This window comes from Pararobbsia alpina, assembly GCF_902859895.1.
Classification (GTDB): Bacteria; Pseudomonadota; Gammaproteobacteria; order Burkholderiales; family Burkholderiaceae; genus Pararobbsia; species Pararobbsia alpina.
This window is the reverse complement of record NZ_CADIKM010000001.1, coordinates 400,508-506,514: the sequence shown is the minus strand read 5'-3', so window position 1 is coordinate 506,514 and position 106,007 is coordinate 400,508. Positions and strand designations below refer to the sequence as shown.

General features: G+C 63.8%; 83 protein-coding genes, 1 tRNA gene, 1 rRNA gene and 7 pseudogenes (1 of these 92 cut by a window edge). 58 read left to right on the top strand and 34 right to left on the bottom strand.

From position 1 onward, the window contains the following. The 20 genes and pseudogenes from rrf to lpxC form a co-directional block, all read left to right on the top strand. Positions 1-99, top strand: a 5S ribosomal RNA gene (gene rrf, locus HV670_RS32180); the annotation flags it as partial. A gap of 255 nt (positions 100-354) precedes the next feature. Then, entirely contained in the window at positions 355-2,433 is a 2,079-nt protein-coding gene (locus HV670_RS02180; RefSeq protein ID WP_175102962.1) for a molybdopterin-containing oxidoreductase family protein, read from the top strand. Positions 2,434-2,537: 104 nt separating this feature from the next. After that, positions 2,538-4,211 (top strand): long-chain fatty acid--CoA ligase, encoded by a 1,674-nt coding sequence (locus HV670_RS02175; RefSeq protein WP_175102961.1) that lies wholly within the window; start codon positions 2,538-2,540, stop codon positions 4,209-4,211. A gap of 274 nt (positions 4,212-4,485) precedes the next feature. After that, positions 4,486-5,184: a 2-polyprenyl-3-methyl-6-methoxy-1,4-benzoquinone monooxygenase gene (gene coq7, locus HV670_RS02170; RefSeq protein ID WP_175102960.1), complete on the top strand. Its 699-nt coding sequence runs from the start codon at positions 4,486-4,488 to the stop codon at positions 5,182-5,184. Between the two features lie 463 nt (positions 5,185-5,647). Continuing rightward, entirely contained in the window at positions 5,648-6,076 is a 429-nt protein-coding gene (mraZ, locus tag HV670_RS02165) for a division/cell wall cluster transcriptional repressor MraZ (protein WP_175103011.1), read from the top strand. 9 nt (positions 6,077-6,085) lie between these two features. Then, the gene (rsmH, locus tag HV670_RS02160; protein WP_175102959.1) at positions 6,086-7,039 is read left to right on the top strand and encodes a 16S rRNA (cytosine(1402)-N(4))-methyltransferase RsmH; all 954 of its coding nucleotides are present in this window, start codon (positions 6,086-6,088) and stop codon (positions 7,037-7,039) included. Then, positions 7,036-7,365 (top strand): annotated as a pseudogene (ftsL, locus tag HV670_RS30805) (cell division protein FtsL); the annotation flags it as partial. The gene rsmH and the pseudogene ftsL, both read left to right, overlap by 4 nt. Positions 7,366-7,565: 200 nt before the next feature. Beyond that, positions 7,566-9,344 carry a peptidoglycan D,D-transpeptidase FtsI family protein gene (locus HV670_RS02150; protein WP_175102957.1) on the top strand — a complete coding sequence of 593 codons (1,779 nt, stop codon included), beginning with the start codon at positions 7,566-7,568 and terminating at the stop codon, positions 9,342-9,344. Further along, positions 9,341-10,888 (top strand): UDP-N-acetylmuramoyl-L-alanyl-D-glutamate--2,6-diaminopimelate ligase, encoded by a 1,548-nt coding sequence (locus tag HV670_RS02145; RefSeq protein ID WP_175102956.1) that lies wholly within the window; start codon positions 9,341-9,343, stop codon positions 10,886-10,888. The genes HV670_RS02150 and HV670_RS02145 overlap by 4 nt, the downstream gene beginning before the upstream one ends. Further along, positions 10,885-12,363, top strand: a complete 1,479-nt coding sequence (locus HV670_RS02140; RefSeq protein ID WP_175102955.1) for a UDP-N-acetylmuramoyl-tripeptide--D-alanyl-D-alanine ligase — start codon at positions 10,885-10,887, stop codon at positions 12,361-12,363. Before HV670_RS02145 ends, HV670_RS02140 begins: the two co-directional genes overlap by 4 nt. Positions 12,364-12,375: 12 nt before the next feature. Next, positions 12,376-13,545 (top strand): phospho-N-acetylmuramoyl-pentapeptide-transferase, encoded by a 1,170-nt coding sequence (gene mraY, locus HV670_RS02135; protein WP_175102954.1) that lies wholly within the window; start codon positions 12,376-12,378, stop codon positions 13,543-13,545. 67 nt (positions 13,546-13,612) lie between these two features. Then, on the top strand, positions 13,613-15,220 hold the full coding sequence (locus HV670_RS02130) for a Mur ligase family protein (protein ID WP_175102953.1): 1,608 nt from the start codon (positions 13,613-13,615) through the stop codon (positions 15,218-15,220). Further along, positions 15,217-16,557, top strand: a complete 1,341-nt coding sequence (gene ftsW, locus HV670_RS02125) for a putative lipid II flippase FtsW (RefSeq protein ID WP_175102952.1) — start codon at positions 15,217-15,219, stop codon at positions 16,555-16,557. The genes HV670_RS02130 and ftsW overlap by 4 nt, the downstream gene beginning before the upstream one ends. Beyond that, positions 16,554-17,648 (top strand): undecaprenyldiphospho-muramoylpentapeptide beta-N-acetylglucosaminyltransferase, encoded by a 1,095-nt coding sequence (murG, locus tag HV670_RS02120; protein WP_175102951.1) that lies wholly within the window; start codon positions 16,554-16,556, stop codon positions 17,646-17,648. The genes ftsW and murG overlap by 4 nt, the downstream gene beginning before the upstream one ends. Further along, a complete protein-coding gene (murC, locus tag HV670_RS02115) occupies positions 17,645-19,030 on the top strand; it encodes a UDP-N-acetylmuramate--L-alanine ligase (RefSeq protein ID WP_175102950.1) in 1,386 nt (461 codons plus the stop codon). The genes murG and murC overlap by 4 nt, the downstream gene beginning before the upstream one ends. Before the next feature lie 13 nt (positions 19,031-19,043). Further along, positions 19,044-20,000 (top strand): D-alanine--D-alanine ligase, encoded by a 957-nt coding sequence (locus tag HV670_RS02110; protein WP_281362348.1) that lies wholly within the window; start codon positions 19,044-19,046, stop codon positions 19,998-20,000. 153 nt (positions 20,001-20,153) lie between these two features. Further along, positions 20,154-20,885: pseudogene (locus tag HV670_RS02105) on the top strand (cell division protein FtsQ/DivIB); the annotation flags it as partial. A gap of 382 nt (positions 20,886-21,267) precedes the next feature. Continuing rightward, entirely contained in the window at positions 21,268-22,500 is a 1,233-nt protein-coding gene (gene ftsA, locus HV670_RS02100) for a cell division protein FtsA (RefSeq protein WP_175102948.1), read from the top strand. A 172-nt stretch (positions 22,501-22,672) separates the two neighbouring features. Next, complete coding sequence (gene ftsZ, locus HV670_RS02095) at positions 22,673-23,860, top strand: cell division protein FtsZ (protein WP_175102947.1); 1,188 nt, start codon at positions 22,673-22,675, stop codon at positions 23,858-23,860. A 561-nt stretch (positions 23,861-24,421) separates the two neighbouring features. Next, positions 24,422-25,339 carry a UDP-3-O-acyl-N-acetylglucosamine deacetylase gene (lpxC, locus tag HV670_RS02090; RefSeq protein WP_175102946.1) on the top strand — a complete coding sequence of 306 codons (918 nt, stop codon included), beginning with the start codon at positions 24,422-24,424 and terminating at the stop codon, positions 25,337-25,339. A gap of 206 nt (positions 25,340-25,545) precedes the next feature. Here lpxC and HV670_RS02085 read toward each other — a convergent pair whose 3' ends face one another. Next, entirely contained in the window at positions 25,546-25,950 is a 405-nt protein-coding gene (locus HV670_RS02085; RefSeq protein ID WP_246256924.1) for a DciA family protein, read from the bottom strand. 321 nt (positions 25,951-26,271) lie between these two features. Between HV670_RS02085 and secA the strand changes: the two are divergent. From secA to HV670_RS02065, 5 genes and pseudogenes are all read left to right on the top strand, one after another. Beyond that, positions 26,272-28,867 (top strand): annotated as a pseudogene (gene secA, locus HV670_RS02080) (preprotein translocase subunit SecA); the annotation flags it as partial. A 152-nt stretch (positions 28,868-29,019) separates the two neighbouring features. Next, entirely contained in the window at positions 29,020-29,100 is an 81-nt protein-coding gene (locus tag HV670_RS32175) for an SEC-C metal-binding domain-containing protein (RefSeq protein WP_425511374.1), read from the top strand. Positions 29,101-29,247: 147 nt separating this feature from the next. Next, a complete protein-coding gene (argJ, locus tag HV670_RS02075; protein WP_175102943.1) occupies positions 29,248-30,486 on the top strand; it encodes a bifunctional glutamate N-acetyltransferase/amino-acid acetyltransferase ArgJ in 1,239 nt (412 codons plus the stop codon). 99 nt (positions 30,487-30,585) lie between these two features. Next, positions 30,586-31,449, top strand: a complete 864-nt coding sequence (locus HV670_RS02070) for an ATP-binding protein (RefSeq protein WP_175102942.1) — start codon at positions 30,586-30,588, stop codon at positions 31,447-31,449. Next, a complete protein-coding gene (locus HV670_RS02065) occupies positions 31,449-31,877 on the top strand; it encodes an NUDIX domain-containing protein (protein WP_246256888.1) in 429 nt (142 codons plus the stop codon). Before HV670_RS02070 ends, HV670_RS02065 begins: the two co-directional genes overlap by 1 nt. A gap of 32 nt (positions 31,878-31,909) precedes the next feature. Here the strand turns inward: HV670_RS02065 and yacG are convergent, their stop codons facing one another. The 9 genes and pseudogenes from yacG to HV670_RS32170 all read right to left on the bottom strand — a co-directional run. Beyond that, a complete protein-coding gene (gene yacG, locus HV670_RS02060; RefSeq protein WP_175102940.1) occupies positions 31,910-32,101 on the bottom strand; it encodes a DNA gyrase inhibitor YacG in 192 nt (63 codons plus the stop codon). Positions 32,102-32,169: 68 nt separating this feature from the next. Then, complete coding sequence (gene zapD, locus HV670_RS02055; protein ID WP_175102939.1) at positions 32,170-32,925, bottom strand: cell division protein ZapD; 756 nt, start codon at positions 32,923-32,925, stop codon at positions 32,170-32,172. Positions 32,926-33,007: 82 nt separating this feature from the next. Beyond that, complete coding sequence (gene coaE, locus HV670_RS30795; protein ID WP_246256886.1) at positions 33,008-33,829, bottom strand: dephospho-CoA kinase; 822 nt, start codon at positions 33,827-33,829, stop codon at positions 33,008-33,010. Between the two features lies 1 nt (position 33,830). Further along, entirely contained in the window at positions 33,831-34,922 is a 1,092-nt protein-coding gene (locus tag HV670_RS02040) for a prepilin peptidase (RefSeq protein ID WP_246256884.1), read from the bottom strand. 39 nt (positions 34,923-34,961) lie between these two features. Next, the gene (locus HV670_RS02035; RefSeq protein ID WP_175102938.1) at positions 34,962-36,104 is read right to left on the bottom strand and encodes a type II secretion system F family protein; all 1,143 of its coding nucleotides are present in this window, start codon (positions 36,102-36,104) and stop codon (positions 34,962-34,964) included. Beyond that, complete coding sequence (locus tag HV670_RS02030; RefSeq protein WP_175102937.1) at positions 36,101-37,366, bottom strand: GspE/PulE family protein; 1,266 nt, start codon at positions 37,364-37,366, stop codon at positions 36,101-36,103. Before HV670_RS02030 ends, HV670_RS02035 begins: the two co-directional genes overlap by 4 nt. A gap of 132 nt (positions 37,367-37,498) precedes the next feature. Beyond that, entirely contained in the window at positions 37,499-38,788 is a 1,290-nt protein-coding gene (locus HV670_RS02025; RefSeq protein ID WP_175102936.1) for an HlyC/CorC family transporter, read from the bottom strand. 271 nt (positions 38,789-39,059) lie between these two features. Beyond that, positions 39,060-39,899: a glycosyltransferase family 2 protein gene (locus HV670_RS02020; protein WP_425511368.1), complete on the bottom strand. Its 840-nt coding sequence runs from the start codon at positions 39,897-39,899 to the stop codon at positions 39,060-39,062. Positions 39,900-39,951: 52 nt separating this feature from the next. Beyond that, a pseudogene (locus HV670_RS32170) lies at positions 39,952-40,127 on the bottom strand (IS6 family transposase); the annotation flags it as partial. 747 nt (positions 40,128-40,874) lie between these two features. Between HV670_RS32170 and HV670_RS02015 the strand changes: the two are divergent. The 4 genes from HV670_RS02015 to HV670_RS02000 all read left to right on the top strand — a co-directional run bounded on the left by HV670_RS02015 (position 40,875) and on the right by HV670_RS02000 (position 50,178). Then, a complete protein-coding gene (locus HV670_RS02015; RefSeq protein ID WP_175102935.1) occupies positions 40,875-42,140 on the top strand; it encodes an efflux RND transporter periplasmic adaptor subunit in 1,266 nt (421 codons plus the stop codon). An 18-nt stretch (positions 42,141-42,158) separates the two neighbouring features. Then, a complete protein-coding gene (locus HV670_RS02010; RefSeq protein ID WP_175102934.1) occupies positions 42,159-45,290 on the top strand; it encodes an efflux RND transporter permease subunit in 3,132 nt (1,043 codons plus the stop codon). Next, the gene (locus tag HV670_RS02005; RefSeq protein ID WP_175102933.1) at positions 45,287-48,613 is read left to right on the top strand and encodes an efflux RND transporter permease subunit; all 3,327 of its coding nucleotides are present in this window, start codon (positions 45,287-45,289) and stop codon (positions 48,611-48,613) included. Before HV670_RS02010 ends, HV670_RS02005 begins: the two co-directional genes overlap by 4 nt. Positions 48,614-48,711: 98 nt before the next feature. Next, entirely contained in the window at positions 48,712-50,178 is a 1,467-nt protein-coding gene (locus HV670_RS02000; RefSeq protein ID WP_425511367.1) for an efflux transporter outer membrane subunit, read from the top strand. A 315-nt stretch (positions 50,179-50,493) separates the two neighbouring features. On the opposite strand, the gene HV670_RS01995 is transcribed toward HV670_RS02000, so the two are convergent. Both HV670_RS01995 and HV670_RS01990 read right to left on the bottom strand, forming a co-directional pair. After that, positions 50,494-50,570: transfer RNA gene (locus tag HV670_RS01995), tRNA-Pro, on the bottom strand. Positions 50,571-50,625: 55 nt separating this feature from the next. Then, complete coding sequence (locus HV670_RS01990; RefSeq protein ID WP_175102931.1) at positions 50,626-51,555, bottom strand: polyprenyl synthetase family protein; 930 nt, start codon at positions 51,553-51,555, stop codon at positions 50,626-50,628. A 216-nt stretch (positions 51,556-51,771) separates the two neighbouring features. Between HV670_RS01990 and rplU the strand changes: the two genes are divergently transcribed. The 4 genes from rplU to proB all read left to right on the top strand — a co-directional run bounded on the left by rplU (position 51,772) and on the right by proB (position 55,072). Further along, positions 51,772-52,083 (top strand): 50S ribosomal protein L21, encoded by a 312-nt coding sequence (rplU, locus tag HV670_RS01985; protein WP_175102930.1) that lies wholly within the window; start codon positions 51,772-51,774, stop codon positions 52,081-52,083. A 21-nt stretch (positions 52,084-52,104) separates the two neighbouring features. Beyond that, entirely contained in the window at positions 52,105-52,371 is a 267-nt protein-coding gene (gene rpmA / locus HV670_RS01980) for a 50S ribosomal protein L27 (protein WP_175102929.1), read from the top strand. A 239-nt stretch (positions 52,372-52,610) separates the two neighbouring features. After that, positions 52,611-53,762 (top strand): GTPase ObgE, encoded by a 1,152-nt coding sequence (gene obgE / locus HV670_RS01975; protein WP_175102928.1) that lies wholly within the window; start codon positions 52,611-52,613, stop codon positions 53,760-53,762. 191 nt (positions 53,763-53,953) lie between these two features. Further along, positions 53,954-55,072 carry a glutamate 5-kinase gene (proB, locus tag HV670_RS01970; RefSeq protein ID WP_175102927.1) on the top strand — a complete coding sequence of 373 codons (1,119 nt, stop codon included), beginning with the start codon at positions 53,954-53,956 and terminating at the stop codon, positions 55,070-55,072. Positions 55,073-55,246: 174 nt separating this feature from the next. Here the strand turns inward: proB and HV670_RS01965 are convergent, their stop codons facing one another. Both HV670_RS01965 and HV670_RS32000 read right to left on the bottom strand, forming a co-directional pair. Continuing rightward, positions 55,247-55,819: a CNP1-like family protein gene (locus HV670_RS01965; RefSeq protein ID WP_175102926.1), complete on the bottom strand. Its 573-nt coding sequence runs from the start codon at positions 55,817-55,819 to the stop codon at positions 55,247-55,249. Between the two features lie 336 nt (positions 55,820-56,155). Next, positions 56,156-56,648, bottom strand: a pseudogene (locus HV670_RS32000) (RNA pyrophosphohydrolase); the annotation flags it as partial. A gap of 147 nt (positions 56,649-56,795) precedes the next feature. On the opposite strand from HV670_RS32000, the gene HV670_RS01955 reads away from it, so the two are divergent. After that, entirely contained in the window at positions 56,796-58,532 is a 1,737-nt protein-coding gene (locus HV670_RS01955; protein ID WP_175102924.1) for a proline--tRNA ligase, read from the top strand. Beyond that, positions 58,532-59,143, top strand: a complete 612-nt coding sequence (locus tag HV670_RS01950) for a MarC family protein (protein ID WP_175102923.1) — start codon at positions 58,532-58,534, stop codon at positions 59,141-59,143. Before HV670_RS01955 ends, HV670_RS01950 begins: the two co-directional genes overlap by 1 nt. 97 nt (positions 59,144-59,240) lie before the next feature. On the opposite strand, the gene HV670_RS01945 is transcribed toward HV670_RS01950, so the two are convergent. Both HV670_RS01945 and ffh read right to left on the bottom strand, forming a co-directional pair. Then, a complete protein-coding gene (locus HV670_RS01945; RefSeq protein WP_175102922.1) occupies positions 59,241-59,789 on the bottom strand; it encodes a hypoxanthine-guanine phosphoribosyltransferase in 549 nt (182 codons plus the stop codon). A 52-nt stretch (positions 59,790-59,841) separates the two neighbouring features. After that, positions 59,842-61,209, bottom strand: coding sequence for a signal recognition particle protein (gene ffh, locus HV670_RS01940; RefSeq protein WP_175103006.1), 1,368 nt, complete (start codon positions 61,207-61,209; stop codon positions 59,842-59,844). Positions 61,210-61,356: 147 nt separating this feature from the next. Here ffh and HV670_RS01935 point away from each other — a divergent pair, with 147 nt between their 5' ends. From HV670_RS01935 to HV670_RS01910, 6 genes are all read left to right on the top strand, one after another. Continuing rightward, the gene (locus HV670_RS01935) at positions 61,357-62,304 is read left to right on the top strand and encodes a cytochrome C assembly family protein (protein WP_175102921.1); all 948 of its coding nucleotides are present in this window, start codon (positions 61,357-61,359) and stop codon (positions 62,302-62,304) included. A 9-nt stretch (positions 62,305-62,313) separates the two neighbouring features. Beyond that, the gene (locus HV670_RS01930; protein ID WP_175102920.1) at positions 62,314-62,694 is read left to right on the top strand and encodes a PP0621 family protein; all 381 of its coding nucleotides are present in this window, start codon (positions 62,314-62,316) and stop codon (positions 62,692-62,694) included. After that, positions 62,691-63,284, top strand: coding sequence for a 1,6-anhydro-N-acetylmuramyl-L-alanine amidase AmpD (gene ampD, locus HV670_RS01925; protein ID WP_175102919.1), 594 nt, complete (start codon positions 62,691-62,693; stop codon positions 63,282-63,284). The genes HV670_RS01930 and ampD overlap by 4 nt, the downstream gene beginning before the upstream one ends. 611 nt (positions 63,285-63,895) lie before the next feature. Then, positions 63,896-66,964, top strand: a complete 3,069-nt coding sequence (locus HV670_RS01920) for a ribonucleoside-diphosphate reductase subunit alpha (RefSeq protein ID WP_175102918.1) — start codon at positions 63,896-63,898, stop codon at positions 66,962-66,964. A gap of 428 nt (positions 66,965-67,392) precedes the next feature. After that, positions 67,393-68,631, top strand: a complete 1,239-nt coding sequence (locus HV670_RS01915; RefSeq protein ID WP_175102917.1) for a ribonucleotide-diphosphate reductase subunit beta — start codon at positions 67,393-67,395, stop codon at positions 68,629-68,631. Positions 68,632-69,090: 459 nt separating this feature from the next. Beyond that, positions 69,091-69,666: a histone H1-like DNA-binding protein gene (locus HV670_RS01910; protein WP_175102916.1), complete on the top strand. Its 576-nt coding sequence runs from the start codon at positions 69,091-69,093 to the stop codon at positions 69,664-69,666. Positions 69,667-69,955: 289 nt separating this feature from the next. Here the strand turns inward: HV670_RS01910 and HV670_RS01905 are convergent, their stop codons facing one another. The 9 genes and pseudogenes from HV670_RS01905 to aroQ form a co-directional block, all read right to left on the bottom strand. Then, complete coding sequence (locus HV670_RS01905; RefSeq protein ID WP_175102915.1) at positions 69,956-70,432, bottom strand: outer membrane lipoprotein; 477 nt, start codon at positions 70,430-70,432, stop codon at positions 69,956-69,958. 22 nt (positions 70,433-70,454) lie between these two features. Further along, positions 70,455-71,393 (bottom strand): carbohydrate kinase family protein, encoded by a 939-nt coding sequence (locus HV670_RS01900; protein WP_175102914.1) that lies wholly within the window; start codon positions 71,391-71,393, stop codon positions 70,455-70,457. Between the two features lie 146 nt (positions 71,394-71,539). Next, complete coding sequence (gene tpx, locus HV670_RS01895; RefSeq protein WP_175102913.1) at positions 71,540-72,040, bottom strand: thiol peroxidase; 501 nt, start codon at positions 72,038-72,040, stop codon at positions 71,540-71,542. A gap of 17 nt (positions 72,041-72,057) precedes the next feature. Next, positions 72,058-73,425: a DUF3426 domain-containing protein gene (locus HV670_RS01890; protein ID WP_246256880.1), complete on the bottom strand. Its 1,368-nt coding sequence runs from the start codon at positions 73,423-73,425 to the stop codon at positions 72,058-72,060. Positions 73,426-73,584: 159 nt separating this feature from the next. Then, positions 73,585-73,650, bottom strand: a pseudogene (locus HV670_RS32165) (MJ0042-type zinc finger domain-containing protein); the annotation flags it as partial. 137 nt (positions 73,651-73,787) lie between these two features. Beyond that, positions 73,788-74,690, bottom strand: coding sequence for a 50S ribosomal protein L11 methyltransferase (gene prmA, locus HV670_RS01885; RefSeq protein ID WP_175103005.1), 903 nt, complete (start codon positions 74,688-74,690; stop codon positions 73,788-73,790). Between the two features lie 39 nt (positions 74,691-74,729). Further along, positions 74,730-76,097 (bottom strand): acetyl-CoA carboxylase biotin carboxylase subunit, encoded by a 1,368-nt coding sequence (gene accC / locus HV670_RS01880; protein WP_175102911.1) that lies wholly within the window; start codon positions 76,095-76,097, stop codon positions 74,730-74,732. Positions 76,098-76,115: 18 nt separating this feature from the next. Further along, positions 76,116-76,592: an acetyl-CoA carboxylase biotin carboxyl carrier protein gene (accB, locus tag HV670_RS01875; protein ID WP_175102910.1), complete on the bottom strand. Its 477-nt coding sequence runs from the start codon at positions 76,590-76,592 to the stop codon at positions 76,116-76,118. A 79-nt stretch (positions 76,593-76,671) separates the two neighbouring features. Next, positions 76,672-77,127, bottom strand: a complete 456-nt coding sequence (gene aroQ / locus HV670_RS01870; protein WP_175102909.1) for a type II 3-dehydroquinate dehydratase — start codon at positions 77,125-77,127, stop codon at positions 76,672-76,674. Positions 77,128-77,212: 85 nt separating this feature from the next. Here aroQ and HV670_RS01865 point away from each other — a divergent pair, with 85 nt between their 5' ends. Next, entirely contained in the window at positions 77,213-77,440 is a 228-nt protein-coding gene (locus tag HV670_RS01865; protein ID WP_175102908.1) for a hypothetical protein, read from the top strand. Positions 77,441-77,487: 47 nt separating this feature from the next. On the opposite strand, the gene HV670_RS01860 is transcribed toward HV670_RS01865, so the two are convergent. Together HV670_RS01860 and HV670_RS01855 are read right to left on the bottom strand one after the other, a co-directional pair. Further along, positions 77,488-78,021, bottom strand: coding sequence for a TlpA family protein disulfide reductase (locus HV670_RS01860; protein WP_175102907.1), 534 nt, complete (start codon positions 78,019-78,021; stop codon positions 77,488-77,490). A 39-nt stretch (positions 78,022-78,060) separates the two neighbouring features. After that, positions 78,061-78,726 carry a UDP-N-acetylmuramate--alanine ligase gene (locus HV670_RS01855; protein ID WP_175102906.1) on the bottom strand — a complete coding sequence of 222 codons (666 nt, stop codon included), beginning with the start codon at positions 78,724-78,726 and terminating at the stop codon, positions 78,061-78,063. A 141-nt stretch (positions 78,727-78,867) separates the two neighbouring features. Between HV670_RS01855 and mpl the strand changes: the two genes are divergently transcribed. The 16 genes and pseudogenes from mpl to pyrF all read left to right on the top strand — a co-directional run bounded on the left by mpl (position 78,868) and on the right by pyrF (position 96,328). Beyond that, on the top strand, positions 78,868-80,352 hold the full coding sequence (gene mpl, locus HV670_RS01850; RefSeq protein WP_175102905.1) for a UDP-N-acetylmuramate:L-alanyl-gamma-D-glutamyl-meso-diaminopimelate ligase: 1,485 nt from the start codon (positions 78,868-78,870) through the stop codon (positions 80,350-80,352). Then, a complete protein-coding gene (locus HV670_RS01845) occupies positions 80,349-80,918 on the top strand; it encodes a YqiA/YcfP family alpha/beta fold hydrolase (protein WP_175102904.1) in 570 nt (189 codons plus the stop codon). The genes mpl and HV670_RS01845 overlap by 4 nt, the downstream gene beginning before the upstream one ends. 10 nt (positions 80,919-80,928) lie before the next feature. Further along, positions 80,929-82,968, top strand: a pseudogene (locus tag HV670_RS01840) (ribonuclease catalytic domain-containing protein); the annotation flags it as partial. 27 nt (positions 82,969-82,995) lie between these two features. After that, positions 82,996-83,985, top strand: a complete 990-nt coding sequence (aroE, locus tag HV670_RS30790) for a shikimate dehydrogenase (RefSeq protein WP_246256919.1) — start codon at positions 82,996-82,998, stop codon at positions 83,983-83,985. After that, positions 83,982-84,743: a monofunctional biosynthetic peptidoglycan transglycosylase gene (mtgA, locus tag HV670_RS01835; RefSeq protein ID WP_175102903.1), complete on the top strand. Its 762-nt coding sequence runs from the start codon at positions 83,982-83,984 to the stop codon at positions 84,741-84,743. The genes aroE and mtgA overlap by 4 nt, the downstream gene beginning before the upstream one ends. Before the next feature lie 327 nt (positions 84,744-85,070). Then, on the top strand, positions 85,071-86,045 hold the full coding sequence (locus tag HV670_RS01830) for an IclR family transcriptional regulator (RefSeq protein WP_175102902.1): 975 nt from the start codon (positions 85,071-85,073) through the stop codon (positions 86,043-86,045). Next, a complete protein-coding gene (locus HV670_RS01825; protein WP_175102901.1) occupies positions 86,042-87,151 on the top strand; it encodes a 2-dehydro-3-deoxygalactonokinase in 1,110 nt (369 codons plus the stop codon). Before HV670_RS01830 ends, HV670_RS01825 begins: the two co-directional genes overlap by 4 nt. 169 nt (positions 87,152-87,320) lie before the next feature. Further along, positions 87,321-88,004: a 2-dehydro-3-deoxy-6-phosphogalactonate aldolase gene (locus HV670_RS01820; protein WP_175102900.1), complete on the top strand. Its 684-nt coding sequence runs from the start codon at positions 87,321-87,323 to the stop codon at positions 88,002-88,004. Next, the gene (locus HV670_RS01815) at positions 88,001-88,780 is read left to right on the top strand and encodes an SDR family oxidoreductase (RefSeq protein ID WP_175102899.1); all 780 of its coding nucleotides are present in this window, start codon (positions 88,001-88,003) and stop codon (positions 88,778-88,780) included. Before HV670_RS01820 ends, HV670_RS01815 begins: the two co-directional genes overlap by 4 nt. Before the next feature lie 180 nt (positions 88,781-88,960). Then, the gene (locus tag HV670_RS01810; RefSeq protein WP_175102898.1) at positions 88,961-89,953 is read left to right on the top strand and encodes an arabinose ABC transporter substrate-binding protein; all 993 of its coding nucleotides are present in this window, start codon (positions 88,961-88,963) and stop codon (positions 89,951-89,953) included. A 98-nt stretch (positions 89,954-90,051) separates the two neighbouring features. Beyond that, positions 90,052-91,575, top strand: a complete 1,524-nt coding sequence (gene araG / locus HV670_RS01805) for an L-arabinose ABC transporter ATP-binding protein AraG (RefSeq protein ID WP_175102897.1) — start codon at positions 90,052-90,054, stop codon at positions 91,573-91,575. Between the two features lie 49 nt (positions 91,576-91,624). After that, positions 91,625-92,617, top strand: coding sequence for an L-arabinose ABC transporter permease AraH (gene araH / locus HV670_RS01800; protein WP_175102896.1), 993 nt, complete (start codon positions 91,625-91,627; stop codon positions 92,615-92,617). A 101-nt stretch (positions 92,618-92,718) separates the two neighbouring features. Beyond that, positions 92,719-93,489, top strand: coding sequence for an SDR family NAD(P)-dependent oxidoreductase (locus HV670_RS01795; protein ID WP_175102895.1), 771 nt, complete (start codon positions 92,719-92,721; stop codon positions 93,487-93,489). Beyond that, entirely contained in the window at positions 93,486-94,385 is a 900-nt protein-coding gene (locus tag HV670_RS01790) for an SMP-30/gluconolactonase/LRE family protein (protein WP_246256878.1), read from the top strand. Before HV670_RS01795 ends, HV670_RS01790 begins: the two co-directional genes overlap by 4 nt. Positions 94,386-94,409: 24 nt before the next feature. Then, positions 94,410-95,336: an aldose 1-epimerase gene (locus HV670_RS01785; protein ID WP_246256869.1), complete on the top strand. Its 927-nt coding sequence runs from the start codon at positions 94,410-94,412 to the stop codon at positions 95,334-95,336. Between the two features lie 155 nt (positions 95,337-95,491). Further along, a complete protein-coding gene (gene pyrF, locus HV670_RS01780; RefSeq protein ID WP_175102893.1) occupies positions 95,492-96,328 on the top strand; it encodes an orotidine-5'-phosphate decarboxylase in 837 nt (278 codons plus the stop codon). Positions 96,329-96,347: 19 nt separating this feature from the next. Here pyrF and HV670_RS01775 read toward each other — a convergent pair whose 3' ends face one another. The 7 genes in view from HV670_RS01775 to sbnB are tightly spaced (at most 3 nt apart) and all read right to left on the bottom strand, a layout consistent with a single transcriptional unit that may run on beyond the window. Beyond that, positions 96,348-97,589 carry a type III PLP-dependent enzyme gene (locus HV670_RS01775; RefSeq protein ID WP_175102892.1) on the bottom strand — a complete coding sequence of 414 codons (1,242 nt, stop codon included), beginning with the start codon at positions 97,587-97,589 and terminating at the stop codon, positions 96,348-96,350. Next, positions 97,586-98,389, bottom strand: coding sequence for an HpcH/HpaI aldolase family protein (locus HV670_RS01770; protein WP_175102891.1), 804 nt, complete (start codon positions 98,387-98,389; stop codon positions 97,586-97,588). Before HV670_RS01770 ends, HV670_RS01775 begins: the two co-directional genes overlap by 4 nt. Further along, positions 98,386-100,155, bottom strand: a complete 1,770-nt coding sequence (locus HV670_RS01765; protein WP_175102890.1) for an IucA/IucC family protein — start codon at positions 100,153-100,155, stop codon at positions 98,386-98,388. The genes HV670_RS01770 and HV670_RS01765 overlap by 4 nt, the downstream gene beginning before the upstream one ends. Next, a complete protein-coding gene (locus tag HV670_RS01760) occupies positions 100,152-101,978 on the bottom strand; it encodes an IucA/IucC family protein (protein ID WP_175102889.1) in 1,827 nt (608 codons plus the stop codon). The genes HV670_RS01765 and HV670_RS01760 overlap by 4 nt, the downstream gene beginning before the upstream one ends. A 3-nt stretch (positions 101,979-101,981) precedes the next feature. Continuing rightward, a complete protein-coding gene (locus HV670_RS01755; RefSeq protein ID WP_175102888.1) occupies positions 101,982-103,190 on the bottom strand; it encodes an MFS transporter in 1,209 nt (402 codons plus the stop codon). Continuing rightward, entirely contained in the window at positions 103,187-105,151 is a 1,965-nt protein-coding gene (locus HV670_RS01750) for an IucA/IucC family protein (protein WP_175102887.1), read from the bottom strand. Before HV670_RS01750 ends, HV670_RS01755 begins: the two co-directional genes overlap by 4 nt. Next, positions 105,148-106,007, bottom strand: partial view of a 2,3-diaminopropionate biosynthesis protein SbnB gene (gene sbnB / locus HV670_RS01745; RefSeq protein WP_175103003.1) — the 3' portion only. The gene runs 160 nt beyond the window's last position; 860 of the gene's 1,020 nt are visible here — the last part of the coding sequence; its start codon lies beyond the right edge, outside the window; it ends in the stop codon at positions 105,148-105,150. The genes HV670_RS01750 and sbnB overlap by 4 nt, the downstream gene beginning before the upstream one ends.

Sequence of the window (106,007 nt, the reverse complement as noted above, 5' to 3'; positions counted from 1 at the left end):
CGAGTTGGTCCCACCCCTTCCCATCCCGAACAGGACCGTGAAACGACTCCACGCCGATGATAGTGCGGGTTCCCGTGTGAAAGTAGGTAATCGTCAGGCTGTTACACCCCAGAAAGCCCTGCTCAATCGAGCAGGGCTTTTTGCTTTGGTGCTCCGCAAAACCACGGACCCCGGTCGCGGCGGATAGCGGCCGACTGAGCATGGCGCCTTCGATGTCTGTGCACCTCGATCGCGGACTGCCAGAACCGCTGGTCGCCCGCAGGGTCCGCTGCCACCCCTTCACGTGTCCCTTTGCTTTGCGCTTGTCGAACAGCGTACATTACGTCATTCAAACAGCGCCATCACAGGGTTCCCATGAAGCCATTCACCGGCGTCGTCACCGCGGTCTGTCCGCACGATTGTCCCGACACATGCGCGCTTCGCGTCACCGTCGAGGACGGGAAGGCGATCAAGGTGAGCGGTCATCCCGATCACCCGCCGACCGCCGGTGTGCTCTGCACCAAAGTCTCCCGCTACACCGAACGCACCTACCACCGCGACCGCCTGGCCCAGCCCATGCGGCGCATCGGCAGAAAGGGCGAAGGGCGCTTCGAACCCATCAGCTGGGAGCAGGCATTCCGGCTCGCGGCCCAACGTCTTGCCCCGATTGCAGCCCGCAATCCCGAAGCGATTCTTCCCTACAGCTATGCTGGAACCATGGGCCTGATCCAGGGCGAAGGCATCGCGGCGCGGTTCTTCCACAAGCTCGGGGCCTCGCTGCTCGAACGAACCATCTGCTCGTCAGCCGGCGCTGCGGGGCTGAAATACACCTACGGCGCAGGCGTCGGCATGCATCTCGAACATTTCGAGAACAGCAAACTGATTCTGATCTGGGGCAGCAATCCGATCGTCTCGAGCGTCCATTTCTGGACCCGCGCGCAAGAGGCCCGGCGTCGCGGTGCAAGGCTTATCGCCATTGACCCCTATCGTTCGCTGACGGCGGAAAAATGTGACCAGCACATCGCGCTCAAGCCGGGTACCGACGCGGCGCTCGCGCTCGGCATGGTCAATGTGCTGATCGCCGAGGGCCTCATCGATATCGACTACATCGAGCGATACACGGAAGGCTTCGACGAACTGAAGGCACGGGCCGCGTCCTACACACCCGATCGCGTCGCCGAAATCTGCGGAATAAGCGCCGACGAAGTCATCACGCTCGCTCGTGAATACGGCACCACCAAACCGGCCTCGATCCGCCTGAACTATGGCATGCAGCGCGCGCACGGAGGCGGCAACGCCGTTCGAGCGGTCGCCTGTTTGCCCTCGCTGGTGGGCGCCTGGCGCGACCCGGCGGGCGGCTTGCTCCTTTCGGCATCCGGCTTCGCGCCGGTGGACGGTGCAGCGCTTGCGCGCCCCGACCTGCTGCCCGGCTGGCCTTCGAAGTCGCCGCGCACAATCAATATGAGCCAGCTCGGCGATGCCCTTTGCCATCCTGGTGATGAGGCATTCGGCCCGAAGATCGAGGCGCTGATCGTCTACAACTCGAACCCGGTGGCCGTCGCGCCCGATTCAGATCGCGTCGCTCGCGGCTTCGCGCGTGAGGATCTGTTCACGATCGTTCTCGAACACTTCCAGACCGACACGGCCGATTATGCCGACCTGCTCCTTCCCGCGACGACCCAGCTCGAGCATTTCGACGTGCACAGGGCGTACGGCCATACCTATGTCATGGCGAGCCACCGGTCGATCGAACCTGTTGGGGAAGCGCGTCCGAACACCGACATCTTCCGCGGCATCGCGCGCGCCATGGGCCTCGATGAGCCTGCACTGTATGAAACGGATGAACAGCTCGCCCGGCAGGCATTCAAGTGGGATCACCCGGCGTTGCGCGAGGGCAGCTTCGAGAAGTTGATGAACGACGGCTGGGTTAAGGTCGCCGTGCCCGAGGCACCGTTTGCCCAAGGAGGTTTTCCGACGCCGTCGGGCAAATGTGAATTCTTTTCGAAGCGCCTGCAAGCTCAGGGTCTCGATCCATTGCCCGACTATCTGCCTCCGAGAGAGTCGCTCGAAAACGATCCCGCGCTGGCCAGCCGCTATCCGCTCGCGATGATCTCCCCGCCGGCCCGCAACTTCCTGAACAGCAGCTTTGTCAATGTCGACAGCCTGCGTGCACCGATCGGCGAACCCCAGCTCGATATCCATCCGGCCGATGCGGCCGCGCGGCGGATCGCCGATGGCCAGCGCGTGCGCGTCTTCAACGACCGGGGCACGGTCGAACTGACCGCGCGCGTCACCGACCGGGCGCGCGAGGGCGTGGTGGTCGGCCTGTCGATCTGGTGGAAGAAGCTCGCCGCCGATGGCCGGAACGCGAATCAGCTCACGAGTCAGGCGCTCACCGATCTCGGCCACGCAGCGACGTTCTACGATTGCCTTGTCGACGTCGCCCTCGCCTGATTGCTCGTCTGGAGGCCCGCGTCTACTGACATCATTGCCTGAGGGCATCCGCCCGGATACGATCGGTTTTTAGCACGACCATTCTAAAATAGACAGGAGACAGCATGGACCGGATCTGGCTGAAGTCTTACCCCCCTGGTGTGCCGGCGCAGATCGATACGTCCATCTACCCGTCGCTCGTCGAGTTGCTCGAGGAGAGCTTCAAGACCTATCGTAAGCGGCAGGCTTTTCTCTGCATGGGCAAAGGGCTCTCCTACGCCCAGCTCGACGCGTACTCACTCAAGCTCGCGGCGTGGCTGCAGTCACGTGGGCTGCAGGCGGGCGCGCGCGTGGCGCTGATGATGCCCAACATGCTTCAGTATCCGATCGCGCTGGCCGCCGTTCTGCGCGCGGGTTATGTCGTCGTGAACGTGAACCCCCTCTACACGCCGCGCGAACTCGAACACCAGCTCAAGGACAGCGGCGCGGAAGCCATCGTGATTCTCGAGAATTTCGCGTGCACGCTCGAAAAGGTTCTTGCGAACACATCGATCAAACATGTCATCGTCACCGCGATGGGCGACCTGCTCGGGATCAAAGGGCCGCTGGTCAACCTGATCGTGCGGCGGGTCAAGAAACTGGTGCCCGCGTGGAGTCTGCCGGGCCATGTGCGCTTCAACCATGCCCTTGCGCAAGCCGACTCCGCGCATTTCAAACGTCCGGCGATCGGACCGGACGATATCGCGTTCCTCCAGTACACAGGTGGCACCACGGGCGTCGCAAAAGGCGCCACGCTGCTGCACCGGAACATCGTCGCGAACGTGATCCAGTCGGATCTCTGGCTTCAGCCTGCGCGAACGAAAAAGCCCGACATCGGACAGTTCATCTGTGTGATCGCACTGCCCCTGTATCACGTATTCGCCCTGACCGCGGGTGGCCTGCTGACGATTCGCACGGGCGGAATGGGGGTGCTGATTCCCAATCCGCGCGACATCCCCGGTCTGATCAAGTCATTGAAAGGAATCAGGTTCACGACATTCCCGGGCGTCAACACCCTCTATAACGCCTTGCTCAATAACCCTGAGTTCAAGACCCTCGATTTCTCGAACCTGATCGCGGCAAGCGGCGGTGGCATGGCCGTGCAAGAGGCCGTCGCGGCGCGCTGGGTCGAAGCAACGGGCGCACCGCTGCTCGAGGGCTACGGCCTGTCGGAAACGTCGCCGGTGGTCAGTTGCACCCCGGCGAACTCGACGCGCTTCTCGGGCACGATCGGCCTGCCGATGCCGTCCACCGATGTCTCGATTCGGGACGACGAGGGCAATGAAGTGCCGCTCGGGCAGCCCGGCGAAATCTGTATTCGCGGGCCGCAGGTCATGGCCGGCTATTGGAACCGGCCGGACGAGACCGCTAAGGCCATGACCGCCGATGGCTTCCTGAAGTCGGGCGATGTGGGCGTCATGGCCGAGAACGGCGAAATCCGGATCGTCGACCGCAAGAAGGACATGATCCTGGTGTCCGGCTTCAACGTCTATCCGAACGAGGTCGAGGACGTCGTGGCCCAGCATCCCGGTGTCTTCGAGGTGGCCGCGGTCGGTATGCCCGACGGCAACTCCGGGGAGACGGTCAAGCTGTTCGTTGTCAGGAAGGATCCGGCGCTGACCGAAGCTGATCTGATCGCCTTCTGCAAGGAGCGGCTCACCGGCTACAAACGGCCGCGCACGGTCGAGTTCCGGACCGAATTGCCGAAAACCACGGTCGGCAAGATCCTGCGCAGGGAATTGCGCGACGGGAAGGCTTGAGCAGCGCGCACTGATATTAGCGCGCACTGACTTTTGTTCGGCGCAGATGCCGCCCCTTTTTCGGCAGCCCGCTTCCGGGCGTTCGGATTGCGGCTTTCGGTCCGTGTAGTTTTTCCGACTCACAAAGCGGGCATTTCAGGCTGCCAATGCCGTCTTGTCCGCGTCAGCGTTGGCGTAGACCTTACGGCATAGACCGGTTTCGCCTCTCGTTGCGTCGCCATTGCCTTCCTCGGTGGTAAGGTATTGGCTTGCAATGAGAAGTCCGATACCCGATATGAACCTCGATAGCCTGATTACCGAATTTGACCACGGGCTGCGCTCGCTCACCGGCGCGGTGCGTGCGACCCGTCCGTCGCCGGCGGCGAAGCTCGACCTGCCGGCCACCGCCACAGCGGCCTCGCCCGACGCGTCTGAAACAGCAAGTGCGGCTGATACAGTTGCATCGCAGCCGGGTGTGCTGACACCCGAAGAAAAGAAACACGCGGCCGGGCTCATGCGCGTGAATCATGTCGGCGAGATCTGCGCGCAGGCGCTCTACCAGGCGCAAAAGTTGACGGCGCGTTCCGAAACGCTGCGGCGCGGCTTTGAACAGGCCGCACGCGACGAGGAGGATCACCTCGCCTGGACCGCTGAACGCCTGACCGAACTCAATTCCCGTCCGAGCCTGCTGAATCCGCTCTGGTACGCGGGCGCGCTGGCGATCGGCCTGGTCGCCGGCCGCATCGGCGACAAGATCAGCCTGGGTTTCATGGCGGAAACCGAACGGCAGGTGGAACACCATCTCGACGGGCATCTCGGCATCCTGCCGCCCAACGATGCGGCCTCGCGAGCGATCGTCGAGCAGATGCGGGAAGACGAAGCCGAGCATGCCCACGCGGCCACGGCGGCGGGAGCGGTCGACCTGCCGCTGCCGGTCCGCTCGCTGATGCGTGCGGCATCGAGCGTGATGACGCGCACCGCTTACTATATTTAATAATTGGGGAAGGGCTGGACGCGCCGACTTGCGGGAGGAGGGCGTCCAGGCTTTAAGATGGGCAAATGAAGGTGTGAGAAAATACTCAAATTCGACCTAAGCCCAATCTCACTCCCGCTTCCGTTTCGCATCCGAATCGACCGCTTGTCACGCACGGCTTCCTCGCTGGCCTACCTCGATCCTGCAGTGTGCTTTTCCTAACCTCTGCTTGAAAAAACGCTCCTCTAGCCCGGCGCTCCGCGCTATTTCTCATCCATCACTTTCACTAGCGCAATTAGCACCTTAATTCTTATAGCTTTTTACTTTTTAACCTATCTCAAGAACCATCGCTAAGTCGTTGTTCTAGCACGCAAAAACTGTGCGCTTCGCCGGCAAAGTCGCTTGACCGTCCTTACACCTTCCTCTAAAGTGGGAAACAGTGTGGGAAAGTGCATTTTTGTGTGAGATCGAGGAGAAATATCTCGTGTTCCAAGGGGCGTCGGCGCTGACGCTCGATTCGAAGGGGCGCATGTCCGTGCCCACTCGTTATCGCGACGCGCTGCAAGGGCAGGCCGAAGGCCGGGTGACGATCACCAAGCACCCGGATGGCTGCCTGTTGCTCTTTCCACGCCCCGAGTGGGAAGTCTTTCGCACAAAAATCGCTCAACTGCCGATGGATGCGCATTGGTGGCGGCGGATTTTCCTTGGTAATGCATCAGATGTCGAAGTGGATGGGGCAGGACGTGTGCTGGTGTCACCGGAGTTGCGTGTCGCAGCATCGCTCGAGCGCGAAGTGATTCTGCTCGGAATGGGCAGCCACTTCGAAATCTGGGATGCGCAGACTTACGCGGCCAAAGAGCAGGCGGCCATGGCGCAGGGCATGCCCGACGCGCTGAAGAACTTTACTTTCTGACGCGCCGCGATGACTGGGGATTCGAATCAACAGCTGCAACACCGGACGGTGTTGCTGAAGGAAGCGGTCGATGCGCTCGTCTGGCGCGCCGACGGCCTCTATGTCGACGGCACATTCGGCCGTGGCGGGCATAGCCGCGCGGTGCTCGGCAAGCTCGGCGCCGGCGGCAGGCTGCTCGGCTTCGACAAGGATCCGCAGGCGATTGCGACGGCGCGGGAAATCGGGGACGCGCGCTTCGAGATTGTTCACGATAGTTTTGCCACGCTCGCGGATGCGCTGTCCGAGCGCGGCATCGAGAGGGTGTCGGGCATCTTGCTGGACCTTGGCGTGTCGTCGCCGCAAGTCGACGATCCCGCGCGCGGTTTCAGCTTTCGCCATGACGGCCCGCTCGACATGCGGATGGACCCGACGCGCGGCGAGTCGGCCGCGCAGTGGCTTGCGCGTGCAACCCAGCAGGAATTGACGGAGGTGATTCGCGACTATGGGGAAGAACGGTTTGCTTTTCAGATTGCAAAGGCGATTGTTGCTCGCCGGTCAGAATCCGACCGGCTCGGTCCTCTCGCCAGCACACGCGAGCTTGCCGAGATCGTGGCTCACGTCGTCAAAACGCGCGAGAAGGGGAAGGACCCCGCAACTCGCACCTTTCAGGCTTTACGGATTCACGTCAATCAAGAGCTTGCGGAGCTGCAGGTAACGCTTGAGGCGGCATTGGCATTGCTGGAGCAAGGGGGGCGGCTGGTCGTGATCAGCTTTCATTCGCTCGAGGACCGTATCGTCAAGCGATTCATGCAGTCGCAGGCGAACGTGCCTCCGCTCGACCGCCGTCTGCCGTTGCGCGCCGCCGAACTCCCGGTTCCTCCAATGAAGTTGCTCGGCCGCGTCATGGCCAGCGACGAAGAGGTGGCCGCCAACCCGCGTGCCCGTTCCGCCGTGATGCGGATTGCCGAACGGGTGGCCGCGTGAGCCGCCTGAATTTCCTGCTCCTGCTGATCGTCACGCTCTGTGCGCTTTCCGTCGTCAATGCGACGAACCGCCAGCGCGAGCTGTTCATCGCACTCGGTCGCGGACAGATGCAGGAGCGTCAGCTCCAGCAGGAGCTTGCGCGGCTCCAGTACCAGCAAAGTGCGCTGTCGAAGACGACGCGTGTCGAAGGCGTCGCGACGTCCGACCTCGAGATGCAGCCCGTTACGGCGGGCCGCACACAATACCTGACCGTCGCCGGGGCCTCGGTCACGGCGCCCGACGATGGCGCGAGCGGCCCCGCTTCGACGGGATCGAACACGGGCGCATCGAACACGGGTGCATCAAACACGGCCAATGCATCGGAGATCGCCGGCATCACGTCGGGCACAGCGTCGGCGGGCGCGTCTTCGCCGGCTGGCTCATCGGCTGGATCGTCGGCCGGGTCGACCGCCCAGTCTGCCGCTGCCACGTCTTCACGTGCGACACGCGCATCGGGCGCCTCCGCCGCCGCGGCCGGAGCGTCGCAATGAAAAAGACCTCCGGCAACAAGTCGATGCGCCACACGCCCAACCCGATCCTCTCGCTGCGCCTGCCGATGTGGCGCTCGAAGCTCGTCGTATTCCTGCTGTTCCTCGCATTCGCCACGCTGGCCGCGCGCGCGCTGTGGATTCAGGGTCCGGGCAACGCCTTCTATCAGAAGCAGGGCGAAAGCCGCTATCAGCGCACGCTCGCCCTGCCTGCGACGCGCGGCAAGATCACCGATCGCAACGGCCAGACGCTGGCGACCAGTCTTCCGGTCCGCGCGATCTGGGCGATTCCCGAAGACGTGCCCGATGATCTCGATCCGGGCAAACTCGCCGAGCTCGGCAAGCTGCTCGACATGCCGCAGAGGGACCTCCACGCGAAGCTCGCCGAGGGCCGAAACTTTGTCTATGTGAAGCGGCAGGTACCGCTCGACGTCGCCAAGCAGATCGAGGCACTCGATATCCCGGGTATCTATCAGCGCACCGAGTATCAGCGTTTCTATCCTGAAGGCGAGATTACCGCGCACCTGGTCGGCTTCACGGACGTCGAAGACGAAGGGCAGGAAGGCGTTGAGCTCGCGATGCAGAAACTGCTCAATGGCGTGCCGGGCAGCCGTCGCGTGATCAAGGACCGCATGGGGCGCATCGTCGAGGACGTCGACGAACTCGCCGTGCCGCGCAACGGCCAGGACTTGACGCTGTCCATTGACAGCAAGATCCAGTACATCACGTATACAGACCTCAAGGCCGCAGTCGAAAGTCACGCTGCGAAGGCGGGCGCCGCCATCGTCATCGACGTGCGGACCGGCGAGGTGCTGGCCCTGTGCAACTACCCGACCTTCAACCCGAATGACCGCTCGCACCTGACCGGCGAGCAGCTGCGCAATCGCGCGCTGACCGATACGTTCGAGCCGGGTTCGATCATGAAGCCGTTCACGATCGCGCTTGCGCTCGACCTTCATCACGTGACGCCCGATACGCTCGTGAACACCTCGCCGGGCCGCTTCGTGCTCGATGGCGCGCCGATCACCGACGATTCGAACTTCGGCGTGTTGACCGTCGCGGGCGTGATCCAGAAGTCGAGCAATATCGGCACGACGAAGATCGCGATGACGCTCAAGCCCGAGGAAATGTGGAATATGTTCACGAGCGTCGGCTTCGGCCAGGCGCCGAAGATCGGTTTCCCGGGCGCGGTCGCGGGGCGGCTGCGGCCCTGGCGGAGCTGGCGGCGCATCGAACAGGCGACGATGGCCTACGGCTACGGGATTTCCGTGTCGCTGTTCCAGCTTGCCCGCGCCTATACGATGATCGCGCGCGATGGTGAATTCGTGCCCCTGACAATCTACAAGAACGCCGACAACGCCGCGGTCGACGGGCCGCGGGTCATCTCGCAAACAACCGCGGGCGAAATTCGCCAGATGCTGAGCAATGTAACGGCCGTGGGTGGCACGGCCCCCGATGCCGAGGTTCCTGGCTACAGCGTTGGCGGCAAGACTGGCACGGCTTACAAGCATGGTCCCCATGGCTACGACCGCTCGCACTACCGCGCATCGTTCGTCGGCATTGCACCGATTTCCGCGCCGCGCATCGTGGTCGCCGTCTCGATCGACGATCCGAGCGCCGGCTCGCATTTCGGCGGCAAGGTCGCCGGCCCCGCGTTCGCGTCGATTGCCGGCGATACGCTGCGCGCGCTGAATGTCGCGCCGGACCTGCCGATCAAGCCGATGGCCATGAGCACGACGATGCAGGACGCGTCGGTCGCTACCAAGGTGACGCGATGAGCCCGCGCGCGCCGCTCGACGATGTCCAGGCCGTGGCCGACGTGATCGCGTGGTTGCGTGAGCACGCGGACGCACAGGCGAACCTGCACGCGGACTCGCGCGCGCTCGCTGCGGGCGATGTGTTTCTCGCTTATGCGGTCGAAGGCGCCGACAACCGGCTGCATGTGCCGGACGCGGTTGCACGCGGTGCCACCGCCGTTCTTTGGCAGACTAGCGAAGGCCTGACGCCACTTGCCTCGGTGGCGAATCTCCTGCCGGTCGCTTCGCTCGACCGGCTCGCGGGTTCGATTGCGAGCGCATGGTACGGCGAGCCGAGCCGGGCGATGAATGTGATCGGCATTACCGGCACGAACGGCAAGACCTCGTGCAGCCACTGGATCGCGCAGGTGCTGGGCCGCCTGGGGCAGCGCTGCGGCGTGATCGGCACACTCGGTGTAGGCGTGCTGCCGGGGCGGCTCGAAGTGACGGGCTTCACGACGCCGGATGCGCCGCAATTGCAACGCACGCTCGCACAGTTGCGCGACGCCGGCGCGCAGGCGATCGCGATGGAAGTCTCGTCGCATGCCCTGCACCAGGGACGCGTCAATGGGACGGCGTTCGATGTCGCTGTCTTCACGAATCTCACGCAGGATCATCTCGACTACCACGGCACGCTCGAAGCGTATGAGACGGCAAAGGCGCGCCTGTTCGACTGGGCCAGCCTGAAGGCGGCCGTGATCAACCGCGACGACCCGGCGGGCCGCCGTCTGCTCGCGACGCCGCGGGCCGGTGTCCGGATGATCGCCTACGGCCTCGGCGAGGCGGGGCGCGAGGCCGTACCGGCGAACCACTCGCTCTTTGCGACACAGATCCGCTCGACGGCCAACGGCACGGCGTTCCATCTTGAATCGGACTGGGGCAAGGCGGATCTCGAAGTGGGGACGCTCGGCGAATTCAACGTCCTCAATCTGCTCGCGGTACTGGGTGCCTTGCTTGCCAGCGACATCCCATTCAGTGCCGCACTTGCCCAACTGGCGAAGGTCGAACCCGTCGCCGGCCGGATGCAGCGGCTCGGCGGCCGCCTCGCGGCCGATGAACCGCTCGTCGTGATCGACTATGCGCACACGCCCGATGCACTTGAAAAGACGCTCGAGGCGCTGCGTCCGGCCGCCGCTATCCGCAAAGGCAAGCTCACTTGCGTATTCGGCTGCGGCGGCGACCGCGATCCCGGCAAGCGGCCGCAGATGGGGGCGATCGCCGAGCACCTCGCCGACCAGGTCGTGCTGACGAGTGACAACCCGCGTACCGAGGCACCCGCATCGATCATCGACCAGATCGCGGCCGGCATGCAGCACGCCGATTCCGCGCGCCGGATCGAAGACCGCGCGAGCGCGATCCTTCAGGCCGTGCGCACCGCCGCGCGGGAAGACGTTGTCGTGCTGGCTGGCAAAGGGCACGAATCCACACAGGAAATCATGGGCCGCAAGCGAACGTTCTCCGACCTCGACCACGCGCGGCTCGCACTCGCCGCGCGCGTGAAGAAAACACCTGGAGAAGGCGCATGAGCATGCTGAGCTTGCGCGAAGCCGCGACGCTGATTCCGGGCGCGACGATCCTCGGCGACGAGACCACCGTGTTCGACCGCATTTCGACCGACAGCCGCACGGCGGGACCTGGCGATCTCTTTGTTGCGCTGAAGGGCGAACGCTTTGACGCACATGAATTCCTCGGCGAGATCACCGAGCGTCGCGTCTCGGCCGCGCTTGTCTCGCGCAGCCCGGCCGATTGGCGCCTGCCCGCGCTGCGGGTGCCCGACACGCGCGCCGCGCTGGCCGAACTCGCGCGCGGCTGGCGTGCGAAGTTCACGCTGCCGCTGGTCGCGGTAACGGGCAGCAACGGCAAGACCACGGTCAAGGGCATGATCGCCTCGATCTTCGCAGCCGCCGTCGGCGAGACCGCTCGGCTCGCGACTGCCGGCAACCTGAACAACGATATCGGCGTGCCGCTGACGCTGCTGCGCCTGAACGCCGCGCACCGGCTCGCGGTGGTCGAACTCGGCATGAACCATCCGGGCGAGACTGAACTGCTCGCCCGTATTGCGCAGCCCACGATCGCGCTGATCAACAACGCCCAGCGCGAGCACCAGGAGTTCATGTCGACCGTCGAGGCCGTCGCGCTCGAACACGCGAGTGTGATCCACGCGTTGCCGGACCATGCTCACGCCGTGTTCCCGGCCGACGATACCTATGCGGCGATCTGGCGCGTTGCGGCGACGGACCGCCAGATCGTCGACTTCGTGCTGAACCCGGCGCCCCAGCATGCCGCAGCGGTCATCCGCGGTGAGCACCGGGCCGATGGCGCCTTGCATGTCGATACACCGGACGGCGCGTTCGACGCGGTGCTTCATGTGATCGGCGATCACAACCTGCGCAATGCCCTCGCCGCGACGGCCGCCGCCTGGTCGGCCGGCGTGCCGCTGGCAGCGATCAAGGCCGGGCTCGAACAGTTCGAACCCGTGGCTGGGCGCCTGCAACGCAAGTCCGCCAGACTCGCGCCGTTCGCCGGTGTGCAACTGATCGACGACACGTACAACGCGAATCCCGATTCGATGCGCGCGGCGATCGCGGTGCTCGCCGCCGAAGCCCACCCGCGCGTGCTCGTGATCGGCGATATGGGCGAGGTCGGTGACTACAGCACGGCGTTTCACCGCGAGATCGGCGAGTTCGCGCGCGAGCAGGGCATCGATGCAATGTATGCGCTCGGTGCCGAGTCGCAAGCATCGGTCGAGGCATTCGGCGAGCAGGGCATGCATTTCGATACGGTCGAAGCATTGCTCGCGGAATTGACGGAGAAGGCAGCGGGCACCCCGGCACGCAACACTGCGGGCAGTACAGCAGGCGATACGAAAGCAGCAGGTAGTACCGCGGGGCCGTTCGCCCGCGGCACGATTCTTGTCAAAGGTTCGCGTTTCATGCGCATGGAGCGCGTGGTACGGGCCCTGACACTGGAAGCAGCGCCGGGCCAGCCCGGCGCGCATTAAGAGGGAAGTTCGATGTTATTGGTCCTGGCGCAGTGGCTGCAGAACGATGCAAGCTTCTTGCGCGTGATTAACTACCTGACATTCCGCGCGGTGATGGCTGCGATCACCTCGCTGGCGATCGGACTGATCTGCGGCCCGTGGGTGATCCGCAAGCTGACCTCGCTGAAGGTCGGCCAGGCGGTCCGCACCGACGGTCCGCAGACGCACCTGATCAAGTCCGGCACACCGACGATGGGCGGCGTGCTGGTGCTGCTCGCGATCGCGATCTCGACCTTGCTGTGGGCCGATCTCACCAACCGTTTCATCTGGATCGTGCTGCTCGTGACCTTCGGTTTCGGGCTGATCGGCTGGGTCGACGACTACCGCAAGGTCGTCCACAAAGACCCTCGTGGGATGGCCTCGCGCGAAAAATACTTCTGGCAGTCGGTGATCGGCCTTTTTGCCGCGGTCTATCTCGCGTTCAGTGTCTCGGAGGCGAACAATGCGCGCGTGTTCGACCTGTTCATGACCTGGGTCCACAGTGGCTTTTCGCTCGAGCTGCCGGCACGTACCGACCTGATGCTGCCTTTCTTCAAGTCGATCAGCTATCCGCTGGGCACGCTCGGCTTTATCGCGCTGACCTATTTCGTGATCGTCGGCTCGAGCAATGCGGTGAACCTGACGGACGGTCTCGACGGGCTCGTGATCATGCCCGTCGTGCTGGTCGGCAGCGGGCTCGGCGTGTTCGCCTACGTGATGGGCAGCGCGGTCTATTCGAAGTACTTGTTGTTCCCGCATATCCCCGGTGCGGGCGAACTGTTGATCTTCTGCACCGCGATGTCGGGGGCGGGACTCGCATTCCTTTGGTACAACACACACCCCGCGCAGGTCTTCATGGGCGATGTCGGCGCACTCGCGCTCGGCGGCGCGCTCGGCACGATTGCCGTGATTGTCCGCCAAGAGATCGTCTTGTTTGTCATGGGCGGGATTTTTGTCGTCGAGACGCTGTCCGTGATGCTTCAGGTCTCATGGTTCAAGTTCACGAAGCGGCGCTTCGGCGAGGGACGCCGGATTTTCAGGATGGCGCCGCTGCATCACCACTTCGAGTTGTCGGGCTGGAAGGAGACGCAAGTCGTCGTGCGGTTCTGGATCATCACCTTGATGCTCGTGCTGATCGGCTTGTCGACGTTGAAGTTGCGCTAAGCCGATCTTGTGATTGCGTTGAATGCACTAACCGGGCTGCGACGCAGCTCAAAAAGGAAAGCCTGAGATGTTCGGCGATTTGCAACGACCGTCAGTACTGGTATTGGGGCTCGGGGAATCGGGCCTGGCGATGGTGCGCTGGTGCGCGCGCCATGGCTGCCGGCTGCGCGTTGCCGACACACGCGAGTCGCCGCCCAACCGTGCGGTGCTCGACAGCGACGGTTTGCGTGCCGAGTTCATCGGCGGTGCGTTCGCGCCCGCGCTACTCGACGATGGCATCGAGCTCGTCGGTATCAGCCCCGGCCTGTCACCGCTCGCCCCCGAGCTTGTTCCCTTGCTCGCCGCGGCGCGCGAACGCGGTATTCCGGTCTGGGGCGAACTCGAATTCTTCGCCCAGGCGCTCAGGACGCTTGCCGAAAGCGGCTATGCACCGAAGGTGCTCGCGATCACCGGCACCAATGGCAAGACGACGACCACCGCGCTCACGGGCTTGCTGTGTCAGCGCGCGGGCAAGTCGGTCGGGGTGGCGGGCAATATCAGTCCGGCCGCGCTCGACAAATTGTCGGAAGCGATCGACGCGAGCGCCCTGCCCGAGGTCTGGGTGCTCGAGCTGTCGAGCTTCCAGCTCGAGACCGCGCACAGCTTCGAGCCGGATGCGGCGGCCGTGCTCAATATCACGCAGGACCATCTCGATTGGCATGGCGGACTCGACGCCTATGCGGCGGCGAAAGGCCGGATCTTCGGTGCGCGGACCGTGCGGGTATTGAATCGCGACGATGCCCGGGTCATGACCTTTGCCAAGGCGGCCATGGGTGGGCCCGCGCGTGCTTCAGTGACTGCCACGGGCGCGAACGCAACTAGCGGATCGACGTCTTCCGCGGCCGCTGCCAGCGCTCCGGCTGACGGCACCGATTCGCCCGCGCGCGTCGTGACCTTCGGCCTCGGTAAGCCCGAGCATGACGGCGACTTCGGTCTGCTGCGCGAATCCGGCCTGACCTGGCTGGTCCACGCGCTCGACCAGGCCGACGCCCCCCCCGAAAGCACCTCGACGCGCAAGCGCCGGGGTCCGGGCGCCGAGCCGGACATCGCGATCAAACGCCTGATGCCGGCCGATGCCCTGCATATCCGCGGACTGCACAACGCAGCCAACGCGCTGGCCGCGCTCGCGCTCACCCGCGCGCTCGAGCTGCCGCTCGCCGCGCTGCTGCACGGCCTGCGCGACTATCGCGGCGAGCCGCACCGTGTCGAGTCGATCGCGACAATCAACGGTGTCGACTTTGTCGACGACAGCAAGGGCACCAACGTCGGTGCGACTGTCGCCGCGCTCGACGGACTGGCACAGCGGGTCGTGCTGATCGCGGGCGGCGACGGCAAGGGACAGGATTTCGATCCGCTTGCCGCGCCGGTTGCGCGCTGGTGCCGCGCCGTGATGCTGATCGGCCGCGATGCGCCGGCGATCCGCATTGCGCTGGCGGCTACCGGTGTTCCCCTGCACGACCATGCGACGCTTGAAGAAGCGGTGCGCGCGGCCGCGACGCTTGCCGAGGCTGGCGACGCCGTGCTGCTCTCGCCTGCCTGCGCGAGTTTCGACATGTTCCGCAACTACGCGCATCGCGCGGATGTCTTTCGCTCGGCGGTCGAGGACGTCGCCGCAGATCATGGGACGATGCTATGAACTTCATCCAGCGACTTCTCTCCCATCTGCCCGGTGCGTCGAATGCGATGCTCGACGGCAGCGCGTCGGCGCCTCCGCTGCGTCGCGGGGCATCGACCGGCATGTCCGGGATGTCCGGCACGTCGGATACCGTGCGCCGCGAGCGGGACCCGGGCAGTGGCTTCAGTACGGGCCTCAACCGCATCAGACCCACGCGCTCGACGATGCTCGAATATGACCACACCCTGATGTGGGTCGTGATCGCGCTGCTCGGCCTCGGGCTCGTGATGGTCTATTCGGCGTCGATCGCGATGCCGGATTCGCCGAAGTACGCGTCGTATACGACCAACCACTTTCTCGTGCGTCACATCATTTCGGTCGTGATCGGGCTGATGGCCGCGGTGTTCGTCTTCCGCATCCCGATCAACATATGGGACAAATGGGCGCCCAAGCTGTTCGTGCTGTCGCTCGTGCTGCTTGTGATCGTGTTGATCCCGCATATCGGCAAGGGCGTGAACGGCGCGCGCCGGTGGATTCCGCTCGGCATCACCAATATGCAGCCATCGGAAATCATGAAGCTCGCGGTGACGATCTACGCGGCGAACTACACCGTGCGCAAGCAGGAATTCATGCACAGCTTCAGCAAGGGCTTCCTGCCGATGGCGTTCGCGGTCGGCGCGGTCGGCGCGGTGCTGCTGCTCGAGCCCGATATGGGCGCCTTCATGGTGATCGCGGCGATCGCGATGGGCCTGCTGTTTCTTGGCGGCGTCAATGCGAAGCTGTTCGGCGGGCTCGTGCTGACCGCGGTCGGTACCTTCACCCTGCTCGTCTGGGCCTCGCCCTGGCGTCGCGCGCGGATCTTCGCCTATCTCGATCCCTGGGATGAGCGCTATGCGCAGGGCAAGGCCTATCAGCTCACGCACTCGCTGATCGCGTTCGGACGCGGCGAATGGTTTGGCGTCGGGCTCGGCGGCAGTGTCGAAAAGCTCAACTATCTGCCCGAAGCGCATACCGACTTCATCCTCGCGGTGATCGGCGAGGAGCTTGGCTATGTCGGCGTGCTCGTCGTGATCCTGTTGTTCTACTGGATCGTGCGCCGCGCATTCGAGATCGGCCGGCAGGCACTTGCGCTCGACCGCGTGTTCGCGGGTCTCGTCGCGAAGGGCATCGGCCTGTGGATCGGTGCGCAGACCTTTATCAACATGGGTGTGAATCTCGGCCTGCTGCCGACCAAGGGGCTGACGCTGCCGCTGGTCTCGTTCGGCGGCTCGGGGATCCTGCTCAACTGCGTGTCGATCGCGTTGCTGCTGCGCGTTGACTATGAGAACCGGGTGCTGATGCGCGGAGGCAAGGTATGACCCATGCGCGCACGCTGATGGTGATGGCTGGCGGCACCGGCGGACATGTGTTCCCGGGGCTCGCGGTCGCCCATTGGATGCAGGCGCATGGCTGGCGCGTGGTCTGGCTCGGCAATCCCGGGGGCATGGAAGCGACGCTCGTGCCCAAACACGGCATTCCGATCGAGTTCGTGCGCTTCGGCGGCTTGCGCGGCAAGGGTCTCATGACCAAGCTGCGACTGCCGTTCAATCTCCTGCGTGCGTGCTCGCAGAGCCTCGGCGTGCTGGGCCGGATCAAGCCCGACGTCGTGCTCGGCATGGGCGGCTACATCACGTTCCCGGCCGGCATCATGGCGGCGCTGACCGGACGCCCCCTCGTGCTGCACGAACAGAATTCGATCGCGGGCCTCGCGAACCGTGTGCTCGCCAAGCTGGCTAAGCGAGTGCTGGTTGCGTTTCCCGATGCATTGCCCGGTGGCGAATGGACCGGCAACCCGATTCGCGAAGAACTACGCGACATGCCTGAGCCGGCAGGGCGCTATGCGGCTCGCACGGGTCCGTTGAAGTTGCTCGTGGTCGGCGGCAGCCTGGGCGCCGCGGCGCTCAACGAGGCCGTGCCGCTCGCACTCGCGCGCTTGCCCGCGGGCTCGCGTCCGCATGTCGTCCATCAGGCGGGTGCGAAGCATATCGGCGCGCTGAAGACTTACTACGAGAACGCGGGCCTCGATCACGATCCGGACATCCGGCTCGTGCCCTTTATCGACGATATGGCGAGCGCCTACGCACAAGCCGATCTGGTGATCTGCCGCTCGGGCGCGATGACGGTCGCGGAGATCGCGGCGGTCGGCGTGGCTGCGTTGTTCGTGCCGTTCCCGTATGCGGTCGACGATCACCAGACGACCAATGGCCGCTTCCTGGCCGACCGTGGCGGCGCGCTGCTGATCCAGCAACGCGAGCTGACGGTCGAGGGACTCGCGGACTGGATCGGCGCGCAGACGCGCGAGAGCCTCGCGGCGATGGCCGCGCGCGCGCGCGAATGCGCGAAACCGGATGCGACCGAGGTGGTCGCAGGCGTTTGCGCCGCCGTCGCGCAACGCAAGGAATCACTATGAAGCACATCGTCAAGAATATTCACTTCGTCGGCATCGGCGGCGCTGGTATGAGCGGCATCGCCGAAGTGCTGCTGAACCTCGGCTATCAAGTCAGCGGTTCCGACCTCGGCCGCAGCGCGGTCACCGAGCGCCTGATCGCGCTCGGCGCGAACGTGGCGTTCGGCCATGACGCCGCCAACATCGAAGGCGCGAATGCGGTCGTGGTCTCGACCGCCGTGCGCTCGGACAATCCCGAAGTGCTCGCGGCGCGGCACAAGCGCATTCCGATCGTGCCGCGTGCGGTGATGCTCGCCGAACTGATGCGCCTCAAGCAGGGCATCGCGATCGCGGGCACGCATGGCAAGACGACCACGACGAGCCTCGTCGCGAGCGTGCTCGCGGCCGGCGGCCTCGATCCGACGTTCGTGATCGGCGGGCGCCTGAACAGCGCGGGCGCGAATGCGCGGCTCGGCACCGGCGACTTCATCGTCGCGGAAGCCGACGAGTCCGACGCCTCGTTTTTGAACCTGTTTCCGGTGATCGAGGTGATCACCAATATCGATGCGGACCATATGGATACGTATGGTCACGACTTCGCGCGGCTCAAGCAGGCCTTCATCGAATTCACGCACCGCCTGCCGTTCTACGGGATCGCGGTGCTCTGCGTGGACGATCCGAGCGTGCGCGAAATCCTGCCGTTCGTCTCGAAGCCGATCATCCGCTACGGCTTTGCGCAGGACGCGCAAGTCCGCGCGATCGATGTCGTCGCTCGCGAAGGCAAGATGGCGTTCACGGTATTGCGCGAGGAAGCGGCACCCCTGCGGATCGAACTGAACCTGCCGGGTACGCACAACGTGCAGAACGCACTCGCGGCCATTGCGATTGCGACTGAACTTGAGGTCGCGGATGCCGATATACAGCAGGCGCTCGCGGAATTCAACGGCGTCGGCCGCCGCTTCCAGCGCTTCGGCGAAGTGCCGGTGGCGCAGGGCGCGTACACGCTGGTCGACGACTATGGTCATCACCCGGTCGAGATGGCTGCGACGATCGCGGCGGCGCGCGGCGCGTTTCCGGGCCGGCGGCTCGTGCTCGCGTTCCAGCCCCACCGCTTCACGCGGACGCGTGACTGCTTCGAGGATTTCGTCAAGGTGCTGTCGACGGTCGACGGCCTCGTGCTGACCGAAGTCTATGCGGCCGGCGAGGCGCCGATCGTCGCCGCCGACGGCCGTGCGCTCGCGCGTGCGATTCGCGTGGCGGGCAAGGTCGAGCCGGTGTTCGTCGAGACCGTCGACGAAGTGCCGGATGCGCTGGCGGGCTTCGTGCTCGACGGCGATGTCGTGATCACGATGGGTGCGGGGTCGATCGGCACGGTGCCGGGCCGGTTGACGCAAGAGCGGGAATAACGAATTGACTGAGATTGGGAAGAGCGGAGTGGATCCGAAAGTTTTTGGGAAAGTGGCTGTTTTGATGGGCGGCGTGTCGGCTGAGCGCGAGGTCTCGCTGAAGTCGGGGCGGCTCGTGCTCGCGGCGCTGCTCGAACGCGGCGTCGATGCGCACGCGTTCGATCCGGCCGAACGCGCGCTGTTCGATCTGCAGCGTGAAGGATTCGTGCGCGTATTCAATGCGCTGCATGGCGGCTATGGCGAGAACGGCACCTTGCAGGGCGCGCTCGAATTCCTCGGCATCCGCTATAGCGGCACCGGCGTGCTCGGCTCGGCGCTCGGCATGGACAAGCTGCGCAGCAAGCTGATCTGGCAGCAGACCGGTGTGCCGACGCCGCCGTTCGAGATCGTCCATCGGGGCGAGGACTATGCGGCGCGTGTCGCCGGCCTGGTTGGCAAGCTCGGCCTGCCGTTGTTCGTCAAGCCGGCGAGCGAAGGGTCGAGCGTCGCGGTCATCAAGGTGAAGTCGGCCGACACGCTCGAGCGCGCGATTGCCGAGGCCGCGCAGTACGACCCGATCGTGCTCGTCGAGAAGAGCATCGACGGCGGCGGCGAGTTCACGCTGTCGATCGCGGGCGAACTCGACCTGCCGATCATCCGGATCGTGCCGGCCGGCGAGTTTTACGACTATCACGCGAAGTACATCGCCGACGATACGCAGTACCTGATTCCGAGTGGCTTGACGGATGCCGACGAAAAGCGGTTCAAGGCGCTCTCGCGGCGCGCGTTCGAAGTGCTCGGCTGCACTGACTGGGGCCGCGCGGACTTCATGCTCGATGCCGACGGCAACCCGTATTTCCTCGAGGTGAATACCGCGCCGGGGATGACGGATCACTCGTTGCCGCCGAAAGCGGCCCGCGCGGTCGGCATCAGTTATGCGGACCTCGTGCTGAGCGTGCTGGCGCAGACGCTCGACAAGGCGGAACGATAGGCAGTACCGCTGGACACGTCGGGATGGAGCCGAGGGGGAAGTGAAGCAGTCGTAGATCTGGAAGACGGAACCGCGCGAAACCGCAGGCGTAATGGCAACTGTAACCGTGGTCGTAGCATTAACCGCAACGAATTGACCAGAACCAACTGAACGATGTGGCACAACACCCGACAACTCAATATGATCGCCTCCGCGCTTTATGCGCTGGTGGTGCTCGCCGTATTGGGTGCGGGGATGCGCTGGACCGCGCAGCGCCCGATGTTCGCGCTGCACGCGATCCGGATCGACGGCGACGCCGAGCATGTCAATGCCGTGACGGTGCGCCGGGCCGTGCTCGATCATTTGCAGGGCAATTTCTTCACGGTCAACCTCGATACCGCGCGTGCCGCGTTCGAGACGATGCCGTGGGTTCGCCATGCGAGCGTGCGGCGCGTGTGGCCGGACAGCATCGCGGTCGATCTCGACGAGTACAAGCCGCTCGCGACCTGGGGCGACGACCGAATGGTCAGCACGGACGGCGAGCTCTTCACGGCGAACCAGGCCGAGGTCGAGGGCGATCTGCCGGCCTTCGACGGTCCGGACGGCAGCGTGCAGGATGTCGTCGCGCGTTACCGCGACTTCGCGAAGTGGTTCGCGCCGCTGCATGCCAAACCGGTCGGGGTCACGCTGTCGCCACGTTATGCGTGGACAGTCAAGCTCTCGAACGGACTCCAGGTCGAGTTCGGCCGAGAGCGCAATGCGCAGACACTCGCGAGCCGTGCGCAGCGCCTCGTCTCGTCATGGGGCCAGACGACGCAGCGCTGGGGCAACGATATCGAGTACGTGGACCTGCGCTATCCGAACGGCTTCGCGATCCGGAGCGCGAGCGTGAAGATCGCGGCCGACCCGGCGAATGCGGCGGCAGCAAGGGCGGACAAGGCGGGCACCGCGGCGAGCAAGGGTGCCGCCAGGCCGGCTGCGGGCAAAGGCGCGCCCACGGAGAAGGGAAGGGCGGCAGTGAGCAAAGCGGCATTGAACAGGACGGCATCGAGCAGGACGGCATCGAGCAGGACGGCAACGAGCAGGACGGCAACGGGCAAGACAGGCGCAGGTCCTGCAGCAGGGGGCGAGACAGCAACAAACAAGGCGCCGGGAAACAACGGGAATTCGGGGAAAACCATCGGCAAATCGGGCACGCCCGCGCCGAAGCAACAAGGGGCCACGCAATGAATGCGATCCAGACCGTGCAGCGCTTGCCGCGGGCATCACACCTTAAGAGTCAAACGCTATGAGACAAGACTACAAGGACCTGCTGGTCGCCCTGGATATCGGGACTTCGAAGGTCGTCGCGATCGTGGCCGAGCTGAAAGGCGAAGGGCACTATGAAGTGATCGGCCTCGGCCAGAGCGAATCGAAGGGGCTCAAGAAGGGCGTCGTCGTCAACATCGAGGCGACTGTCCAGTCGATCCAGCGCGCGCTCGAGGAAGCCGAGCTGATGGCCGACTGCAAGATCACCAATGTGTTCACGGGGATCGCGGGCAGCCATATCCGCAGCTTCAATTCGAGCGGCATGGTCGCGATCAAGGACAAGGAGGTCATGCAGGCGGACGTCGCGCGGGTGATCGAGACAGCGAAGGCGATCAATATCCCGACCGACCAGCAGGTGCTGCATATCCTGACCCAGGAATTCATCATCGACGGCCAGGAAGACGTGCGCGAGCCCATCGGCATGAGCGGTATCCGCCTCGAAGTGAAGGTGCATATCGTCACGGGTGCCGTGTCGGCCGCGCAGAACATCGTCAAGTGCGTGCGGCGCTGCGGCCTCGAGGTGAATGACCTGATCCTGCAGCCGCTCGCGTCAAGCCTCGCGGTGCTGACCGAAGACGAGAAGGAACTCGGCGTGGTGCTTGTCGATATCGGCGGTGGCACGACCGATATCGCGATCTACAGCGAAGGCTCGATCCGCCACACGGCGGTGATCCCGATCGCCGGCGACCAGATCACCAGCGATATCGCGATGGCCCTGCGCACGCCGACGCCCGATGCGGAAGACATCAAGGTGCGCCACGGCATCGCGAAACAGGCGCTTGCCGATCCGGACGAAATGATCGAAGTGCCCGGTCTGGGCGAACGCGGTCCGCGCGTGCTGTCGCGCCAGGCGCTGGCCGCCGTGGTCGAGCCGCGCGTCGAGGAGCTGTTCTCGCTGGTGCAGCAGGTCGTGCGCGAGTCAGGTTACGAGGAACTGCTGTCCTCCGGGATCGTGCTGACCGGCGGTGCCGCGACGATGGACGGGATGGCGGAGCTCGGCGAAGACATCTTCCTGAAGCCCGTGCGCATCGGCGTGCCCGAATACGAAGGCGGCCTTGCCGACGTCGTGCGCAACCCGCGGTATTCGACGGCGATGGGCCTGTTGCTCGAAGGCCGCTCGCAGCGCATGCGCGGGCGCAAGGTCGCGGTGCAGTCGGGCTCGGCGAACCAGGTCTGGGGTCGCATGAAGGAATGGTTTTTGGGGAATTTCTGAACACGGTGGATCAAGCGGTTTAGCAACACGCAGTGGGCTGGCATCACATGAGTTCGCAGAAAGGACGCACGCAAGAAGTTTTGCAGCGCCGGTGGGCGGCGACCGGTGCCTGGTGGAGGATTGCCCGATCCTCTTCCGGATAAAGGCCGATTTATCTCTGACGGAGGCACTAATGGATTTCGAAATGCTGGAAACGGAAACCAACGGCACGATCATCAAGGTCGTCGGCGTTGGGGGGGCGGGCGGCAATGCCGTTCAGCACATGATCAACCGCGGTGTGCAAGGTGTGGAGTTCATCTGTATGAACACCGATGCACAGGCGCTCTCGCGTTCGAAGGCGCAAATCGCGATCCAGCTCGGCAAGACCGGGCTGGGCGCGGGTGCGAAGCCGGACATGGGCCGTTCCGCGGCCGAAGAGGCGCGCGAGCGGATTGCCGACTCGCTGCGCGGCGCGCACATGGTGTTCATCACCGCCGGCATGGGCGGCGGTACGGGCACGGGCGCGGCGCCGGTGGTTGCGCAAATCGCGAAGGAGATGGGCATTCTGACGGTTGGGGTGGTTTCCAAGCCGTTTGAATTCGAAGGTGGCAAGCGCATGCGCGTGGCCGAAGCCGGCTCCCAACTTCTCGAAGATCACGTCGATTCACTCATCGTGGTGTTGAACGACAAGCTCTTCGAGGTGATGGGCGACGACGCGGAAATGGACAAGTGCTTCCAGTGTGCGGATGACGTCTTGCACAATGCCGTTGCGGGTATCGCGGAAATCATCAACGTCGATGGTCTGGTGAACGTCGACTTCGAAGACGTGAAAACCGTGATGGGCGAGCAAGGCAAGGCGATGATGGGAACGGCCACGGTGGCCGGCGTCGACCGTGCGCGTCTGGCGGCTGAGCAGGCTGTCGCCAGCCCGCTGCTCGAGGGCGTCGACCTCTCGGGCGCGCGCGGTGTGCTTGTCAATATCACAGCAAGTCGTTCGCTGCGCTTGTCTGAAACGCGCGAAGTCATGAACACGATCAAGAGCTATGCCGCGGACGACGCGACGGTGATCTTCGGTACGGTCTATGACGATGCGATGGGCGATGCCTTGCGCGTGACCGTTGTCGCGACCGGCCTCGGCCGCGCCGCGAAGAAGACGATGGCCGCGCCGATGACGCTGCTCAAGACCGGTACCGACAATATGCCGGTGGGTTCGGCTTCGCATGGCCATTCGCACAACCCGACCACGGACTACGGCGCGCTCGAAACGCCGGCGGTCTGGCGCAGCACGCGCGAGACGGCGGCCTCGCACGTCGCGGCCCTGCAGGAAAAGGGCGTCGACACGTATGACATTCCGGCATTCCTGCGCAAGCAGGCGGATTGAGCATTGAATGAACTGTTGAAGCGGGAATGTCTGCGGACAGCTTCGGCGGCCGACTATCGTCCGCCTGAACCCTCCGCACGAAATTTCTGGCCTCCTGAGCTGGGAGGTGAGTTGTCGACGTCGGCACGTGCCAGCGCAACCCTGGGTTGCGACGGATGGGTGTCGCCCGACGAGGGGTGTTGCGGAGTCAACGGGGACGCCGCACGCCGGGCATGGTGAACAGTGCCGTTTTTGCGCCTCGGGCAGGGTGCGCGAACGGGTAAGACTTCGACGCCGCGACAGCACTGTGTGGTACGGAGCTTGCTGCTCTCATCATGACGTGCAAGAGAAGTGCATTAGAAGATGTGTCCGGCCGCTCGACGTGCCTCCGTTCGAGCGGTCGGCGCCGCCAATAGGCGCGCAACACACACTCGTAAAAGAGGCAAGGACCGCCATGGCTGGGGCGCAACAGTCGTAATGTCGCGAAACAGTTCGAAACGGTATGGGTAGGAAAAGCAGCTATAATCCGACTATTAAGAATCGAGTCGCGATTGCGATTTTTTATAAAGTAAAGAGTCCGACATGCTGAAGCAGCGAACCATTAAATCGATCGTCAAAACGGTCGGCATCGGTCTGCACTCAGGTCGCAAAGTCGAATTGACATTGCGACCCGCAGGCCCCGATACCGGCATCGTCTTTACGCGTGTCGATCTGCCTCAGTCTATCGAGATTCCCGCGCGGGCCATGAGCATCGGCGATACACGCCTGGCGTCGGTGCTCCAGCGCGAGGGCGCCCGGGTGTCGACTATCGAGCACATCATGTCGGCTTGCGCCGGCCTGGGTATCGACAATCTGTACGTCGACGTGACTGCTGAAGAAATTCCGATCATGGACGGCAGTGCGGCCTCGTTCGTCTTTCTGATTCAGTCGGCTGGCATCGAACAACAGGATGTGCCCAAGAAGTTCATCAAGGTCAAGAAGGCGGTCGAAGTGCGAGAAGGCGACAAATTCGCACGTCTCGAACCCTACTTCGGCTTTCATCTCAAGTTCACGATCGATTTTCGTCATCCGGCGGTCAACAAGACCGGCCAGGAATGCGAAGTCGATTTCGCCGATACCTCGTATGTGCGCGAGATTTCGCGTGCACGCACGTTTGGCTTTGCGCATGAAGTCGAACAGATGCGCGAGCTTGGTCTCGCGCGCGGCGGCAGCATGGACAACGCGATCGTGCTCGACGAGTACCGGATCCTGAACAATGACGGTTTGCGTTATAGCGACGAGTTCGCCAAGCACAAGATGCTCGATGCGATCGGCGATCTGTATGTGATCGGTCACCCGCTGCTGGCGTCGTACACCGCCTACAAGTCGGGTCACGGCCTGAATAATGCGTTGCTGCGCGAGTTGCTCGCGCAGAACGATGCCTACGAGGTCGTCACGTTCGAGGACATCAAGGCAGCGCCGCGCGGTTTCGAGTACGACACGCAGGCCGTATTTGCCTGATATCTTGGCTTGCGCGACGTAAAGCCTCGCTCGACGGGGGCCGTAGGCAAGCCTGGCGATACTCAACGGTATTTAGCGCCGGCGCGCGCAGAGCCTACGCCTACGGATTTAACACGCTATTGCCGTGAGACACGATTAAGAATTGCGATCTTTTTATAAGATATTCTTGTCGCAATAAATCAAATAGCTAGTTACAGGCCGACCCTTCAGGGTCGCTTGTGCCGCGCGACCATTCGCTCCAGCGCGTCGCGCAGCGGTGAAGCCTCGAGGCCGTCGGCGAACGTGCGCAGGCATTCGACGCCGGCCGCGGAGACCTTCGCCTGCTTGGGCACGGCGGGTGGTTTCATGACCGGGCGTACCTTGACCTTGAATCCACTAACGGGCCAGCCGCGCTGCTGGAGGTCCTGCACCAGTCCGCGTTCGAGATGGCGAAGCCGTGCCGCGAGCGCACTGTGGCCGGCAAAGATCGTCAGCACTTCCCCTTTGATTGCGCCGACCGATACATGCGGGGCGAGATAGTCGGGCAGCAGCGTCACGAGGTCGTTTTCGAGCGCCTCGACCTGCCGCATGCCCGCGCGCAGCGCGGCGAGCGCATCGGTTTCGCCGAGCAGGTCGCTGACTGCGCGTGCAGAACGAGGCGAGCGGCGCGATGAACGGCCGGCCGTCGTTCCGGATGGCGAAAACGACGAAGGAGAGGACGAAGAAGACGAAAAGGGCTTCACGCGGCGCGCCGGTTCTTGAAAATTTCGATTAACGGAATCATTGTAGCTTTCTGGGTTGTACCCGGGGTGCGTTGCGGGCCCCGAATTCCCTTTGGGAATCGGCATTTCTGACACAAGGGTTGCCGGGTACAGCGTGTTAAAATCCCGCCTTTGCAAACCCCGAGGCCAAGCCGGCGGGGCGCGCTGGCGCGCCACGACGCAGACGATCCGATGATTTCCGGTGTTCTCAAACAGTTCTTTGGCAGCCGTAATCAGCGGCTGATCAAGCAATATCAGAAAAATGTCGTCGCGATCAATGCGCTCGAGCCGCAGATGGAGCAGCTCAGTGACGAGCAGCTGACCGCGAAGACGGGGGAGTTCCGTCAGCGCGTCGCCTCGGGTGAAACGCTGGACCGGCTGCTGCCCGAAGCATTCGCCGTCTGCCGCGAAGCGAGCCGGCGCGTGCTCAAGATGCGCCACTTCGACGTGCAGCTGATCGGCGGCATGGTGCTCCACTACGGCAAGATCGCCGAAATGCGCACGGGCGAGGGCAAGACGCTCGTGGCGACGCTTGCGGCTTATCTGAACGCGTTGTCGGGACATGGCGTGCACGTGGTCACCGTCAACGACTATCTTGCACAGCGCGATGCCGAATGGATGGCGCGGCTCTACAACTTCCTCGGGCTCAGCGTCGGGATCAACCTGTCGCAAATGGAGCACGACCAGAAGCAGCAGGCCTACGCGGCGGACATCACCTACGGTACGAACAATGAGTTCGGCTTCGACTACCTGCGCGACAACATGGTCTACGAGACCTCGCAGCGGGTACAGCGCGCGCTGAACTTCGGCATCGTCGACGAGGTGGACTCGATCCTGATCGACGAGGCGCGCACGCCGCTGATCATCTCGGGTCAGGCCGAGGATCACACCGAGCTGTATGTGAAGATGAACGCGTTGCCGCCGCTGCTCGAACGCCAGATCGGCGAAGAGAAGGCCGACGGCACGGGCGTCGAAGTACCGGGTGACTACACGCTCGACGAGAAGGCGCGCCAGGTGTTCCTGACCGAGCGCGGCCACGAGAAGGCCGAGTCACTGCTCGCGCAGTGGGGCCTGATCGGCGAGGGCGAGAGCCTCTACGCACCCCAGAACATCACGTTGATGCACCACGTGTATGCGGCGTTGCGCGCGCACACGCTGTTTTTCCGCGACCAGCACTATGTCGTGCAGAACGGCGAGGTCGTGATCGTCGACGAGTTCACGGGCCGCCTGATGGTGGGCCGCCGCTGGTCCGAAGGCCTGCACCAGGCCGTCGAGTCGAAAGAACACGTCAAGATCCAGCACGAGAACCAGACGCTCGCCTCGATCACGTTCCAGAACTACTTCCGCATGTACGGCAAGCTGTCGGGCATGACCGGTACGGCCGATACGGAAGCCTACGAGTTCCAGGAAATCTACGGCCTCGAAACGGTCGTGGTGCCGACCAACCGGCCGCCAAAGCGGACCGACAAGCAAGATCAGATCTACAAGACCGCGCGTGAACGGTACGGGGCCGTGATCAACGACATCCGCGACTGCTTTGAACGCGGCCAGCCGGTGCTCGTCGGCACGACCTCGATCGAAAACTCCGAGCTGCTCTCGGGCCTGCTCGACGAAGTGAAGCTGTCGCACCAGGTGCTCAACGCGAAGCAGCATCAGCGCGAAGCGGAGATCATCGCGCAGGCCGGACGGCCGAAGATGATCACGATCGCGACCAATATGGCCGGCCGCGGTACCGACATCGTGCTCGGCGGCAACGTCGAGAAGCAGGCGGGCTTCATTGAAGTCGATGCGTCGATCCCTGAAGACCAGAAGATCGGGCGCATCCAGCACCTGCACGACGAGTGGCAGTCGCTGCATGAACAGGTGAAGGCCGCGGGCGGCCTGCATATCATCGGTACCGAACGTCACGAATCGCGCCGGATCGACAACCAGTTGCGCGGTCGTGCGGGCCGCCAGGGTGATCCGGGTTCGTCGCGCTTCTATCTGTCGCTCGAAGATCCGCTGCTGCGCATCTTCGCGGGCGACCGCGTACGTTCGATCATGGACCGCCTCAAGATGCCCGAAGGCGAGGCGATCGAAGCGGGCATCGTCTCACGCTCGATCGAGTCCGCGCAGCGCAAGGTCGAAGCGCGCAACTTCGATATCCGCAAGCAGTTGCTCGAATACGACGACGTCTCGAACGACCAGCGCAAGGTCATCTACCAGCAGCGTAACGAACTGCTCGAGGCGACCGATATCTCCGAGACGATCTCTGCGATGCGCCAGGCGGTATTCGCCGAAGTCGCGCGCACCTACGTGCCGGCGGGCAGCATCGAGGAACAATGGAACCTCGACGGCCTGCAAACGGTATTGCGCGACGAATGGCAGCTCGACGTGCCGCTCGCGGCGACGGTCGAGGCGGCCGATGCGATCGAGGACGAGGAGGTCATCGACCAGGTCCTCAACGCGGCGGAAGCTTCTTACGATAACAAGGTGAGCCTGATCGGCCGCGAAGGGTTCAGCGGCTTCGAACGGTCGGTGATGCTGCAGACCGTCGATATGCGCTGGCGCGAACATCTCGCCGCGCTCGATCACCTGCGCCAGGGGATTCATCTGCGCGGCTATGCGCAGAAGAACCCGAAGCAGGAATACAAGCGCGAGGCGTTCGAACTGTTCGCGGCGTTGCTCGATGCGATCAAGCTCGAAGTCACGCGCGTCGTGATGACGGTGCAGATCCAGTCGCAGGCGCAACTCGAGGAAGTCGCCGAAGAACTCGAGGAAGTCGGCGGCCATCTCGAGCATGTGCAATACCAGCATCCGGAATTCGGCGGCGGGGGGGCCGGCGCCGAGTCCGCTGACGATTCGATCGCGGTCGCGACCGTGTCCGCGGGCGCGGTGGCGGCGGCAGTCGCGGCCGGCGGCGACTATGCCGAAGCGGCGGGCGCCGAACCGCGCGTCGCGATGCCGAAGGTCGGCCGCAACGATCCTTGCCCCTGCGGCAGCGGCAAGAAGTTCAAGCATTGTCACGGCAAGCTGGCATGATTCACCGTGGACCCCGCTTGCGGGGTTCACGCCGGCCCGGCGCAGTCCGGGGCCGATAGCCCGATCCCGCGCCCGGCGCGGGTTTTTTCTCTCGGGGCCGCGCCGTCGTCCGGCGGCCGATGGCCCGTTCGATCCGAAGCGCACACGATGGCCGTCAATTTCCCCTCGATCGACCCTGCTCAACTTCACCCCGTCGCCGGCGTCACGCTCGGCTGGGCCGAAGGTCATATCCGAAAGCCGAATCGCAAGGACGTACTCGTCATCTCGCTTGATGAGGGCGCGACGGTTGCCGGCGTATTCACGGCCAATCGCTTTTGCGCGGCACCCGTGATCGTTTGCCGCGAGCATCTCGCGAAGGTGCAGGCAAGCGGCGGCATTCGCGCACTCGTGATCAACACGGGCAATGCGAACGCAGGCACCGGCGAGCCGGGCCTCGCCGATGCGCGCGCGACCTGTGCCGAACTTGCGCGCCTCACGGGTTTGCGCGCCGAACAGATCCTGCCGTTCTCGACGGGTGTGATTCTCGAGCCGCTGCCCGTCGATCGCGTCAAGGCGGCGCTGCCCGACGCACTCGCGCATCGCGACGCCGCCAACTGGTATCTCGGCGCGCAGTCGATCATGACGACCGACACCTTGCCGAAGGCGGTGTCGGCGCAGGTCACGATCGACGGTCATACCGTGACGATGACGGGCATCAGCAAAGGCGCTGGCATGATCCGTCCGAACATGGCAACGATGCTGGGCTTCCTGGCGATCGATGCGAAGCTTGCGCAGCCCGTGCTCGACGAGATGGTCAAGTACGTCGCCGACCGCTCGTTCAACTGCATCACGATCGACGGCGATACGTCGACCAATGACTCGTTCATCATCATGGCCTCGGGCCGCGCCTCGCTGCCTGCCATCACTTCGACGGCCGATCCGGCCTACGTCGCGCTCCGCGATGCGGTGACGGCCACCGCACAGTCGCTCTCGCAACTGATCGTGCGCGATGGTGAGGGCGCGACCAAGTTCATCACGGTCAAGGTCGAAGGCGGTGCGGACGTCGCGGAATGCCGGAGGATCGCTTATTCGATCGCCCATTCACCGCTCGTCAAGACGGCCTTCTTCGCATCGGACCCGAACCTCGGCCGTATCCTGTGCGCGGTCGGTTATGCGGGCATCGACGATCTCGATGTGAGCCGCACGGACCTCTATCTCGACGAGGTGCTGGTCGCGAAGGGCGGCGGACGCAACCCCGACTATCGCGAGGAAGACGGCCAGCGCGTGATGAAGCAGGCTGAAATCACCGTGCGCCTGCGCCTCGGGCGCGGCGAGGCGGAAGCGACGATCTGGACCTGCGATCTGTCGCACGACTACGTGAGCATCAACGCGGACTATCGGTCATAGTACGGGATCGCGTGCCCGGCCATCCTGCCGGGCGCGGGCACTGGATGCTCACTCCGGTCGGCCGCAGCCGGCCGCAACACTGGTTTATCACACTGTCGCATGGACAAACTTGAACAATTCCTGAGCCGCGCCGAGCAACTGCTCGGTCGTCTTGAAACCCTGCTGCCGCCGACGGCTCCCGAGATCACCTGGGATTCGGCTGTCGCCTTTCGCTGGCGCACGCGGCAGGGGCGGGGCTATCTGCAGCCGGTGCCGAACATTTCCCTGATCGGCCTCGACGATCTTCAGAACATCGAGCGGCAGAAACACCTGATCGAACAGAACACGCGTCAGTTCGTGATGAGCCAGCCTGCCAACAACGTGCTGCTGACCGGCGCGCGGGGTACCGGCAAGTCGTCGCTGATCAAGGCCTGCCTGAACCAGTTCAAGGACCAGGGCCTGCGCCTGATCGAAGTCGACAAGGACGACCTGCACGACCTCGGCGATATCGTCGACCTGATCACTACGCGGCCCGAGCGGTTTATCGTGTTCTGCGACGACTTGTCGTTCGAAGAAGGCGAGTCGGGCTACAAGGCACTCAAGGTCGCGCTCGATGGTTCGATTGCCGCGCAATCGGACAATGTGCTGATCTATGCGACCTCGAATCGCCGCCATCTGCTCCCCGAGTACATGAGCGACAACGAGAGCTACAAGCATACGAACGACGGCGAGATCCATCCGGGCGAGGTCATCGAAGAGAAGATCTCCTTGTCCGAGCGATTCGGTTTGTGGGTGAGCTTCTATCCGTTCAAGCAGGACGACTATCTCTCGATCGTCGCGCACTGGATGAAGCATTTCGGCCGCACCGACGACGATGTCGCGGCCGCGCGCGGTGACGCGCTCGTCTGGGCACTCGAACGCGGTTCGCGTTCCGGCCGGGTTGCATGGCAGTTTGCGCGCGACTGGTCGGGACGGCAGCAGTGATGAAGCTCGCCGCTGAGCAAGGCCAGGCGCCCGACGGGCGCCCTGTGACCGAAGTCGCGGTCGGCATCCTGATCGAGCCGGACGGGCGTTTCCTGCTTGCGCAGCGTCCGGCGGGCAAGCCCTATGAAGGTTACTGGGAGTTTCCGGGCGGCAAGCTCGAGGCCGGTGAATCGGTCGAGGCCGCGCTGGGCCGCGAACTTCACGAAGAGCTGGGCATCACGATCGGCAACTGCGAGCGGTGGCGTGTGCTCGAGCACGACTATCCGCACGCCTATGTGCGGCTCTATTTCTGCAAGGTCACCCAGTGGGAAGGCGAACTCGTCGGCCGTGAAGGGCAGGCCTTCGCGTGGCAGCGGCAACCGATCAGCGTCGATCCCTTGTTGCCGGCGACGGTTCCGGTACTGGACTGGTTGACCGAATCGGCCTGAAGGCAGGCTGGGTCGCCGCTTGTCCGACCGCCCTAGTTGAGTTCGTCCTTCGGTGATCCGTCAGGGTTTTCTTCGTCGGTCTTGCCTGCGATCGTGTATTTTTCGGCGGCCCAGGCGCCGAGGTCGATCTGTTTGCAGCGCTCCGAGCAGAATGGCCGGAAGGTGCTTTCGGCGGCCCACGGGACCTTCTTCCCGCAGGTCGGGCAGTTCACGAAGGTAGTCATCGCCTTCTCTCTTCAAGTCAAGCCGCTGCAAGCAAGGAGGCGGGTCCATGACGCCCGCCTTATCGGCTCTACAGCGTACAGAGTGTCAATTCGAACGGGACGTCGCTATCGACCGCACGGGGACGCAGATCGCCCCCCTGGGTCGTGAACCGCACCCATAGCATGTATTTGTTCGCGCTCGCCTCGGGAATCACCCGCGCTTCATCGGGGACACGAACCTGCATCAGATGATAGGTCCGTCCGGACAGCATCTGCTGATAGCTGCCCTGCACGGCCATCACCTTGGCGGACTGCCCCGACTCACGCGCGAGACGCAGCACGATCGTGGCCGCATCGCGCAGCGGCAAGAGCGGCATGACCCACTTTGCGATGTCGTTGCGGCGCTGCTCGACGGAGAGTTGTTGCCACGCATAGTACGAGGGCAGATCGAAACGACAGGTCCCGCCCGGGATGATCGCGCGGCTGCGAATACTCGTGAGCCACTCATTGTCGCCAAGGTGCTGCGTTGCCTTGCCCTGCATCTGGTTCAGATTCGCGAGGGTCGCTTCGATTTCGCCGAGCACGACCTCGAGCGTCGACTGTTCGATCTCGGCGTTGTCGCGAAACGGCGTGAGCGTGACGCGCTGTCGTTCAAGTTCCTTGAGCAGATCGGACTTGAGGTCGGAGCGCCCGGCCACTTCGGAGATCTCAAAGAGCGTCGTCAACGCGACATGATGCTCACGGGGATCTTCCTGGTGCAGGAAAAAAGAGAAGCGGTCGAACAGATCTTCGAGCCGCAACAGCGTTCGGATTCGCTCGTTGAACGGATACTCGTAGAGGATCAATGCTCGCCTTTACCGGGATCGGGGTTGAAGTATTCGCACATTCTAATGCCGGCATTGGGCGCGTCGCAATGATGGAGCGCAGCTATCTCGCCCCCGCGAGGGCGAGATAGCGACGATGAAGTGCGTCAACCTTCTCATAAACCGCGTCAGTGCTGGCTTTGTCGTTTTCGATCACGTCATCGGCGAGCGCGAGCCGCCCGGATCGGCTCGCCTGCCGCGCGATGATGGCTTCGACCTGTGCGCGACTGAAGCCGTTGCGTCGCATGACCCGCTCGATCTGTGTTTCGGGTGCGCAGTCGACCACGAGCACCCGATCGAAGCGGCCTTTCAGGCGGTCTTGCAGGCGATCGCCTGGGGCGTCTTGCACGGGGTCTTCGAGGTCGGAAGCCGGGCCGCCGCTTCGCCGACGCGGTGACTCGCCCGAGCGATTCTCAGGCTGCAGCGCTGCGTCCGGTGCAGCAGGATGCATGCCCGATGCGGCGTTTGCCGACACCGGGACAGCGCCGTCGCGCGCCAGACCAAGCGATTCCACGAGCAGCGGGATCACGAAGATCCGGTAGGGCCCGGTTGCGGCACGTGCGGCGGCCTCGCTCGCGGCGCGGATCAGCGGATGGGTGATCGATTCGAGCCGACGTTTAGCCTCGCTGTCGCTAAACACGAGGGCGCGCATGCGGGCGCGGTCGAGCGAGCCGTCGGCTGCAACGAATTCGCGGCCGAAGGCTGCTTCGATCGCGGGCATCGCGGCGCCACCGGGCGCGGTCACGGTATGGGCGAGCACGTCGGAATCGATGATCGTCGCACCCAGCGACGCGAAACGGTCGGCGACCAGCGTCTTGCCGCTGCCGATACCGCCGGTCAGCCCGACTGAAAACAGGTGCCCCGACTTCAACCGTTCGTGTTCCATGTCAACCTCCGAGGCCCGCGCTACCGTACAGGGGGAGCGACGGCCAGAAGGGCGTGCCGGCGAACAGGGTGATGCAGCCGGCAACAGCGAGAAAGGGCCCGAATGGCAGCGGCTCGTCGCGTTTCATGCGGCGGGTCGCAAGCATGGCCAGGCCGACCAGTGCACCCGCGGCCGAGGCCAGAACAAGCACCTGAACGAGGCCGGTCCAGCCGAGCCATGCGCCGAGTGCCGCGAACAGCTTGAGGTCGCCATGGCCGATGCCCTCGACCCCGCGCCACCACCAGAACCCCCAGTAGACGCACCACAGAAAGACGTATCCCGCGGCGGCACCGATCACCGCATCGCCGAGCGTGGCGAAGGACGGATCCAGATTGATCAGCAGTCCGGCCCAGAGGAAGGGCAGCGTGATCGCATCAGGCAGCAGCCCGGTCTCCCAGTCGATGCAGCTCAGCGTCAGCGCGACCGCGGCGAATCCGAAGGCCGCGATCGCCGCGAAGCCCGGTCCGAAACGCCACCACGCAAGTGCGGCGAGCAAGCCGCTGGCGAGTTCGAGCAGCGGGTAGCGGATCGAAATGCGCGTATGGCAACTGCCGCAGCGTCCGCGCAGCAACAGATAGCTGAGCACTGGAATGTTCTCCCACACCCGCAGGCGATGCCCGCACGCATCGCAATGCGAACCCGGATGCATGAGATTGTAGGTCTCGGCGCCCTTGGCTTTGCCGGCGGGCGTGTCGGCTCGCGCGGCGGCTTCGGTGGGGGCAAACTCGCTCCCGCGGCTGCGGCGGCCCGGTACAGCCCTATCCTGGGTGACGGTGGTTTCGTCCGCCTCGGCCGAGGCCATTGCCGCGTTTGTCCGCTCCTCGAGATACTCGGCGACACTCGTGTCCCAGTTGCGTTCGAGCACCCGGGGCACGCGATGCACGACGACGGTGACGAAGCTGCCGATCACCAGTCCGAACGCAATCACGAACGCGTATTGGATGGCGACGGGCATCAGCGTAAAGCCGTCGAACAGTGAGGTCAGACCGGTCAGCATCGTGGACGAGAGCAAGGCAAAGGGGCGCGCCGACGCGCGGCAGGAAAGGCCGCCCATGCTACACCAGCGCTGTCGGGAGTTGCGTATCGTACGCCGTTAAACCACATGACCGAGCTCCACGATGGGCAGGTAGAGGGCGATCACGAGGCCGCCGATGAGGGCCCCGAGAATGACGATGATGGCGGGCTCGACCAGCGTCGCCGCGGACACGAGCGCGGTATCGAGGTCCTGGTCGGCCAGATCGGCCAGATCGATCAGCAGTCGATCGAGCGCCCCGGTTTCCTCGGCGACCGCGATGGGCTGGACGATGCCCGCCGGAAAACATCCTGTGCATGCCAGCGCGTCGGCGAGCCGCTGACCGCGCCGGATGCGGCGCCCCGCATCGCGGGTCGCCGCATCGAATACCGGATGGCCCGAGACATCGGCCAGTACGTCGAACGCATCGGCGAGCGGCGTGCCCGCGCTCAGCAAGGTTCCCAGCGCCCGACACCATCGCGCGACGAACAGGCGCGTGATCAGCGTGCCTGCGACAGGCAGGGCCAGCAGCCCCGTATGCCATGCGAACCGGAGCCGGGGCGAACGCTTGAGCATAAGCGTGAGTGCGAGGTAGGCCAGCGCGGCGCCCGCGCAGGCCCAGGGCATGACGTGTCCGACCGTGTCCGAGATTTCTAGCACGACGCGCGTGGCGAGCGGCAGCGACGCCCCGAAGCTTTCGAAGATGTCCGCGAAGGTCGGCACGACCCAGTGCGTGAGTGCACCCGCAATGGCCGCGCCGCACGTGAGCAGGCACACTGGATAGGTGAGCGCACCACGCAGTCTGGCCCACTGCGCAGCGGCCTTCTCGCGCTGGGCCGCGATGCGAAACAGCACATCGCAGAGTCCGCCGGATGCCTCCCCGACCGCGACAAGCGCGCAACAAAGCCTGCCGAACGCACGCGGGTGTCGTGCGAATGCCTTTGACAAGGCCTGCCCGCGGGACACGTCACGGGAGATCTCGACCAGTAACTGCCGGGTCTCGTTGCGTGGCGCTGTCGTTTGCAGCACCTGCAAGGCGGGTGCCAGCGGCAGCCCCGCCTTCAGCAGACTCGCCAGTTGCCTGAGCAGCCGGGTTGCTTCCGCATATCGCACACGCGATGCTTGCGATCGTCCCTGTGCGCGTTCGCGTTCATCCCTGCTTTCGACTCGAGGCGGACCACCCGCGGTCCGCAAGCCGATTGCCTGTGCGAACCGCCGGATCATGCATCGAACTCTGTCGCGGCGACGGCGGCTTCGAGCGAGGTTTCGCCGCGCCTCACCTTGAGCAGCGCGGCATCGCGCAAGGTCGGCAAACGGCTGCGTGCCACGTCTTCGGCGAACGCTCTGCCAACGCCATGCTCGACGATCTGACTGCGCAGGACACTTGTCATCGGCATCACCTGGTGGATGCCGACACGCCCCCGATAGCCGATCTGATGACATTGTTCGCATCCGATCGGCCGGTAGAGCGGCTCGATTTGCGCGATGTCCGCATCGTCGAAGCCGGCTGCGCGAAGGCTATCGGCGTCGGCGAGATAGGGTTCGCGGCAGGCCGGGCACAGACGCCGCACGAGTCGCTGGGCCGTGATCAGGCGGATGGCCGCGGCGAGGTTGTGAGGCTCGATGCCGATATCGAGCAGACGGGCGAGCGTCGCGGGGGCGTCGTTCGTGTGAAGCGTCGAAAGAACCAGATGGCCGGTCAGCGCGGCCTTGACTGCGACGTCGGCGGTCTCGCGATCGCGAATCTCGCCGATCATCACCACGTCGGGGTCTTGCCGCAACAGGGCTCGCAGTGCGGTAGCGAACGTGAGCCCGGCCTTCTCGCGGATGTTGACCTGGTTGAGACCCGCAAGCTGGATCTCCGCGGGATCCTCGACCGAACAGAGATTCGATGAGATGCTGTTCAGGTATTGCATGAAGCAATACAGCGACAGCGTCTTGCCGCTGCCCGTCGGGCCGGTGACGAGCAGTAGCCCGTGCGGTGCCCGGATGGCCTGGGAGATGGTCGCCTGCTGCTCGGGTTCGAGACCGAGCGCTTGCAGGCTCAACTCCTCAGGCAGGCTGTCGAGCCGGCGCAGTACCACCTTCTCGCCGAACAGTGTGGGCAGCGTGCTGACCCGATACTCCTCGATTTTCGAGGGCCTGATCCGGATCCTGAGCCGGCCGTCCTGGGGGATGCGCCGCTCGGCGATGTCGATGCGCGAGAGCACTTTGATACGCGTGACGAACGGATCGCACAGGCTCGCTGCCGGACGTGCGGTCTGATGCAGCACGCCGTCGATGCGCAGGCGTATGCGCCATCCGCCGACATCGGGTTCGATGTGAATATCGGACGCGCGGCGCTCCGCGGCATCGAGAAGGACATCACGAAGCAAGCGCGCGGCGGGTGAGTCCGCCGCGTCGTCGACGCTCGTGAGAATGGTCAGGTGATGCGAGGACAGCACCGTGCGCGAAGCGGGCGGCGGGGGAAAATCGAAATCATCCATGGGCAGCTCCGATGAGGTCCGAAAGGGAGCTTCATCGTCGCGCAGCCGGCCGCCCGCGCACAGTCGGCCGGATGGCCAGGCTTCCCGCATAGGCCCCCGGAACCCAACCGTTCAACTTCGCCTCGCTTCTGCTTAGCTCCGGCCTCGAGCCGGTGCTGCGGGCTTGAACAGCTTGACCGTCTTGATCGCCTGATTGTCGATCTGCATGACTTCGAGCCGGCATTCGCCGATCTGCAGGGCGACATCGCCTTCAGGAATCTCTTGCAGGGTTTCGAGGATCAAACCGTTGAGCGTCTTCGGCCCGTCGACGGGCAGCTTGAGCTCAAGCCAGCGATTGAGCTCGCGCAAGGGCATCGCGCCGGCGACGATACATTCGCCGTGCGCGTTCCAGCCCGCGCGCGTGTTCGCGGAGCGTGGCATCGATGTCGTGAACTCGCCGATCAACTCCTCGATGATGTCCTCGGGTGTCACGAGCCCCTGGACCTCGCCGTATTCGTTGACGATCAGCCCGATGCGCTGGCGATTCTCCTGGAAGAACTGGAGTTGCTGGAACACCGCCGTGCCGGTCGGTACGAAATAAGGTTCGCTCAGCAATTCGCGCAGCGTCTCGCGATCGAGCTCCTCATGATGGCGCAGCGCGGCCAGCGTCTTGCGCACGTGAAGCACACCGAGCACCCGGTCGATGTCACCTTCATAGACAAGCAACTTGTTGTGATAGCAGGTTTCGAGCTGCTGGAGGATCTGGTCGAGCGGCGCGCTGAGATCGAGCGCTTCGATGCGTGGACGCGGCACCATCACGTCGTCGACTGTGATGTTCTCGAGTTCGAAGAGATTGAGCAAGATGCTGCGGTGCTTGTGCGGCATGAAGCTGCCGGATTCCATCACGATGCTGCGCAGTTCTTCCGACGACATCCGCACATTGTTCGCGTCGCGCGGATTGATATGAAGGATGCGCAGGATCGCCGAGGCGAACAGGTTCACGAACCAGATCAACGGACGCAACACGCGCATGAGCGGCGCGATGATGAGGCTCGCGGGCAGCGCGATTTTCTCGGGATAGGTCGCGCCGACGATCTTCGGCGTGATCTCGGCGAACACGATGATCAGAAAGGCGATCACGCCGGTCGTGATCGAGAGCACGACGTTGTCGCCGCCGAATGTATGCACCGCGATCGAGGTGGTGAGCACCGGGATCAGGGTATTGATCACGTTATTGCCGATCAGCACGGCCCCGAGCAGGTCTTCGGTGCGGGCGAGCAGGCCCTGGGTGGTTTTTGCGCCGACGGCACCCTTGCGGGCGAGATGTTTGAGACGGTGGCGGTTGATCGCCATCATCGAGGTTTCAGAGATCGAGAAGAAACCGGACAGCAGCAGGAGAATGGCAACGAGGCCGGCCTGCGCCCATAAGGGAAGCGATTCCACGCGTAGGGAAAATCGAAGAAAGGAGGTGAGAGCACTATAGCAGACCGATTTGGGCGGTCGTTCGCGGCCCGTTCGTCATCGCTCTCCGCCCGGTTGCCGCGCGATGACCACCCCCATGCCGCCCACCTGCTGTCCCTGATCGTGCGGGGGGCTCGATCTGCCATCTCATCGCAGTGGCGAAGTATGCGTAGGGGGCCACATGCTTACCGCGACCGCTTTCGGCCGCCTGCCGGCCCCTCAAGTGACTACGCCAGCCATTGCCCAACTCGCACTATTCGGAAATGAGCTGAAGGAGCGCTTTGCGATATTTACGGTGCGTGTAGGTGGAGGCATAGAGCGCCAATATCAAGCCAACTCGACCATCACGCCAGTTTCCATTACGGATATACCATTTTCCGAACGCCCCGATCGGACTGAACCACTGCTTGAACCAAAGTACACCAATCCATTTCCGTCTAGCGAGCAGATCAATTGCAGCCAGGTCGGTGTATTGATCAAGTTTTCGTCTCACCTCTGATTTACTCTCAAAGGTGTGGTGGATCAACGGAGATTCGATGCGCCCGATACTTGCAAAGCCGACAGGCGTTTCGTGAACGCTGTGTTCGGTAAAATCCGTCTTGTCCCGGTGACATATGCGAACGGGGTAGTCTGGGCAGCTAGCGGGCATCAGAGCGTGGACGACCCTGCCCCTCACCACCCAGTCGCGGCGAACTGTATAGGCGTCGTGCGAAAACCCGGAGACCTTCAGCGCCATGACTTCATCAATCAGCGCGTCGCTGGCGATCTCATCACTATCTAAGAACATGACGGTCTGATGCAAACATTGGCTATTGGCAAAAAGGCGCTGGGCGCGAAAATTGTCAAAGGCCCGGTGTGCGATTCGAGCGCCATGTTTGGCCGCAATTGCTAGTGTTGCGTCGTTGCTGCCGCTATCCACCACCAATAGATCATCCGCCGCACGCTTCACGGCGGTCAGGACCTTGTCCAAGTGCCGTTCACTGTTGTGGGTGAGAATATATATCGAGAGAGGCGTCAATCTTTTATCAACCTTTTTGGGTCTTCGGCACGCGACAGCGGCAAAGCGAGGATTGAAGATAGAGTCATTGAGCATGGAGATCTTGTCGCAGGAAGGTGCGCGAGATCGATATGCGAAGGACTGCTTATGCCCGGCGCTGGATCGTCGAACGATCGACATCGATCCCAGTTCGCCCTTCATTTCTTTCAGGGGGCGCAGGTCCAGCGGGTAGGCCACGCACCGGCACACGCAGGTCGGGATCACGTCGAGCGGATAGTGCAGGCGTTCGGGCACTCTGGTCACCGCTGGAGTCAACGTTTTCATCGAGCTTTCAGTCTTTCGTTTCGGTCCGCACACCCCGGCGCAGGGTTATTGTGACAGAAGCGATAATCTCTTGCCCGCTCGGGGTGGTGGGTGGCGCATCGAATGCTTTAGCGTTAAGGCCCGGTCCTGACAGAGCTGACGGCCTCGACATGCTCGTCACCGTCAGTCCCGGTTCTTCCAGGACATTCCGAGGCATAGCCGGTCACCAATTTTCCGCAGGTGTTACCGTTCGTTGCGGCCACCAACAGGCGGCAGATCTCGCCTTCCGCCGCCTATTGGTGCCAACGACGCGCCTGAAGGCATTAAACAGAACATTTCAGCGAGCCACATTGTTGCATTCGTGTAACTCAAGCATCGCCCAAGCCTAGTACATTGACGGTCTTCTTATTTTCAATCCGTGTATCTGCTGTTACTGAGGTCAATATCAACAACCGACGGCTAGTCAGTCCGGCCCTTGCGACAACCAACAGGATCGTTGAGCCCAAGATGCGCCGGGCGGCGCTGCTGAAACTTTACTGGCCAACGTTCGTCGTAGCGCACTGCACTCATCGGACCGTAATGCCTGCCAGCGCAGGCTACGGTGATTTGCCGTGCGCGCAGCCAGCGTGGCTGACTGCTAAATGAAATCTTATTGAAGGCTTGATCGATGGTGACAACGCGAGGGAATCGTGGCGCTTCTCTGCAGTCCCAACTCAGCAGCACTTCCCGTCCAATCACCAACGGCAGCATTTGTTTTCGGAGATACTTATGAGCGAAGGCGTGTCCAGGCAGCCGAAGCACTCCCGACGCGGGCTCATCCTGTTTGTGGTCGTCGTGCTGGCGCTGATTGCGCTGGTCGTCGTCCACCTGTTGACCCAGAAGAAGCGCACGCACGCCGCAGCGCCCATGATCGTGACGGTTGCGAAGGCAAGGCTCGGCTCGATGCCGGTCACCTTGAGCGAACTGGGCACCGTCACGCCGATCGCCACCGTGACCGTGCTGCCGGAACTCAGTGGCTACCTGACCACCGTCGCTTATCGCGAGGGCCAGGAAGTGCAGAAGGGCCAGTTCCTGGCCCAGATCGATCCGCGCCAGTATGAGATCGACAAGCAGCAGGCCGAGGCGTCACTCGCCAAAGACAGCGCCTTGCTCGCTCAGGCGCGTGCCGCCCTTGCCCGCTATACACAGTTGGACGAGCGCAAGTCGATCGCCGAGCAGACCTACGCGGACCAGCAGTTCCTCGTCCAGCAGGACGAGGCCGTGGTCAAGACCGATCAGGCCATGATCGCCCAGTACGACCTCGACCTGGTCTATTGCCACATCGTCGCGCCGGTCTCCGGAAAGGTCGGCCTGCGCCTTGTCGACCCGGGCAACTACGTCACGGCGTCGTCGTCGACGGGCATCGTCGTCATCACCACCGTCAAGCCGACCACGGTGGAGTTCACGGTGCCGCAAGACTCGCTGGACGCCGTCATGCAGCGCCTGAATGCCGGCGCCACCTTGCAGGTCACCGCCTATAGCAGCGACAACGCGCGGCAAATCGCCACGGGTACGCTGTACGCCGTCAGCAACCAGATGGCTACGGCAACGGGCACGGTCACCTTGCGCGCAACGTTCCCCAACGACGACGAAGCACTGTTTCCAAACGAGTTCGTCAACATCAAGCTGCTGGTCGACACGATGCAGAATGCCGTGCTGGTGCCGACGCCGGCGGTGCAATCCGGCGCGCCTGGCGACTTCGTCTATCTCGTCAACGCAGACAATTCCGTTTCCGTGCATAAGGTCAAGCTCGGCCCGAGCAATGGTGCGGACACGGTCATCCTGTCCGGCCTCTCGGCGGGCGACGACGTGGTCACCGACGGCACAGACCGCTTGAATGACGGTGCCAAGATCCGGACGGCCACGGCGAATTCCGCCGCGGCCGACGGCGCTGCCTCGCAGTCTGCGACGGCCTTCCACCACCACAAGCGGGCCCGCGGCGCGTCGGAGCCCGCTGCGGTGTCTGAAGGCGCGCCGGCCAATGCTGCTTCGTAGAAGCGGACCCACGCGCCGATGAATATTTCCCGTCTGTTTATTCTTAGACCGGTGGCGACGCTGCTGCTGATGGTCGCTCTCGTGCTGATCGGCATCGTCGCGACGCGCGTGCTGCCGGTCTCTTCGCTGCCGAACGTCGATTATCCGACCATCCAGGTGCAGACCTTCTATCCGGGCGCGAGCCCGGACGTGATGGCCACCACGGTGACCGCGCCGCTCGAAGTGCAGCTCGGCGAGATTCCCGGCTTGCAGCAGATGACGTCCTACAGCTCGGACGGCGCGTCGGTCATCACCCTGCAGTTCGATCTGTCGCTGAACCTCGACGTCGCCGAACAGGACGTCCAGCAGGCCATCAACGCCGCCAACAGCTACTTGCCTTCGGGTTTGCCCGCGCCCCCGACCTATGCGAAGGTGAACCCGGCCGATCAGCCGATTCTGACGCTCGCGGTCACCTCGAAGTCGATGTCGCTCACGCAGCTCGAGGACGTCGCGAACAACCGCCTCGGCACCAAGATTTCCGAAGTGTCGGGCGTGGGCGTGGTCACGACGAGCGGTGGCAACGTGCCGGCCATCCGCGTCGAAGCGGACCCGCAGAAACTGGCTGCCTACGGCCTGAACATCGACGACCTGCGTACGCTGCTCAGCTACGTCAACGTCAGCCAGCCGAAGGGCAATTTCGACGGTCCGAAGCTCGACTACACGATCAACGGCAACGACCAGATCGTCGACCCGAAGGACTATATGAACACGGTGATCGCCTACCAGAACGGCGCGCCGGTGTTCATGCGCGACGTTGCCAAGGTGAGCCAGGCCGCGCAGGACGTCGAGCGCGGTGCCTGGTACAACGGGGCGCCGGCCATCGTGCTCAATGTGCAGCGTCAGCCGGGCGCGAACGTGATCGCCACGGTCAACCAGATCATGAAGGAATTGCCGCAGCTCGAATCGACGCTGCCGGCGGGCATGAAGGTCACGGTGGTGTCCGACACCACGGGCATGATCCGCGCGTCGGTGTCCGACGCGGCGTTCGAACTGATTCTGGCCATCGTGCTGGTGGTCGCGGTGATCTTCGTGTTCCTGCGCAATGTGCCGGCCACGCTGATCCCGAGCGTGTCCGTGCCGGTCTCGCTGATCGGCACGCTGGCGGTGATGTACCAGTTGAACTACTCGATCGACAATCTCTCGCTGATGGCGCTGATCATCGCCACCGGCTTCGTGGTCGACGACTCGATCGTGATGATCGAGAACGTCGTGCGCTATCTGGAGGAAGGCAAGACGCCACTCGAGGCCGCGCTGGAAGGCGCCGGACAAATTGGCTTCACGATTCTCTCGCTGACCATCTCGCTGATCGCCGTGCTGATTCCGCTGCTCTTCATGGGCGGCGTGATCGGGCGTCTCTTCAGCGAATTCGCGGTCACCCTCGCCGTCACCATCGTGATCTCGGCGGTGGTCTCGCTGACCTTGGTGCCGATGCTCTGCGCGCGCATGCTGCGCGCCCAGGCCGAACGCCATCCAAGCCGCTTCGAGCGCATCAGCGAAGGCCTTTTCGACAAGACGCTCGCCGCCTATGAATGCGGCCTGCGCTGGGTGCTGGACCACCAGGTGCTGACGCTCGCGGTGGCGGTCGGCACCGTCGTGCTGACCGGCTACCTGTATGTGGCGATTCCGAAGGGCCTCTTTCCGGTGCAGGACGTCGGCGTGATCGAGGGCTTCAGCGTGGCCGACAACTCGGTGTCGTACGAGGCGATGGCGAGCCGTCAGAACGCCCTTGCCGATGCGATCCTGAAAGACCCTGACGTGAGCTCGCTCACCTCCTACGTGGGCATCGACGGCACCAACACCACGTTGAACAACGGCCGCTTCCTGATCAATCTGCGCGACCGGAGCAAGCGTTCCGGCACGGCACAAGAGATTGCGCGGCGCCTGCAGCAGGAAGTCGCCAATGTACCTGGCGTAAAGCTCTACGTGCAGCCTGAGCAGGATCTGACGCTCGACACCACGGTCTCGCCGAACCAGTACCGCTTCGTGCTGCGCGGACCGAACCAGCAGGCGTTCCAGAAGTACGTGCCGGAACTGGTATCGCGCCTGAAGCAGATTCCGTCGCTCGCCGACGTGCAAAGCGATATGAACACCGACGGCCTGAGCGTGAACGTCGAAGTCAACCGGCAATTGGCCGCGCGCTTCGGCATTACGTCGGCAACCATCGACAACGCGCTGTACGACGCACTCGGCCAGCGGATCGTTTCGACCATCTTCGAGCAGTCGAACCAGTACCGGGTGATTCTCGTCGCCAAGCCGAATGCGCTGCCCAACGTGCAGTCGATCGGCAATCTGTATCTGCCCAGCCAGACCAGCAGCACCGGCCAGGTGCCGCTGTCCGGCATCGCGAAGATCCAGATCACGAAGTCGCCGCTGGTGATCAGCCATCTGGCGCAGTTCCCGTCCGTCACGATCTCGTTCAACCTTGCGAAGGGCGCGTCGTTGAGCGCGGCGGTCAAGGCGATCCATCAGGCCGAGCAGTCGGTGAACCTGCCGCCGTCGATCACCTCGTCGCTGCAGGGCGCCGCGCAGGCGTTCGAGGACTCGCTGTCGAGCGAGGTGTACCTGCTGATCGCTGCGCTGGTGGTGGTGTATATCGTGCTCGGCGTGTTGTATGAGAGCTTCATCCATCCGGTGACGATTCTGTCCACGCTGCCCTCGGCGGGGATCGGCGCGCTGCTCGCGCTGATGATCGCCGGCAGCGACCTGGATGTGATCGGCATCATCGGTATCGTGCTGCTGATCGGCATCGTCAAGAAGAACGCCATCATGATGGTGGACTTCGCGCTCGATGCCGAACGCAATCACGGCAAGGCGCCGCGCGAAGCGATCTTCGAGGCGTCGCTGCTGCGCTTCCGCCCCATCCTGATGACGACGCTCGCCGCCATGCTCGGCGCTCTGCCGATGCTGCTCGGCACCGGCACAGGTTCGGAGCTGCGCCGGCCTCTCGGTCTCGCGATCATCGGCGGCCTGACGTTGAGCCAGATGCTGACGCTCTTCACCACGCCGGTGATCTACCTGTTCTTCGACAGGATGGCGCAGCGCGTGAACCGCAGGCGCCGCCGCAATGCGCCGGAGAATTCGACGGGGAATAGTGCGGAGGACACGCCTTGAACATCTCGGCGTTGTTCATCCGGCGCCCGGTCGCGACCACGCTTCTGGCGATCGCGATCCTGATCTCCGGGGTGCTCGCCTATTTCCGGCTGCCGGTCGCGCCGTTGCCGAACGTTGCCTTTCCGGTGATCGTGGTGCAGGCGAACATGGCAGGCGCGAGCCCGGACATCATGGCGTCTACCGTGGCAGAGCCGCTCGAGCGGCGGCTCGGCACGATCGCCGACGTCCAGGAGTTGACCTCGATCAGCTACGTCGGCTCGTCGATGATCGTGGTCGAGTTCGGGCTGAAGCGCGACATCAACGGCGCGGCCCGCGACGTCGAAGCGGCGATGCAGGCGGCTCGCGCAGACTTGCCGACCACGCTGCGCAGCAATCCGACCTATCGCCAGTACAACCCGGCGGATTCGCCCATCATGGTGCTTGCGCTGACCTCGGACACGCTCACCAAGGCGCAGCTCTACGACTCCGCGGATTCGGTGATCCAGCAGAAGCTCTCGCAGGTCACCGGCGTCGGCCAGATCACGCTCGGCGGCGGCGCATTGCCGTCGGTACGGGTCGAGTTGCAGCCGGGCAAGCTGAACAGCTATGGGATCGGCCTCGAGGACGTGCGCGCGGCGATCGGTGCGGCGAACGCCGACAGTGCCAAGGGCCACCTCGACGAAGGCAAGCAACGCTATGTGGTCACGTCCAACGACCAGATCAGCAAGGCCGCGCCTTACCGCGACCTGGTAGTCGCCTACCGCAACGGTGCGGCTGTACAGCTGCGCGATGTCGCCGACGTCAGGGACTCGAACGAGAATATCCGCAATGCCGGGCTCTTCAACGGCAAGTCGGCCATCCTGGTGGTCGTGTATCCGATGCCCGGTAGCAATGTCGTGAACACCGTCGCGCAGATCCGCAAGGTGCTGCCCTCGATCCAGGCGACGCTGCCGAGCAGTGTGCACGTGGCCATCGCGCTGGACCGCTCGCAGTCGGTCCGCTCGTCGGTCGGCGACACCGAACGCACACTGTTCATCGCCGTGCTGCTAGTCGTGGGCGTGGTGTTCATCTTCCTGCAGTCTCCACGTGCCACGCTGGTGCCGGCGGTCGCGTTGCCGCTGTCGATCGTGGGTACTTTCGGGCCGCTGTACCTGCTTGGCTACAGCATCGACAATCTATCGCTGATGGCGCTCACCATCGGCACCGGGTTCGTGGTCGACGATGCGGTGGTGGTGCTGGAAAACATCGTGCGCCACATGGAGGAAGGCCTGAGCCCCAAGGAAGCGGCCCTGAAAGGCAGTGGAGAAGTGGGCTTCACGGTGATCTCGATGAGCCTCTCGCTGATTGCGGTGTTTCTGCCGATCATGCTGATGCCCGGTATCGTCGGCTTGCTGTTCCATGAGTTCGCAGTCACGCTCTCCATCGCGATCCTGATTTCGCTCGTGATCTCGCTCACGGTCACCCCGGCCATGTGCGCGTATGTGCTGAGCCGCAACAACGCCGGGCATTCGAAAGCCCGCTGGGGGCTCTGGATCGAGGCGCAGTTCGACCGCTTCAAGAATGGCTATGCGCGTTCGCTGACGGCCGTGCTGGACCATTCGCTGCTGGTCATTGTGCTGCTGATCGGCTTGCTCGTGGCGAACGTCTTCCTGTTCAAGCTGGTGCCGGCCACCTTTTTCCCTGAGCAGGACACCGGCATTCTGGTCGGACAGATCATGGCCGACCAGAACATCTCCTTCCCGTCGATGGAAAAGAAGCTGGCCCAGTTGCAGGAGATCGTGCAGAAGGATCCGGCGGTCGCCTCGGTGGCGGGTTTTACCGGCGGCCGCGCGCTCAACACCGCGAACGTGTTCATTGAACTCAAGCCGCTGGCGCAGCGCCATGTCACCGCGAGCGAAGTCGTCAACCGGCTGCGGCCCAAGCTCAACCAGGTCTCGGGCGCCCGGCTCTTCATCCAGGCGCAGCAGGATTTGCGGATCGGCGGGCGGCAGTCAGCCGCCGAGTATCAGTACACGCTGACGAGCGACGATTCCGCGGCGCTGTTCAAGTGGACGCCGCTGCTCGTCGCCGCGCTCAGCAAGGACCGCGGGTCATTGGTGGACGTGAACTCCGACCTGCAGCAACACGGTCTGCAGACCTACGTCAATTTCGATCGCGCCACCGCGGAACGGTATGGCTTTGCACCGAACCAGATCGACAACGTGCTGTATGACGCTTTCGGCCAGCGCACGGTATCGACGATCTACAACCCGCTCAACCAGTACTTCGTGGTGATGGAGGTGGCGCCGGAATACTGGCAGTATCCGCAGACACTGAGCCAGATCTTCCTGAGCACGGCGGCGGGCAATGCAACCGGTACGGCGGGCACGCAAATGCCGGGCGGTACCGTGTCGGGGGTGACGCCGACGAGTGCGATCACCATGACCAGCACCTCGTCGAGCACGAACTCGCTCAACTCGAACGCGGAAGCCAACGCGACCAACAACAGTATCTCCAATAGCAAGGGCGGCAGTTCGACAGGCAGCGCGGACAGCACTTCGGCCGAGACCATGGTGCCATTGCCGGCGCTGGCCACGTACTCGAACAGCCACACGGCGACGCAGGTGAACCATCAGAGCGGACTCGTCGCCGCGACGATTTCGTTCAACCTGCCGCCCGGCGGCTCGTTGAGCAACGCGGCCATGGCGATCGACGACACCATTCGCGAGATCGGCATGCCGGCCAAGGTCCACGGTGCGTTTGCCGGCGCGGCGGCGGCCTACGCTCAGTCCATGGGTACGGTGCCCTTGCTGATTCTTGCCGCGCTGGGCGTGGTGTATATCGTGCTCGGGGTGCTGTACGAAAGCTCGATTCACCCGCTGACCATCCTGTCGACATTGCCGTCGGCCGGTATCGGCGCGACGCTGGCGTTGCTGATCTTCGGCACGCCATTCTCGGTGATCGCGATGATTGGCATCATCTTGCTGATCGGTATCGTCAAGAAGAACGGCATCATGATGGTCGATGTCGCGATCCAGTTGCAGCGCAACGAAGGGATGTCGGCGCGGGAAGCGATTCACGCCGCCGCCGTGGTGCGCCTGCGGCCGATCATGATGACCACGTTCGCGGCAGTGCTCGGGGCAGTGCCCCTTGCCATCGCCATCGGCCAGGGTGCCTCGCTGCGTCAACCGCTCGGTATCACGGTGATGGGCGGCCTGATCCTGAGCCAGGTCTTTACGCTATACACGACACCGGTGATCTACCTCTACCTCGACCGCTTGCGTTCCAAGCTGGTCAGGGGGGCCGCAGGCCTGCCATGGAATCGGGACTCGGCGCAACCCGGACAACCGGATACGAAGGCATGAAGATGAAGATTTCGTATAAACACTTTGGTCCTTTTGGCCACCTTAGCCCCCTTCGACCCTTGGCCGTTGCAACGCTGGCCCTGTTGATCAGCGGCTGCATGGTCGGCCCGGACTACCACCGGCCGCTGGTCAACGTGCCCACCACCTACGCGGAGTTGCCGGGCTGGACGCAAGCCGAGCCGGCCGCCGCTGCCGGACCGAAAGGCGAATGGTGGACCGCGTTCAACGATCCGCTGATCGACCAGCTCGAACCGATGGTGTCGGTTTCCAACCAGACCGTGCGCCAGGACTACGCAAACTACCAGGAAGCGCTGGCTGAAGTGCGGGTTGCTCGCGCGGGCCTGTTCCCGACGATCGGCGTAACGAGCTCGGGCAGCAAGGAGCGCAGCTCGAGCAGCAACGGGATCGGCAACACGTTCGGCAGCACGTTCGGCAACGCGGCGCGAGTCGTCAACACGGGTTCGCTCGAAGGTGACATCAGTTGGGCCCCGGACCTTTGGGGACAAGTGCGGCGCATGATCCAGGAAAACGCCGCCACGGCGCAAGCGAGCGAGGCAATGCTCGCCAATGCGACCCTCTCCGAGCAGGTGGCGCTGGCCACGGCCATCATCCAGCTGCGTACCAGCGACGCCAATATCGACCTGCTGCAGAAAATCGTCCAGGCGTATCAACACTATCTCGACGTGGTCGCCGACCAGGACAAGGCAGGGACCGTCGTGCCGTCCGACCTGATCATCGCACGCACCCAACTCGAGACGGCGCAATCCAATCTGATCGCGCTCGGCGTGGCGCGGGCGCAGTACGCCCATGCGATTGCCGTGTTGGTGGGCAAGAATCCAGAGGAGCTTTCGATCCCGTACAGCGCCGCGATGCCGACCCTGCCGACGGTGCCGGTTGGTGTGCCGTCGACGCTGCTCGAACGCCGGCCCGACATCGCCACCGCCGAGCGACAGATGGCCGCACAGAATGCAGCGATCGGCGTGACCGTGGCAGCCTATTACCCGACGGTTTCCCTTTCGGCGCTGGCGGGCTTCACGCAGTCGCCGTTGTCCGGGCTGCTGAAGGCAACGAGCTACGTCTGGTCGCTGGGCGGCAGCGCCTCCGAAACGATCTTCGACGGCGGCTTGCGTAGTGCGAACGTGGACGCTGCGAAGGCGACTTACGACGCCACCGTCGCCAGCTACCGCAGCACGGTGCTGACCGCCTTCGAGGATGTGGAGAACGACCTGTCCGGCCTGCGAATCTTGGGCGAGCAGTCGGTCGTGCTGGAGTCGGCCGTGCGCGACGCGAACCGCGGCGCCGAGATTGCCTTCAACGAGTATCAGGCCGGCACGGTGGACTACACCACCGTGGCGACTGCCCAGGCCACCCAGTTGACCAATCAGCAGACCGCGCTGAATGTGCAGGAGGAGCGCCTGCTGGATGCGGCGTTGCTGTTCGGCGACCTGGGTGGTGGCTGGGCGGCCACCGACCTGCATGATCCACGGCATCCGGTGACGCAACAGACGGAGGCCGTGGAGACGGGCGATGCTTCCACGGGCAACGCCGCAGCCAAGACGCGATGATCTCGAACTCCGCCTGACAGGCTAAGCGGATGGCCGCGCGAGTGTGTGATGCATGAGAGCATGCACGCGGCATCCGCTATTGCTGATGCGAGGTGGCGCTTGTCGAGGGAGCGGGTGGCGTGGAGTTTTGCGTCAGGCAGCCGCCGGCTTCATGATTCGACAAGCGTGCGTCGATGAGCACTGGATTGAATCCGACTCAGCGGACGACGCACGCCTTTACGGTCTAGTGAAGCAGAGCGGAAGCGCAAGGGCCTAAAAACAAAAAACCGCCCAGCGAAGTGGACGGTTTTAGTCTTGATTGCTCAAGGAAAATTCTGGTCGGGGTGAGAGGATTCGAACCTCCGGCCTCTACGTCCCGAACGTAGCGCTCTACCAGGCTAAGCTACACCCCGAAATTCGATGCCCGGCATCCTTGCCCTAGCTTGTGATTCAAGCCGCGAAGCGTTGCTAGGAAAGGCGCGCCGTCGAATAAGAACATAAGTCTAGCAGGCTTTCTTTGTAAATGGAATCGGGAAAGCGAACAATCGCATTGAGCGCGGCATGTGCTTCACGCTCGGCGCATTGAAGCGTGTAGTCGAGCGCGCCCGAGCGGGTGATCGCGGTGAAGATCGTATCGAACTTGCTCGTGCCGCCTTGCTCGATGGCCTCGCGCGCAAGCACTCGTTCTTCGCTGCTGCCGTGCTGCATGAGCCAGATCAGTGGCAGGGTCGGCTTGCCCTCGCGCAGGTCGTCGCCCGCATTCTTGCCCATCGATTCGGGCGTGCCGGTGTAGTCGAGCCAGTCGTCCATGATCTGGAACGCCGCGCCGATATGGCGGCCATACTCGGCCGCGGCCGTTTCCTGGCTCGGCGTCGCACCCGCGAGCACCGCGCCCAGCAAGGCCGCCGCCTCGAACAGCTTGGCTGTCTTGTAGCGGATCACCTGCATATAGCGTGCTTCGTCGACGTCGGGGTCGTGCATATTGAGCAACTGCAGCACTTCCCCCTCGGAAATCACATTCGTCGCGTCCGACAGGATCTGCATCACGCGCATCTGGTCGACGCTGACCATCATCTGGAACGCTCGCGAATACAGAAAGTCGCCGACCAGCACGCTCGCCGCATTGCCGAACAGCGCATTGGCAGTCTGCTTGCCGCGCCGCAGCGCCGATTCATCGACCACGTCGTCATGCAGCAGGGTCGCGGTATGGATGAACTCGACGACCGCCGCAAGTTCGTGCCGGTGCGGTCCGGTGTCGCCGAGCGCACGCGCGACGATGAGCAGCAGGGCAGGGCGCAGCCGCTTGCCACCCGCGCTGATGATGTACTCGGAGATCTGGTTGATCAGCACGACCTCGGACGCCAGGCGTTTCCGGATCACCCGGTTAACCTGTTCCATATCTTCGGCGATCGGAGCAAGAAGGCTTGTAGCGGAGGTCGTGGCGGTCAACGCGGATACCGAAAGTCTTGTTGAAGAACCCGAGGATTATAGACCGTTCCCGTGACGCGCCGCCCGGTACGGCCGGGATGCTTTGACCGTTCCTAAAACTTCTGTATAATCAAGCGTTTCTCCGCACGGTGCGGGGGAAAGAATGAATTCGAGTGAGGTTCAACAATGTACGCGGTCATAAAAACCGGTGGCAAGCAATACAAGGTTGCTGCTGGCGAAAAACTCAAGATAGAACAGATACCGGCAGACATTGGCGCAGAAATCACGCTCGACCAGGTGCTCGCAGTAGGCGAAGGTGAATCGATTCAGTTCGGCGCACCCCTGGTCAGTGGGGCTTCGGTCAAGGCTACCGTGATTTCCCAAGGTCGTCACGACAAAGTGAAGATCTTCAAAATGCGTCGTCGTAAGCACTATCAGAAGCGTGCTGGCCATCGCCAGAACTACACTGAAGTGCGTATCGACGCGATCAACGCTTAACGGCCGCGAAGGAGCAAGCAAATGGCACACAAAAAAGCAGGCGGCTCGTCCCGTAACGGCCGCGACTCAGAATCGAAGCGCCTTGGCGTGAAGGTGTATGGCGGTCAGGCGATCCTGGCCGGCGGCATCATCGTTCGCCAGCGCGGTACGCGTATGCACGCGGGCAACAACGTCGGCCTGGCCAAGGATCACACCTTGTACGCGCTGGCCGATGGCCACGTGCTGTTCACGATCAAGGGCGCGGCGAAGAAGCAGTTCGTCAACGTCGTCCCGGTCGCTGCGGAGTAAGAGGCCCTCGGGCCCGGTATCGCTCGTGGTGGTCGCAAGCTCGAGTCGCTCGTCAAGACCGGCTCCGTGTTTGCGGCGAACGATACCGTAGCAGCCTTGCAGCCCACCCGGCCGCGAGGCGGCCATGCCGCAAAGGCCCCGCAGGCCCCGCATTCCAGCGGGGCCTTTTTTGTTTGAGCGTCTGGTAGAGCCCGGCCCGCGCCGCGGGCGGTTGTACCAGGCGCTGTGAGAGAAGCAGCATGAAATTCATAGACGAAGCCCGCATCGAAGTGATCGCCGGCGACGGCGGCAACGGCAGCGCTTCGATGCGCCGCGAAAAGTTTGTCCCGTTCGGCGGACCCGATGGCGGTGACGGCGGCCGGGGCGGTACCGTATACGCGATCGCCGACCGCAATATCAACACGCTCATCGACTATCGCTATGCGCGCAAGCATATCGCGCGCAATGGGGAGAACGGCCGCGGTGCCGACTGCTACGGCAAGGGCGGCGACGACATCGTGCTGCGCATGCCAGTCGGCACGATCATCACCGATATGGAAAGCGGCGAACTGATCGCCGACCTGACCGAGCACGGCCAGCAGGTGACGGTCGCCGAAGGCGGCCAGGGCGGCCTCGGCAATCTGCATTTCAAGTCGAGCACGAATCGCGCGCCGCGCCAGAAGACCGACGGCAAGCCGGGCCAGCGCCGGATGATCCGGCTCGAGCTCAAGGTGCTCGCCGACGTCGGGCTGCTCGGGATGCCCAATGCGGGCAAGTCGACGTTCATCGCCTCGGTCTCGAACGCGAAGCCGAAGATCGCCGACTATCCGTTCACGACGCTCGCGCCGAATCTCGGCGTGGTGCGGGTCGGTCCAAGCCAGAGTTTCGTGATCGCCGACATCCCGGGGCTCATCGAAGGCGCGGCCGAAGGCGCGGGGCTCGGCCACCAGTTCCTGCGTCACTTGCAACGCACCGGCCTCCTGTTGCATCTTGTCGACCTGGCACCGTTCGACGAAGCGATTGATCCGGTCGCCGAAGCGAAGGCAATCGTCAACGAACTCACCAAGTACGACGAGGCGCTCTACGACAAGCCGCGCTGGCTTGTGCTGAACAAACTCGACATGCTCGATGACGACTCGCGTGCCAAGCGCGTCGCCGACTTCGTCAAGCGGTTCAAGTGGAAAGGTCCGATGTTCGAGATCTCGGCGCTGACGGGCCAGGGTTGCGAAGGATTGATCTACGCGATCTACGACCATCTGGCCAAGCACGGTGCGGCAGGCCGGGCGGCCGAAGCCGAGGAGCTCGCGGCGGATCCGCGTTTTCGCGAAGGCGTGGCCGGGGCGGCTGCTTCCGCGGATGAAATGCCCCGGGCATCGAATGATGCAAGGGCGCAGCCGCCGGACGAAGAGTAAGAGAGTAAGCCGCGAGGTGAGTGGCGGGGGAGCGGTACGCAGGCACGGCCGGGTTCCGAGCGTGCAGGCCGAAGGCTGCTTCCCGCACGATGGATGTCGATCGGACATCCGTGCAATACGGTGCATTTGACGACCCCGCCACAACGACGTGCCGGGGGCGCTCCAACATGATCCTAGGGGACGGGTTAAACATGCGGTCGGTGATTGCCGATGCAAAGCGGCTGGTGGTCAAGGTGGGCTCGAGCCTGGTCACGAATGACGGACGCGGCCTCGACCACGAGGCGATCGGCCGGTGGGCCACGCAGATCGCGGAACTTCGCGCGCGCGGCAAGGAAGTGGTGCTGGTGAGTTCGGGCGCGATCGCCGAGGGCATGCAGCGTCTGGGCTGGACTCGGCGCCCGCGTGAAATCGACGAACTGCAGGCCGCCGCCGCCGTCGGACAGATGGGCCTGGTTCAGGTCTACGAGAGCGGCTTCTCGCAGCGCGGCATCCAGACCGCGCAGATCCTGCTTACCCATGCGGATCTCGCGGACCGCGAGCGCTATCTCAACGCGCGCTCGACGCTGTTGACGCTATTGCGTCTGTCAGTGGTGCCGATCATCAATGAAAACGACACGGTCATCACCGAGGAGATCAAGTTCGGCGACAACGATACGCTGGGCGCGCTCGTTGCGAATCTGATCGAAGGCGATGCGCTGATCATCCTGACTGACCAGACAGGGCTCTACACGGCGGACCCGCGCAAGGATCCCTCGGCGACGCTCGTCAGCGAGGCGATTGCGGGAGACCCCGCGCTCGAGGCGATGGCCGGTGGGGCGGGCAGCAGTCTCGGTCGCGGCGGCATGCTGACGAAGATCATCGCCGCGAAGCGCGCGGCGAACAGTGGCGCGGATACGGTGATTGCCAGCGGTCGTGAACCGGACGTCCTCGTGCGGCTCGCCGCCGGTGAGGCGATCGGCACGCAACTGGTCGCTCGCACGGCACGGCTCGCGGCACGCAAGCAATGGATGGCCGATCATCTTCAGGTGCGCGGCCGCGTCGTCATCGACGAAGGCGCATGCGCGAAAGTGAGTTCGGAGGGCAAGAGCCTGTTGCCTATCGGGATCGTCGATGTGCAGGGTGTGTTCGCACGCGGCGAGGTCATCGCATGCCTGAATCCTCAAGGACGCGAGATCGCGCGTGGGCTGACCAACTACAGCAGTGCCGAAACGCGTTTGATCCAGCGCAAGCCGAGCGGCGAGATCGAGAGCGTGCTCGGCTATATGCTCGAGCCCGAACTGATCCATCGCGACAATCTGGTCGTCGTCTGAGCGGAGCGCCCGCTTCACGGGCCCAGCGAACCGGTCGGAGTGCTGACGAAGGCCAGGTGTCGGATGCCGCGCTTGCCTTTCTCGGGCGCGAAAAGAAGCCACGGACGATATTCGATCCGTGGCTTTTTCATGCGCAGCTTGCGCGGCGCGCTTCGCCTACCTCATGGACTTCGCTCAGTGATCGCGCTGGTCCGTAATCGTCCTCTTGTAACGCAGGTTCTGGACGATCGTTTTCGCATCCCCGTTCAGGCTCGAGAAATTGCAGAAGTAGTCTTGGGCGAGCGCGGCATGATAGGCGTTCAGCGAGTTCCACTCGACCTGGGCCCACTCGGTGTTCGTCTCGCGGTCCCAGCCGGTGCCATCTTCGTCGACTGCCGCGTACATGCGCCATTGATGGCCGTCTTCACAGCGCAGGCCTTCATAACGCACATTGCGCGCGCCCGAGGCGCTCGTGATCACGGCGGTATAGCGGATCACGCCGTCCTTGCCGATTGAAACGGATTTTGGATCGATGGCAAAGGTCAGCGCCGTTTGTTTCGATACCTCGAACGGCAGCAAATCCGCATTGTCCGGTAGCGCCGGCAAGGTATCGACCTTCTCTTCCTTGAAGACCGATTTGCGATCGAACAGATACTGGAAGGTGCTCTGGCCGTCATCAGGCATCGAGGCGCCGGGCATCGAGCCATCGCTCGGACCGGCTTTGGCGAGTGTCGGGGCAAGGATGCCGCAGGCAAGTGAGGCGATCATGGTCGCGCGCGTGGCGCAACCCAACAGACGGGAGAGGTTCAAGATCTTGGAGTCCAGGGCGGGCGGCGCAACGACACACGCCGCCGCGTCGTTATTTGCCGGGGTTGGTCGTGTGGTGAAAGGGGGCGAGAGGGGAGGTCGAGACGGCCTGCAACGAGTCAGTGAGCGGCTCACTGAGCGGCCCACTGAGCGGCCCACTGAGCGGATCCACCCGCGGAGCACCATGCGGATCATCGAGCGCTTCGGCCAGCGATGCGCTCAACGATTCCATCCGCGATGCCGCCCCTTTCGATCCGGCCGGGTGCTTCTCGCCGTTCATGGCGTCCGCGCGTGCGTGCTCCGCCTGCGCGCCAGCCGTGCGTCGCATGAAACGCGAAAGCTCGGACAGCGCCAGCTGATATACATCACGCTTGAACTCGATGACCGCATCGAGTGGCACCCAGTACTCATTCCAGCGCCACGCATCGAACTCCGGATGGTCGGTGGCACGCAAACAGATGTCACAATCGCGCCCTACCATGCGCAGCAGAAACCAGATCTGCTTCTGGCCCCGGTAGTGGCCGCGTACCTCACGCTTGATAAACTTGTCGGGCACCTCGTAACGCAGCCAGTCGCGTGTGCGACCGAGCACTTTGACGTGCTGGGGTTTCAAGCCGACTTCTTCGTGCAACTCCCGATACATCGCCTGCACGGGGTTCTCGCCGAACTTGATGCCCCCTTGCGGAAATTGCCACGAATGCTCGCGTAGCCGTTTGCCCCAAAACACTTCGTTGCGCGCGTTCAAGAGGATGATGCCGACGTTCGGGCGAAAGCCTTCACGATCCAGCATACAAGCACCTTCGAATCCTTTAAAATTGCTTTGATTATAAACAGATAACGGGCGCCGCGCACCGTTTGAGGGACGTCGCCCCGCTGACCCGCCACTCATGGCGCGAACGGCGGTGCGCGGCGCCTTCGCTTTATTGGGAACCCCTGAATGAAAGCATCACGTTTTTTCATCGGCACGCTGAAGGAAGCACCTGCCGATGCTGAGATCGTCAGTCACCAGTTGATGGTTCGTGCCGGCATGATTCGCCGCGTGGCTGGCGGCATCTACGACTACCTGCCACTGGGGCTGCGCTCGATTCGCAAGGTCGAGGCGATCGTACGCGACGAGATGGAAAAAGCGGGTGCGTTGGAACTGTTGATGCCGGCTGTGCAGCCGGCCGAGCTCTGGCAGGAATCGGGTCGCTGGGTCAAGTACGGCCACGAATTGCTGCGCCTGAAAGATCGCCACGATCGCGAATTCGTGATCGGACCTACGCACGAAGAGGTCGTCACTGACATCGCACGCCGTGAAATCCGAAGCTATCGCCAGTTGCCGGTGAACTTCTATCAGATCCAGACGAAGTTTCGCGATGAAATCCGTCCGCGCTTCGGCGTGATGCGCGGCCGCGAATTCATCATGAAGGATGCCTATTCGTTCGACCGGGACGTCGAGAGCCTCAAGCTCACGTATCAGAAAATGTACGACGCCTATGTACGGATCTTCAGCCGCATGGGCCTGACCTTCCGTGCGGTCGCGGCGGATAACGGCTCGATCGGCGGCACCGGTTCGCATGAATTCCAGGTGATCGCCGACACGGGTGAAGATGCGATTGTCTACTGCCCGACCTCGGACTACGCGGCGAATATCGAAGCCGCCGAAGCGCTGCCGCTGCTCGCCTCGCGCGCGGCGCCCGCCGAGACGATGGTGAAGACCGCGACGCCGGGCAAGGCGAAGTGCGAGGACGTCGCCGAACTGCTCGGCATCCCGCTCGAGCGCACCATCAAGTCGATCGTGATGGCGGTCGATGCGCCTGAAGGCGAGCCGCGCATCGTGTTGCTGCTGATCCGCGGGGATCATGCGATCAATGAGGTCAAGGTCTCGAAGCTGCCGGGCCTCGCCGACGCGCGCATGGCGACCGAGCAGGAGATCGTCGATGCATTCGGCGCGAAGCCGGGCTATCTCGGGCCGATCGGCACGCGCAAGCCGCTCACCGTGATTGCGGACTCGACAGTCGCGAATATGAGCGATTTCGTCGTCGGCGCGAACGAGGTCGACTATCACCTGACGGGTGTGAACTGGGGGCGCGACCTGCCCGAGCCGACGGTTGCCGACGTGCGCGAAGTCGTGGCAGGCGATCCGTCGCCCGATGGCAAGGGTGTGCTCAACATCTGCCGCGGCATCGAGGTCGGCCAGGTGTTCCAGCTCGGCACGAAATATTCGGATTCGATGAATGCGACCTATCTCGACGAATCGGGCAAGCCGCAGCCGATGGTGATGGGCTGCTACGGGATCGGTATCACGCGTGTGCTCGGTGCCGCGATCGAGCAGAATTTCGATGAGCGCGGGATTATCTGGCCCGAGTCGATTGCGCCGTTCGAAGTCGTCGTCTGCCCGATGGGGTACGACCGCAGCGAGACGGTGCGCGCCGAGGCGGATCGCGTGTACGGCGAGCTCAAGGCCGCGGGCATCGACGCGATTCTCGACGATCGCGGCGAGCGCCCCGGTGTGATGTTCGCCGACTGGGAACTCATCGGCGTGCCACACCGGCTCGTGATCGGCGATCGCGGCCTCAAGGAAGGGAAGGTCGAATACCAGTCGCGCCGCGATACCGAGCCCACCTTGCTTGTCGCAGCCGATGCGGCAGGCGTGGTCGCCCAGCGCGTGAAGGCCGCGCTGGAAAGGTAATGGAATACAACTTCCTGTCGGCTACGGTATTGCTGGTCCTGATCACCGATCCGATCGGCAATATCCCGATCTTCATCAATGCGCTGAAGCGGGTGTCGATCAAGCGCCGGCCGATGGTGATCCTGCGCGAAGTCGCCATTGCGTTCGGGATCCTGCTGGCCTTCATGCTGGCGGGCCAGCATTTCCTGCATGCGATGCACCTGAGCGATTTGTCGATGCGCATCGGTGGCGGGATCGTGCTGTTCCTGATCGCCTTGCGCATGGTGTTTCCGCACCCGGACGGCGCGTTCGGCGGTGGTGGCGAGCATGCCGAGCCCTTGATCGTGCCGCTGGCGATTCCCGCGCTCGCGGGGCCGTCGGCGCTCGCGACAGTGATGCTGCTCGCCTCGCAGGCGCCGGACCGGCGTTTCGAGTGGGTCGCCGCGCTGAGCGTGACGATGATGATCTGCGCGGCCGTGCTGTTGCTGTCCGATCGCATTCAGCAATGGCTCGGCGAACGCACGGTCGCGGCGTTCGAACGGCTGATGGGACTCGTGCTGATCGCGATCTCGGTCGACATGCTGCTCGAAGGCGTGCGAATTTTCGTCAGGCAGCTCCAGACGGGAAGTTGACCGCTTGTTCGCGAGCCCGGTTCGACGAAGCGGAAGGGCCGCAAAAAAAACGGCGCACGAAGGTGCGCCGTTTTTTTTCGAGACCTGAGAGGCCTTTTTATCTTGGGACCGTGAGTGCGCGAATGGTCGGCAGATTGCGCCAGTAGCCTTTCACATCCATCCCGCAGCCAAAGACATAGCGATCCGGCACTTCGAAGCCGCAGAAATCGGGCCGCAGCGGCTTGGCCTGTGGGATCGTCTTCTCGCAGAGCACCGCCGACCTGAACTCCTTCGCCCCCATGCTGATGATTCGGTCGCGGATCGCGGCCATGGTCTGGCCTTCGTCGAGAATGTCGTCGATCACCAGCACGATGCGATCCTTGACCGACTCGGCGGGCGCGACGCGCCAATGCATCTCGCCGCCCTTGGTCGTATTCCGGTAGCGCGTGAGGTGCACGTAGTCGAACTCGAGCGGGAAATCGAGATGCGGCAGCAGCATGCCCGTGAACACTGCCGCTCCGCCCATCACCGAGAGCAGCAGCGGGAAGCGCTCGCCCATCGTCTCTTTGATCTCGCCCGCCATCCTGCGGATCGACGCCTCGACATCGGCGGCGGAGACGATCTCTTCGGAGGTCTTCAACAGTTCGAGCGCTTCTTCGCGGTTCATCACGAGTTGTATCCGGCGTTCAGGTGTGGGTATCTATATTAGTAGGAAGACGCTAGCGCATGCCGGGCATCATGCCCTTCATGCCACGCATCATCTTCGCGAGGTTGCCGCCCTTGAGCTTTTTCATCATGCCGCGCATCTGTTCGAACTGCGCGAGCATACGGTTGACTTCCTGCACCTGAACGCCCGCACCCGCGGCGATCCGGCGTTTGCGGCTCGCCTTGATCAACTCGGGCTTGCTGCGTTCGGCGAGGGTCATCGAGCTGATGATGCCTTCCATCCGGCGCATCTGTTTCTCGGCCTGGTTCATGTCGGCGTTGCCTGCCGCCTGCTGGAACTGCGCAGGCAGCTTGTCCATCAGCGAGCCGAGGCCGCCCATCTTCTTCATCTGCGAAAGCTGGGCGCGGAAATCGTTGAGATCGAAGTCCCCGCCTTTCTTGACCTTGTTCGCGAGCTTCTGTGCGGCGTCCACATCGACGCCGCGCTGGGCCTCCTCGACGAGCGCGAGGATGTCGCCCATGCCGAGGATCCGGTTCGCCATCCGGTCCGGGTAGAAGACTTCGAGGCCGTCGAGTTTTTCGCCGACACCGACGAACTTGATCGGCTTGCCGGTCACGTGCCGCACCGAGAGCGCGGCGCCGCCGCGCGAGTCGCCGTCGAGCTTGGTCAGCACGACGCCGGTCAGTGGCAGCGTGTCGTTGAATGCCTTGGCCGTGTTGACCGCATCCTGGCCGAGCATCGCATCGACCACGAAGAGCGTTTCAGCCGGCTTGATCGCCGTATGCAGCGCGGCGATCTCCTGCATCATCGCCTCGTCGATGCCGAGCCGGCCGGCCGTGTCGACGATCAGCACGTCGTGATAGTGCTTCTTGGCCCAGTCGAGCGCCGCGAGCGCGATATCGACGGGCTTCTGGCCGGGCTCCGACGCGAAGAAGTCGGCCCCGACCTGTTCGGTCACGGTCTTGAGCTGCTGGATCGCGGCGGGACGATAGACGTCGCAGGAGACGGTGAGTACTTTCTTCTTCTGCTTTTCGCGCAGCAGCTTCGCAAGCTTGCCGACCGTCGTCGTCTTGCCGGCGCCCTGCAGGCCAGCCATCAGGATGATCGCCGGCGGCGTGACCGCGAAATTGAGTTCCGATGCCTTGCCTTCGTAGTCGCCGCCGATGATCGCGGTCAACTCTCGCTGCACGACGGCGACGAGCGCCTGACCGGGCGTCAGGCTCGAGATCACCTCTTCGCCGAGGGCCTTTTCCTTGACCTTCGCGATGAACTCGCGCACGACGGGCAGGGCGACGTCGGCCTCGAGAAGTGCAAGGCGAACCTCGCGCAACATGTCCTGGGTATTCGCCTCGGTCAGGCGGGCTTCGCCGCGCAGCGTCTTGACGACGCGCGCCATCCGTTGAGTCAGGTTGTCGAGCATAGTAGCGCAGGGAATTGCAGGTGCCGGGCCGCCGGACACGCGGTGCGCCTCGCTGGAAAGCGCGGCGCGCGCGGGGCGCATCGACCGTTGCTGCGAGCATGCCGGCCTGACCCTCGGTGCGACGGGACCTTGGTGTAAACTTCGAATATGACCATTGTACTGTATGCCCTGACCGCCATCCTCTATGGCAGCCTGTCGGTTGCCGCATGGCGTTCGCGGCGACGCATCGCGCAGACAGCCGGCGAGGCCTTGAGCGCCCGGCCGCAAAGTCTCTCGCAGCGCGACCGCCTGCTGCTGGCCTGCGCGCTCGCCGTGCATGGCCTCGTACTCGAGCAGACCGTGTTTCCCGAAGGCGCGATGATCTACGGCTTCGCGTTCGCGCTATCCGCGATGCTATGGCTCGGCGTGCTGATGTACTGGATCGAGAGTCTTTTCTTTCCGCTCGACGGGCTGCGCATGCTCGTGTTGCCGATCGCCTTCGTCGCGAGCCTGATGCCGCTGATTTTCGGCGGCGTGAAGGTGCTCCCGTATTCGGCCGACCTGATGTTCAAGCTGCACTTTCTCGTTGCGAATGTCGCCTATGGATTGCTGGCGCTCGCCGCGGCGCATGCCGCGCTGATGCTGCTGGTCGAGCGGCGCCTGCATGCGGCGCGCGGCGCGCGCGCGAGCGTGCGGCCCGAAAGCCGCGCGGGCTTGCGCGCGGCTGCGCGCATGGATCCGGGTGCACCCGCGCTGGATGCCGGACCCGATCACTGGGCGAACACCTGGCTCGACGCATTGCCGCCGCTGCTGACCCTCGAGAAGCTGCTGTTTCGACTGATCACCGCGGGCTTTTTCGTTCTGACCCTTGCGCTTGTCTCGGGCATCCTGTTCAGCGAGCAGCTGTTTCACCGGCCGCTGCGCTTCGACCACAAGACCGTGTTCGCCGTGCTTTCGTGGTTCATGTTCGGTGGCGTGCTCGCGGGCCGCACACTCTATGGATGGCGCGGCCGCACCGCGCTGCGCTGGGTGCTCGCCTCGTTCGGCGCCTTGCTGCTCGCCTATGTCGGTAGCCGCTTCGTGCTCGAAGTGCTGCTGCATCGGTCCGTCGTCTAGGAAGGCCCCATGCAACGATTGATCCTGCTGATTCTGATCGGCATTATTGCCAACTGGTACTGGCGCAAGCTGCAGCGCCTGCGCGAGGCGGCCGCCGGGCGTGCGCGTCATGAGGCTAGCCAGGCGGGCGGCCGCGGCACGGCGAATGCGAACGCCGCAAGTGCCGCGGGTGGAGCACAGGGATCGAAGGGGACCGCCGGAGCCAAGGCCGCAAACCGGGGCGGTCATGGTGCCCGGCTCGCACTGCCTGAACCTATGGTGCGTTGCGCGCATTGCGATACCTACTTGCCGATCTCGGAAGCGACGGCTTCGCTTGGTCGGAATTTCTGCGGTCCGAAGCATGCGCACGACTACGCGGTGCGCGTCGCGCAGGCGGGCGACGGGCGTTGAGATTCGCAATCGATGATGCGGGCTGGGTCACGGCTGCGACACACCGGCCTTCGCCGAACTTCGACGCGCGTCCCGATGAGGTCGTGCCGGACCTGCTCGTGATCCACAATATCAGCCTGCCGCCTGAGCAGTTCGGCGGCGGCGCGATTGCCGATTTTTTTCAGAACCGCCTCGACTGGGATGCGCATCCGTTCTATGAACAGATCCGGGGCGTGCGCGTGTCGGCGCATTTCCTGATTCGCCGCGACGGCGCGCTCGACCAGTTCGTCTCGTGCGAGGCGCGCGCCTGGCACGCGGGGCGCTCCGATTTTTTCGGCCGCGAACGCTGCAACGATTTTTCGATCGGCATCGAGCTCGAGGGCAGCGACACGCAGCCGTTTGCCCAAGCGCAGTACGAGGTGCTGGCGGCACTGGCTTCGTCTCTCGTCGCACGCTATCGATTGAGCGCGATCGCCGGGCATTCGGATATCGCGCCGGGACGAAAAACCGACCCGGGCCCACACTTCGACTGGCTTCGCCTGAGGCGGCAACTCGAGCTGCCCTCTGAGTATTTTCCCTACCTGAATACTGGCCCGTTCGAACGACGATGAGTGGCGCTGCCTGTTCTTTCGGCAGCTCATGCGCATCGCCGTGCACACCCCTCGTGCACGGATCGCCCCTCCATCGGACCCAGCGGACGATTGAGCGATGCACCTGCCGGCGAGATGAATATCTATTCATCTCGCTTCGATCGGGATCTTATCGAGCTCGCCAATAAGTCAAGGCCATCTGGCCAAATTAATCCCTTGGAGCCGGCCGAGGGTACACACTATACTTGGTGTACGCAGTCAGGCGGGGTACTAGATATTGTGTTTATCCACCAAATCTGTGCCTCGTTTTAGAGCGCTCTAAACACCGACTAGGACGACCTCCTATGCGGTGTTTTTCGCTCCAGGCCACTGCTGGCTGGCGCCCTGGACGAATCGTCGACGGGCGCCGGGGCCATCCGGCCGAGTCGTTGTCGAAGTCGTACTTGTTGACTGAGCGTCGCCTCTCAGAGGCGGCCGAGCGTGAGCGCAGCGTTTCAAGCATGACCGCGCGTGCATCGCATGATGCGCCGCACGGGGACCCGGCACTCACGGCCATGGGGATGGTTATCGGCCTCTTCTATTCGTCCATCGCGGCAACACCGCACACTGAACACAGACCAGGAGCTTTGCACATGCAGACCGAAAACGTGACGACGACGTCGCCAGGACAGTCGCTCGCCGAAGGAGCCGGCCGCCTCGGCAATGCGCCGGGCGCTCAGCCGCTCGCCCCTTCGTCGGCCTATGCCGACTACAAGGTGATCCGCCGCAATGGCTCGGTGGTCGCCTTCGAACCGTCGAAGATCGCCATCGCCGTCACGAAGGCCTTCCTCGCCGTAAACGGCGGGCAGGGCGCCGGTTCCGCGCGCGTGCGCGAGCTGGTCGAGCAGATGACGCAAAGCGTCGTGCGCGCACTCGTGCGCAGCCGCCCCAACGGCGGCACGTTTCATATAGAAGACATCCAGGACCAGGTCGAACTCGCGTTGATGCGTGCCGGCGAGCACAACGTCGCGCGCGCCTACGTGCTCTATCGCGAAAAGCGTTCGCAGGAGCGCGCGCACGAACCCGATCCGCAGCCGTCGCACGGCATCAATGTGGTCGACAACGGCGTCGCGCGCCCGCTCGACATGAGCGCGCTCAAGTCGCTGATCGCCTCGGCCTGTGAAAATCTCGGCGAAGCCGTGAAGCCGGAGCCGATCGTCGCGGAGACGGTCAAGAATCTTTACGACGGCGTACCGATCACGCAAGTCTACGATTCGGCGATCCTTGCATCGCGCACGATGATCGAAAAGGAGCCGGCCTACAGCCAGGCGACCGCGCGCATCCTGCTGCACACGATCCGTCGTGAAATCCTCGGCGAGGAAGTCATGCCCGCCGAGATGTCGACCCGTTATGCGGAATACTTCCCGCAGTTCATCAAGCGCGGGATCGACGCCGAGTTGCTCGATGAGAAGCTGGCACAATTCGACCTGAAGCGGCTCGGCGCCGCGCTCGATGCGAACCGCGACCTGCAGTTCGGCTATCTCGGCCTGCAGACGCTCTACGATCGCTACTTCCTGCACCACGACGGCGTGCGCATCGAATTGCCGCAGGCATTCTTCATGCGTGTGTCGATGGGCCTCGCGCTCGGCGAGATCGACCGCGAGGCGCGCGCAATCGAGTTTTACAACGTGCTGTCGAGCTTCGACTTCATGAGCTCGACACCGACGCTGTTCAACTCGGGCACGCGCCGTTCGCAACTCTCGTCGTGCTACCTGACGACGATCGCCGACGATCTCGACGGCATCTATGAAGGACTCAAGGAAAACGCGCTGCTCTCGAAATTCGCGGGCGGCCTCGGCAACGACTGGACGCGCGTGCGCGCACTCGGCTCGCACATCAAGGGCACGAACGGCAAATCGCAAGGCGTGGTGCCGTTCCTGAAGGTCGTCAACGACACGGCCGTCGCGGTGAACCAGGGCGGCAAGCGCAAGGGCGCGGTCTGCGCCTACCTGGAGACGTGGCACCTCGACATCGAGGAATTCCTCGAGCTGCGCAAGAACACGGGCGACGATCGCCGCCGCACGCACGACATGAACACCGCGAACTGGATTCCGGACCTGTTCATGAAGCGCGTCCACGAAAACGGTGAGTGGACGCTGTTCTCGCCGTCGACCTGCCCGGACCTGCACGACAAGTTCGGCGCCGAGTTCGAGAAGGCCTATGTCGGCTATGAAGAGAAAGTCGCGCGCGGCGAGCTCAAGCTGTTCCGCAAGGTTCCGGCTGCCCAGCTCTGGCGCAAGATGCTGGGCATGCTGTTCGAAACCGGCCACCCGTGGATCACGTTCAAGGATCCGTGCAATGTGCGTTCGCCGCAACAGCACGTCGGTGTCGTCCATTCGTCGAACCTCTGCACCGAAATCACGCTGAACACGAGCGACACGGAAATCGCCGTCTGCAACCTCGGTTCGGTCAACCTCGTCGCGCATCTGAAGCAGGAAGGCGACGCACTGGTGCTCGATCACGACAAGCTCAAGAAGACGATCTCGGTCGCGATGCGCATGCTCGACAACGTGATCGACATCAACTATTACGCCGTCGCCAAGGCGCGCAACTCGAACCTCAAGCATCGTCCGGTGGGCCTGGGCATCATGGGCTTCCAGGACAGCCTGCACCTGCTGCGCACGCCGTATGCGTCGGACTCCGCCGTCGAGTTCGCCGACCTTTCGATGGAAGCGGTCTGTTACTACGCCTACTGGGCCTCGACCGAACTCGCTGCCGAGCGCGGCCGCTACTCGAGCTACCGCGGTTCGCTGTGGGATCGCGGCATCCTCCCGCAGGACACGCTCAAGCTGCTCGCCGACGAGCGCGGCGGCTATGTCGAAGTCGATACGTCGAGCACGATGGACTGGGATGCGCTGCGTTCGCGGATCGCTGAATACGGCATGCGTAACTCGAACTGCGTCGCGATCGCGCCGACCGCGACGATCTCGAACATCATCGGGGTATCCGCCTGCATCGAACCGACGTATCAGAACCTCTACGTCAAATCGAATCTCTCGGGCGAGTTCACGGTCGTCAACGAGTACCTGGTGCGCGACCTGAAAGCGCGCGGCCTCTGGGACGAAGTGATGGTCGCCGATCTCAAGTACTTCGACGGCACCCTCTCGCGCATCGACCGGATCCCGGCGGACCTGCGCAGCATCTACGCGACGGCGTTCGAAGTCGATCCGAAGTGGCTCGTCGAAGCCGCGTCGCGCCGCCAGAAGTGGATCGACCAAGCACAGTCGCTCAATATCTATATGGCGGGCGCGTCGGGCAAGAAGCTCGACGAGGTCTACAAGCTTGCATGGCTGCGCGGTCTCAAGACGACCTACTACCTGCGCACGATGGCGGCGACCCATGTCGAGAAATCGACGGTCGCGCACGGCGCGCTGAACGCGGTGCCGAGCGGCGACGGTGGCGTGGGTGGTGGCGGTCTGGGTCTCGGCGGTTCGAGCATCGCGGCGCACGTCGGCAGCGGCGTGCTCGCAGGTGCCGCACCTTCGGCCACGGCAGGCGCAGCGTTTGCGACAGCAGTAGCAAAGAGCCCGGCACCGGCGGCGGCTTCGTCCGCCATCGTGCTGGACGCGGGCGCGGCGCTCAGCGATGAAGAGATCGCGGGCCCGGTGTGCATGATGCGGCCGGGAGACCCCGGCTTCGACGAGTGCGAAGCCTGCCAGTAAGGTGGATCGCGACGAGCGGATCTCATGAGGTGGATCGCATGAGGTCGCTTGCATGAGGTCGCTTGCATGAGGTCGCTTGCATGAAGCGGTCGCGTGAGCTCCGGCTCACGCTTCCCGAGCATGCACTCCACCCGCTTCGTGGCTCATGTCCTGAGCGCCTTCCTATCACTGTCGAGCTGATATCCGACTCACTCGGCAGAGCGCTTCGCAGGTCATCGAAGCATCGACGATACGTGCAACGCGACATCACTTCACGATGCCCGACACATGCAATCGATGCGGTGCTCATGCTGACGATGACGATGGGTGAGCGCGAGTGTTGTAGGAAGGTCGCAGCACACGAACAAAAACATGGATTTTCATCAGCGAAGCCTTTTAACGCAGATGAAAAGATGGTACAAACCGTTCTAACTTGAAGGTGAACATTCATGCTCAACTGGGATGACGAGAACACGGCCGTAACTCCCGCGAGCGGCGAGCAAGCAAACGCATTGCGCGCACCCGCTGGAGCCGCCATCGCGACTCTCTCTGCATCGACTCGGATTGCAGCTCAGCACGCTTCCCTTCCGCAAGACATCTTCGCGCTCGACATCGCGACACCTCCCTTGGCCGCCACGACCTCGACTCCCGCTTCCGAAGAACTGACCGCGAAGCGTGTGAACGTTGCGGACAAGCGCATCATCAACGGCAAGACCGACGTCAATCAGCTCGTGCCGTTCAAGTACAAGTGGGCCTGGGAAAAATACCTGGCCGGCTGCGCGAACCACTGGATGCCGCAGGAAGTGAACATGTCGCGCGACATCGCGCTCTGGAAGGACCCGAACGGCCTGACCGACGACGAACGCCGTCTGGTCAAGCGCAACCTCGGCTTCTTCGTGACCGCCGATTCGCTGGCCGCGAACAATATCGTGCTCGGCACCTATCGCCATATCACCGCACCCGAATGCCGCCAGTTCCTGCTGCGCCAGGCATTCGAGGAAGCGATCCACACGCACGCCTATCAATACATCGTCGAGTCGCTCGGGCTCGACGAGAGCGAAATCTTCAACGCGTACAACGAAGTCGAATCGATTCGCGCCAAGGACGAGTTCCTCATCCCGTTCATCACGGTGCTGACCGATCCATCGTTCAAGACCGGCACGCCCGAAACCGACCAGCAACTGCTCAAGTCGCTGATCGTGTTCGCCTGCATCATGGAAGGCCTGTTCTTTTACGTTGGCTTTACCCAGATCCTTGCGCTCGGCCGCCAGAACAAGATGACTGGCGCCGCAGAGCAGTACCAATACATCCTGCGCGACGAATCGATGCACTGCAATTTCGGCATCGACCTGATCAACCAGCTCAAGCTCGAGAATCCGCATCTCTGGACGCCGGCGTTCCGCGCCGAACTCAACGCGATCTTCCAGCAGGCGGTCGAACTCGAGTACCGCTACGCCGAGGACACGATGCCTCGCGGTGTGTTGGGCCTGAACGCGTCGATGTTCAAGAGCTACCTGCGCTTCATCGCGAACCGCCGTTGCCAGCAAATTGGTCTTGATGCGCTTTTCCCGAACGAAGAGAATCCGTTCCCGTGGATGAGCGAGATGATCGATCTGAAGAAGGAACGCAATTTCTTCGAGACACGCGTGATCGAATATCAAACGGGCGGCGCGTTGAGCTGGGAGTGAGCTCGCTTGCCCGGCTGTGGCAGTGTTGATTTGGGGAGTTTGAATGTGTCGGCATCGTGTGGGCATCCCGCGATGTCGATGCAAACGAGTTTTGTGGAGCATGGTCGCCTGAATGCAAAGCGCGCCGAGTGGCTTACGAGCCCCGCACGACGATGATATGCACTTTGCCAGCCCTTCAGTGGGTCGGGCCTACTACCCCCGTATTAAAGCCGGCCGCAAGGCGGACGGCTTGATCAAACGACTATCGCCGGCCAGATTGCTGGTTCGTATTTGGCGCGCACGGTCCGAAGAGACCGTGTGCGCCTTGCCGTATTCATTAGCGTAAGCACGTCGAACCGCGTACGCCGATGAATGGCCCGCTTCGTAGCGGGCGTGCCCGTGTGCGCGCTCTCGGGAAGCGGGTTTTGATGATGGGTGTGGTTTGTTCGACTCTTACTTGAAACCTGAAGGAGCAAAAAAATGGCTACCGCCAAGAAAACTGCTGCGAAGAAAGCCCCGGCTAAGAAAGTTGCCGTGAAGAAAGTCGCAGCCAAGAAGGTTGCAACGAAGAAGGTTGCCGTGAAGAAGGTCGCAGTGAAGAAGGTTGCGGCCAAGAAAGTCGCGGCAAAGAAAGTTGCCGTGAAGAAGGTTGCTGCGAAGAAGGTTGCAGCGAAGAAGGTTGCAGCGAAGAAGGTTGTTGCGAAGAAGGTTGTAGCGAAGAAGGCTGCGCCGGCCAAGAAGGCCGCAGCGAAGAAGGTTGCCGTCAAGAAGGTTGCGGCCAAGAAGGTCGTAGCGAAGAAGGCTGCTGCGAAGAAGGCTGCACCGGCGAAGAAGGCCGCTGCGAAGAAGGCGCCTGCCAAGAAGGCTGCTGCCAAGAAGGCTGCCGCGAAGAAGGCTCCTGCTGCCAAGAAGGCCGCTGCGAAAAAGGCGGCGGCTCCTGCCGCCGCTGCCCCTGCAGCGTCTTCCACCGTCGCACCCACGGCACCGGCCAACGCAGTGAAGACCGCGTTGAACCCGGCGGCAGCATGGCCGTTCCCGACCGGCAGCCGTCCGTAAGCCGTTCGTTGCAGCAAAAGCCGACACGCTTCGTGCGCGTCACTGATTGAGTAGGCCTACTCAATCCGATCCCGCCGCCGGTTCGCCGGCAGGCGGGATTTTTTTTCGGCCTGCGCTTTTGCTCAACGACAAGACGCAGACGCGAGGCGTGGGGCGACTGGGGATGCAGGTAACGGGAAGCGAGAGTCGGGACGAGAGACAAGAGATGCCCCGCGAAACAAGGGGGCAAGAAAAAGCGGCGACGCATGGCTGCATCGCCGCTCCAGCGGGTACTGCGATCTTGCGCCGCCTAGTGCGTGACGCGTGTCGTGCCGGCGCTCGACAGCAAACGCACGCGGTCGCCCGCACGGAAGAGTTCGCCGGTCTGCTCCTGGGTGATCGCCCGCAGATCGCCGTTGTCGAGGCGCACCGTGAGTTCGACACCATTGCGCGTCGCAACGCCGTTCTCGATCGCATTGCCTGCGACCGCGCCCGCAATACCGCCGACGATGGCCGTCAGGATCGAGCCGTTGCCGCCGCCGATCGTGCTGCCGGCCACCGCACCCAGCGCGCCGCCACCGACCGCACCCAGCCCGCTCGGCTGACCGCCGTTCGATTGGATCTTTACCGCACGAACACTCTCGAGCGTGCCGAAGCGAACTGTCTCTTCGCGTTGCGATGCGTTGGCCGTATAGACGTCGGGCGAGGTGCTGTAGTTTGCACATCCTTGCAAGGCGAGGGCGCCGACCAACGCGACCGCCGATGCGAGGCGCATGATGCTTTTCATACCCTTCTCCATAACCGAAAAATCACGGCAGGCGATAGCCGAACGCCCGATTGAAACGCTCGGCGATCTCATCGCGCGAGAACGCATAGTTCTGCGGACCTTGTTCAGCGATCTTCAGCGCGCCCATCAGGCTGGCGAGACGGCCCGTGGTTGCCCAATCCCAACCGTGCTCAATGCCATGGAGCAGGCCACCGCGGAATGCATCACCGCAGCCGGTAGGATCGACGACGCGTTCTGCCAGGACGGCAGGAATGTCTTCGATACGACCTTGATGATGCACCTGTGCGCCGTGTTCTCCGAGCGTCACGATCATCGCATCGACCTTGGCGGCGATCTCGGCAACGGACCAGCCGGTCTTGTCGCTCAGAAGCTTCGCCTCGTAATCGTTGACCGTCACGTAAGTCGCAAGTTCAATCATGCGCCGCAGGTCCTCGCTGCTCAAGATCGGCAGGCCTTGGCCCGGATCGAAGACGAACGGAATACCGACGGCGGCCAATTGTGCCGCATGTTCGCGCATGCCGTCGAGGCCGTTGGGTGCGACGATGCCGAGCGTGACGCCGGATTCTTTCTCGATCTTGTTCAGATGCGACTGCATCATCGCGCCCGGGTGGAAGGCGGTGATCTGATTGTTATCGAGATCCGTCGTGATCATGGCCTGGGCGGTGTACTGGCCCGGCAGCGCGAGCACGTGCGCGGTGCTCAGGCCGAGCGAGTTCAGGCGGTCTAAGTACGGCTGGGCATCGAGCTCGCCAACCGTGCCCATGATCCGCGCGTCGCCGCCGAGCATGTGCAGCGCGTAGCCGATATTGCCCGCGCAGCCGCCGAATTCGCGGCGCATCGTTGGCACGAGGAAACTCACGTTCAGGATATGCACCTGGTCCGGCAGGATATGTTCCTTGAACCGACCTTCGAACGTCATGATGGTGTCGTAGGCAATGGAGCCGGAAATCAGCGAAGCCAAATCAAACCTCTTGGATATAAAAATGAAAAAGCCGCGGGGGCCGCGGCGGAAACAGTTGCCGACATCCCCTACAGGATATCGGCACTTATTTTGAGGCCTGAACCGCTCATCGGCTGCCGGCCTTCATCGCTCCAGATGAGGAACGCCTACTTGAGTGCGGCGAGAGCAGCGTCGTAGTTCGGTTCGCTCTTGATTTCGCCGACCAGTTCCGAATGCAGGACTTTGTCGTCTTCGTCGAGCACCACGACCGCGCGTGCGGTCAGGCCGTTCAGCGGGCCGCTCTTGACGTCGACGCCGTAGGCGGACTTGAAGGCGGGGTCGCGGAAGGTCGACAGTGTGATCACGTTGTCGAGATTTTCGGTCGTGCAGAAGCGCGAGGCCGCGAAGGGGAGGTCGCCCGAGATCACGAGCACGACGGTGTTGTCGAGCTTGCCTGCGGTTTCGTTGAACTTGCGCGTCGAGGTCGCGCAGGTCGGTGTGTCGAGACTCGGCACGATGTTGAGGACCTTGCGTTTGCCGGCGAAGTCGGCGAGCTTGACGTCGGCAAGCGTCTTGCCGACCAGCGAGAAGGCCGGGGCCTGCTGGCCGATGGTGGGGAAGGTGCCAGCGACTTCGATCGGGTTGCCGCCCAGGGTGACTTGACTCATAGCTTTGCTCCGCCTGCTCAGGGATAGAAGATCAATACACGGTAGTTGGCCGGCGCCGCGCCGTTCGCGGTCAGTTGCAAGCGGACGGCCTGCCGGGCGTTTGCGCCGATGCCGGCATTCAGGTCGATGCCGGCCGGCAAATATTCCGCGGGGCTGACTACGCGGCGAATCACCAACTGGTTGTTGGCGTCGAGCAGCGAGATCTCGAGCGCGGGCCACGCGAGCGCGAGCGCCGCGCGGTTGTGCAGGTTCATCGACAATTCGAACCGGTTGGCCTGCGTGCTTTGCGTGAGGGTCGACGCTTCGATCTGGAGCTGGTCGATATTGCGCGGCGGCAGGGCCGCGCAGCCGAGTTTCGCGCACGCCTGCTGGTACACGTCGACCGTCTGCGGCCAGCGCGACATCACCGGCTCACGCTGCCACCATGCGAGCAAGGTGATCAGCAGCACGAGCAGCAGCACGGCGACGATCCAGCCGAGAATCCGGCGTGCGGGGTGCAGTTCAGCGTCGCGGGGTTCCGGATGCGGTTCGACACGAATCCGGAAATCATTCCGGTCGTCGTCGGCGAGCGGGATGAACGCCGGGCCCGCGGTGGCGGCCGCTGAGATCGCGGGTGCGGTGAGGTTCAACGCGGGTTCGGTGCGCGTATCGGCCGGGGCCAACCAGGGATCCGTGTGGATGGTCGGGCCGTAGTGTCGCGTCCTCGGCTCGATGTCGAGCACCGCCTCTTCATGGCCGAACGCCTGGCGCGGACTGTGGCCAAAGGGTTCGACGGTACTCCGCTCGACCTTGTCGTGCTTCGCATGCTCGTGGGCAGCATCATGCGAGAACGATTCGGCTGCCGCCTCTTCATCCCGTTCACGCTGTGTGTCGTGAGGTGTTTCGGCAAACGTTTCGTTGAGCGACTCGGCGGGCGTTGCTTCGGCGGGACCGTGGTGCGCGTCGGGGTCTTCCGCGACGAAAGGCGGCGCGTCGCTCGCGAGGCGCGCATCGTGTTCCGCTGCTTCGGCGGCGCGTGCCACGAAGTCGCGTTCCGTCGTATCGGCCACTTCCGTGCGGAGTTCATGTCCGAGCGTCGTGTCAGCCCGCGAATCGAAGCCGCTTTCGAGGGGCTCGGTCGCGTGATCCGACACCTGCTCTGTCACCGGTGTATGCAGCTCGTCCTCAGCTTCAGCCGAAGGCGTCACGTGCGGCTTGTCCGCAAAGTGGTCTGGAGACGGAGCATGCTGCTCGTCCGCAACGTGGTCTGGGGACGAAGCATGCTGCTCGTTCGCAACATGGTCCAAGGACGCGACGTTCGGCTCGTCCGCGAGATCGACCGAAGGCGCAGCGCGCATCTCGGGCTTCGTGTCGTGCTCCTCTTCTCCCATGGCATGATCGCCCATAGGAGAAGCAGCCTCGGACAAGGCGGAGGAAGCGGCAGCCGAAACAGGTTCAGCAGTCGTAACAGGCTGTGGCGCCGGACGTACCGGCGGCTCGACCTGATGGAGAACGCCGTCGAATACTTCGCGGCAATGTCCGCAACGGACCAGACCTCGATGCAGCTTGAGCTGGTCGGGGACGATCCTGAAAACGGTCTGGCAATGAGGGCAGCGGGTCGCGAGCGCCATAGAAGCCATTTAAGACGGAGGCCGGTCGGTGAGCATAGGCGCTATTCTACTAACGATTCACGCCTAGCCGTCCACCGTGGAAAACTGATCAAATTGCCGAAGCGGCCGCGCAAGCGGACCACCCGGCGCAAGCGAACCTAGGCGGACTTCGCCGCGGTTCCGCTCAAGCAAACCCACCCTTCGTGCTCGCGCCACACGCTCAGCGTGATCCACGGCGCATACGCCGCGGCGACTTCCTCCGCCTGCCGGGCGAGTACACCCGACAACGCGAGCTTGCCGCCCGGGCGCACGCGCGAACTCAACATCGATGCCATCAGCTTCAACGGATTCGACAGGATATTCGCCACCACCACATCGAAGCGGTCCTGGGGTGCATCGTCGGGCAAGGTGTACTCGACCGGTGCATGGTTGCGCTCGCTGTTGAGCCGGGCCGACTCGACCGCCTGCGGATCGATATCGACACCCACCACGCGGCTCGCACCGCACTTCTGCGCAAGGATCGCAAGAATACCGGAACCGCAACCATAGTCGAGTACCGTCTCGCCGCCTGCGAGCGACTGCTCGAGCCACTCCATGCACAGCCGCGTGGTCGGGTGACTGCCGGTGCCGAAGGCGAGACCGGGATCGAGCTCGAGAATCAGCGCATCGGGATCGGGTGCCGCGTGCCACGAAGGGACGACCCAGATCCGCTTGCCGATTGGGATCGGTTCGAACTGCGATTGCGTGAGCCGCACCCAGTCCTGATCCGCAACTTCGCGCACCGCATGCTTGGGCGCTTCGTCGAGGCCCAGTTCATTGGCGGCTGCCGTCAGCAGCACGTCGGGCTCGGCATCGGGCGCGACGAGCGCGATCACGCGTGAGCGGCGCCACGCCTCGCGCTCGGGCATCAGCCCCGGTTCGCCGAACAGCGGTTGCTCGTCGGGCGTGTCGGCATCGGCATCCTCGACCGAAACCGACAGCGCGCCGAGATCGAGCAGGGCATCCGACAAGGCTTCGGCATGTTCGCGATCGATCTCGATCACCAGTTCACGGTAGCTCACGGGCTCAGTCATTGCTTCAACATCCTTTCCACTTCCCCCTCACATATCATCGGCGACGACGTTCTTGCGTTCTTCGAGCCGATGTTCGAGGTAGTGGATGCTCGTGCCGCCTTCGACGAACTTCGCGTCGATCATCATCTCGCGATGCAGCGGGATATTCGTTTCGATCCCTTCGACGACCATCTCGGACAGCGCGATGCGCATCCGGTTGATCGCCTGTTCGCGCGTCGCGCCATAGGTGATCAGCTTGCCGATCATCGAGTCGTAGTTCGGCGGCACGAAATAGCCGTTGTACGCATGCGAGTCGACCCGCACACCCGGGCCGCCCGGCGAATGCCACGACGAGATGCGTCCCGGCGACGGCGTGAACTTGAACGGATGCTCGGCATTGATCCGGCATTCGATCGCGTGGCCGCGGAACTCGATGTCGCGCTGGCGCAGGCGCAGCTTTTCACCGGCCGCGACGCGGATCTGTTCCTGGACGATGTCCACGCCCGTGATCAACTCCGAGACCGGATGCTCGACCTGGACGCGCGTGTTCATTTCGATGAAATAGAACTCGTTGTTCTCGTAAAGGAACTCGAAGGTGCCCGCGCCGAGATAGCCCATCTTCTTGCACGCGTCCGAACAGCGGTCGCCGATCCGGTCGATCAGGCGGCGCGCGATGCCCGGCGCGGGCGCTTCCTCGATCACCTTCTGGTGACGGCGCTGCATCGAGCAGTCGCGCTCGCCGAGCCAGATCGCATTCTTGAACTGGTCGGCCATGACCTGGATTTCGATATGGCGCGGGTTCTCGAGGAACTTCTCCATATAGACCTGCGAATTGCCGAACGCACGACCGGCTTCCTCGCGCGTCAGGTTCACCGCGTTGACGACCGCCGCCTCGGTATGGACGACGCGCATGCCTCGTCCGCCGCCGCCGCCGGCCGCCTTGATGATCACGGGGTAGCCGACGCTGCGCGCGATCCGTACGATTTCCTTCGGGTCCTCGGGCAGTGCGCCTTCCGAACCCGGCACGCAGGGCACACCGGCCTTGATCATGGTCTGCTTGGCCGAGACCTTGTCGCCCATCAGGCGGATCGTCTCGGGGCGCGGACCGATGAAGGTGAAGCCCGACTGCTCGACCCGCTCGGCGAAGTCCGCGTTCTCCGACAGGAAGCCATAACCCGGATGGATCGCTTCGGCATCGGTGACTTCGGCCGCGCTGATGATCGCGGGCATGTTGAGGTACGACAGGGCCGAAGGTGCCGGGCCGATACAGACGGCTTCGTCGGCGAGCCGAACGTACTTCGCTTCCTTGTCGGCTTCGGAATAGATGACCACGGTCTTCACGCCGAGCTCACGGCAGGCGCGTTGGATCCGCAAGGCAATTTCGCCGCGATTGGCGATCAGGATTTTTTCGAACATGGGGAGTCTTCGTCCCGCTCAGGCGATCACGAAAAGCGGCTGGCCGTATTCGACCGCCTGGCCGTTTTCGACCAGAACTTCCTTGATGACGCCCGACTTGTCCGCCTCGATTTCGTTGAGCAGCTTCATCGCCTCGATGATGCAGATCGTGTCGCCTTCCTTGACCGTATCGCCGACCTGCACGAAGGCGTCGGCACCCGGGGATGGGGCGCGGTAGAAGGTTCCGACCATCGGCGAAGTCACGACATGGCCTTGCGAGAGGCCGGTCGCCGGCGCGGCGACCGCCGCGGCTTCGGCGGCCGGTGCCGGACCTGCCGCAGGTGCCTGGGGAGCATAGCCCTGGGGGATGTATTGCATCTGTGCGGCTTGCGGCATGAACACCGGTGGCGCGTTCTTGACGATGCGAACCTTGCCTTCGCCTTCGGTCACTTCGAGTTCGGAGATGCCCGACTCGGAGACGAGGTCGATCAAGGTTTTGAGCTTACGAAGATCCATTGAATATCCCCAGTTTCAGATCGCTAAATACGAATTGCGGCGCCCATGCATGGCGTCGCGCTGTGAGACGTGCCGCGAATCAGGCCTGCGGCGTCACGGCGATGCGGTCCAGCGCGAATTCGAGTGCGTAAAGATAGCCCTGCCAGCCGAGCCCCACGATGACACCTTCCGCGATATCGCTGAAAAAGGAATGGTGCCGGAAGGGCTCGCGGCGATGCACGTTCGACAAATGTACTTCGACAAATGGAATGGCCGTCCCGGCGAATGCGTCGCGCAGCGCGACGCTGGTGTGCGTGAACGCACCGGGATTGATGACCACGAACTCGACCTTCTCCTCGCGCGCGGCGTGGATCCGGTCGACCAGGACTCCCTCGTGATTGCTCTGGAATGTGGCCAGTGCAACGCCTGCCGCTTGCGCGCGCTGCACGAGTGCGGCGTCGATGTCAGCGAGCGTCCGATGGCCGTAGACGGCCGGCTCGCGTGTGCCGAGCAGGTTCAGATTGGGGCCGTGCAGCACCAGGAGTCGAGGGGTCATACCAAACTTGGGTTCCGCGAAGTTGGCCGCACTTTACCGCCGTAAGAAAGAAGTTGTCCAGTAGAAGAAGAAAAGGACGGGCTTTTTGGAAGCGCCGACGACGCGTCAGGGTCTTTTTGTCTGGAAAATAAGGGTTTCGGCCCGGCTACCGCCGGTAGTTGAAGAGAACGTGCAAGAAGCCCTAAGAATGCATCGTGAAGTCGAAAAACGCTGTAAAAAAGTCGACGCTTCAGGCGATGTGACGACAACCCAACCGGTGGGATCCCGTCATCGCCAGGCGCGTGTTGTGCCGCATGCGCTGGTTCCACGCTGACGTTGCCGGCCGGATGACGCCATAGGTGTATCTCCGCATCCTGTCGTCTAGAGCGAGTCGAGCACCGCCGCCAGCTTGGCCGGCTGAATCTGGCCGAGCGTCGTCGAACGGACTTTGCCGCTTGCATCGATCACGACCGTGAACGGCAGCGCCCCCTGCTCGTCGCCGAATTGCCGGGCCAGATCGCCACCGCCGAAGCCGGCAACCACGAGAGGGTAGCCGACCTTGAGGCGTGCGAGGAAGCCCTGGACATTCTGTGGCGTATCGACCGCGATGCCGATGAAATTGACGCCATTGGCCGAATATTTCTTGTGCAGCCTGTCGAGCGCGGGCATCTCGGCGACGCACGGTCCGCACCACGAAGCCCAGAAGTTGACCACCAGCGGCTTGCCGCGGAATTCCGAGAGCGCGCGCGGCCGGTTGGTCGGGTCGGGCAGGGTGGTGCCCCAGAGCGCGTTGACCGCGGCCTGCGGGCCGGTCTCGGCGCCGAAGGCCCATTTGACAGCCTGCGGTCCGGCGAAAGCACCGATGACGGCGATCAGCGAGGCGACAAGTAGCGGGGCAAACAGTCGACGAATCATGGCAAAAGGGTCATGGCTAGGTGAGTCTCGGTCCGGGTCTCAGGAAAGATCGTGCGCGCTCAGCGAATCGCTCGCCGAACTGCTGCCGGCGGCGATCAGCGCCGTGACGGCTGCCTCGTTCACGCGCAGCGGCCGGCCTCGGCCGTCGGCGCGCATCGCACCGCGCAGGTCGTCGGTATCGTAGAGCGCGACATGAATCCAGATGCGTTCCTGCAAGGCGGCATCGTGCCACGAGAAACTCAGCGTTTCCACCTGGCCGCGGCCCGCGAAATGCCGCGTTTCCGACACTTCGTACTGGATGCCCGCATTGAGCAGGAAGATCGCGACTTCCTTGGCGTTATCGCAAAAAACCTGAAGATGGATATCGGAGTGCTGGTTCGCGGTACCGTTGAGCACGGCGCCCGTCAGAAAAGGCTGGAACTCGGCGAGCCTGCGCATCCAGTCGAGCGCGACCTTGCGCAGCGTGTGCAGCGCGAGCGGCTGGCTTTCGGCCTGGAACAGCGCCTGGTATTCACGGATTTCTTCCTCGATCTGCTCGTTATCGGGCAGCCATTCGCCAGCGGCACGGGTACCGCCGAGAATCTGGCGCGCGGCCTTGCGTTTGGCGGTCGAGTAGTCGAGGCCGTCTTCGGCGATCAGACGGGCGGCAACGGTCGCGATTTCGTCGCGCACGCGTCGCGGGTCGAGATGAGGTTTGCGAGACATGGTCTGATGATACCCGACTGACCTTTCGCCGCGTTTCCGCAAGCCGCCTTGGCATGTGCCGCGTCGCTGGCCGGATGGCGGGCCGGCGAGGCCGCTCGGGTACAATGCCACGATTTCTGCGCGCGCTTTCCACAGCACCCCATGCACATTCATATTCTCGGCATCTGCGGCACTTTCATGGGCGGACTGGCGGTGCTCGCACGCGAGCGCGGCCATCGTGTGACGGGTTGCGATGCCGGGGTCTATCCGCCGATGAGCACGCAACTCGAGGCGCAGGGCATTGAACTCATCGAGGGCTATGGTGAAGCGCAGCTCGCGCTCGAGCCCGACCTGTTTGTGATCGGAAACGTCGTCTCGCGCGGCAACCCGCTCATGGAAGCGATCCTCGACCGGGGCCTGCCGTATGTATCGGGTCCGCAGTGGCTCGGGGAACATGTCTTGCAGGACAAGTGGGTACTCGCGGTGGCGGGCACGCACGGCAAGACGACGACCGCTTCGATGCTCGCGTGGCTGCTCGAGGATGCGGGGCTCAACCCGGGCTTCCTGATCGGCGGCGTGCCGCTGAACTTCGGCGTGTCGGCGCGGCTGACCGATTCGAGCTTTTTCGTGATCGAGGCCGACGAATACGACACGGCGTTTTTCGACAAGCGTTCCAAGTTCGTCCACTATCGGCCGCGGACCGCGATTCTCAACAATCTCGAGTTCGATCACGCCGACATTTTCGCGGATCTCGGCGCGATCGAGACCCAGTTCCATCATCTCGTGCGCACGGTGCCACGCCTCGGGCGGCTCGTCGTCAACGGCGTCGAACCCGCGCTCGAGCGCGTGCTGGCACGCGGCTGCTGGAGCGAACTCGAGCGCTTCGGCGTCGCCGACGGCTGGCAGGCCGTGCCGCTCGACGGCCAGTCTGCAGAGGCGATCGATACACACTTTGGCGTGAGCCTGCGCGGCGAGCCTGTCGGCGAGGTCGAGTGGAACGTGCAGGGCGCGCACAACCAGATGAACGCGCTGGCCGCGATGGCCGCCGCCCGGCATGTCGGTGTCGTGCCTGCCCAGGCTGCGCAGTCGCTGAGTTCGTTTCAGAGCGTCAAACGGCGCATGGAAGTGCGCGGCACGGTCAATGGCGTAACGGTCTATGACGATTTCGCGCATCATCCGACCGCGATCCGGACAACGGTGGCGGGCCTGCGCAGGCGCCTCGATGCGCAGACCCGGAATGCAAGCACGGGCAGCATGAGCACCGATGGCGTGAGTACCGGTCACAAGGCAAGTCTCCAACCGGTACCCCGCATCCTGGCCGTGCTCGAACCGCGTTCGAACACGATGAAACTTGGCGTCATGAAAGCGCAATTGCCCGACAGCCTGCGCGGCGCCGATCTCGTATTCGGCTACGGCGCGCCCGCCGGCTGCGATGCGCTCGGCTGGGATCTGGCCGAGGCACTCGCGCCGCTTGGCGACACGGCGCACGCCTTTGGCGACATCGATGCCCTGGTCGCCGCGGTGGCGCGCAGCGCACGGCCCGGCGATCATGTGCTCGTCATGAGCAACGGTGGTTTCGGCGGCGTTCACGATCGTCTGCTCAAGGCGCTCGCCCTACCCGTGCGGGCCGGCGGGGCGGCTGCGTGATTCTGTATCTGCACGGTTTCCGCTCGTCGCCACGGTCGTTCAAGGCGCGCATGCTCGCCGAGCGGATGACCGCGCTCGGCCGCCTGGACGAATGGCGCTGTCCCCAACTGCCGGTCTCGCCGCGCGAAGCGATCGCGCTCGCCGAGCAGGCGGTCGACGGGCTCCCGCCCGAGCAGGTCTGCGTGATCGGCAGCTCGCTCGGGGGCTACTACGCGGCCTGGCTCGCGGAGCGCCACGGCTATCGGGCCGTGCTGCTGAATCCGGCCGTCGACCCGGGCCGCGACCTCGCGTCGTACCTCGGCCCGCAAGTGTTATGGCACGGCGGCGGCGAAATCGTCGTCGAGCCCGGTCATCTGGATGAATTGAGAGCATTGGCGGTCGCGTCGATCACGCGGCCTGAACGTTACTATTTGATTGCCACGACCGGGGACGAAGTCCTTGATTACCGGGACATGCTGAAGTTCTATGCTGGAGTGAGCACGACCCTGATCGAGGGCAGTGATCACGGCATCAGCGACTTCGCCGACTATCGCGACCGGGTGCTGGCATTCTGCGGCATTGTCTAGAGAGTATTGCGTGAACGTTTTCTTCGAGGAATCAGGCAGCTTCAAGGCTGGCACGGTGCTGTCCAAACAGGGCGACGCATTCCAGGTCGAGTTGCCGGGCGGCCGCCGTGCCAAAGTGCGCGGCAAGGACGTGCTGCTCGAGTTCGAGGCGCCGACACCGGCCGAGCTCATGCAGCAGGCCGACGCTGAAGCACAGGACATCGATCCGGAGTTCCTCTGGGAATGTGCGCCGGCCGACGAGTTCGCGTTCGGCGCACTCGCCGACGAATACTTCGGTACGAAGCCGAATGCGATCAAGCAGGCTGCCCTGGTGCTGCGCATGCACGCCTCGCCCGTCTATTTCCGCAAGAAAGGGCGCGGCCAGTATCAGCGCGCGCCGGAGGAACAATTGCGCGCGGCGCTCGCGGGGCTCGAGCGCAAACGCCAGCAGGCCCTTGTGCAGGAAGGCTACGAGAACGAACTCAAGGCGCATCGCCTGCCCGAGTCGTTCGCAGGCAAGGTGATCGGCCTGCTGACCAAGCCTGACAAGAATTCGATCGAATACAAGGCGCTCGAAGCCGCGGCTGCCGCGCTCGGCACCTCGCCCGCGCGCCTGATGCTCGACGCGGGCGGCGTCGCTTCGGCGCGCGTGCTGCACGAGGCGCGTTTCCTGTCCGAATATTTTCCGTACGGGACCGGCTTCGCGCCCGTGACGATCGAGCCGCGGCTCGACGATCTGCCCGAGGGCGATGTCGAAGCGTTCTCGATCGACGACGTGACGACGACCGAAATCGACGATGCGTTTTCGGTGCGCGTGCTGCCCGACGGGCGTATCCGCGTCGGCATCCATATCGCGGCGCCCGCGCTCGGCATCCAGCCTGGCGACGCGGTCGACCAGATCGCACGCAACCGGCTGTCGACCGTCTATATGCCGGGTGACAAGATCACCATGCTGCCCGATCCCGTGGTCGAGATCTTCACGCTGAAGGAGGGCGGCCTGCGTCCGGCGCTGTCGCTCTACATCATCGTCGATGCGTCGACCCATGAGATCGTCGCGACGGAGACGCGCGCCGAGAAGGTCTTCGTACGCAGCAATCTGCGACATAACCATCTCGACGCGCTCGTCACCGAAGAGACGCTCGACGCGGGCACCGGCGACTATCCGCACCAGGCAGAAATTGCGCTGCTCTGGCCGCTCGCCAAGGTGCTGTACGAGAGGCGCCAGCAGACACGCATCGGCTTCGGCCTCAAGCGCGAAGTGCAGCGCAACAACGATTTCAACTTCTACATCGATGGCGAGCATGTGACGATCACGCCGCGCCGCCGCGGTTCGCCGCTCGATTCGATCGTCGCCGAACTCGCGATCGTCGCGAACAGTACATGGGGCGCCTTGCTTGCCGAATACGGCGTGCCCGGGATCTATCGCGCACAGCGCTCGTTCGGGCCGAACCGCACCCGGATGCAGACCACGCCCGCACCGCATGAAGGTCTGGGTGTCGCTCAATATGCCTGGAGCACCTCGCCGCTGCGCCGCTATGTCGACCTCGTGAACCAGTGGCAACTGCTCGCGTGTGCGCAGCATGGCGTCGCGGGCAAGCTCGTCGCGCCGTTCAAGCCGAAGGACGCGGAGCTTTACGCGGTGCTGCAGGGCTTCGACGAGACCTATGCGGCCTATGCGGACTACCAGAACAAGATGGAAGCGTTCTGGTGCCTGCGCTGGCTCAAGCAGGAACAGCGCGATCGCGTGGTCGCGACGGTGATCAAGGGCGATCTCGTGCGGCTCGAGGAAATTCCGCTGGTGTTGCACGTACCGGCGCTCGGTGTGCATCCGCGCGGCACGCGTGTGCTGCTCGACGTCGTGTCGATCGACGAGCTGACCGTCGAAGCGTCGACCCGTCTGGTCCAGGTGCTCGACGCACCGGTTGCGAGCGATGTGGCCGAAGCCGATGAGGGGGAAGACGAAGGCGATGAAGGCGAAGGTGTGAAGACAGAAGTGGAAGTCGACGCCGAAGCCGAAGCCCAAGCCCAAGCCCAAGCCCAAGCGGAGACCGGGACCGGCGAGGCGACAGACACCGATCTCGCGCCGGATCGCTATGTCGTGATCGGCAATCCCGTTGCGCACAGCAAATCCCCGTGGATCCATGCGCGCTTTGCCGAGCAGACCGGCGAGCGGATCGACTACGAGCATCTGCTCGCACCGGTCGATGGCTTCGACGAAGCGGCTCGTGCGTTCATCTCGGCCGGCGGCCGTGGTCTCAACGTGACCGTGCCGTTCAAGCTGGCAGCCTATCGTTTCGCGAATGCGCATTCGACTCGCGCCGCCGCGGCGGGCGCGGTCAATACCTTGAAGGTCGATGCGGATGGCAGCATTTTAGGCGACAACACCGATGGCATCGGGTTGGTCAACGACATCGAACGCAATCTGCATGTGCGGCTCGCGGGCAAGCGCGTGTTGCTGCTCGGCGCGGGCGGCGCGGCACGTGGCGTGGCACTGCCCCTGCTCGAAGCAGGCGTGCGCGAACTGGTGATCGTCAACCGGACCGCGAGCAAGGCGGTCGACCTTGCTGCAGCCATGACGGCCTTGCAAGTTGCCGGCAGCGAAATCCCCAACCTTGACGCGGACGCCAGTGCGGAAACCGAAGCTGATGCAGGTGCAGGTGCTGGTGCGGGTGGAGATGCAATCCCGGGAGCGCACGTGCACACCGGAACGATCGTCGGCGGCGGCGCGGAGGTCGCGACGGGCGCGTTCGACGTGGTCATCAACGCGACGGCCGGCAGCCTCGGCGGGGAGCTTCCTTCGTTCGACCCGGAGGCACTGACGCCCGATACGCTGGCCTACGACATGATGTATGCGGCGCACCCGACCGTCTTCATGCAGCTTGCGCAGGCGCGCGGTGCGCGTGCGGCCGACGGCCTGGGCATGCTCGTCGAACAGGCCGCCGAGTCGTTTCATATCTGGCGCGGGGTGCGGCCCGACAGCGCCAGTGTCCTTGCGGAGTTGCGAGCGATGCTCGCGCGCCAGCAAGCCGCGCTGCCCGCGCAAGCGGCGGTTACGGCCACGACAGCCACGGCCTCACCTGCTCCATGACGATGAGCGTGCTGACCGACAAGGCTCCGGCACCGCGTGCGCACCTTCGCGCACGCCGGCCCGCACTCGGTTGGTTCGTTTATCTTGCGGGCCTCTTCACGCTCGCGTTTGCCGCGACGCAGGTGTTCTACTTCGTGCAGATCGGTCTCTGGACGGTCTTCGATCCATCGGGCACGGCCTTCATGCGCGCCGCGAAATGGCGCTTCTGGCGCGATGGCGAAGCCGTCACCTTCCAGCATCAATGGGTGCCGTACGACACGATCTCGCGCAATCTCAAGCGCGCGATCATCGCTTCCGAAGATGCGGACTTCGTGAACAACAAAGGCTACGAAGTCGACGCGATCCTGCAGGCCTGGGAAAAGAACAAGCGCAAGGGGCACATGGCCGCCGGCGGTTCGACGATCACTCAGCAGCTCGCGCGCAATCTGTTCCTGTCGACTGAAAAGACCTATATCCGCAAGGGGCAGGAACTGATCATCACGCTCATGCTCGAGCTCTTGATGGACAAGGAACGGATTTTCGAGCTCTATCTGAACTCGGTCGAATGGGGCAAGGGCGTCTATGGGGCCGAAGCCGCGGCGCAGCATTACTACAAGACCACGGCGGCGAAGCTCTCAGTCGGCCAGGCTGCGCGGCTGGCCGTGATGCTGCCCCGCCCCAAGTATTTCGACGAGCACCGCGGCAGTGCCTATCTGGCCAGCCGTGCCGGCGTGATCGCGCGCCGCATGGGCGCCGCCGAACTCCCCTCGGACAAATAAGCGCAACAAACTCGCAGTCCTTCAGACGCGCGGTGCCCGCTCGTTAGCGGCATGTTCACGCCCGTTGGATGGCGCATCGCAACAATTCCCAATAAATGAGAGCGTCATTCAGATATTGAACAAGCGGATTCATCACCTTACAATCCGCCGCAAGCGCACTCGAATGTATTGACGGCGCTCTGCGCGAAGGAGTCGTCCGCCGCTTCATGGGCGCACTTCGCAAGCATAAGAAGATCGGGAGACAGCACGTTCGGCCAGTCGCCTCGCACCTCGCCTCGAGCGGGACCGCGTGTCGCACTGCCAGCCGGACGTGGCGAAACGGATCACATGGACAAGTCGCTGAACACGGCCGTATCGGACATCGTCGCAGGTACCGCCGCTGGCACATCCGCCGGGACATCCGCCGGGACATCCGCCGGGACATCCGCCGGGAAATCATCACAGAGCGCCTCGAACGCTTCGTTTAGGGTCACCGTGGTGGAAACACCGTCGACGCTGCTCGATGCCACACCGCAGCAGGCAGGCACCCAGACGTTGTTGCGCGGCCTCGCGATTCTCGAAGCCGCCGCGGCCGGCGTGCGTGACCTGCGAACCTTTGGTGCCGCGCTCGGCACGACCCGCTCGACGACCCACCGGCTCGTGAGCAGTCTGGTCCAGGCGCGCTACCTGCGTCAGGTGCAGGGCGGCTATCTGCTCGGCCCGAAGCTGATCGAGCTCGGAGCCGTCTCGCTCGAACAAATGCCCCTGTCGACCGTCGCGCGTCCGCATCTCGAAGCGCTCGCCGATGCGACTCGCGACACGATCCATCTCGGCGTACGCGAAGGCGGCGACGTGTTGTATATCGACAAGATCTCCGGCACCCGGGGCCTCGAGATGCGTTCGCGCGTCGGCCACCGGATGCCGCTCGCATGGACCGGCATCGGCAAGGCGCTCATGCTCGACCTCGCCGCCCCGGCCTGGGAGACACTTTGGGATACCGCGCGCCGCAAGCCGGAGCAGGCCGGCCTGCAGTCGACCCCCTATACCCGCGAAACCTTCCTCGAGCGTATGACAGCCTATGCAGGCGCGGGCCATACCTTTGATCTCGAGGAAAACGAACCTGGCATCCGCTGCGTCGCCGCGCCTGTGCGCGACGCATCCGGCCTGATCGTCGCTGCGCTCTCCGTCGCGAGCACGACACCGTATATGCCGACCGAGCGCATGGATGAGCTGGTTCCGGTGGTTCAGCGCGAGGCCCGCGCGATCTCCGAGGAACTCGGCTGGCGTGCGCCGCAACCCACGACCCGACGGATCAAACGATGATCGAAGCAAGCAGTGTCGCGCCGGCAGGCGACGCGACCCGCATTCCAGCCGCGCAGGAAGATTTGGCCCAGGCGGTGATGATCGCGCTCGACTGGGGCACCAGTTCGCTGCGCGCCTATCTGTTCGGCGCGCGGGGCAAGGTGCTCGGCGCGCGCAATCTGCCGTGGGGCATCATGAAACTGCCCTGCAGTGCGTCGGAAGGCGGCTTCGATGCAGCCTTCGAGGCGGCGTGCGGCGACTGGCTCGATGCGCGTCCGGGGCTGCCGTTGATTGCGTGCGGCATGGTCGGCAGCGCCCAGGGCTGGATCGAGGCGCGCTATATCGATACGCCCGCCGATGCGAACCGCTTGGCTTCGTCGCTCGCCGAAGTCCGCACCGCGCGCGGTGCAGTGCTGCATATCGTGCCCGGCGTGCTCGAACGCGGAACCTTGCCCAATGTGATGCGCGGTGAGGAAACGCAGATTCTCGGCGCGATGCTCATTGAGCCGCAGGCCACCGGTACGGCCCCACACGCGGAGGCGGGAGCGGCACGTGAAGATGCAGCGTCAGGCGCGCATACGAGAACACAGACCGAAGCACGGGCCTGCACGACGCTCGTCGGTCTGCCGGGTTCGCATGCGAAGTGGGCGATCGTCGAAGGCTCGCGCATCGAACACTTCCACACCTTCATGACCGGCGAGACCTTTGCCGCGCTGCGCGACCATACGATTCTCGGCCGCACGATGCAGACGCCGGCGGCGCCGGACAATGAGGCATTCCTGCGCGGCGTCGCAGTCGCGCGCGGAGCATCGGAAGCGGGCATGCTCGCGACGATCTTCTCGACGCGCACGCTCGGCCTGACCGGTCAGCTCGGCGCGGAACAACAGCCCGACTATCTGTCCGGCCTGCTGATCGGCCATGAATTGTCGGGCCTCGAAAATCTGCTCGAACACACCGGCGCGAACTGGGATTCGCAACCCGTCTTGCTGATCGGCGAAGCCGCGCTCGTCGAGCGTTACCGGCTCGCGCTCGCGCATTTCGGCTGCCGGCACGCGCGGCCTGTCGCGAACGCGACCGAGCGCGGCCTCTGGCAGATTGCGACACAAGCAGGACTCGCGCAGCCATGAGCGCGAACACGGCCATGGCATGCGCAGCGCGCCGCTCGGCCCGTCGTGGGCTTGATCGCGCTGCCCGTCGTGTAGCGGATCATGCCACCCATCCTGTGGCCAATCGTCCGGCTGCGCATGCGCGCCGATTTCGCAATTCGATTCCGAGACTGACTCGACCCCCACACCGATGACCGCACCCGCCAACACTGCCATTCCCTATCATCCGCATGGGGCCCTGATCGCCGCGATGCATGTCTGCCCACTGGTCGCCATCCTGCGCGGCGTGAGGCCCGACGAGGTCGTCGCGATCGGTCACGCGCTCGTCGAAGCGGGCTTCCGGATCATCGAAGTCCCGCTCAATTCTCCAGACCCGTTCGACAGCATCCGCGCCCTGCGCGATGCATTGCCGCCCGAGATTCAGGTTGGCGCGGGCACAGTGCTGTCGGTCGAACATGTCTATGAAGTCGCGCGTGCCGGCGGTTCGCTGATCGTGATGCCGCACAGCGACCCCGCGGTGATCCGCGCGACGAAGGCGAAGGGCCTCGCAAGCGCGCCGGGCGTCGCGACGCCGACCGAGGCGTTCGCCGCCCTGAGCAATGGCGCCGACGTGCTCAAGATGTTCCCCGCGGAACAGCTCGGCGTCGAGGTGGTCAAGGCCTGGCGCGCGGTCGTCCCGAAGCAGGTCCCGCTCGTGCCGGTTGGCGGCATTACGCCGTCGAACATGGGCCCCTTCCTCAAGGCGGGCGCCCAGGGCTTCGGCCTCGGATCGGCGCTCTACAAGGTGGGCAATACCGCGGAGGAAGTCGGCGCGAATGCGCGTGCGTTCATCGCCGGTTTGCAGGCCGCCCGTACCGAGGCGGGACTCAAATGAACCGCCTCGAAGGCAAGGTCGCGATCGTGACGGGTGCCGGGCAGGGCATCGGTGCGGCCATCGCGCGTGCCTTCGTGCGCGAAGGCGCGGCGGTCACGCTCGCCGAACGTCATATCGAGCAGGCCGAGGCCTGGGCGCAGACCTTGCGCGAAGAAACGCCGGGCGCGCGCGTGCTTGCCGTGCATACCGACGTGACCGAACGCGCCATGCTCGAGCAGGCGCTGGCCCTGACGGAGCAGACATTCGGGCCGCTCGACGTGTTCGTCAACAACGCGGGGATCAATGTGTTCCGCGATCCGCTGACGATGAGCGACGAAGACTGGAAGCGCTGTTTCTCGGTGGACCTGGACGGCGTCTGGAACGGCTGCCGGACCGCGCTGCCGGGCATGGTCGAGCGCCGCAGCGGCGCGATCATCAATATCGCGTCGACGCACAGCTTCAAGATCATTCCGGGCTGCTTTCCGTATCCGGTTGCCAAGCATGGCGTGATCGGCCTGACCCGCGCACTCGGTATCGAATACGCGGCGCAGGGCATACGCGTCAATGCGATCGCGCCGGGCTATATCGAGACCCAGCTCCTGCTCGATCACTGGAATGAACAACCGGACCCGGCCGCGGCACGTGAGGCGACTCTTGCGTTGCAACCGCCGAAGCGGGTCGGCAAGCCCGAGGAAGTGGCGATGACGGCGGTGTTCCTCGCGAGCGAAGAAGCGCCGTTCATCAATGCCAGTTGCATCACCGTGGACGGCGGCCGCTCGGCGCTGTACCACGATTGAAGAGCGCGCCGGGGAGCGCCGAATCGCATGGGCGCGGCACGCACGAAGCAGGACCGCAGCACGAAACAAAAGTAGAACGACGTACTCGCAGCAGTTGATTCTGAATGCCAGCCGGATTGGCCGCGCCTCCTGGCGATATCGAACAAGCGGCCACCTACGTTCTCGTAAGGAGACACAAAGATGCAACGCAGAATGTTTGTCAGCCTGATCGCCGCCGCCGCGGCACTGAGCTTCGGCGCGAGCGCCGTGCAAGCCGCCGAGGAAGTCAAGATCGGCTTCATCGTTAAGCAGCCCGAAGAGCCGTGGTTCCAGGATGAGTGGAAGTTCGCCGCGCAAGCTGCCAAGGAAAAGGGCTTCACGCTCGTGAAGATCGGCGCGCAAAGCGGTGACAAGGTCATCACGGCGATCGACAACCTCTCCGCGCAAAAGGCTCAGGGCTTCGTGATCTGCACGCCCGACGTCAAGCTCGGACCGGGCATCGTCGCGAAGGCAAAGGCCGACAACCTGAAGATGATGACGGTCGACGACCGCCTCGTCGACGGCTCGGGCAAGCCGATCGAAAGCGTGCCGCATATGGGTATTTCGGCGACGAAGATCGGCGAGCAGGTCGGCACGGCGATCGCCGAGGAAATCAAGAAGCGCGGCTGGGACCTGAAGGAAACGGGCGCGATCAAGATTTCGTTCGAACAGCTGCCGACCGCACATGACCGCGTCGCGGGCGCGGTCTCCACACTGACCGCGGCGGGCTTCCCGGCGGCGAACATCATCGATGCGCCGCAGGCGAAGACCGATACGGAAAACGCGTTCAACGCCGCGAACATCGCGATCACGAAGAATCCGCAGTTCAAGCACTGGGTCGCGTTCGGCCTGAACGACGAAGCCGCGCTCGGCGCCGTGCGTGCCGCCGAAGGCCGCGGTTTCAAGGCGGACAACATGGTCGCGGTCGGTATCGGCGGTTCGGAATCGGCCATCAACGAGTTCAAGAAGCCGAACCCGACCGGCTTCTTCGGTTCCGTGCTGATCAGCCCGAAGCGTCACGGCTATGAAACGTCGATCGACATGTACGAGTGGATCACGCAGAACAAGGAACCCGCGAAGCTGACGCTCACGAGCGGTGCACTGATGGAACGCGGCACCTATAACGAAGTACGCAAGCAGATGGGCCTGGAGTAAGTTGGAGGACGGGTCCGGCATCGCTTGGCGCCGGACCCGGCACGATCCGGAGCGCTCCTCGAGAGCGCGCCTGAATACTCGGAATGGATGGAGGCGACGTGACCACGACGCTACGTTTTGACAATATCGGCAAGGTGTTTCCGGGCGTACGCGCACTGGATAGTGTGTCGTTCGAAGTGAAGGCGGGCTCGGTTCACGGCCTGCTGGGCGAAAACGGCGCGGGCAAGTCGACCCTGCTCAAGGTGCTCGGCGGCGAATACCAGCCCGACTCGGGTCGCGTGCTCATCGACGGCGACGAAAGGCGCTTTTCAAGCGCGAAGGATTCGATCGCGGCCGGCATCGCGGTGATCCATCAGGAACTCCAGTATGTGCCCGACCTGACCGTGGCCGAAAACCTGATGCTCGGCCGCCTGCCGAACTCGGTTGGCTGGGTCCACATGCGCGAGTCGAAGCAGTATGTGCGCGAACGGCTCAATGCGATGGGCGTCGATCTCGACGTCAACAAGAAGCTGCGCCAGTTGTCGATCGCACAGCGCCAGATGGTCGAGATCTGCAAGGCGCTGATGCGCAATGCGAAGGTGATCGCGCTCGACGAGCCGACCAGCTCGCTCTCGCACCACGAGACCGAGGTGCTGTTCAAGCTCGTGCACGACCTGCGCGCCGAGGGCCATGCCCTGATCTATGTCTCGCACCGGCTCGACGAAATCTACGAACTGTGCAACGGTGCGACGATTTTCCGCGACGGCCGCAAGGTGGCGTCGCACGACACCCTCGAAGGTGTGTCGCGCGATACGCTGGTGCGCGAGATGGTCGGCCGCGAAATCTCCGACATCTGGGGCTATCGCCCGCGCAAGGCCGGTGAGGTGCGCCTCGAAGTCCGCAACATCGAAGGCAAGAAGCTCGCCGAACCGACCAGCTTCTCGGTGCGCAGCGGCGAGATCCTCGGCTTCTTCGGGCTGGTCGGTGCGGGCCGCAGCGAACTGATGCGACTGATCTACGGCGCTGATAGCAAGAAGGGCGGCGAGGTACTGCTCGACGGCAAGCCGATCAAGATCTCGCGCACCGGCGATGCGATCCGCCAGGGCATCGTGCTCTGCCCCGAAGACCGCAAGGAGGAGGGCATCATCGCGATCGCCTCGGTCTCGGAGAACATCAATATCAGTTGCCGCCGCCATTCCCTGCGTGCTGGCCTGTTCCTCGATCACAAGAAGGAAGCGCAAACCGCGGATGCCTTTATCCAGCGGCTGAAGATCAAGACACCGAGCCGCCGCCAGCGCATCCGCTTCCTGTCGGGCGGCAACCAGCAAAAGGCGATTCTGTCGCGCTGGCTCGCCGAACCCGATCTCAAGGTCGTGATTCTCGATGAACCGACCCGCGGGATCGACGTCGGCGCAAAGCATGAGATTTACAACGTGATCTATGAACTCGCCGAACGCGGCTGCGCGATCGTGATGATTTCGAGCGAACTGCCCGAAGTCCTCGGCGTGTCCGACCGGATCATCGCGATGAAGCAGGGCCGCATTGCGGGTGAGCTCACGCGTGCGCAGGCCAGCGAGGCCAGCGTGCTCGATCTCGCCTTGCCGAGCGGCCACCCGAAGAAGACGCAACCCGTCGCGGCCTGACACAGCAGACCGACCACGTTCAAGTTAAAAAGCATTGTAGGAGCCCATCATGGAAGTTGGAGAAAAGCTGGCCGAGACACTCGTGCCGCAAAGAAACGACAAGCAGCGCTGGTTGCAGCAACTGACCGAGTACAGCCTGATCGTGATCTTTGTCTTGATGTTCGTGACGACGTCGATCTTCGTCGATCACTTCTTCTCGATCGAAAACATGCTCGGTCTCGCGCTGTCGGTCTCCCAGATCGGCATGGTCGCGTGCACGATGATGTTCTGCCTCGCCTCGCGCGACTTCGACCTCTCGGTCGGATCGACCGTCGCGTTCGCCGGCGTGCTCTGCGCGATGGTGCTCAACGCGACAGGCAGCACGATGCTCGGCATTGTCGCGGCCGTGTTCGCAGGCGCGGTGATCGGCTGGCTCAACGGCGCGGTGATCGCTTATTTGCGGATCAATGCGCTGATCACGACGCTCGCGACGATGGAAATCGTGCGCGGGCTCGGCTTTATCGTTTCGAATGGCCAGGCGGTTGGGGTCTCCTCGGATACCTTTATCGCCCTGGGTGGCCTGTCGCTGTTCGGCGTCTCGCTGCCGATCTGGGTCACGCTGCTCTGCTTCATCGTATTCGGCGTGATGCTCAACAACACGGTCTACGGCCGCAACACGCTCGCGATCGGCGGGAACCCCGAAGCGTCGCGTCTCGCGGGGATCAACGTCGAACGCACGCGCGTCTACATCTTCCTCGTGCAGGGTGCGGTGACGGCGCTCGCCGGCGTGATTCTCGCGTCGCGAATTACCTCGGGCCAGCCGAATGCGGCCCAGGGTTTCGAGCTCAACGTGATCTCGGCCTGCGTGCTGGGTGGCGTGTCGCTGCTTGGCGGTCGTGCGACGATCTCGGGTGTCGTGATCGGCGTGCTGATCATGGGCACGGTCGAGAACGTGATGAACCTGCTGAACATCGACGCGTTCTATCAGTACCTCGTGCGCGGGGCGATCCTGCTCGCGGCGGTGCTGCTCGACCAGTTGAAGAACCGCGGGTCACGCGACTGAGCGCAACTGATGCGCGACCGACACTTGCCAGCCGTTGCCTCCGTGCTTCAAGCTTTGGCCTGTTGGCTGTGTCCATTCACCTAACCGAACAAGGGACCTCGATGTCGTCGTCACCGTATGGCCAGTTTCCGAGTCTCGTCGATCGCACCGTCCTGATTACCGGCGGCGCGACCGGCATTGGCGAATCGTTTGTCGAGCACTTCGTCGCCCAAGGCGCGAAGGTCGGTTTTCTCGACATCGACCAGAATGCAGGCGAAACGCTGGCCGAGCGGCTCGGCGATGCGCGTCACAAGCCCTTGTTCCTGCGTTGCGACCTGACCGACATCGATGCGCTCAGGAAGGCCGTGGCCGATGTGCGCGCGGCATTCGGCCCGATCGGCGTGCTGGTCAACAACGCCGCCAACGATGTGCGGCACTCGATCGAATCGGTCACACCCGACAGTTTCGACAAGGGCATCGCGGTCAACCTGCGCCACCAGTTCTTCGCGGCGCAGGCGGTCATCGAGGATATGAAGTCGCTCGGCAAGGGGTCGATCATCAATCTGGGTTCGATCAGCTGGATGCTCAAGAACGGCAACTATCCGGTCTATGTCGCCTCGAAATCGGCGATCAAGGGGCTCACGCGCGGTCTCGCGCGCGACCTCGGGCCGTTCAGTATCCGTGTGAACGCGCTCGTGCCGGGTTGGGTGCTCACGAAGAAGCAGCGCGAAATGTGGCTCGACGACGAAGGCCGCAAGGACATCAAGAAGGGCCAGTGCATCGATGCCGAACTGATGCCCGAGCATGTCGCGCGCATGGCGTTGTTTCTCGCCGCCGACGACAGCAATATGATCACCGCTCAGCATATGGTCGTCGACGGAGGCTGGGCGTGAACGCGGAACTGCTCCTCGACACGAAGTGCACGCTCGGCGAGGGGCCGATCTGGGAGCCGCGCGAGCAGCTCGTGTATTTCACCGACATCGAGCAATCGGTGCTGCACCGCTACGACTCCGCCAGCCGTGAATTGAGCACCTTGCCGATGCCCGAACGGCTCGCGACCTACGCGAGCTGCGCGGATGCACGCTATCTGGTGCTGGGTCTGGCGTCGCGGCTCGCGTTCTATGAAATCGCGACGGGCAAGGTCAGCACCATCGCCGAGATCGAGGCGGGCATGGCCACGCGCCTCAACGATGGACGTCTCGATCGCGAAGGCCGCTTCGTGTTCGGCACCAAGGACGAGTCGGGCGAACACAAGACGCAGTGCGCGTTCTACCGGCTCAATGCCGATCTGAGCGTTGAGCGCCTGCCTTTGCCCTTGTGCGAGATCTCGAACAGCCTGGCGTTCTCGCCTGACGGCCGCACGATGTACTACTGCGATACGCCGACACGCACGATCCGTGTGTGCGACTACGCGGTCGATGGCACCATCGGCAATAACCGTGAGTTTGTCGCGCTGTCGGATGCGACGGGCAGTCCCGACGGCTCGGCGATCGATGCGCAGGGTAATCTGTGGAATTCGCAGTGGGGCGGCCGTCGCGTTGTCTGCTACGACCCGCGGGGGCGCGAGTTGCACCGCATCGATGTACCGGCACTACAGCCGAGTTGTCCAGTGTTCGGCGGCGCGGATTTCGGCACGCTGTACCTGACGACCGCACGCGAAAACATGAGCGAGGCGCAACTTGCGGCCGAGCCGACCGCAGGCGGCCTCTACCGGGTCGACATGGCGGCGGCCGTTGTGCATGGACTGCCCGATACGCCGTTTGCCGGTCGGCCGGCAAACGCCTTCTGAGCATGGCGACCCGCGAGGGTGAACGTGGCGGCCTTGGCTGACCGGCTCGAACTCTCGAGCGCCGCTTTGAGGGTCGCACTCACACCGGCGACCGGTGGTGGCATCGCGCGTTTCGACTGGATGTGCGGCACGCGGCGGGTTCCCTTGTTTCGCGCGGCACCCGATGGTGCGGTCGTGGACCCGGACGCGCTGGCGTGCTATCCCTTGCTGCCGTTTTCGAACCGCATCGGCAAGGGACGTTTCGAATTTGAAGGCCGCACGGTCAAGCTCGCGCCGAACCGCAAGGGTGAGCGGCTACCGATTCATGGCTCGGGCTGGCAGCGGGCCTGGCGCGTGGAAAAGGCATCGGCGCATCGAGCTGTGCTGTCGCTCGAGGAAACAGGCGATCCGTCTGATGGCAAACCCTATTCGTATCGTGCGATCCAGGATATCGAGCTTGTCGATACCTCGCTGACGATACGTATCGAAATCGAAAATCGGGGTGATGCGGCATTGCCGTTCGGCATCGGACTGCATCCGTTCATCGCGCGCGGGCGCGATACCCTGCTGCTGGCTCCCGCCGGCCGCGTCTGGTTGTCGGGCCGTGACTGGCTGCCGACACGGCGCGTATCGACTCCGGCGGCTTTCCGCTTCGGCGTTGCCTACCCATTGCCGCGCGATGTCGTGAACCATGCGTTTACGGACTGGTGCGGCCGGGCAAGGATCCACTGGCCCGAAAAAGGACTCGCGCTCGATATCGAAGCCGATACGCGTGACTATGTGCTCTATACGCCGCTCGGTGAGGACTGGTTCTGCTTCGAACCCGTCGATCATCCGATCAACGCGGTCAACCTCGAGGGTGGGGCAGTCCGTCACGGAATGACGATGCTTGATCCGGGAGCGCGTTTGACGCGGACGTTTCGGTTCACCGTCGATTTGTTCGGCGCGCTGCCGCGCTTTCCACCGGTTTAGGGGCCGGCGCGAATCTGCGGATTGCAACTGCAAGTCTTGCTCCTGTGCCACGCCGCTCCGCCCCCCCTGGCAGTCGATCCTGCAGCCGCGCCCGTGCCAGCCGCTACAATGACGCCGTTTTCGCTGCGTCGCGCAGCGCTCCTTTCCGGCTCGCCATGTCCTTTACCCAATCTCTCGTGTCCGCGTGGGCGCATACGAATTCCCTGCTGTGCGTCGGCCTCGATCCTGAGCCGAAGCGATTTCCCGCGGGCCTGAAGAATCGTCCCGAAGCGATCTTCGACTTCTGCCGGGCGATCGTCGACGCGACCGCGCCTTACGCTTGCTCGTTCAAACCGCAGATCGCCTACTTCGCGTCGAACCGCGCCGAAGATGCGCTCGAGCAGTTGATCGCACACATTCACGAGCAGCATCCGGGCATTCCCGTGATCCTCGATGCGAAGCGTGGTGATATCGGCAGCACCGCCGAACAATATGCGCGCGAGTCGTTCGAACGGTATCGTGCCGACGCCGTGACCGTGAATCCGTATATGGGTTTCGATTCGATCGAGCCCTACCTTGCCCATCAGGGCAAGGGTGTGATCGTGCTCTGCCGGACCTCGAACCCGGGCGGCTCCGACCTCCAGTTTCTCGAGACCGGAGGTCGTCCCCTGTATCAGCAGGTCGCACGGTTGGCGGCGGACAAGTGGAACGCGAGCGGCGAATTGTCGCTGGTGGTCGGCGCGACCTTTCCCGCCGAGATTGCCGAGGTGCGGGCGATCGTGGGCGAGATGCCCCTGTTGATTCCAGGCGTGGGCGCGCAGGGCGGCGACGTCGCCGCGACGGTCGGCGCGGGCCGCACCGCGAATGGAACGGGCATGATGATCAATTCGTCTCGCGCGATTCTCTATGCGGGCGACGGCGAAGACTTCGCCGAACAGGCATCGCGTGCCGCGGCCGCGACGCGCGATGCAATCAACCTCGTTCGGACGCATCGCGGCCAGTCCGATGAATGAATCGGCAGGATGCTCCGGTTCAGGCGCTCGGCGAGTCGCTTGCGCGTAGCGCGTCCGACCGGCACGTAGCGAATACACGGTCCGGATGCGGATGACTCAGGAAGTCGTGATGCGAAATATGCCAGCCATAGGCGCCGGCGAGTAGAAAGGCGACACGGTCGCCCACACGCAGACGCGGCACTTGCACGTCCCGGGCGAGCACGTCCTTCGGCGTGCAAAGCTCGCCGCACAGCGTAATGGCCTGTGCTTCGACCGACGGCCGTTCGAAGGCGTACGGCCACGCTTCGTTGGGCAGGATCACGAACGGGTGATTGTGCTGCCACGACGCCGGCAGGCGGAAATGATGCGTACCGCCGCGCAGCACCGCGAAGTGCTTGCCGTGATTACGCTTGATATCGGTCACTTCCGTCACGTACACGCCACAATCGGCCACGATGAAGCGCCCGCATTCGAACACGATGCGGCAACCGGGCCGAAATTCATCGATCAGGTCCGCCAGACCAGCGCAAAAGCGCGGCCAGTCAAACGACCGGTCTGTGTCCGCGTAGTCCACGCCGATTCCACCGCCGACGTTGAGCGTGTCGAGTGTCAAGCCATGGTCATGCTGCATGCGCGCCGCAAGCGTGAGGTAGGTGCGGATGAGCGTCAAATGTGAGCCGGCGTCCAGGTTGTTGGAGAGCGCGTGCAGATGCAGCCCGACCACATCGATATTCCGAAGGGTCCGCGCCGTGCGGATCAGACCGGGAATGGCGTCCTCTTCGATGCCGAACTGGGTGGCCTGTCCCCCCATCGTCAATGTGCCTTCGGGCCGTGCGCCGGCAGCATCGGACGCAATCGGATTCGGGTTCACGCGCAGCAGCACGCGAGCGCACCGTCCCATGCGGTCGGCCACGGCATCGAGACGGCGCAGTTGCAGCTCGCTCTCGACATGGATCAACTCGACGCCGAGTCGCAAGGCGCCTGCCAGTTCGTCGTCCGTCTTGCCCGGACCGCCGAAGACAATGCGTGCGTCCGGCCCGGTTTCCCGCGCGCGGCGCGCTTCGCCGAGCGATGCGACTTCGAAGCCCGCGACCACGCCGTGGAGCGCGCTCAGAACAGGTGCGTCGCTGTTCGCCTTGATCGCAAAGAACAACTCGCATCCGGCTGGCAATGCGGCGGTGAGCGTCGTGGCCCGCTGGCGCAAGCCATCGAGATCGTAGAGATAGGCGCACACGGGTGCCTCCGTGCGGTCGAGATAGCGTTCGATCAGTTCCTGATTCATGGGGCGTTCTCGTTCAGGGAGCACGTCTGCAATTGGGAGCACGTCTGCAATTGCGCGGCGAGTGCACGGCGGGCGATGCCACGGTCGTCGCCGAGGATCGCGAGGCGCGCGCCCGCGCGATACATGTCCGCGATCTCTTCGTGGTTGCGCGGCAATGCGCAGAACGTCTTGCCGTGCCGCCGCGCGGCGACGCTTACGCAAGCGACGGCGTCGCGCACCACGGCATGTCCGGTCTGCCATGGCACACCGAACGCCTGCGACAGATCGGCGGCACCGGCGAGCAGCACGTCGATACCTTCGAGTGCCGCGATCTCGTCGAGCGCGGCGAGGCCCTCGCCATCCTCGATCATTGCGACGAGGAGCGTGTCGGCCGCGGCCTGCGCGAGCGCATTCGCAAGATCGTCGCGGCCGAAGCGGCTGGCAGCCGTCGCATTGAGTCCACGTTGGCCGAGCGGTGCGTGATGAGCGGCGGCGATTGCTGCGCGCGCTTCGTGCGCCGACTTCACGCGGGGAATCACGATCCCTTGCGCGCCCGCGTCGAGCACCTGAACGATCTGATGAGCAGCAGCAGTTCGCACCAGCGCGGCGATGCCACTCGCCCGCGCGGCGAGCAGCATTGCGTTGAGCGTGAGGCCATCGAGCAGCGTATGTTCGAGATCGATCACGACGAAGTCGTAGCCCGCCGCCGCGATCAACTCGACTGTCAGCGGCGCGGGTGTCGAGCAGAACACGCCGAACAGCGGCGTGCCACTTGGGGCCGTCGCGGTGAGCCGCGCTTTGAGCGATCGTGGTGCGCTCATGCGTACACCGTTTGGGCGAGTGGATTGGGGGCAGCACGGGTGCGCAGGCGAATTTCCGGCATGAAGCGCCGGCTCGCGAGCAACTCGATTTGCATCGTCGGCGCAAAGCAGTCGAACCGGGCGAAGCGCTCCGCTAGTTCCGGGCAGCGGGCCTGATAGTCGTGAATCACGCAGGCCGCGATTGCCCAGAACTCAGTTTCTTCGAGGTCGAAATGGCATTCGAAGAACCACGCGATCTCCGCGAGATTGACGAAGAACAAGGCGTCGGTTGTGAAATCGCGTAGTTCGTCGGCGTCATCGGTTTCGATGAACGAGTTCGGATTGACGCGCGCGTGTTCCGCAGGCGGCGCATCGAGTGCCGGCGCGGCGCACGAAAGCCAGCGGCGCGAGTAGCGCACGCCGTCGTGAAAGTCCTTGAGCGCGATGCGTTCCGGCAGGCCGTCGCGATGCAGAAGCACCATGTTCTGCGCGTGCGATTCAAGTGCCGCGCCGTCGCGCCACAGGAGATGCAACACCGGTAGCCATGCCCGCTCGACAAGCCTGCGCACCCAGGCGCGTGTGCCGTGCTGCTCGACCCAGTCCGCGACGAGCGGCCGTCCGTCCGCATCGACATGTGTGATCGCGGTGACGGGCAGTGCCGCTTCGCCCCTGGCCAGATGCCGATGCACACTCTCCCGCCAGATACAGGCCAGCGCACCGTATTGTCCTGCGATCGGTGTCCGGGGCACGTAGGCGACACCCGCAATTTCCCTCAGCAGCACGGGACGCACGAGTGGCTCCGGCCAGTCAGTCCGCGCCGCGAGGTCCGCGAGCCAGTCGCTCATCGGCGCGGCGTTGCGCACGGTATGCGGCGCGAGCACCCGCGAAGTCGATGTGTTGACGAGACTCATCGCGAGCTTGAGCGAAGGCGCCTCGCGCCGGTCGGCATTGGCGAGCGTGCGGATCGACTGCTGCGGTGCATAGCGATCGCCGAGCACGTCGATCGGCACGAGTTCACCACGCGCGAACGCCGCATGACAACTTGCCTCGATTGCCGCATCCCATTGCCACGGATGAACCGGCAGCGGCAGGTAGTCCGCGGGGCGCAGGCCGCGCTTGGTCAGTTGCATGTCGAATGCAGCGCGTTCCGCACCCGAGAGCAAACGCAGCGGATCGCCGTCCTCGACATCGCGGCTCACGCTCCAGCGGCAGCACTCGCGCCGCGCAGCGAGCAGGCGTGGCGCAACGCCCGGTGTGCACTCGGGTGCGTAGCGGCCGTTGTCGTCCAGCGTGAAGCCGATGCGCGACTTATAGCTCGGATGGTAAGGATGGGCACCGGTCAGGCCGGATTCGATTTCGTTGTAGTCTCTGCCGCGCAGAAGCCTTCCGGACTGCGAGGTGCGCGTTTGCGCATCCTTGATGTGGGTCGCGCTCAGTTCGGCCGCGAACCGGGCAAGTTGCTCGGGATCGGCGCGCAGTTGCGGCGCGAGTTCGGCAATCAGGAGCGCCACGTCCACGGCATCCGCCGCGCCGCCTGGTCCTTCTCGCCGCACGGTCGACACGATCCGGACGCGCCCGAACGACGCCGTGCGCCGAGCCTCGCATCGATAGAAGAGCGTCTCGCCGTCACGGCTTGTCGCCTCGATCGAAAGCAGTGTGTCTGCCCAGCATGCATGCGTGAGCGCGTCTTCGAACAGCAAGGCTTCGAGCAATTGACGGATGACGCGTTGTGCGGCGTCGCGGTAGGCATCGCTATGAATGAGCGCGTCGAATTCGGCGAGTTTCACGGGTTGCGCTCCTGATGAAAAAGCGGATTGGGAATGTCGATCCACGCCGGTGTCTCACCGAGTCCGCCAAAGCAGCTCAGCATGTTCGCCTTGGCGGGAAGCGTCGACCGGCGGCGCAGGTCGGCAAGCAGATCGGTCACGGCAGGACGCGTGTCGCGGGCCCACGTCGCGGCCGTCACGCGCCAGAGCGCAGCCTCGTCGCACAGGCCCGTGCGGCCCACGCAGGCGATGAAATGACCGATATGGTTGACGAGCACGTAGTAGCGAAAACGCATCCAGGCCTGCTCATCGTCGTAGAACGCGGGGCTGTCGGGCGCGAGCGCTTCCACCCGCGTCGCGCGCGCACGGCTGATGCTTGCGCCTTCCATGTCGCGAACATAGCCGCGTATCGGCCAGCCATTGCGAAAGGCGACCATCGCGTTCTGCAAATGAGCTTCGAGACTCACGCCGTGACACGCGAAGAGACCCAGCAGCGGGAGAAGCGTGACCTCCAGATAGTCGTTCCACCAGATGGCCAGCCCCTCGAACGAAGGCGTCGGGCCGAGCGCATCGTGCAGGATCCGCCGCAACGGCGAGATGCCTTCGACCGAATCTTCCAGCACGCTTGCCAGCACACGCGCGTCGAGGCCTGTTTCATCGCGCATCCCTTCGCGATAGATGACCGCCGTGCTTGCCTGCAACGCGGCGTCGCCTGTCGAAAGCGCCATGCAGCCGAAATCAAGCAGGACCTCGAAGCGCTCGGAGCGTCGCGCCTGGAGCGGCAGTCCTGCGATATAGCGGCTCGCGTCGAGCGCCCGGGCCACCTGTTCGGGCGGATTGTTGCGCACGAAATTCGTGATCCGGACATCGAGCGATAGTTTCAGAAAGCGTCGCTGGCGCGGCAGCCAAACGGTCCGCACCGACGAAGTCGGCCACGCCAGCTCGCCGAGCGGGCCGAGCGAGATCAGGTCGCGTGCGGCGAGCAGCGCCCCGACCGATGGCTGACGCAGCAGGTGAGCGGCCTGCCAGGGATGACATGGCAGCAGCCGGTACTCGCTCTCGCCAAGCAGTGCGCAGGCCGCATGCATCGCTTCGGTATCGATCGGCAACGGTGCGTCGTCGATTGTGCGGGCGTCGAGCCGTCGATTCGACACGGCGAAGTAGTGCAGCTGGAACGATGCACCCAGTTCAGGCGCATAGGCCTCGAGGTCGTTCTCATCGAAGCCTTCCGACGCCTTCGAAGTGACATGGAATACGTGCCCAAAATGGAGCGACTGTTCGGCCTCTACGAACGGCGTACCCGGCTTGTCGCACCGTGCAGCGTGGTAGTGGCGAACCCGCCCGACACTGTTGTGCATCAATGCCTCGAAGCGGGCTGTCCGGTCTGGATCGGCGGGTGCCAAACGCGCCTCGAGCGCCTGCGCGATGCGCTCGATCAGCGGTTCCGGTCCGTCGAGCACACACGTGATTCCGTTCCGCCGCCCAAGAGCCGCATGCGGTCCGATCCGATGAAAACCCATCGGAGAATAGTGTTCGAGCGCCACGCACAGACAGCTGCCGTCGTGCGGGAATTCGACACACGCGGCTTCGTAGCCCGTGGCGCGCCATGTGTTCACGGCCTGCCTGAGCGCGGGCATCAGCGGCGTATCGTCTGTCACGCGTGGGTCAAAGCGTGTGCTTTCGCGGCAATACGTGTTGAAGTACTGCTCGATCAGCTGGCGCTCCAGAGCGCTCAGCGCGTCGCCGCAAGGCGTCTTGGTGGCGGGAGTCGGGTGGCCGGTCGGCCGATGCTCATGCCCGACGTCGCGCGGGGGCGGGCAGTGCTGTGTTGCAGAAATCGGCATGACTTATCTCGACTCTGAAAAGGAAGAAAACCGCATGACCGGTTCGGTGCGAACCACAAGCGCCGCGCACAGGAACATGGCCGCGGTCAGCCACAGGGTGGCCGCGGGGCCGGCGAACGGGAGCACGACGAGCACGGCAAGCGGGCCGAGAAACTGTCCGGCGACCATTGCACTTTTCGCGGTCGCGATCACGCTTGCCTGAATCTGCGTGGGTGCGCTGCGGCAGCACAGGAGCAGCACGGATTGCGCGAGTGCAGCAAAACACGCGCCTTGCGCAATCCGCAGCAGGCCGATCTGCCAGAGTTCGGTCGCGAACGGAAGCAGCGAAAGAGCGCCGGCACAGGCGAGCGCGGTACCGACGAACTGTCTCGTCGGATTGCGGCGATCGTTGCGCGCACCCCAGAACGGCCCCGCGACGAGCGTAGCGAACCACCCGAGCGAATGCAGGAAGCCGATCTTGCTTGCAAGCGAAGTGATCCCCGCGAAACGCGCTTCGATGAAGAGCGCGAACACGTTGACGAGTGCGAATGCACCCGCTTGCGTCAGACCTCCCGCGATCAGCAAGCGCCGGAAGCCGGGGTCGGCGAAGAGTGTGCGACGCGTGCCGCCCGTGCCGATGTACGCTGTCGAACTCGGCGCAGTCGGTTCTCGCAGATTGGACGCGAACACGAGCACGGCAAGTCCCGTGCACGCGGCAACCGCGAGCAGCAGCGGGCGCACTGACCAGAAGTCCTGCAGAACGCCGCCGAGCAAGGGTCCCACCAGCGCGCCCGCGGCCACCGCGGACTCTTGCAGACCGAGCGAGCGTCCCCGACTCGACGGATCGCTTACGCGCGAGATGAATGCCGTCACGATCACGCTGACGGCACTCGCGCCCTGCAAGAGCCGTCCCGCGATGAACGTGCCGACGTCGCCAGACAGCGCCATGGCCGTCATGCTCGCGACGAACACGGACAATGACATCAGCAAGGTGCGCCGGTAGCCGTAGCGCTCGCACCAACGTCCGGCGAACGGTGCGCAAAGCAGCGCACCGACACCCGGAGCCGCGAGCGCAACGCTGCTCCACCGGGTTGCCTCGGCCGCACTCACACCATTGCCCATCAGATCCCGCAGGAAAAGCGGCATGATCGGCACCAGCACCATCAGACCCATCGTGATCGCGGCCTGACAGCCGATCAGCGTGGCCACGGCGAGCTTCGGGCGGGCGCTCATCGGCTTTGTGTTCCAGATGCGGCCGAGGCACCCGAAGCACTCGAAGCACTCGAAGCACCCGACACTCCCGACACGCCCGAAGCACCCGACACGCCCGCCGCAGTCCAAAGTGGATTCGCGATCGTGCCGAGACCGCTCGGCATACCTGTGCCCACGGATGTGCGTGCCGCGAGTGGCGCGAGAAGTTGCTTGAATGGCCACTGCGGAGCGTCGAAGAGTTGCTGCCTCGCACATCGCTGCGCATGGGGAAACCCTTGAAGCGCCGTGTCGACCGTTTCGTGCAAGGTGCGTGCGACGATGTTCCAGCCCGTCGCCTCGTCAGTGTCGTAGCACTCGGCGATCGCGGCGATGATCGCGTACAGATTCACCTCGACCGCGAGCGTCTGAAAATACGCAAGCAGCGTTTCGGCTCGATCCAGAATCAGCGTGTTCGGAGTGCTTCGATCGACCAGATAGGCTGGCGGGTCAATGCCGTGCTCCCCCATCGCGGCCGGACAGACGCGCAGTGTGTCGTGATCGCGTAGAACGAGTGCCTGCATCCCGACTATGCCGATCCGCAACATCACGTTCTGGCCATGCAGCTCGGGCAGGACACCGTGAGCAAAGCAGCGCAGACCCGTTTCGATCAGCAGGCGTGCCATCTCACCGAACACGCGCCACACCCGTTCGACGGGCGCGTCGCTCGGCGGCCCGGCCAGCACGCGCAAGGCGGGGTCGGCGCACAGCGCATCCAGCGCGGGCAAGCGGGTATCGCTCGTGATTGCAGCACACGCCGCCATCGGCAGCAGCCAGCCGTCGGTTTCGGGATAACGGCGGAGCATGCACGCGAGTTCGCCGCTTTCGTGGATCAGCGACGTGCGATCGTCGCCTGCCCGGAGTGCCCACCATTGCGTTTCGTCGCAAAGTTCGAGATGTGCACCGAGCCAAGCATCACGCCGACGCAGTTCTTCGAGGCAGGCCTGCGCAAGCACGCCGTTGTGCAAGTAGCGCGGCGGCATGACTCGCGACGCACCGAGCGCCTGCACACTCAGCGAGAGCTTCAGATGAATATCGTTCGCGGGGCGCTCCGCCGCCGTGATGCTCAGCGTGCGCAGCGAAGCGGTCGGCAGTGCGGCGCCGAGTCCACCGCCTAGGTCGACGCAGCGCATGAGCAGTTCCGGTGCGCGCCGCTGCAGATGCAGCCATTGCCAGGGATGGACCGCAAGCCAGAGTGCCGACGCGGCGGCGCCGCGCTCGCGGGCGCGTTGTGCCAGTGCGGCGAACTCGACCTCGTCCAGAAGCGCCGTAGCGACGGGCTGCGCCTCGCGCTCTTGCGTCGTCCCGCTCGCGAGTGCATCGCGCGTGGCCGCGACCCAGTGCAGCTCGACAGTTCGACCCGATTCGACGTCGAAATCGTCGCCGGAAAAATCCGGCCACAATTTCGCGCGTGCAAGTGGATGAAAAGGACGATCGCGCAGACAACACACGGCTTCCCATGCAGCCAGACTGCGCGGCCGCGCCGCAACACGGGCGAGCAGCGCGCCTTGCGCGAGGAAGGTACGCGCCATCTGACGCTGCGCGAGCGTCAGGAGTTGCGTGAGCCGATCGCTGGGTTCGGGCCACCATGGCGCGCGCCGGAGCGCTTCGAGCGTTTGTGCCACGCTCAAGGAAGCGCTCGACGCACTGCGCTGCAAGACCACGGGTGCCGCGGCACGAAGGCGCAGCACGCGCGGTCCCTGAATATGCGAGCCCAGCCAGCGGAGTGTGGCGTCGTCCGCGAGCGATACGGCAAGCACCGCTTGATCGCCCGGTCCGCGCGATAGTTGCGAGCGCCCACGAAATCCGTGCAGGTCTTCGAGCCAGAGCGCGTCGAGCAAATCCTGCGCGAGCATCCGCTCGATCGATGCCGTCGCGATGCCCTGCGCGCGCGACGCATCTGCATGAGTGCGGGCCACGTCAGCCCGTTCGGCGATCTGGCTCATAACAGCGGCAGTCGCGTGCCGACGCCGCGCTGCGTTGCCAGTCGATAGAAATGGCGCGCGCACACCATGTCGTCGAGCGCCATCCCCATCGGATTGAGGAGAATGATCTCGTCGTGGTTCTCGCGGCCCGGCCGCTCGCCGATCACGATCTCACCCAGTTCCGCGTGCAGTCGTTCGCGGCTGAAGCGCCCTTCGAGCACGAGCTGGTTGATGATCTTCTTTTCGCGGTTCGATTGATCCCAGTCGTCGACAATCACCTTGTCCGCGAGTTCGTAGACCTCCTTGTGCACGTCCATGATCGACACGTTGCACACGAATGCCCCGCGCTTGAGCCACGCGTGCTGGAGGTAGGGCGCGTCGGCGACGGTGCAGGTCACGACGACCTCACCCGAGCGCACCGCCTGCTCGGCGCTAGCCGCTTCTTCGCACGCGATTTGCGGGAAGCGCTTGGTCAACGCATGGCTGAAACCGCGCATCGCCTCGCACGAGAGATCGAACAGGTGCACACGGCGGATCTGCGGAAACTGCTCGATGAGTGTGTGCATCTGCATCCGCGCAATCGGCCCGCAACCGATGCACGCGACGTCGGTGAAGTCATCGCGCGCAAGATGCCGCGTCGCCACCGCAGTGATCGCGGCCGTGCGCATGCCGCTGATCAGGCCGCCCTCCATGATCGCGACCGGATAGTTCGTCTGCGCATCATTGAGCACGATCACGGCGCTCGCGCGCTCCTTGCCGAAACGCGATGGATTGTGCTGCCGGCTGCCAATCCACTTGAGCCCCGCGATCGGATGCTCGCCGCCGACATAACACGGCATCGCGATGATGCGGTCTGCGATGTGATCCGCGCCGCGCC

What these genes read in the sequence shown, in the direction of transcription:
- accB (WP_175102910.1), bottom strand. Translation starts at nt 76,592, where the DNA reads ATGGATCTTCGTAAGCTCAAAACCTTGATCGACCTCGTCTCCGAGTCG.
- ffh (WP_175103006.1), bottom strand. Translation starts at nt 61,209, where the DNA reads ATGCTCGACAACCTGACTCAACGGATGGCGCGCGTCGTCAAGACGCTG.
- tpx (WP_175102913.1), bottom strand. Translation starts at nt 72,040, where the DNA reads ATGAGTCAAGTCACCCTGGGCGGCAACCCGATCGAAGTCGCTGGCACC.
- HV670_RS02000 (WP_425511367.1), top strand. Translation starts at nt 48,712, where the DNA reads ATGGTCGGCCCGGACTACCACCGGCCGCTGGTCAACGTGCCCACCACC.
- HV670_RS01990 (WP_175102931.1), bottom strand. Translation starts at nt 51,555, where the DNA reads ATGGAACAGGTTAACCGGGTGATCCGGAAACGCCTGGCGTCCGAGGTC.
- HV670_RS01815 (WP_175102899.1), top strand. Translation starts at nt 88,001, where the DNA reads ATGAACCGCCTCGAAGGCAAGGTCGCGATCGTGACGGGTGCCGGGCAG.
- HV670_RS01775 (WP_175102892.1), bottom strand. Translation starts at nt 97,589, where the DNA reads ATGAATCAGGAACTGATCGAACGCTATCTCGACCGCACGGAGGCACCC.
- HV670_RS02145 (WP_175102956.1), top strand. Translation starts at nt 9,341, where the DNA reads ATGAGCCCGCGCGCGCCGCTCGACGATGTCCAGGCCGTGGCCGACGTG.
- HV670_RS01955 (WP_175102924.1), top strand. Translation starts at nt 56,796, where the DNA reads ATGAAAGCATCACGTTTTTTCATCGGCACGCTGAAGGAAGCACCTGCC.
- HV670_RS32175 (WP_425511374.1), top strand. Translation starts at nt 29,020, where the DNA reads ATGCCGAAGGTCGGCCGCAACGATCCTTGCCCCTGCGGCAGCGGCAAG.
- araH (WP_175102896.1), top strand. Translation starts at nt 91,625, where the DNA reads ATGGAAGTTGGAGAAAAGCTGGCCGAGACACTCGTGCCGCAAAGAAAC.
- HV670_RS01855 (WP_175102906.1), bottom strand. Translation starts at nt 78,726, where the DNA reads ATGTCTCGCAAACCTCATCTCGACCCGCGACGCGTGCGCGACGAAATC.
- HV670_RS01920 (WP_175102918.1), top strand. Translation starts at nt 63,896, where the DNA reads ATGCAGACCGAAAACGTGACGACGACGTCGCCAGGACAGTCGCTCGCC.
- proB (WP_175102927.1), top strand. Translation starts at nt 53,954, where the DNA reads ATGCGGTCGGTGATTGCCGATGCAAAGCGGCTGGTGGTCAAGGTGGGC.
- HV670_RS02180 (WP_175102962.1), top strand. Translation starts at nt 355, where the DNA reads ATGAAGCCATTCACCGGCGTCGTCACCGCGGTCTGTCCGCACGATTGT.
- HV670_RS01890 (WP_246256880.1), bottom strand. Translation starts at nt 73,425, where the DNA reads ATGGGCGATCATGCCATGGGAGAAGAGGAGCACGACACGAAGCCCGAG.
- mpl (WP_175102905.1), top strand. Translation starts at nt 78,868, where the DNA reads ATGCACATTCATATTCTCGGCATCTGCGGCACTTTCATGGGCGGACTG.
- argJ (WP_175102943.1), top strand. Translation starts at nt 29,248, where the DNA reads ATGGCCGTCAATTTCCCCTCGATCGACCCTGCTCAACTTCACCCCGTC.
- pyrF (WP_175102893.1), top strand. Translation starts at nt 95,492, where the DNA reads ATGTCCTTTACCCAATCTCTCGTGTCCGCGTGGGCGCATACGAATTCC.
- ftsZ (WP_175102947.1), top strand. Translation starts at nt 22,673, where the DNA reads ATGGATTTCGAAATGCTGGAAACGGAAACCAACGGCACGATCATCAAG.
- HV670_RS02015 (WP_175102935.1), top strand. Translation starts at nt 40,875, where the DNA reads ATGAGCGAAGGCGTGTCCAGGCAGCCGAAGCACTCCCGACGCGGGCTC.
- HV670_RS01820 (WP_175102900.1), top strand. Translation starts at nt 87,321, where the DNA reads ATGACCGCACCCGCCAACACTGCCATTCCCTATCATCCGCATGGGGCC.
- HV670_RS02030 (WP_175102937.1), bottom strand. Translation starts at nt 37,366, where the DNA reads ATGGATGATTTCGATTTTCCCCCGCCGCCCGCTTCGCGCACGGTGCTG.
- coq7 (WP_175102960.1), top strand. Translation starts at nt 4,486, where the DNA reads ATGAACCTCGATAGCCTGATTACCGAATTTGACCACGGGCTGCGCTCG.
- HV670_RS01825 (WP_175102901.1), top strand. Translation starts at nt 86,042, where the DNA reads ATGATCGAAGCAAGCAGTGTCGCGCCGGCAGGCGACGCGACCCGCATT.
- HV670_RS02150 (WP_175102957.1), top strand. Translation starts at nt 7,566, where the DNA reads ATGAAAAAGACCTCCGGCAACAAGTCGATGCGCCACACGCCCAACCCG.
- mtgA (WP_175102903.1), top strand. Translation starts at nt 83,982, where the DNA reads ATGACGATGAGCGTGCTGACCGACAAGGCTCCGGCACCGCGTGCGCAC.
- rpmA (WP_175102929.1), top strand. Translation starts at nt 52,105, where the DNA reads ATGGCACACAAAAAAGCAGGCGGCTCGTCCCGTAACGGCCGCGACTCA.
- HV670_RS02065 (WP_246256888.1), top strand. Translation starts at nt 31,449, where the DNA reads ATGAAGCTCGCCGCTGAGCAAGGCCAGGCGCCCGACGGGCGCCCTGTG.
- HV670_RS01760 (WP_175102889.1), bottom strand. Translation starts at nt 101,978, where the DNA reads ATGCCGATTTCTGCAACACAGCACTGCCCGCCCCCGCGCGACGTCGGG.
- HV670_RS01945 (WP_175102922.1), bottom strand. Translation starts at nt 59,789, where the DNA reads ATGAACCGCGAAGAAGCGCTCGAACTGTTGAAGACCTCCGAAGAGATC.
- HV670_RS01950 (WP_175102923.1), top strand. Translation starts at nt 58,532, where the DNA reads ATGGAATACAACTTCCTGTCGGCTACGGTATTGCTGGTCCTGATCACC.
- aroQ (WP_175102909.1), bottom strand. Translation starts at nt 77,127, where the DNA reads ATGACCCCTCGACTCCTGGTGCTGCACGGCCCCAATCTGAACCTGCTC.
- obgE (WP_175102928.1), top strand. Translation starts at nt 52,611, where the DNA reads ATGAAATTCATAGACGAAGCCCGCATCGAAGTGATCGCCGGCGACGGC.
- HV670_RS02040 (WP_246256884.1), bottom strand. Translation starts at nt 34,922, where the DNA reads ATGGGCGGCCTTTCCTGCCGCGCGTCGGCGCGCCCCTTTGCCTTGCTC.
- ftsW (WP_175102952.1), top strand. Translation starts at nt 15,217, where the DNA reads ATGAACTTCATCCAGCGACTTCTCTCCCATCTGCCCGGTGCGTCGAAT.
- HV670_RS01830 (WP_175102902.1), top strand. Translation starts at nt 85,071, where the DNA reads ATGGACAAGTCGCTGAACACGGCCGTATCGGACATCGTCGCAGGTACC.
- HV670_RS02010 (WP_175102934.1), top strand. Translation starts at nt 42,159, where the DNA reads ATGAATATTTCCCGTCTGTTTATTCTTAGACCGGTGGCGACGCTGCTG.
- HV670_RS01755 (WP_175102888.1), bottom strand. Translation starts at nt 103,190, where the DNA reads ATGAGCGCCCGCCCGAAGCTCGCCGTGGCCACGCTGATCGGCTGTCAG.
- HV670_RS02175 (WP_175102961.1), top strand. Translation starts at nt 2,538, where the DNA reads ATGGACCGGATCTGGCTGAAGTCTTACCCCCCTGGTGTGCCGGCGCAG.
- HV670_RS01810 (WP_175102898.1), top strand. Translation starts at nt 88,961, where the DNA reads ATGCAACGCAGAATGTTTGTCAGCCTGATCGCCGCCGCCGCGGCACTG.
- rsmH (WP_175102959.1), top strand. Translation starts at nt 6,086, where the DNA reads ATGACTGGGGATTCGAATCAACAGCTGCAACACCGGACGGTGTTGCTG.
- coaE (WP_246256886.1), bottom strand. Translation starts at nt 33,829, where the DNA reads ATGGAACACGAACGGTTGAAGTCGGGGCACCTGTTTTCAGTCGGGCTG.
- HV670_RS01910 (WP_175102916.1), top strand. Translation starts at nt 69,091, where the DNA reads ATGGCTACCGCCAAGAAAACTGCTGCGAAGAAAGCCCCGGCTAAGAAA.
- lpxC (WP_175102946.1), top strand. Translation starts at nt 24,422, where the DNA reads ATGCTGAAGCAGCGAACCATTAAATCGATCGTCAAAACGGTCGGCATC.
- HV670_RS02035 (WP_175102938.1), bottom strand. Translation starts at nt 36,104, where the DNA reads ATGATCCGGCGGTTCGCACAGGCAATCGGCTTGCGGACCGCGGGTGGT.
- yacG (WP_175102940.1), bottom strand. Translation starts at nt 32,101, where the DNA reads ATGACTACCTTCGTGAACTGCCCGACCTGCGGGAAGAAGGTCCCGTGG.
- murC (WP_175102950.1), top strand. Translation starts at nt 17,645, where the DNA reads ATGAAGCACATCGTCAAGAATATTCACTTCGTCGGCATCGGCGGCGCT.
- murG (WP_175102951.1), top strand. Translation starts at nt 16,554, where the DNA reads ATGACCCATGCGCGCACGCTGATGGTGATGGCTGGCGGCACCGGCGGA.
- HV670_RS01860 (WP_175102907.1), bottom strand. Translation starts at nt 78,021, where the DNA reads ATGATTCGTCGACTGTTTGCCCCGCTACTTGTCGCCTCGCTGATCGCC.
- ftsA (WP_175102948.1), top strand. Translation starts at nt 21,268, where the DNA reads ATGAGACAAGACTACAAGGACCTGCTGGTCGCCCTGGATATCGGGACT.
- HV670_RS01915 (WP_175102917.1), top strand. Translation starts at nt 67,393, where the DNA reads ATGCTCAACTGGGATGACGAGAACACGGCCGTAACTCCCGCGAGCGGC.
- HV670_RS01905 (WP_175102915.1), bottom strand. Translation starts at nt 70,432, where the DNA reads ATGAAAAGCATCATGCGCCTCGCATCGGCGGTCGCGTTGGTCGGCGCC.
- HV670_RS01795 (WP_175102895.1), top strand. Translation starts at nt 92,719, where the DNA reads ATGTCGTCGTCACCGTATGGCCAGTTTCCGAGTCTCGTCGATCGCACC.
- HV670_RS01770 (WP_175102891.1), bottom strand. Translation starts at nt 98,389, where the DNA reads ATGAGCGCACCACGATCGCTCAAAGCGCGGCTCACCGCGACGGCCCCA.
- HV670_RS02140 (WP_175102955.1), top strand. Translation starts at nt 10,885, where the DNA reads ATGAGCATGCTGAGCTTGCGCGAAGCCGCGACGCTGATTCCGGGCGCG.
- accC (WP_175102911.1), bottom strand. Translation starts at nt 76,097, where the DNA reads ATGTTCGAAAAAATCCTGATCGCCAATCGCGGCGAAATTGCCTTGCGG.
- HV670_RS01930 (WP_175102920.1), top strand. Translation starts at nt 62,314, where the DNA reads ATGCAACGATTGATCCTGCTGATTCTGATCGGCATTATTGCCAACTGG.
- HV670_RS02020 (WP_425511368.1), bottom strand. Translation starts at nt 39,899, where the DNA reads ATGCTCAATGACTCTATCTTCAATCCTCGCTTTGCCGCTGTCGCGTGC.
- mraY (WP_175102954.1), top strand. Translation starts at nt 12,376, where the DNA reads ATGTTATTGGTCCTGGCGCAGTGGCTGCAGAACGATGCAAGCTTCTTG.
- HV670_RS01750 (WP_175102887.1), bottom strand. Translation starts at nt 105,151, where the DNA reads ATGAGCCAGATCGCCGAACGGGCTGACGTGGCCCGCACTCATGCAGAT.
- HV670_RS01935 (WP_175102921.1), top strand. Translation starts at nt 61,357, where the DNA reads ATGACCATTGTACTGTATGCCCTGACCGCCATCCTCTATGGCAGCCTG.
- HV670_RS01965 (WP_175102926.1), bottom strand. Translation starts at nt 55,819, where the DNA reads ATGATCGCCTCACTTGCCTGCGGCATCCTTGCCCCGACACTCGCCAAA.
- rplU (WP_175102930.1), top strand. Translation starts at nt 51,772, where the DNA reads ATGTACGCGGTCATAAAAACCGGTGGCAAGCAATACAAGGTTGCTGCT.
- HV670_RS02130 (WP_175102953.1), top strand. Translation starts at nt 13,613, where the DNA reads ATGTTCGGCGATTTGCAACGACCGTCAGTACTGGTATTGGGGCTCGGG.
- HV670_RS02070 (WP_175102942.1), top strand. Translation starts at nt 30,586, where the DNA reads ATGGACAAACTTGAACAATTCCTGAGCCGCGCCGAGCAACTGCTCGGT.